Source organism: Streptomyces sp. NPDC102278 (assembly GCF_044766345.1).
Classification (GTDB): domain Bacteria; phylum Actinomycetota; class Actinomycetes; order Streptomycetales; family Streptomycetaceae; genus Streptomyces.
In genome coordinates, this window is the sequence record NZ_JBIWLV010000007.1 from 283686 (window position 1) to 373487 (window position 89802).

66 protein-coding genes and 1 pseudogene (1 of these 67 cut by a window edge) are annotated in these 89802 nt (G+C 72.7%); 29 read left to right on the plus strand and 38 right to left on the minus strand.

Annotated features, from left to right (window positions below; all coding sequences use genetic code 11):
• On the plus strand, positions 1-173 hold the 3' portion of the coding sequence (locus ACIRO3_RS19775) for an alpha/beta hydrolase family protein (protein ID WP_404138329.1). Its footprint begins 991 nt before the window's first position; only the last 173 of its 1164 coding nucleotides appear in the window; the start codon falls outside the window, past its left edge; it ends in the stop codon at positions 171-173.
• A 19-nt stretch (positions 174-192) separates the two neighbouring features.
• On the opposite strand, the gene ACIRO3_RS19780 is transcribed toward ACIRO3_RS19775, so the two are convergent.
• Positions 193-1467, minus strand: coding sequence for a sulfite oxidase (locus ACIRO3_RS19780; RefSeq protein WP_404138332.1), 1275 nt, complete (start codon positions 1465-1467; stop codon positions 193-195).
• A 153-nt stretch (positions 1468-1620) separates the two neighbouring features.
• Between ACIRO3_RS19780 and ACIRO3_RS19785 the strand changes: the two genes are divergently transcribed.
• From ACIRO3_RS19785 to ACIRO3_RS19800, 4 genes are all read left to right on the plus strand, one after another.
• Complete coding sequence (locus ACIRO3_RS19785) at positions 1621-2154, plus strand: GNAT family N-acetyltransferase (protein ID WP_351914655.1); 534 nt, start codon at positions 1621-1623, stop codon at positions 2152-2154.
• Positions 2155-2557: 403 nt separating this feature from the next.
• Positions 2558-3166: an ankyrin repeat domain-containing protein gene (locus ACIRO3_RS19790; protein WP_404138335.1), complete on the plus strand. Its 609-nt coding sequence runs from the start codon at positions 2558-2560 to the stop codon at positions 3164-3166.
• A complete protein-coding gene (locus tag ACIRO3_RS19795) occupies positions 3163-4296 on the plus strand; it encodes a YncE family protein (RefSeq protein WP_404138338.1) in 1134 nt (377 codons plus the stop codon). The genes ACIRO3_RS19790 and ACIRO3_RS19795 overlap by 4 nt, the downstream gene beginning before the upstream one ends.
• A gap of 162 nt (positions 4297-4458) precedes the next feature.
• Entirely contained in the window at positions 4459-5820 is a 1362-nt protein-coding gene (locus tag ACIRO3_RS19800) for an FAD-dependent oxidoreductase (RefSeq protein WP_366150037.1), read from the plus strand.
• Positions 5821-5884: 64 nt separating this feature from the next.
• On the opposite strand, the gene ACIRO3_RS19805 is transcribed toward ACIRO3_RS19800, so the two are convergent.
• On the minus strand, positions 5885-6373 hold the full coding sequence (locus tag ACIRO3_RS19805) for a hypothetical protein (protein ID WP_404138342.1): 489 nt from the start codon (positions 6371-6373) through the stop codon (positions 5885-5887).
• A 133-nt stretch (positions 6374-6506) separates the two neighbouring features.
• The gene (locus ACIRO3_RS19810) at positions 6507-7766 is read right to left on the minus strand and encodes an amidohydrolase (RefSeq protein WP_404138345.1); all 1260 of its coding nucleotides are present in this window, start codon (positions 7764-7766) and stop codon (positions 6507-6509) included.
• 153 nt (positions 7767-7919) lie between these two features.
• Between ACIRO3_RS19810 and ACIRO3_RS19815 the strand changes: the two genes are divergently transcribed.
• Positions 7920-8093 carry a thiazolylpeptide-type bacteriocin gene (locus ACIRO3_RS19815; RefSeq protein WP_007268044.1) on the plus strand — a complete coding sequence of 58 codons (174 nt, stop codon included), beginning with the start codon at positions 7920-7922 and terminating at the stop codon, positions 8091-8093.
• 78 nt (positions 8094-8171) lie between these two features.
• On the opposite strand, the gene ACIRO3_RS19820 is transcribed toward ACIRO3_RS19815, so the two are convergent.
• From ACIRO3_RS19820 to ACIRO3_RS19865, 10 genes are all read right to left on the minus strand, one after another.
• Positions 8172-10181, minus strand: a complete 2010-nt coding sequence (locus tag ACIRO3_RS19820; protein ID WP_404138349.1) for a TOMM precursor leader peptide-binding protein — start codon at positions 10179-10181, stop codon at positions 8172-8174.
• Entirely contained in the window at positions 10178-10933 is a 756-nt protein-coding gene (locus tag ACIRO3_RS19825) for an ABC transporter permease (RefSeq protein WP_404138352.1), read from the minus strand. Before ACIRO3_RS19825 ends, ACIRO3_RS19820 begins: the two co-directional genes overlap by 4 nt.
• The gene (locus ACIRO3_RS19830) at positions 10930-11877 is read right to left on the minus strand and encodes an ABC transporter ATP-binding protein (protein WP_404138355.1); all 948 of its coding nucleotides are present in this window, start codon (positions 11875-11877) and stop codon (positions 10930-10932) included. The genes ACIRO3_RS19825 and ACIRO3_RS19830 overlap by 4 nt, the downstream gene beginning before the upstream one ends.
• 112 nt (positions 11878-11989) lie before the next feature.
• Positions 11990-13114 (minus strand): peptidase M50, encoded by a 1125-nt coding sequence (locus tag ACIRO3_RS19835; protein ID WP_404138357.1) that lies wholly within the window; start codon positions 13112-13114, stop codon positions 11990-11992.
• The gene (locus ACIRO3_RS19840; RefSeq protein ID WP_404138359.1) at positions 13111-14172 is read right to left on the minus strand and encodes a lantibiotic dehydratase C-terminal domain-containing protein; all 1062 of its coding nucleotides are present in this window, start codon (positions 14170-14172) and stop codon (positions 13111-13113) included. Before ACIRO3_RS19840 ends, ACIRO3_RS19835 begins: the two co-directional genes overlap by 4 nt.
• Positions 14160-16934: a lantibiotic dehydratase gene (locus tag ACIRO3_RS19845; protein WP_404138362.1), complete on the minus strand. Its 2775-nt coding sequence runs from the start codon at positions 16932-16934 to the stop codon at positions 14160-14162. Before ACIRO3_RS19845 ends, ACIRO3_RS19840 begins: the two co-directional genes overlap by 13 nt.
• A 55-nt stretch (positions 16935-16989) precedes the next feature.
• Positions 16990-18567, minus strand: coding sequence for a SagB family peptide dehydrogenase (locus ACIRO3_RS19850; RefSeq protein ID WP_404138365.1), 1578 nt, complete (start codon positions 18565-18567; stop codon positions 16990-16992).
• Between the two features lie 58 nt (positions 18568-18625).
• The gene (locus tag ACIRO3_RS19855; protein WP_404138368.1) at positions 18626-20575 is read right to left on the minus strand and encodes a TOMM precursor leader peptide-binding protein; all 1950 of its coding nucleotides are present in this window, start codon (positions 20573-20575) and stop codon (positions 18626-18628) included.
• Complete coding sequence (locus tag ACIRO3_RS19860; RefSeq protein ID WP_404138371.1) at positions 20565-22787, minus strand: TOMM precursor leader peptide-binding protein; 2223 nt, start codon at positions 22785-22787, stop codon at positions 20565-20567. The genes ACIRO3_RS19855 and ACIRO3_RS19860 overlap by 11 nt, the downstream gene beginning before the upstream one ends.
• Before the next feature lie 132 nt (positions 22788-22919).
• Entirely contained in the window at positions 22920-24635 is a 1716-nt protein-coding gene (locus tag ACIRO3_RS19865; RefSeq protein WP_404138374.1) for a BTAD domain-containing putative transcriptional regulator, read from the minus strand.
• 581 nt (positions 24636-25216) lie between these two features.
• On the opposite strand from ACIRO3_RS19865, the gene ACIRO3_RS19870 reads away from it, so the two are divergent.
• From ACIRO3_RS19870 to ACIRO3_RS19930, 13 genes and pseudogenes are all read left to right on the plus strand, one after another.
• Complete coding sequence (locus ACIRO3_RS19870; protein ID WP_361782272.1) at positions 25217-25879, plus strand: NAD(P)-binding domain-containing protein; 663 nt, start codon at positions 25217-25219, stop codon at positions 25877-25879.
• 208 nt (positions 25880-26087) lie between these two features.
• A complete protein-coding gene (locus ACIRO3_RS19875; RefSeq protein ID WP_404138379.1) occupies positions 26088-26432 on the plus strand; it encodes a MerR family transcriptional regulator in 345 nt (114 codons plus the stop codon).
• A gap of 298 nt (positions 26433-26730) precedes the next feature.
• Entirely contained in the window at positions 26731-26934 is a 204-nt protein-coding gene (locus ACIRO3_RS19880; RefSeq protein ID WP_030228921.1) for a cold-shock protein, read from the plus strand.
• A 358-nt stretch (positions 26935-27292) separates the two neighbouring features.
• A complete protein-coding gene (locus ACIRO3_RS19885; protein WP_361782279.1) occupies positions 27293-28900 on the plus strand; it encodes a DEAD/DEAH box helicase in 1608 nt (535 codons plus the stop codon).
• Positions 28901-28957: 57 nt separating this feature from the next.
• On the plus strand, positions 28958-29293 hold the full coding sequence (locus ACIRO3_RS19890) for a hypothetical protein (protein WP_404138514.1): 336 nt from the start codon (positions 28958-28960) through the stop codon (positions 29291-29293).
• Between the two features lie 65 nt (positions 29294-29358).
• Positions 29359-29589: pseudogene (locus ACIRO3_RS19895) on the plus strand (SCO5918 family protein); the annotation flags it as partial.
• A 244-nt stretch (positions 29590-29833) separates the two neighbouring features.
• Entirely contained in the window at positions 29834-30631 is a 798-nt protein-coding gene (locus ACIRO3_RS19900; RefSeq protein ID WP_404138383.1) for a hypothetical protein, read from the plus strand.
• A gap of 74 nt (positions 30632-30705) precedes the next feature.
• The gene (locus tag ACIRO3_RS19905) at positions 30706-32106 is read left to right on the plus strand and encodes a VWA domain-containing protein (protein WP_404138387.1); all 1401 of its coding nucleotides are present in this window, start codon (positions 30706-30708) and stop codon (positions 32104-32106) included.
• Positions 32107-32256: 150 nt separating this feature from the next.
• Positions 32257-34011 (plus strand): glycosyl hydrolase family 18 protein, encoded by a 1755-nt coding sequence (locus ACIRO3_RS19910; protein ID WP_404138390.1) that lies wholly within the window; start codon positions 32257-32259, stop codon positions 34009-34011.
• A gap of 54 nt (positions 34012-34065) precedes the next feature.
• Positions 34066-34683: a HutD family protein gene (locus ACIRO3_RS19915; RefSeq protein WP_404138393.1), complete on the plus strand. Its 618-nt coding sequence runs from the start codon at positions 34066-34068 to the stop codon at positions 34681-34683.
• Between the two features lie 100 nt (positions 34684-34783).
• Positions 34784-35764, plus strand: a complete 981-nt coding sequence (locus ACIRO3_RS19920; protein WP_404138395.1) for a GlxA family transcriptional regulator — start codon at positions 34784-34786, stop codon at positions 35762-35764.
• A 19-nt stretch (positions 35765-35783) separates the two neighbouring features.
• Positions 35784-36386: an isochorismatase family protein gene (locus ACIRO3_RS19925; RefSeq protein ID WP_404138398.1), complete on the plus strand. Its 603-nt coding sequence runs from the start codon at positions 35784-35786 to the stop codon at positions 36384-36386.
• 113 nt (positions 36387-36499) lie between these two features.
• Positions 36500-37348 (plus strand): hypothetical protein, encoded by an 849-nt coding sequence (locus ACIRO3_RS19930; protein WP_404138401.1) that lies wholly within the window; start codon positions 36500-36502, stop codon positions 37346-37348.
• Between the two features lie 113 nt (positions 37349-37461).
• On the opposite strand, the gene ACIRO3_RS19935 is transcribed toward ACIRO3_RS19930, so the two are convergent.
• The gene (locus ACIRO3_RS19935; protein ID WP_404138404.1) at positions 37462-37965 is read right to left on the minus strand and encodes a hypothetical protein; all 504 of its coding nucleotides are present in this window, start codon (positions 37963-37965) and stop codon (positions 37462-37464) included.
• 213 nt (positions 37966-38178) lie between these two features.
• On the minus strand, positions 38179-38772 hold the full coding sequence (locus ACIRO3_RS19940; protein ID WP_361782308.1) for a GNAT family protein: 594 nt from the start codon (positions 38770-38772) through the stop codon (positions 38179-38181).
• Positions 38773-38991: 219 nt separating this feature from the next.
• On the opposite strand from ACIRO3_RS19940, the gene ACIRO3_RS19945 reads away from it, so the two are divergent.
• Positions 38992-41259 (plus strand): HelD family protein, encoded by a 2268-nt coding sequence (locus ACIRO3_RS19945; protein WP_404138408.1) that lies wholly within the window; start codon positions 38992-38994, stop codon positions 41257-41259.
• A 47-nt stretch (positions 41260-41306) separates the two neighbouring features.
• Here the strand turns inward: ACIRO3_RS19945 and ACIRO3_RS19950 are convergent, their stop codons facing one another.
• Complete coding sequence (locus ACIRO3_RS19950; RefSeq protein WP_404138410.1) at positions 41307-43289, minus strand: helix-turn-helix domain-containing protein; 1983 nt, start codon at positions 43287-43289, stop codon at positions 41307-41309.
• 31 nt (positions 43290-43320) lie between these two features.
• Positions 43321-44715: an MFS transporter gene (locus tag ACIRO3_RS19955; RefSeq protein ID WP_404138413.1), complete on the minus strand. Its 1395-nt coding sequence runs from the start codon at positions 44713-44715 to the stop codon at positions 43321-43323.
• Between the two features lie 570 nt (positions 44716-45285).
• On the opposite strand from ACIRO3_RS19955, the gene ACIRO3_RS19960 reads away from it, so the two are divergent.
• The 5 genes from ACIRO3_RS19960 to ACIRO3_RS19980 all read left to right on the plus strand — a co-directional run bounded on the left by ACIRO3_RS19960 (position 45286) and on the right by ACIRO3_RS19980 (position 49693).
• Positions 45286-46122, plus strand: coding sequence for an SAM hydroxide adenosyltransferase (locus ACIRO3_RS19960; RefSeq protein WP_361782317.1), 837 nt, complete (start codon positions 45286-45288; stop codon positions 46120-46122).
• Between the two features lie 208 nt (positions 46123-46330).
• Positions 46331-47200 (plus strand): ABC transporter substrate-binding protein, encoded by an 870-nt coding sequence (locus ACIRO3_RS19965; RefSeq protein ID WP_361782320.1) that lies wholly within the window; start codon positions 46331-46333, stop codon positions 47198-47200.
• 10 nt (positions 47201-47210) lie between these two features.
• Positions 47211-48110 carry an amino acid ABC transporter permease gene (locus ACIRO3_RS19970; RefSeq protein ID WP_404138416.1) on the plus strand — a complete coding sequence of 300 codons (900 nt, stop codon included), beginning with the start codon at positions 47211-47213 and terminating at the stop codon, positions 48108-48110.
• Entirely contained in the window at positions 48107-48853 is a 747-nt protein-coding gene (locus ACIRO3_RS19975) for an amino acid ABC transporter ATP-binding protein (protein ID WP_361782326.1), read from the plus strand. The genes ACIRO3_RS19970 and ACIRO3_RS19975 overlap by 4 nt, the downstream gene beginning before the upstream one ends.
• 192 nt (positions 48854-49045) lie before the next feature.
• Complete coding sequence (locus tag ACIRO3_RS19980) at positions 49046-49693, plus strand: phosphatase PAP2 family protein (RefSeq protein ID WP_404138420.1); 648 nt, start codon at positions 49046-49048, stop codon at positions 49691-49693.
• A gap of 12 nt (positions 49694-49705) precedes the next feature.
• On the opposite strand, the gene ACIRO3_RS19985 is transcribed toward ACIRO3_RS19980, so the two are convergent.
• The 21 genes from ACIRO3_RS19985 to ACIRO3_RS20085 form a co-directional block, all read right to left on the minus strand.
• The gene (locus ACIRO3_RS19985) at positions 49706-51067 is read right to left on the minus strand and encodes a glutamate-1-semialdehyde 2,1-aminomutase (RefSeq protein WP_404138423.1); all 1362 of its coding nucleotides are present in this window, start codon (positions 51065-51067) and stop codon (positions 49706-49708) included.
• A 7-nt stretch (positions 51068-51074) separates the two neighbouring features.
• Positions 51075-51626, minus strand: coding sequence for a dTDP-4-dehydrorhamnose 3,5-epimerase family protein (locus ACIRO3_RS19990; protein ID WP_404138426.1), 552 nt, complete (start codon positions 51624-51626; stop codon positions 51075-51077).
• Positions 51623-52855: a polysaccharide pyruvyl transferase family protein gene (locus ACIRO3_RS19995; RefSeq protein WP_404138430.1), complete on the minus strand. Its 1233-nt coding sequence runs from the start codon at positions 52853-52855 to the stop codon at positions 51623-51625. Before ACIRO3_RS19995 ends, ACIRO3_RS19990 begins: the two co-directional genes overlap by 4 nt.
• Positions 52852-53799: a glycosyltransferase family 2 protein gene (locus ACIRO3_RS20000; RefSeq protein ID WP_404138433.1), complete on the minus strand. Its 948-nt coding sequence runs from the start codon at positions 53797-53799 to the stop codon at positions 52852-52854. The genes ACIRO3_RS19995 and ACIRO3_RS20000 overlap by 4 nt, the downstream gene beginning before the upstream one ends.
• Entirely contained in the window at positions 53796-55106 is a 1311-nt protein-coding gene (locus tag ACIRO3_RS20005; protein ID WP_404138436.1) for a hypothetical protein, read from the minus strand. Before ACIRO3_RS20005 ends, ACIRO3_RS20000 begins: the two co-directional genes overlap by 4 nt.
• A 5-nt stretch (positions 55107-55111) precedes the next feature.
• Positions 55112-56395: a DUF4910 domain-containing protein gene (locus ACIRO3_RS20010; protein WP_404138438.1), complete on the minus strand. Its 1284-nt coding sequence runs from the start codon at positions 56393-56395 to the stop codon at positions 55112-55114.
• Entirely contained in the window at positions 56383-57408 is a 1026-nt protein-coding gene (locus tag ACIRO3_RS20015) for an NAD-dependent epimerase/dehydratase family protein (protein WP_404138441.1), read from the minus strand. Before ACIRO3_RS20015 ends, ACIRO3_RS20010 begins: the two co-directional genes overlap by 13 nt.
• Before the next feature lie 3 nt (positions 57409-57411).
• A complete protein-coding gene (locus tag ACIRO3_RS20020) occupies positions 57412-58059 on the minus strand; it encodes a PIG-L deacetylase family protein (RefSeq protein WP_404138517.1) in 648 nt (215 codons plus the stop codon).
• Positions 58056-58886, minus strand: coding sequence for a glucose-1-phosphate cytidylyltransferase (locus tag ACIRO3_RS20025; protein ID WP_404138444.1), 831 nt, complete (start codon positions 58884-58886; stop codon positions 58056-58058). Before ACIRO3_RS20025 ends, ACIRO3_RS20020 begins: the two co-directional genes overlap by 4 nt.
• A complete protein-coding gene (locus ACIRO3_RS20030; RefSeq protein ID WP_404138447.1) occupies positions 58883-60118 on the minus strand; it encodes a class I SAM-dependent methyltransferase in 1236 nt (411 codons plus the stop codon). The genes ACIRO3_RS20025 and ACIRO3_RS20030 overlap by 4 nt, the downstream gene beginning before the upstream one ends.
• The gene (locus ACIRO3_RS20035) at positions 60118-61383 is read right to left on the minus strand and encodes a glycosyltransferase (RefSeq protein WP_404138450.1); all 1266 of its coding nucleotides are present in this window, start codon (positions 61381-61383) and stop codon (positions 60118-60120) included. Before ACIRO3_RS20035 ends, ACIRO3_RS20030 begins: the two co-directional genes overlap by 1 nt.
• A gap of 2 nt (positions 61384-61385) precedes the next feature.
• On the minus strand, positions 61386-62705 hold the full coding sequence (locus ACIRO3_RS20040; protein ID WP_404138453.1) for an O-antigen ligase domain-containing protein: 1320 nt from the start codon (positions 62703-62705) through the stop codon (positions 61386-61388).
• Position 62706: 1 nt separating this feature from the next.
• The gene (locus tag ACIRO3_RS20045) at positions 62707-64233 is read right to left on the minus strand and encodes a right-handed parallel beta-helix repeat-containing protein (RefSeq protein ID WP_404138456.1); all 1527 of its coding nucleotides are present in this window, start codon (positions 64231-64233) and stop codon (positions 62707-62709) included.
• Positions 64227-66194 (minus strand): alginate lyase family protein, encoded by a 1968-nt coding sequence (locus ACIRO3_RS20050; protein WP_404138459.1) that lies wholly within the window; start codon positions 66192-66194, stop codon positions 64227-64229. The genes ACIRO3_RS20045 and ACIRO3_RS20050 overlap by 7 nt, the downstream gene beginning before the upstream one ends.
• Complete coding sequence (locus ACIRO3_RS20055) at positions 66191-68395, minus strand: bi-domain-containing oxidoreductase (RefSeq protein ID WP_404138462.1); 2205 nt, start codon at positions 68393-68395, stop codon at positions 66191-66193. The genes ACIRO3_RS20050 and ACIRO3_RS20055 overlap by 4 nt, the downstream gene beginning before the upstream one ends.
• A 16-nt stretch (positions 68396-68411) precedes the next feature.
• On the minus strand, positions 68412-70346 hold the full coding sequence (gene asnB, locus ACIRO3_RS20060) for an asparagine synthase (glutamine-hydrolyzing) (protein WP_404138465.1): 1935 nt from the start codon (positions 70344-70346) through the stop codon (positions 68412-68414).
• A gap of 3 nt (positions 70347-70349) precedes the next feature.
• Complete coding sequence (locus tag ACIRO3_RS20065) at positions 70350-71873, minus strand: Wzz/FepE/Etk N-terminal domain-containing protein (protein ID WP_404138468.1); 1524 nt, start codon at positions 71871-71873, stop codon at positions 70350-70352.
• Entirely contained in the window at positions 71870-73240 is a 1371-nt protein-coding gene (locus ACIRO3_RS20070) for a Wzz/FepE/Etk N-terminal domain-containing protein (RefSeq protein WP_404138471.1), read from the minus strand. The genes ACIRO3_RS20065 and ACIRO3_RS20070 overlap by 4 nt, the downstream gene beginning before the upstream one ends.
• Positions 73233-74501, minus strand: a complete 1269-nt coding sequence (locus tag ACIRO3_RS20075) for a glycosyltransferase family 4 protein (protein WP_404138474.1) — start codon at positions 74499-74501, stop codon at positions 73233-73235. The genes ACIRO3_RS20070 and ACIRO3_RS20075 overlap by 8 nt, the downstream gene beginning before the upstream one ends.
• On the minus strand, positions 74491-75807 hold the full coding sequence (locus ACIRO3_RS20080) for a nucleotide sugar dehydrogenase (protein ID WP_361782382.1): 1317 nt from the start codon (positions 75805-75807) through the stop codon (positions 74491-74493). The genes ACIRO3_RS20075 and ACIRO3_RS20080 overlap by 11 nt, the downstream gene beginning before the upstream one ends.
• A 73-nt stretch (positions 75808-75880) precedes the next feature.
• Positions 75881-77365, minus strand: a complete 1485-nt coding sequence (locus ACIRO3_RS20085) for a sugar transferase (protein WP_404138520.1) — start codon at positions 77363-77365, stop codon at positions 75881-75883.
• A gap of 957 nt (positions 77366-78322) precedes the next feature.
• Here ACIRO3_RS20085 and ACIRO3_RS20090 point away from each other — a divergent pair.
• The 4 genes from ACIRO3_RS20090 to ACIRO3_RS20105 form a co-directional block, all read left to right on the plus strand.
• On the plus strand, positions 78323-78985 hold the full coding sequence (locus ACIRO3_RS20090) for a deoxynucleoside kinase (RefSeq protein WP_361782385.1): 663 nt from the start codon (positions 78323-78325) through the stop codon (positions 78983-78985).
• A 605-nt stretch (positions 78986-79590) separates the two neighbouring features.
• Positions 79591-80835 (plus strand): NAD(P)/FAD-dependent oxidoreductase, encoded by a 1245-nt coding sequence (locus tag ACIRO3_RS20095; protein WP_404138478.1) that lies wholly within the window; start codon positions 79591-79593, stop codon positions 80833-80835.
• A gap of 382 nt (positions 80836-81217) precedes the next feature.
• On the plus strand, positions 81218-82417 hold the full coding sequence (locus ACIRO3_RS20100) for an SRPBCC family protein (protein WP_404138480.1): 1200 nt from the start codon (positions 81218-81220) through the stop codon (positions 82415-82417).
• Positions 82414-89802 (plus strand): amino acid adenylation domain-containing protein (locus ACIRO3_RS20105; RefSeq protein ID WP_404138483.1); only part of this gene is annotated, 7389 nt, incomplete at its 3' end. The genes ACIRO3_RS20100 and ACIRO3_RS20105, both read left to right, overlap by 4 nt.

Sequence of the window (89802 nt, forward strand, 5' to 3'; positions counted from 1 at the left end):
GGGATCAGCTGGGGCTCCCCGACCCGCAGACCCCGCTGCCCGGGGACCGTTCCGTGGAGCTGACCCGCCGCTACGTCGCCGCCTTCTTCGACCAGCACCTCAAGGGCCGGCCCCGGCCCGTGCTGGACGGCCCGTCCGCCGACGCCCCGGAGGTGTCCTTCCTCAACCCGTAGCCGCCCCGGCCCGCGATCGTCAGACCACCGTCACCGGGTGACGCACGACCGCGTCGAAGAGGTACCCCTGCGTGTTGTGGGGGGTGGTCTCCGGCTGCGTCCGCCCGGTGGCGTCGGTGGCCCGCGCCAGCAGGGCCGCCGCGCCCGTCGCGCGCGGGGTCCACGGCACCGACCAGCGCACCCACCCGCCGCGGCGCGGGGTGTCGTGCAGCCGGGCCCGCTGCCAGCGCCGACCACCGTCGGTGCTCACGTCCACCCGGTGCACGGGCGCCGCGCCCGACCAGGACCTCCCGGTCAGCAGCCGCGTCCGGTGCACCGGCACCCGCGCGCCGAGTTCCAGCTCGAAAGCGCTCTTGAGGGTCTGCCGGGTCAGCGGGGCACTGCCCTCCGGCGGCTGATCGGGCCCGAACAACCGGTACAGGTCGGTGTTCCAGGGCGTGTACAGCGCGGAGGCGGACACCTCGATGTCCCCCACCCACTTGATCGAGGAGATGCCCACCCAGTCCGGTACCACGACCCGTACCGGGCCGCCGTGGTCGGGCGGCAGCGGCTCGCCGTTCATCTCGTACGCGAGGATCACGTCGTCCAGGGCCTTCGAGAGGGGCAGCGGCCGCCGCACCCGACCCAGGTTCACGCCGTTGGTGACCACCTCGTCGTCCAGTCCGCGCGGCAGGACGTCCACGGCGTCGCGGCGCAGCCCCGCCCGCCGCAACACGTCCGACAGGCGCGCGCCGCGCCACCGCGCGACACCGATCGCGCCGAGCGTCCACGCGGTGCCGGTGACCTGCTGTGCCTGCTGGGTCGTGTAGAAGCTGCGGCCGTTGCCCGCGCACTCGATGAACAGGGTCCGCTCGACGGCGGGCAGCTCGCGCAGCCGCTCGTACGAGAAGTCGACCGGCTCGCCGCGCAGCCCGTCGCCCCACACCGTGAGCTTCCACTGCGCGGCGGTCAGGCGCGGGGTGACGGTGTGGTTGCGCACGAAGAACCGGTCGACGGGGGTGAGCGGGCCCGTTCCGCGCAGGGCCGCGAAATTCGTCTCCGCGTTGGTGCCGCGCACGGTGAACAGTTCCGGCGGCAGCGGTTTCACGACGCCCGGCAGGGTCGCCGCCTCGGCCGTCCCGGCGCCGACGCCGAGCGGCCCGGCGACGGTCACTCCGGCCGCTCCTGCGGCCCCCGCGGCGAACAGCCGGAGCAGGTCCCGGCGGGCGACCCCGGCGGAACGGGCCCGGCCGTGCGCCCACTGCCGCAGGCGCGCGCGGTCGTACCGGCTCTCGTCGGAGAGGTCGAGGGGCATGGGCGGAACTCCTTCTCGGCGGCGTCCCGACGGACGGTAGGGCTCCCGCCCGCCCCCGGGAACCGCACCGCCGCATTGGTCATGAACCTGCAATGCGGCGGCAACGAGGGGGCCGATTACCCCTGGCCGGACGCGTTCGGCAGGATGTGAGGCATGACCGAGATCCGCACCCCCCGCCTCCTCCTCCGCCGCTGGACCGACGACGACCTCGTCCCCCTGTCGGAGATCAACGCCGACCCCGAGGTGATGCGCTGGATCGGCGACGGTTCCACGCTCGACCTGGAGGAGACCGCCGACGCCATCGAGCGCTGGGAGGACGAGTGGGACGAGGAGGGCTTCGGCCTCTTCGCGGTCGAGCTGCTGGCCTCCGGCGAGCTGATCGGCGCCGTCGGCCTGTCGGTGCCCGAGTGGCTGCCCGAGGTGATGCCCGCCGTCGAGATCACCTGGCGTCTCGGGCGCTCCTACTGGGGGCAGGGCTACGCCTCCGAGGCCGCCCAGGCCACCTTGGAGTTCGCCCTCCAGGACCGGGGCCTCGACCGCGTCATCGCGGTCAACCGCACGGGCAACGAGGAATCCGAGAACGTGCTGCGCAAGCTCGACATGGAGCGGGACCGCGACACGAGCCACCCCGAGTACGCCTCGATGCTGACCCTCTACAGCATCGACCTGACCGAGTACGAGGCCTGACCGGGTACGAGGCCTGACCGGGTACGAGGCCTGACCGGGTACGAGGCCTGACCGGGTACGAGGCCTGTACCGGTACGAGGCCTGTACCGGTACGAGGCCCGTACCGGTACGAGGCCCGTACCGGGCGTACGGGCCTGTACCGGTACGAGGCCTGTACCGGGCGTACGGGCCCGACCCGGTACGAGGCCCGCCCGGGCGTACGCGCCCGATCCGGTCCGGGGGCCGCCCGGGTACGCGACCCGGCGGCGCCCGCACATCGGCCGATCGGAGGACCCCGGGGTCCTGCGGACCGCTCGCCGGATCCGGCCGGCGGGTCGACCGGTCGGCCGGGGGCACGGGACCACCATGGAACCGGGAGAGAGGGCGGACCCCCGCACCGCCCGCCCGGACCGGGAGGGACACCATGAACCCGCACGACCGACGCCTGCCGGCCGCCGCCGCCCGAGGCGACACGCCCGCCGTCGCCGCCGCGCTCGCGGCCGGCGCCACCGTGGACGCGCGGGACGAGCGGCTGCGCACCGCGCTGCTGCTCGCCGTACTCGGCGATCACGTTGCCGTCGCCGCACTGCTGATCGCCGCCGGCGCCGACCCCGACGCCCCGGACTCCCGGGAGGACAGCCCCTGGCTGGTCACCGGGGTCACCGGCAGCGTCCCCATGATGCGGGTGCTGCTCCCCGCCGGGCCGAACCCGGGCCAACTCAACCGCTTCGGCGGAACCTCGCTCATCCCGGCCGCGGAGCGCGGGCACACCGCGTACGTCCGGGCCGTGCTCCGCGAGAGCGACATCCGCGTGGACCACGTCAACCGGCTCGGCTGGACCGCGCTGCTGGAGGCGGTGATCCTCGGCGACGGCGGTCGCCGACACGAGGAGGTGGTGGCGCTGCTGCTGGAGGCGGGGGCGGATCCGGGCCTCGGCGACCTCGACGGGGTGACCCCGTACGAGCACGCCGTCCGCCGGGGCTTCGACGGGATGGCCCGCTTGCTGGGCGAGGCCCGGGAGGCCCGGCGATGAGGCGGACCAGGGCGGCGGAACGCGGGGGACGGCGCACACGGCGCACGGCCCTGGTGACGGCCGCGACGGCGCTGCTGCTGACGGCCTGCACGGCGCGGGCCCCGGAACCGTCGGCCGCGCCGGCGCCGACCCCGACAGCCACCACGACCGGCGCCACCCCGGACGGCACCCTCCTGGTCGCCGACTTCGGGGCCGACACCGTCACCTTCGTGGACCCCGGGCGCGGCCCGATCGCCGCCGTCCCCGTCGGCGAGGCCCCGTACGGACTGACGGTGGGACCCGACGGCCGCGCCTGGGTCGCCACCGCCGAGGGGGTGGCCGTGGTCGACACGGCGACCCGCGACCGCGTCGCGCTCATCCCGTACCGCACCGACTCCGGCCCGGTCACCGACGGTGAGTACCGGGGCGGGGGCATGGGCATCGCCCTCTCGCCGGACGGGTCGCGCGCCTACGTGGGGGTCAACGTCCCGGGCACCACGGGCGTCCTGGAAGTGATCGACACGGCGACGCGGCGGACCACCGACGTCGTCGCGGTGGGTCGGCGGCCCTTCGACGTGGACGTGGCCCGCGACGGCTCCGAGGTCTACGTCACCGGTCACGACTCCTTCGACGTCACCGTCGTCCCGACCGGCACGCTGCGCCCGCGCCGCGTGGAGGTGGCCCCGTACGGAACGGAGGGCGGCCTCGGCTCCTGGCTCAAGCCGCACTACGCGGCGGTCCGGCCCTCCGACGGAAAGCTGCTGCTGCCGTTCGAGGGGGAGCGCCTCGCGGTGGTGGACCCGAGGACCGGTCGCGTCACGGTGGAGCGGATGACCGCCGACACCCACCAACACGGGGTGGCGGCGACCCCCGACGGCCGGCTCCTGATGGTCGGCACGGGCGCCGTGGACCCCTCGGACGGCAAGGGCCCGTCCCTCACCGTCCGGGCCCCGGACGGCACCGAGCGGGTCCATCCGCTGGAGGGCCCGCACGAGGACGTCGCCGTCTCCCGAGACGGCCGTACGGCCTATGTGACCGGCGGTTTCACCCGCGACGGGTACTGGAACGGCCTCACGGTCGTCGACCTGGACGACGGTCGGACCCGCCGCCTGGCGGCCGGCGCGCGTCCGCTGGGCATCGCCGTGCTCTGACGCCCCGGGGGCGTGCCGCACCCTGAAGGCATCAAAGGCGGGCTTGGGGAAGTCATAAGGTCTGTTTATGGGGTCATAACCAGGGGGCGGGTGCCGAGTTAGGGTCGCCTTAGTTTAGGGTTCCTTTGATCAGTCTGATTTTCGGTCGAAGGGAACCCACTCATGCCTCGCCCTCTGCGGGTAGCAATCGTCGGCGCCGGCCCCGCCGGCATCTACGCGGCAGACGCGCTGCTGAAGTCCGAGGCAGCCGCCGAGCCGGGCGTGTCCATCGACCTCTTCGAGCGGATGCCCGCGCCCTTCGGCCTGATCCGCTACGGCGTCGCCCCCGACCACCCCCGCATCAAGGGCATCATCACCGCCCTGCACCAGGTGCTCGACAAGCCGCAGGTCCGCCTCTTCGGCAACGTCGACTACCCGAACGACATCTCCCTCGACGAACTGCACGCGTTCTACGACGCCGTCGTCTTCTCCACGGGCGCCACCGCCGACCGCGAACTGCGCATCCCCGGTGTCGAACTCGACGGCTCCTACGGCGCCGCCGACTTCGTGTCCTGGTACGACGGCCACCCCGACGTCCCGCGCACCTGGCCGCTGGAGGCGGAGAAGGTCGCCGTCCTCGGCGTCGGCAACGTCGCGCTCGACGTCGCGCGCGTCCTCGCCAAGACCGGCGACGAACTGCTCCCGACCGAGATCCCGGCCAACGTGTACGAGGGCCTCAAGGCGAACAAGGCGCTGGAGGTCCACGTCTTCGGCCGGCGCGGCCCGGCGCAGGCCAAGTTCAGCCCGATGGAACTGCGCGAGCTCGACCACTCGCCGACCATCGAGGTCATCGTCAACCCCGAGGACATCGACTACGACGAGGGCTCGATCGCCACCCGCCGCTCCAACAAGCAGGCGGACATGGTCGCCAAGACCCTGGAGAACTGGGCGATCCGCGACATCGGCGAGCGCCCGCACAAGCTCTTCCTGCACTTCTTCGAGTCGCCCGTCGAGGTGCTCGGCGAGGACGGCAAGGTCGTGGGCCTGCGCACCGAGCGCACCGAGCTCGACGGCACCGGCAACGTCAAGGGCACCGGCGCCTTCACCGACTGGGACGTCCAGTCCGTCTACCGCGCCGTCGGCTACCTCTCGGACGAGCTGCCCAAGCTCCCCTGGGACGTCGAGTCCGGCACCGTCCCCGATGAGGGCGGCCGGGTGATGGAGGCCGGCGAGCACCTCGCGTCCACGTACGTGACCGGCTGGATCCGCCGCGGCCCGGTCGGCCTCATCGGCCACACCAAGGGCGACGCCAACGAGACCGTCGCGAACCTCCTCGCCGACCACGCCGAGGGCCGCCTGCGCACCCCCGCCACGCCCGCGCCGGAGGCCGTCGAGGCCTTCCTCGTCGAGCGCGAGGTCCGCTTCACGACGTGGGAGGGCTGGTACCGCCTGGACGCCGCCGAGAAGGCGCTGGGCGAGCCGCAGGGTCGCGAGCGCGTGAAGATCGTCGAGCGCGAGGAGATGCTCGACGCCAGCGGCGCGTAACGAGAACCGAACGCGGGAGGGGGCCCACCGGTGGTGGGCCCCCTCGCGCGTCACGGCGGAGCGATCAGTCCGTGATGGACGTGATCTTCTTCGTCTTCAGGTCGGCCTGGACGTGGATCCGCGTGGTGTCCCCGCCGCCCCACGTGAGGGTGACCGTCGCGTTGGTCTTGCCCGCGCCGCTGCCGGTGGAGGCGACCTTCCACTGCGTGGGCACGTTCTGGGCGCGCAGCACCCCGTTCGCGTGGTTGGTCTCCTCCCACTTCTTCAGCTCCGCCTGGAGCGGCTTGGAGAGGTAGAAGGAACGCAGCTGGTCGGCCGTCCTGCCGTCGTTGTCGTAGACCGCGTCGATGTACGAACCGTAGAAGTCCGCGATCCGCGTGAACGCGCCTTCCGGGCTGCCCGACACCGACGGCAGCGCGGCGGCGGCCTGCCCGGTGCGCGGAGCGGCCCCGTCGGCGGAGGCCGTGGTGACGAGGACGAGGGAGAGGGCCGCCGCGGCGGCGGCCGTGGTGGTGATGGCGATGGCGGTGCGCTTGCTCACGTACGTGGACATCGGTGTTGCCCTTCCCGTGGTCGGTGCGTGCCGGCGGCATCCCCGGCACTGCCCTGATCGACGCCACCGGCCCCGCCGCGGTTCTTCGTCCGGGCAAAATGGCCGAAAGGTGACAGGTGCGACGGACCGGGCGCTACGTGGGTGACCCGAGACAGCACAGGGCCGCCGCGGTCAGCGCCCGCACCCCCGCCGGGAGCGCCGTACGCGCGTCCGGCGCGAAGTCCGGCGCGTGGTTCGCCGGCAGCGCGGCCAACTTGGCCGCCGCGTCCCCGCCCGGCGCCGCGGCCCAGGCGCCGGGCCCCACCACCCCGAACATCCAGTACGCGAGCCGCACCCCCGACGCCCCGTGCACCTCCCGGCCGGCGTCGCCGAACAGCCCGAAGTCCTCCGTGGCCAGCGTCGGCGGCCACATCGCCACCCGCTCCGCGCCGAACTCCGCCGCGTGGACCCCGCGCACGGCGGCGGTCGTCGCCGGATCCGGGTGGGTGACGGGCGAGGACGACACCCGCTCGATCTCCGGATCCCGCGGGCATCCCGACGCCGCGCACTCGGCGCGCACGATCCGCTCCACCGCCTCGGCCGCCCGGGACAGGGCGGCGCCCCCCGCGGCCCGCACGGTGATCCCCAACTCGGCCCGGTCCGGCACGACATTGGCCCGCTCGCCCGCCCGCAGCGACCCGACCGTGACCGCCACCTGCTCGGAGGGGGCCGCCTCACGGGCCACCACCGTCTGGAGCCGCGTCACGACATGCGCGGCCGTCACCACCGGATCGACCGTCAGGTGCGGGGCGCCGGCGTGCCCGCCCCGGCCGTGCACCACGACCCGGAACGTGACGCTCCCGGCGGTCATCGGACCGTAGCCGTGCGCCACCATTCCCGCCGGCAGCGGGGCCGCGTGCTGGGCCAGCGCCACGTCCGGGACCCCGACCCGTTCGTAGAGCCCGTCGCCGAGCATCGCCCGCGCCCCCTCCAAGGTCTCCTCGGCGGGCTGCCCGACGACCACCAGCGTCCCGCGCCAGGCCCCCGCATCCGCGCGGGCCAGCAGTTCGGCCGCCCCGGCCGCCGCGGCCAGGTGCAGGTCGTGCCCACAGGCGTGCGCCGCCCCGCCCTCGCTCGCGTACGCCAGCCCGGTGGTCTCCCGCACGGGCAGCGCGTCCAACTCGGCGCGCAGCAACACCACCGGCCCGTCACCGCGCCGCAGCACCCCGGCCACGCCGTGCCCGCCGATCCCGCGAACGGTCCGGTACCCGGCGGACTCCAGCCGGTCGGCGAACCGTCCGGCCGTGCGCCGCTCGTCTCCCGACAGCTCCGGATGCCGGTGCAGATCGAGGTAGAACACGGTCAACGGCCTGAGCAGGTCGGGAAGTCCGGCGAGGACGGCGGCACGGGGCATGCCCCCATGATCGGCCGGCCGGCCGGATCGGGGGAGACAGGGCGCTGACACTTCCTGTCAGAGAGGTGACAGCGGGAGGCCGGGTGAGGTGACGGCGCGACAGGTTCTGATGGAGGGGCACCACAACCACCGCACTCGATCGAAGGAGTCACCATGGAGAAGTCCCCCCTCGCCTCGCTCGCCGACGAGATCCTGGAGCTGGAGTCCGAGACCTTCGAGATCTCCGACTACTCGGACGCCAGTGAGGTCGTGCTCGCCGGTTCCACGAGCTGCAGCTCCACGTCGACCTGCTCCTCGACCACCAGCACCACCTCCTGCAGCGCCTGACCCGAGCGCGGGACCGCCCCGGCCCCCGCTCCTCGCGGGGGCCGGGGCGTCGTTCGTGTGCGGGTCGGAAGGAGGGTGTCAGGGGAACGGGTGCGGCACCATCCGGATGTCGTCCTCCGTCAGGTCCGTCCCGCGCAGCCCCGCCCGTCGGGCGGCCGTCCTCAACCGGGGCATGTACGGAGCCCGTTGGCGGGACCAGCCGAAATCGATCGGCAGCAGTCCCGGCACGATCGCGCACACCGTCCTCAGTCCCGCGCGCAGTTGCTCCGGCGTGGTCTGGTCGACCACGATCACCTCGTGCCCGACGCGCGCCAACTCCCGCACGACCCACAGGAGATCATCGCGCAGGTCCGCCGACACCGGCCGGCCGGCCGGCCCCGAAGACGGATCGAGATCCGCCAGGGAGCGCACGCCGGTCGGGTCCAGATAGGTCCCCACGTGCGGGGCCATCTCGGGCAGCCCGTACAACTGGGCGTGGTCCTTCAGGTGCCGCACCCGGTCGAAGTCCGCCGCCATGGCGCGCAGTTCGCCCACGCGCTCCGCCACCTGCCCGGGCAGGTGGGGGATGTAGGTGAGCACCTCCGACAGCGCGGCCTCCACGGCCGCCGCCGGATCCAACGCCGCGCCCGCCCCGAAGGAGAACAACCCCGGCCCGCCGTCGCGACGCACCGCCAGTGCGGTCACCACCGGGACCGCCAGATCGATCCGGTTGTCGAAGGCGTGCACGTCGTAGCCCTGGAGGGCCGCCCGGTCCACCATCATGCGGACCGAGGAGCCCGGTACCGACGCCAGGTCGATCTCCGGCAGCCGCTGACCCCCGTACCAGGCCAGCAGGAAGGCGTCGCGCTCGATCAGTTCGAGGAGTGCCCCGAGCAGGGCCTCCTCCACACAACCGCCGATGGCACAGCCGTTGGAGCACTCGAAGACGAAGTTGTCGGCCTCCACCCCCGCGCTGTAGTGCACCAGCCTGGCCGGCACCAGAACGGGCCGGTCCTCGCCCAGCGCGTGCCCGTACACCCACGGGATGGGGCGCTCCGGATCGAACGGGGAGACCAGCGGGTCGTCCCGGTAGGTGGCGGGCGCGTAGAAACCGCACCGCGCCGGATCCAGGGCCCGGTCGCCCAGTTCCGCGTAGGAGGCCATCAACAGGGAACTGCCCGTCCGACGGTGGGTGCCCGCGTACCGCTCCAGCCCCTCCAGGAACGCGAGGTCACGGCTGGCCTCGAAGCTGTTGGCCTGGCCGCTCCAGGTGACGTCCGTCAGACCCGCGTAGCCGCGCATGAACACGCTGCCCGCGACCGGCGCGGTGGTGGGGGAGGTGACGTTGATCCAGGTACCCCCGCCCAGCACCCCCGTGACCGGATTGGCCAGCGCCTCCCGCGGCATGGGGTACGAGGAGGCCGCGCGCAGCCGTTGCGCGCCCGGGTGGGGTTTGGGCCGCGACCGCGCGACGAACGGCCGGGGCGCGTCCGTTCCGCGCGGCCCGCAGTCCGGGCACAGCGGGTCGGCGGCCAGCGGATGGTGGGTGACCGTCAGGGTCTCCAGGTCCAGCCGGGACACCCGGGGAAGGGCCCGGTCGGGCGCCGACGGGCCGGCCGCCGCCACCTCCCCGCCGAACACCGCGCGGTGCAGGGCGTACACGGCGTCCCGCGCGAACGCCGTCAGCCAGGGCCGGTCCCCGACGACCGCCGAGACGGGCGTACCGATGCCCGTCTCCAGCGCGTCCCGCTCGCTGCGGCTGCGCAGCCGCTGCCGGCGCATCGCCAGACACTGCCCGCAGGCCGGCGCCGTACCGTCGCCGCCCCAGGGGCCCACCAGCACGTCCCGCCCCGTCAGGTGCACGGTGGCCGCCGGCCGCACCGCGGCGAAGGGGTCGTCGGCGCGCGGTCCGAGGGCGTCGTGGACCCCGAGGGTGACCACCGTCGCACCGAGCCCGGTGAGGGCACCGGCCAACTCCCGGCGGGCCTGCTCCAGCGGGGACCCGTCGGGGGCCGAGGGCGCCGTCGACGGGGGCGCCCCGGGTCCCGGCGCCGGGGGCCGAGGGGTGGTCGACCGCGGGTTCGTCGCGTCCGCGAGGGTCCCGGTCATGCCTGGTTGCTCCACCGGAAGGTCTTCAGGCCGAAGGCCCCGAAGAGGAGGGCGAAGCCGGCCAGGGCCGCGCACCCGACACCGATCGAGGCGAGCGAGCCCGATCCGGTCAGCGAGCCGGTCGCCGCGTCGTTGAGGTAGCGCAAGGGCAACACCCGGGAGACCGATCGGAGCCAGGACGGCATCATGTCCAGCGGCAGGAAAGACCCGGACAGGAAGGCCATCGGCACCATCATGCAGTTGGCGATGGCGGCGACCGCCTCGGGGGTGTTGGCGTAGGTGCCCACGATCACCCCGATCGCCATGAAGGCGGTGATGCCCAGCACCAGCGCGGGCAGCACCAACGGCCAGCGCCCGTCCAGCTCCAGCCCGAAACCGGGCAGCATCGCCACCGCCACGAACACCGCGGCCTGCACCACGCCGACGGCCAGCGCCAGGACGTACCGCGAGGCGAGCACCGTGGTCAACGGGGTCGGCGTCAGCCGGATCAGCCGCAGCAGATCGTCTCGCCGCCACTGCATGAGGGTGAAGGCGATGCCGAACACCGCGGCGTTCGCGACACCCCAGGACATCACGCCGGGCGCGATGTACGAGATGTACGGACGGCCGCTCTCCTCGACGTCCTGCCCGCTGAAGATCAGCCCGAAGACCACCAGGAAGAGGAGGGGGAAGGCGAAGGTGAAGAAGAGGGTGGCCTTGTCCCGGACCTGCGCCCGGTAGCCGGCTGTGGTCAGGGCCGTGTACGCGCTCATGCCTGGGACTCCGTCGGGTGGTGGTGTGCTGCGCCGGTCAGTTCGAGGTAGACGTCCTCCAGGGTGGCCGTCCGGGTCATCACCCCGTCGAGCCCGGTGAGCCCGTCCAGGGCCTGGAGGACCTTGCCGGGCACGGCGGTCTCCAGTACCAGCGAGCCGCCCTGGAGGTCGGCCCGGTCCACCCCGGGCAGCGCCGAGGCCTCCTCGACGCCGATCCTGCCCAGGGGCAACAGCAACCGGGCCGGGGCCCCGGCCGCCGTGACCAGCCGGTGCGGCGAGTCCAGCGCGGCCACCTTGCCGCCGACCAGGATCGCCACCCGGTCGCACAGGGCCTCGGCCTCGTCGAGGTGGTGGGTGGTGTAGACGATGGTGCGACCCTGGCCCTTCAGGGTGCGCAGCACCTCCCACAGATCACGGCGGGCCTGCGGGTCGAGAGCGGCGGTCGGCTCGTCCAGGAAGATCAGTTCGGGGTCGTGGACCAGGGCCGAGGCGATGGCCAGCCGCTGGCGTTGCCCGCCGGAGAGGTTCTCGACCATCACCCCGCCCTGCTCGGTCAGCGCGACCGTCTCCAAGGTACGGGCGGCGGCGGCCCGGTCGCGGCGGTAGAGACCGGCGACGGTGGCGAGGTGTTCGAGGGCGGTCTGCCGGACGAAGAACGCCGACGCCTGGGTCTGCACGCCGATGCGCGGCAGCAGCGCGGTGTTGCGCGGCCAGGGGCTCTGGCCGAGGACCCGGACGGTGCCCGAGTCGGCCTGACGCAGTCCTTCCATGATCTCGATGAGGGTGGTCTTGCCCGCCCCGTTGGGGCCGAGGAGGCCGAAGAACTCGCCGCGGCGCACGTCGAGGGATATCCCGTCCACGGCCTGCCGGTCGCCGTAGCGCTTGCGTACGTCCTCGATGGTGACGGCGGACTCGTCGGCCGGCCGGTTGCTGTCAGTTGTCATGGGATGTGCGGTTCCCTCGGTGTCGGGATCGGAATCGGTGCGGGTCGTGCGAGGAGCGGATTCGGGTCGGATCGGGATCGGGGACGGGATCGGGGACGGACACGGGTCGGGGTCAGGTCGCGCTGGCCACGGCGTACCAACAGGCGGCCGCCGCCCCGCCGAGGAGCAGCAGTACGAGGACGGCCGAACCGACGCCGTACGCGAGGTAGATCCGGCGCGCCCGCACGGGGTACGCGGCCGCCGCGGCCCGGTCGCGCAGCCGCAACCGCAGGTACGCCGAACCGGCCGGAGCCAGCCGGGTCACCCGCAGGCCGTGGCCGAGCATCGTGTAGCCGTCGAGCGGCGGCAGCGGAAGGAGGTTGACCAGGGCCTGGACACTGCCGAGCAGCAGCAGCGCCCCCAACACCCGGCCGGTGGGATCACCGACCGGCGTGGCGGCCCACCACCCGAGGAAGGGCAGCAGGAACAGCAGGTTCGCGAAGGCCCCCGCGCCGGCGACGGCCAGCTGGTGACGACGACGGCGCAGGTAGCGGTAGTTGTCGACGGTGCAGTACATGAGGGCGGCGGGCAGCCGCCACCGCAGCCCGATCTCGCCGACGCTCCCGCCGACGTGCCGGGCGGCCACCCCGTGCGCGAACTCGTGCAGGGCGGTGCTGAGCCACATGAGCGTGGCCACGGCCAGCAACGGCACCGGACGCGAGAGCAACCACCACAGGTCGCCCGCGAGCCGGCCCGCCGACGCGGCGAGCACCCCTTCCATGGCGAGGCAGCCCAGCAACAGCGCGACCAGCACCACCGGCCGCAGGGCGGGCCGCAGGAACCGGTGCAGCCGGGCCGTCGTCGCGTCCGCGTCGGAGACCAACCGCAGCGTCCCGCGCGACAGGGTTCCGGTGCGTTGCGGCCCCGGGCCGGCCGCCGGCTCGGGCGACGGCCCGCCCGCGAGCAGCCGCCGCGTACCGAGCAATCCCAGCAACTGCTGCCAGTTCCGCTCGCCGAGCCTGCGCCCGAAGGCCTGCGCGTACGCCTCGCCGATCTCCGCGAGGGTGCGTTCCCCGTCGAGACGCGAGACGAGGAAGAACTCCTTGGGCCCGATCTCGAACGAGGCACCGGACACCGGGTCCTTGACCAGGTGGACGGTCGCCGGGCCGTTGAGCAACGGCGGCGACAGCAGGATCCCGGGTCGCAGCGCCGGCCGATGGGCCGACATCCCGGCGGGAGCGGGGGAGGGGGCGGTCACGGCCGGGCCGCCCCGGCCGCCCCGCTGTCCACGCCCTCCCGCAGCACCCGACCCAACAGGTGGGCGAGGTAGGCCTCGTCCCGGATCGTCACGTGCAGCCGGTTGTTGGTCATGTGCATGTACGGGGAGAGCAGCAGCGGCAGTGCCACCGCGGGATCCGTCACCCGCTCGTCCCGGCTCCCGTCCCAGGAACGGAACACCAGCTCCCCGGAGGAGGCCAGCGACAGCGCCCGCGCGCGCAGCTCCCGGCAGTGCTCGGCCCACCCGGCCAGGAACGCGGGCAGCCGTCCGGTCTCCCCGGACCCGAGTGCCTCGCGCACGGCGGCGAACCGCCGGGCGATCCCCGGCGCGCTCTGACCGTAGGTGCGGTCGTACTCGGCCGACCCGATGAACCCGGTCCCCGGGAACGCCCGGTGCCAGAACTCGTAGTAGCGGTCCAGATAGCCGCCGAGTTCCTCCCGGTCGGGCAGGAACACCCCGGCCATCACCATCATCAGCTGCGCCGACGTGCCCAGGAGCACGGTCCGCAGGTGCAGGTTCATCGTGCCCAGCGCGTCCATGACGAGATCGCTGGACTGAGCGAAGTGCCACTCGGCCAGCTCGACCCCGGCCGGACCGCCGTACTTCCCGTACTCGGGCTCGTAGGGCTCGTACGCGTAGGAGTTGTTGGGCCGCAGGTTCATCCGGCCGTCCGGCCCCATGAAGCCCGCGCGGTCGCCCTCGGGGAACTCGATGTCGAAGAGGGTGTTGTAGAACTCGTTGAGGAAACCCGAGTCCACCTCGTACAGCGCCGGCCGGGCCTTCAGGAACGCGGCGACGGCCTCCTCGGTGCGGCGCCGCACCTCCGGGGCGGCCTGCGGGTTCACGGGCCGCAGGCGCAACCGCACGTGCGGGCCCTCCAGCCAGTAGTTGATGAAGAAGTGGCCGGCGAGCAGCCCGTCCTCGGTGAGCGAGGCGATCAACGGCCGCACGCACCGCACCAGCAACGGCTGCGGATTGGCGGCGTAGAAGACGTGCACCGCCAGCCAATCACCGCGCGTCTCGGTCAGCTCTGACATCGGGAACCGCCTTCCTGGCGTCGGTCGGGGGAGAGGTGCGACTGCGAGCCCGGGAGACCCGGGACGGTGAAGGTCTCCACGGCCAGTTCCGCCACGTGGGCGCCCCCCGAGGTGTACGTGTGCAGCCCGTCGGGATCGGGCAGCATTTCGCGGAAGACGACCCGGTGCCCCGGCTCCCGCAGCAGCGACTCGAAGACGGAGAGGGAGAGCAGCGACGCGAAGTCCACGTACTGCGGTTTCGCCCCGAGCGCCGACGGCCCCGCCGACACGGTCGCGAACACCCGCTCGGGCAGTCCGTGCGTCCGGCGCCAGCGCTGCCACTCCACGAAGTGCGCGGCCTCCCGGGCACCCGACACCGGCAGCTCGCCGGCGGTCGTGCTCCACGACCGCCGGCTGAGCACCACGTCGCCGTGGACGACGCGGGGCCGTGTGGTCACCCCGTCGCGCGCCGGTCCTTCCGGCACTCCCGCCCACACGTCCAGCGGCGACATCGACGAGGGGGACAGCAGCAGCAGGGTGCGCGGGATCGCGGGAAGGGCCAGCGGGACCAGGTACCCCAGGTACACGGGGATCACCTCGCGACCCAGCCGGTGCGACCGCAGGGCCACCCGCCCGGTCCCCGGATCGTGCTCGGCGTACAGGTCGCCCAGGTCCAGCCGGCGGTCCTCGGGCAGGGTCCCGCTCTCGCCCGGGCAGACGATCTCGTAGTCGGTCAGCGGACCGTGCAGGTTCAGGTTGGTCGTCACCGGCCCGCCGGTCACCTCGGCGAACACCGCGCCCCCGGGAGTCACCCGGGAGGCCGTCTCGCGCAGCTCCCCGGCGAGTCCGGGGCGCCCGCCCGGCTCCTCCCGGTACACGTGCGTGAACCGGCTGAAGGGGAACGACAGACCGCCGTACGAGCGGTTCAGCACGGTCAGGCCGGCGCCCGTGGCGGGGTCCCGGGCGAACTGCAGATGGTGACAGCGCGGCGCGAACCCGGCCCCGAGACCGTCCAGTTCGGCGGCGACCGCCGCCACGTCCTCCTCGGTGAGCCGCAGTCCGGCCCCGCCGTCCTCCTCGTACGCCGACCAACGCTCCCGCATCCGCGTCACGAAGGCCCGCCGCGCCGAGTCCAGTGCCCGCAGCCCCGACAGGCCCAACCAGTTCTCCTCGGGCACGTACTCCCCGTGCGCGTCGAACGGGGTGCGTCGGGCCGTGAACGACAGGTACTGGTCGAAGAAGTCCTCGTGGAAGTCGTGGACCAGGCCCAACAGGTCCTCACAGCGACCGCCCGCACCGTACCGGGCGGTGAAGAACCCCTCGAACGTGATCCGCTGCGCCAGCGTGAGGTCGAAGGCGGGCAGGATCCGTTCGACCGAGCGCAGCGCGCCCCCGTCCGTCGTCCAGTCGGGCGCCGGGCACGACAGGTCACGGCCCGCGCTCACGTCCTCGTACAACAGGGTCTGGGGCAGCGCCGTGTCCGGCGGCGCCCCCAACCCGCGCGCCACGGACGTCAGATCGGCGCGCAGGGCCCGCAGCAGGGCGGCCCGCTCCGCCGGCCCGGCGACCGGATAGCGCTCCAACACCCGCGCGGGCCCGTCCAGGAGCGCGGCGAGATCGTCGGCCCACGGCCGCCCCAGGGCGGTCAGCGCCCCCCGGAAGGCGGCGAGCGGGTCCTCGTCGTGCACCTCGGTGTCCAGGCACGGCACGCGGACCATGCCGAGCTCGATCAGCGCCGAGACGTACGCCTCGCACTCGGCCGGGGCGGCGCCGTGCTCCGCGGCCAACCAGTCGGCGAGCTCCCGCCGGCGCAGCTCGGGCCGGTCCGCGAACAGGGCGAGGAGCCGGTCCAGGGTGCCGCTGCGCCGCAGGAAGAACAGTCGGTCCCGGACGGCGTCGAAGGTGACCGCCGCGGTGTCGTCCCCGGGCGTGACCGAGCGGCGGACGTAGCGGATCCGCTCGTCCTCGCGACCCCATCCGGAGGCCGGCCGCAGCGGCAGGTCGCGGCGCCGCACCGGGTCGGCGAGGATCAGCTCCGCGAGCCGGGCCAGCACCACGACGTTCAGCCGCACGCGACTGCTCCACCGGTCCTCGACGCGGATGCCCTCGGTGCCCGCGTCGGCCCGGAACCGGCCGGTCGCCACGGCGGTGAAGGTACTGAACGGGCTGGTCTTGCAGGCGGTGCGGTACACGTACGACAGCGCCGATCGTTCGACCTTGCGCGTGCGACCACCCGGCTCGCGGCCGTCCGCGGTCGCCGCCGCGTACGCGTCGAGCTGTGACTCCAGTACCGGCGAGGCCAACAACAGCCCGTGCCGCACCCGTTCGTCGGCGAGCAGCCGACGCAGCGCGTCGCGACCGCGCCGCAGATCCGCGGCGAGCAACGGCTCCCCCTCGCCCCGCAGCTTCTCCAGCGCCTCGTGCCGCTCCAGCCAACCGGCCAGCCGCTGCCCGACGTCCCCGTCCAGAGCTGCCACCACCCGGACGGCCGCGTCCGGATCGGCGGGCGCCCGGCCGTTGTGGACCAGGCGGCGCAGCCGCAGCAGTTCCCGGCGCAGGGCCGCGCCCGGCCCGCCGGGAGCGGGGTCGGTCGCGCCGACCGCCCGGTGCAGCAGGTCACCGAGGAGCTCCGCGTCCGCGCGGACCCCGTCCTCGGCGCTCAGCACGTCGGCGGCCCAGCGCGCGGTGTCCGCGCTGCGCAGCCCGTCGACCGAGGTCAGGGGCAGCCCGGCCACGCGCAGCATGAAGCGGTCGCCCGCGTGCCATTCGGTGGTGGTGTTCATCCTGAACGTCCTGGTTCTCTCGTCGTTGCGCCGAAGGAGTGCGCCGCGGCGCGGCTCAGGCGATCTCATGGCGGAAGTCGGCGGGCCGGGGCCGCTCGTGACCGAGCAGCATGATCAGCAGTGCCGCCTCGTCGGTCCCCGCCAGCCCCAACTCCTCGGCGTACGAGATGTTGTCGAAGCCGAGGGCCACCCCCGCCCCCAGGTCGTGCGCCGCCGCGGAGGTGTAGAAGGTCTGCGCGACCGCGCCGACGGTGGCCCCGACGAGTCGGTAGCCGCGGTCCCCCACCGCGTCGAGGACCGCGGCGGTGCGTACGGTCGGCACCAGGACGGCGCCCGCCTGCTCCAGGTTGTAGTTGGCGAGGAAGTAGTTGCGCTGGAGGAACGGCCCGGGCGGACCGGGCACCACCAACCGCAGGGCGTGCCCGACGGGATCGTAGGCGTACGCGCCCGGCTCGACGCCCTCCACGTGGTTGACGAACACGTACAGCGAGGTGAGCCGCGGCCCGTCCGGCCCCTGCGCTTCGCTGCCCACGGTGGCCGCGGCGCAGTCCGCCAGCACGGCGGCCAGCCGATCGGCGGCCACCGCCCGGGTCGCGTCGAACCGCCCGAAGCTGCTGCGCCGGGCCCGCAAGGCCGAGGTGACGTCCCTGACGGGGGGCGCCGGCGGGGGCAGCGGCGCCGGCGCGGCGCCGGCCGGCGGCCGCGCGGCGGCGGCGTCCAGCGCCCCCGGCGCGGGCCGGTCTTCGGCGCGCCCCAGGGTGGCGGTGTGGATCCGGCCGGCGGTCTCGAAGGTCAGGACGGTGCGCGAACGCTCCGCGTCCCGGTGGCGCACGGCGGGCGCCGGCGCGGGCGGTGCGGTGCGTTCGATCGGCCCGGGGACGGCACCGGTCGCGGGGGCCGGCGCCGGCTCGGAGCCCTCCCAGTCCAGCGGCACGACCGCGAAGATCCCCTCCTCCCGCGGGACGACACCGAGCAGCCGGGCGAGCCGTTCCTCGTCGAACCAGAGGGTCGGCGCGATCCGCAGCCCGCGCTCCCCGGCCCACAGCCGCCAGGTCTGGAGCACGGTGCCCACGTCCATGCACACGGCGTGGAAGGAGAAGTTGTTGTACTTGAAGGCGTTCTGCCAGTACTTGACGCTCAGGATCAGGTACTGACCGGAGCCCGCGAGGTCCGTTCCCAGCGCCCCGCCGACCTCCGCGCCCACCTCGCCGGTCGACAGCCGCCGCAGTCCGTGCCGGTGCGGCGCGTAGTGGTACACCCCGGGCACGAGCGGCCCGCCCCGGCCCGCCGCCCAGTACACGCCGACCGGGTACAGACCGCCGCCGGACGCCGTGCCCCGCGACCAGTTGGCGTGCGTGTAGTGCGGCAGCGCCGCCAGATCGGTGTTGGCCTGCACGCCCAACCGGCGGCCGGTCAGGCCGTACGAGTCCCGCAGCATCCCGGACAGCAGCGGCAGGGTGAACGCCCCGCCCCCAGGCCCGGGTTCCGGCTCGGGAAGCGGCAGGGTCTCGGCGCCCGGATAGAACTTCGCGTCGCGCGGGCGATCCGCCCAGTCGGGCACGAAGTCGACGGGCTCCATCGGCACCCTGCCCCGGTGCATGATGGCCTCGGCATAGTCATGGGCGAAGCCCACACGTCCTCCTACGGTCGTCGGTGGTCGGCGGAGACGGTCGAAAGAGACCGGTGAAACGTCAAGGGAAGGGATGGGGAGCCGGGTTGAAGTCGACGGCTTCCCGATCACCGGCTCCGGCGGCCCGAGTGAACTCCCGCAGCCGGGGCATCCCGAGCGCCCGCTGCCGCGACCACCCGAAGTCGATCGGGAGCAGCCCCGGCACCAACACGCTCACCGTGTGCAACCCCAGCGCCCGCTGTTCGGGCAGGGTCTGGTCGACCACCACCACGTCGAACCCGGCACCGGTCACGACCCCGACACACCGCTCCAGGTCCTCGCGGATGTCCGTCGACACGCCGTCGCCCGAGGCGTTGGACCAGGTCAGGTCCGACACCGGGGCCGGCGGCCGGTCCCTCGGTCCGCGCAACAGGAAATCGGCGTGTCGGCCCATCTCCGGCACCCCGTACACCAGCGGGTGGTCGTGCAGCGCGGTCACCAGGTCGAAGTCGTCGGCCATGGCCCGCAGCCGGGCCTCGTCCCGCTCGGTGCGGCCGGCGAGGTTCACGGCGTCGGTCGCGATCTCGCACAGCGCCGAGTCCAGGGCCGACTCCGGGTCCAGACCGGCCCCGGCTCCGAAGCACATCCGTCCGAGCCCGCCGTCGAACCGTTCCGCGACGGCGGTCACCACGGGGATCGGGAAGTCGACCCGGGTGTCGAAGAACCGCGCCCGGTACCCGTACATGGCGAGCCGGTCGACCATGGCCCGCGTCGAGGCCCGCGTGCTCGTCGCCGGGTCGATCTCGGGCAGCCGACGGCGCCCGTACCAGGTGAGCAGGAACGCGTCCCGCTCGACGACCTCCATCAGCCCGAAGTAGCAGGCCTCGGCCAGACTCCCGCCGGAGGCGCACCCGTTGGAGCTCTCCTGCACGAACCGGTTCTCCAGACCCGGCGCGTGGTAGTAGGTGAGGATCTCCGGGACCAGTCGGGGTTCCCGATCGCGCAGCGACCAGCCCCACACCCACGGAATCTCCCGATCGGGGTCGAACGGTCGCACCCGCGGGTTGTCCCGGTGGAACCCCGCGCCGTACAGGCCGACTTCGCGCGGATCCACGGCCCGCCCGCCGAACTCGCCGAGTGTGCCGCGCACATCGGTCACACGGGACCGGGCGCGCATCCCCGCGTACCGCTCCAGTCCTTCCAACACCCCCACCAGGGCGCTCCGTTCGAAGGACTCCGTATGACCGCCCCAGAAGGTCTCGCGCAGGTACTCACCCGAGCGCATGGAGAAACAGCCGATCGTCGCGGAGGTGGAAGTGGAGGAGACGTCCTGGACGAGGGAGGGCCCCAGGGCCCCGCACAGCGGGTTCGCGAAGGCCCCCACGTCGATCCCGTACTCCTCCACGCGCCGGGTACGGAACACTCCGGGCCGGTACTTCGCCGCCGGCGCCGGGTCCAACGACCTCGGGGCGTCCACCGTCGGAACGGCGCACACCGGACACTCGGGATCGGGTACCAGCGGATGGCGTCGGACCGTGCCGGTCCGCAGGTCCACCACCCGCACCTGCGGGAACGGCCCGGCCCCCTGGCCCGCGCCGGACCCGACCGCCGCGACCAGCGCCGCGAGGACATCGGCGGCGAAGGCGTGCGCGTACGGCCACTCACCCGCCGAGCGGGTGCCCCCGCCCAACTCCAGCGCGTCCCGCAGCGCCACCGAGCGGACCCCCTGCCAACGCCGCTCCAGACAGTGCCGGCACCCCGCCCCTCCCGCCGGCCGGGCGACCGGACCGACGACGGCCTGGTACCCGTACAGCCACACGGGCACGGCGTCCGGGTCGTCGGCCGGGCCGGTCTCCGGGGCGGCGTCCACCCCGGGCGACGACCCGCCCGGACCGGCGAACGCGTCCCGCACACCGAGCGTCGACAATCGCACGGGCGGCCCGCCGAACGCGTCCAACGACCGCCGCAGCAGCTCGGCGAACCGTCCGGCCGCCTCGACCCCGAGGCCGTCCACGAGCGCGCTACGCGACATCGCCGGGCTCCCGCGCCGCGGTCAGCAGCACCCGTACGGTGCGGATGCCCACGCCCGCCACGTCGGCCGACCCGGTCTCCACCACGTACGCGTCCCGGCCGGCGGCCTCCAGGCGCGCCGACACCGCGGTCCAGTCGGTCGCGGCCCCGCCCTCTACGGGGGCGGCGTCGCCGGCCACCGCCAGCGCCCGCGGGTCCAGGTCCCGCAGCAGCGGATCACCGGTGTCCGCGCGGGCGCCCGCCACCGTCGCGTCGGCCTCGTACTGCGCCGCGCCCAGCAGCTCCCGCAGCGCCTCCACCGCGGCCGTGCGACGATCCAGACCGGCGCCGACCGCCCAGCGTTCCCCGGCCCGGGCGAGCAGCACCTGCGCACCGCTGTGCGCTCCCTCGCCCAGGTCCAGGAGTTCCACCGACAGCCCCAGGCGGTCCGCGGACCGTACGAGGAACAGCAGCTCGGCGTCGGAGCCGTCGGCGTCGGTCCCGTCGGCTTCGGGCAGCGGCACGACCGCGGCGCCCCCGCCCCGTACGACGCGCAGCAGCGCGGCGTGCCCGAGGGCCGACAGCAGACCGGCGGCGGCGGCGTCGGCCGTCGTGGGACCGGCGCCCGCCCCGGCCCGGGTCCGCTCGAAGAGCCGGTCCGCGTTGTGCGGTCCGAACGGTCTGACCGCGCCCGCCGGCACCAACGCGGGCTCCTTCGTGAGCAGGGACACGGCCCGCTCGTAGGCGCGGACCCCGCCCGGCAGCCCGCTCGCGAGGGCGAGCGCCGCCGGGTCGACGACGGGCGCCGATCCGTCGTCGGCCAGTGGCCCGCGCGCCGGAACCACGTGCTCGGCGTACACCAGCGCGGCCGCGTCCAACGCGCGCATCCGCGCCCCGGCGACGTGATGGACATCGAAGGCGGCCACCGAACGCCGGCCGGTGTGGCCGATGCCCAGCTGCACCACACCGAGTTTCAAAGGCAGTTGGGTCAGGGCCTCGTCGGCGTACCGGATGAACACCCCGGCACGCGGCCGTACCAGCGTCGAGCGCCGGTTCAGTTCCTCCACCAGGGCGTCGGCCTCGCGGGCCGTCTCCGCCGTGGGCAGCGACACCGCGTCCGACGCGCCGGCCGCGGCGAGGTCCACCGGCTCCGCCGCGCGGGGGTCGGACTCCGCGCAGAACGGACATCGCGGATGGGGGAACAGCGGCTCGGCCGTGACGTCCAGCGAATCCATGTCCTGGACCAGGAGCCGGCCGGAGGTCTCCGCCGGCAGCGCGCCCGAGGCCGTGCGGAACACCTCGTACCCGAGCAGGTTGCCGATCATCGCGGCCTGCGGCCCGCCCGGAACCGGGCCGGCCGGCGCCGGACCTCCCGGCAGCGCCAGTCCGCTCCACAGCTCGGCCGCGGCTGCGGCGGTGTCCCCGGCCGCACCGAGGCGCAGGGCCGCGCAGGCCCAGCAGCCCGTGGTCCCGTGCGCCATCAGCGGGCCGACGACGGCGTCGGAGCCGTACGACCAGGCGGGCAGGAGGGTGCGGCCCTCGGGTATGCCCGCGCGCAGCAGGGGCAGCAGCCGGGACGCCGCCGCCCGCCCGCCCGTGACCACCACGGTGTCGAAGTCGGCCAAGGCGTCCCACCCGGGTTCCGCCCCGAGGTCGGGCAGCGGGCGCACCTCCACCGGGGCGCCGTCGGCCGTGGCCTCGGCCGCCTCCCGCTCGATCTCCCCGAGGTCCGGGCCCGGCAGGACCCCGACGAGGGCGGAACCGTTGCGGACCAGGCTCAGGGCGCACCAACGGGCGATCGCGTCGTCCCCCAGCACCGCCACCCGCGCGTCCCGGAACCGCAGGAACCGGTTCTCGGCGTCGTCGGCGTAGTGGTCGGCGTACGCGATCTGCGGGGCGAAGCGCCGTGCCACGTCGGGCGTGAGGACCGGAGCCGTGCCCGTGGCGGGCTCGGCGACGGAGCGGGCGAAGTCCCGTTCGTAGAGCGTCTTGACCAGTTCGCCGAACATGGCCCGATGGTCGTCGCCGAGCCCCTGGCACAACGCGGCGACGGTGTGCTCGCCGGTGAGGTGCGGCACCACGAGCGTGGCGAACCGGTACGCGGTACGGGCGTTGAGTCGGAACCCGCCGTCGGTGTTGTGGAACAGCACGCCCTCGGGCGTCTGCGTGAAGAGCACGTCCCGGCGGATCCGGGGCCGGGTCGTGGCGACGGCTTCGTAACTGGCTTGGGACATGGGTCACCCCTGATTGCGGTCTGGGCGGTACGGGGAGCGGAACGGGTGGGACGGGAGGTGTGGGTGCGGGAGGTGTGGTGGTGGAGCGCCGGGCCGTGGGAGGCCGGGGCCGTGTCATGGTCGGGTGTGGTGTCAGTGCGCCGGGGGAGTAACCGCGGCGCGTTCCCGCGCGATGTGACGCGCGTAGCCGTACAGGAAGGCGTGCAGGCGGTACGGATGTCCGGGTGGTCCGTCCTCCAGCATTCCGGCCTCCACCAGCTGTTCGAGGACGGTCGGGGCCCCGGCGGAGGTGAGGTCGGCCCCCGGTTCGAGCGAGCCGAGGCGCAGGAACGCCTCGCGTGGCTCCGGGCCGAGGGCGGCCAGGGCCTGGCCGAACACCTCGGGCACCGACAATCGGGGATCCTCCGCCAGGGCCAGCCGGGCGGGAGGGTCCTGCGCGAGCCACGCGGCGCAGTCGGCGACCGAGAGCCCCGGCCGGGTGAGCAGCCGGCCTGCGGCGATCCGCAGTGCGAGGGGGAAGTACCCGCAGACGTCCGCCAGTTCGCGGGCCGCCTCCGCCTCGGCCGCGATCCGTTCCTCGCCGACGAGTCCGGCGAGCAGCGCGTACCCCTCGGCCGCCCCGAGGACGTCCAGCCGGTGTACGGAGCCGCCGCGTGTCGCGACGACGGCCGCGAGCCCGCGTCGGCTGGTGACCACCACCGAGGTGTCGCCCGCGGTCGGCAGCAACGGCAGCACCTGTCCGGCGCCGACCGCGTCGTCGAGGATCAACAGCCGTCTCCCGCCGCCGGGTTCGGGCAGCAGCTTGCGGGCCTCCTCGACCTCGACGGGGGTCCCGTCCGACCGGGCCAGCGGGACGGTGAACACCCCGCCGGGGAAGGCGTCCTGTACCTCGTACGCGCACTGCCGGACCAGTGCCGACTTGCCGATGCCGGGCGCGCCCGACACCACGACCAGCCGTGGCCCGCCGGGGGCGGTCAACCGTGCGGCGATGGCGTCGCGGTCGGCCTCGCGCCCGGTGAACCCCGACACCGCCAGGACCCGTTCGACATTTGCGGACGCCAACTCCCTTGCTGTCCAAGGACTGTGGGTGATGACGGGGATCGGGCCGCCGAGTTCCTCGGCCCGGAGGATGGCCAGCTCCAACCGGCGCAGTCCCGGCCCGGGATCGACACCGAGCTCGTCGCGCAGCCGGTCCTTGATCGCCCGGTATTCGGCCAGGGCCTCCGCCTGTCTCCCGGTGCGGTAGAGCGCCTCGATGAGCTGTTCCGTGAAGCGTTCGCGCACCGGGTGTCGGCGGGCCCCCTCGTAGAGGTCCACGAGCACCTGATGGCAGTTCCCGGCGGCGAGTTCCAGATCGCAGACGCGCTCCAGGACCCGCAACCGTTCCTGTTCCAGGGCGGGTACGGCGTCCCGCTGGAGCATCCGCGAGGCCACGTTGGCCAGCGGCTGCCCCTGCCACAGCGCGAGCGCCGCGCGGAGTCGGTACAACTCCTCCTCCTCGCCGGTGGCGGCCCGCGCCTGCCCGGCGAGAAATCTGAACAGGGCGAGATCGAGGGTCTCGACGTCATTGGCCATGCGGTATCCGCCGGGTACGGCTTCAATGGTCGTCGCGGATATGCCGTACTTCGCGAATAGTCGGCGCAATCGCAGGACGCACGTCTGAAGTGCGGCCCGTGCGGTGGCGGGAGGTTCTTCGTCCCATACGGCGCGCAACAAATAGTCGGTGGAAACGACCGTGCCCGGATGCAACAGCAAAGCGGCGAGCAGGCTGGTCGGCTTGGAGGGTTTGAGAACTACGGTTTCGGGGCCGTGGGCAATACTCAAGGGCCCCAGAAGCTGGAACCGCATGAAGGTCCCCCGTGTCGGGTCACGTATGGAGCGGAACGCCATGACGGGGGCGGTGGTCGGCCGAGCCCGCGAGCGAGGCCCGGTACGGAAAAGGTCCATACCAAACCTGTAGCTGCTCTTCCGCCCCCCGTTGGGCGATGGACAAATGGAACACTACATAACGGATCTTGTGAAAGTCGAGCCATCTGCCGGCTCGAATCCGACGTGACGGGTGTTCCTCTCCTTTCCGTCACATGACCGCCCCGTGGAGTTACCGGCGGCCCGTCAAAAAGGTTCAGGCGTAAACGAATCATGAGTGTGGGGCCTGCCCGGCATGAATGAGAATCGTTATCCCGCCGGCGATATGACTGATCCTCGACGGTTGAATCCGGCCACCGTGGCCGTGATGAATCGGAGGTCGAGCGGGAGTCGGGACCCACGCCCGGCGGCGGGCGGCCGGGACCGCACCACACCCGGCGCGGCGTCCGGGAGTCGTCCGTACGGGGGAACCTCGGAATCCGTCGCCGGGAGGCGGAATGCCGCGCGCCCCAAGGGGGTTCGGACAAGCGCGACACCCGAACTCCGCACGCACTGGAGAGATCATGAAGATCGGCATCATCGGCGCAGGCAACATCGGCGGCAACCTCACCCGCCGGCTCACCTCCCTCGGCCACGAGGTCTCGGTGGCGAACTCCCGCGGTCCCGAGACCCTTTCGGCCCTCGCGGAGGAAACCGGCGCCACCCCCGTCACGGTCGCCGACGCCGCCCGCGGCGCAGAGATCGTCGTGGTCACCGTCCCGCTGAAGAACGTGCCGGACCTGCCGGCGGGCCTTTTCGACGGGGCGGCCGAGGGCTTCGCCGTCATCGACACCGGCAACTACTACCCCAAGCAGCGGGACGGCCGCATCGCCGCCATCGAGGACGAGGGCCTGACCGAGAGCCGCTGGACCCAGAACCACCTCGGCCACCCGGTGGTCAAGGCCTTCAACGGCACCTACGCCGACGACATCCTCGACAAGCCGCTGCCGGCCGGCGCCCCCGACCGGATCGCCGTACCGGTCGCCGGGGACGACGAGGCGGCCAAGAAGGCCGTCCGTGACCTCATCGACGAGCTCGGCTTCGACACCGTCGACGCCGGCGGCATCGACGAGTCCTGGCGCCAGCAGCCGGACACCCCCGTCTACGGCCTGCGCGCCGGCGTCGCGGCCGTCACCCAGGCCCTCGCCGAGGCCTCCCCGGAGCGCACCGCCGACTTCCGCGGCTGACCACCCGGTGACGCACGGGCGGCGGCCGGCCCCGGGCGAGGCCGCCGCCCGTACGGAGTGACGCGTGTGACTTCGCCCGTCGGAGCCCGGCTTCCGGCCCGGCCGGGGCCCCTCACCCGGTCGGGTAAACCTGTGCTCGCGAATGTAGTCATTGAGGTGCGAGAGGCCTAGTATTTCTGGCGTAGTGAGCCAGCGAAACGAAGGTGTCATGCCCCCCGAGAAGTCCCCGCTCGCCGACAGTCTCGACGATGACGACTACCCCGCCTACACGATGGGGAGAGCCGCCGAGATGCTGGGCGCCACGCCCGCCTTCCTGCGCGTGATCGGAGAGGCCGGACTGGTCACCCCGCTGCGCTCGGAGGGCGGCCACCGCAGGTACTCCCGCCACCAGCTGCACCTCGCCGCGCGCGCCCGCGAGCTGGTCGACTCGGGCACGGCGGTCGACGCCGCGTGCCGGATCATCTCGCTCGAGGACCAGCTGGAAGAGGCCCTGCGGACCAATGCGCGGATGCGCGGCCACGGGTCCGGCCCCACCGCCGACGAGACCCCCTGAGCGTCGGCCGGCCCGGCTCATACCTGTCGCCGCCAGTGCAGAAATTCAGCGAATACGCGTGCAGGGTTTATGTGACGACAGGCCGAGACGCGAAATCTTTCCGCGCTCATCGGCTAGCGCTGTGCTACTGTTCTTCTCAGTTGCAGTTGTGGTTCCCAAAGACTTCAAGTGCTCCCCCCGATTCATTTCGGCGGGTGCACTTTTTATTTCCGGATGTTTTTTCGGACGGGGCAATCATTACTTCGACTCCGGTGCCCGCACAGTGTGGGTCCGGGTACAGCCCCAAAGGAGAATTCATATGGCATCTGGCACCGTGAAGTGGTTCAACGCGGAAAAGGGCTTCGGCTTCATCGAGCAGGACGGTGGCGGCGCTGACGTGTTCGCCCACTACTCGAACATCGCCACCCAGGGCTTCCGTGAGCTTCAGGAAGGCCAGAAGGTGAACTTCGACGTCACGCAGGGCCAGAAGGGCCCCCAGGCCGAGAACATCGTTCCCGCCTAAGCGTTGACACGTACTGCGTAGCTGGGGCCCGCACCTTGGGGTGCGGGCCCCAGCTCGTTGCTTTTTCCCAGCTCCGCCGGCCGTCACGGCCCGCGTGAGCGGCGCGGCAGCATCGTCTGCCGAAGCGCCCACGACCCGCCCGGGTGGAAGTCCGCCCGGCCGTCGCCCCCGATGCCCGGCCTGTGCCACGGCCGCCGGGCAGGGTGACGCCCCATTCAGCAGTGAACCGTTCCGTTCCGCTCCGCGCTTTCGGCCCGGCCCTGTTGTGTCATTTCTTCGGCTCGTTCTTGCGAATCCGCTGCGGCTCACGCCAACGCCAGGAATTCCTCGATACGTGCCGCATCGAGGAAGGTTCTGCATGAACCGCGCAGCTCGCACCAACGACCGCTCGTCCCGCTCCCGCACGGGGGCCTCTTCCGGCGGGTCCTACAGCTCGTCCGGCTCCTACTCTTCCGGCGGCTCCTACGGCTCGTCCGGCTCCGGCAGCTCCTACGGCTCGTCCGGCGGCTCCTACGGGTCCTCCGGCGGCAGCCGCGGCAGCCGCTTCGGCTCCTCCGCTCCCAGCCGTTCGTCCGGCGGCTCCCGTTCCGGCGGGGGCAACCGCTCCGGCGGCTACGGCCGCCGCTCCGCCGCCCCGCAGGGCGAGTTCGCCCTGCCCGTGACGCTGACCCCGGCACTGCCCGCCGTCGAGGCCTTCGCCGACCTGGACATGCCCGAGGCACTGCTCACCGCGCTCGGCGCCCAGGGCGTCTCGGTACCGTTCCCGATCCAGGGCGCGACGCTGCCCAACACGCTCGCGGGCCGCGACGTCCTGGGGCGCGGTCGCACCGGCTCCGGCAAGACGCTGGCCTTCGGCCTGGCCCTGCTGGCCCGTACGGCCGGTCAGCGGGCCGAGCCGGGACAGCCGCTCGCGCTGATCCTCGTACCGACGCGTGAACTCGCGCAGCAGGTCACCGACGCGCTGACGCCGTACGCCAAGGCGATGCGCCTGCGGATGGCCACCGTGGTCGGCGGCATGTCCATCGGTCGCCAGGCCGGCGCGCTGCGCGGCGGGGCCGAGGTCGTCGTCGCGACGCCCGGCCGACTGAAGGACCTCATCCAGCGCGGGGACTGCAGGCTCAACCAGGTCGCCATCACCGTCCTGGACGAGGCCGACCAGATGGCCGACATGGGCTTCATGCCGCAGGTCACCGCCCTGCTGGACCAGGTGCGCCCCGAGGGACAGCGGATGCTGTTCTCGGCGACCCTGGACCGCAACGTGGACCTGCTCGTGCGCCGGTACCTGACCGACCCGGTCGTGCACTCGGTGGACCCGTCGGCCGGCGCCGTCACGACGATGGAGCACCACGTGCTGCACGTCCAGGGCCACGACAAGCAGGCCGCCACGACCGAGATCGCCGCCCGCGAGGGCCGCGTGATCATGTTCCTGGACACCAAGCACGCGGTGGACCGCCTCACGCAGGACCTGCTCAACAGCGGTGTGCGCGCCGCGGCGCTGCACGGCGGGAAGTCGCAGCCGCAGCGCACGCGGACGCTGGCGCAGTTCAAGACGGGCCACGTGACCGTGCTCGTCGCGACGAACGTCGCCGCCCGAGGCATCCACGTCGACAACCTCGACCTGGTCGTCAACGTCGACCCGCCGACCGACCACAAGGACTACCTGCACCGCGGTGGTCGCACCGCGCGCGCCGGCGAGTCCGGCAGCGTGGTCACCCTGGTCCTGCCGAACCAGCGCCGGGACATGGTGCGCCTGATGGCCGCCGCCGGGATCACCCCGCAGACCACCCAGGTCCGCTCCGGCGAAGCCGAACTGAACCGCATCACCGGCGCTCAGGCCCCCTCCGGCGTGCCCGTCACCATCACGGCACCGGTCACGGAGCGTCGCACGCGCAGCGCCGCCTCCACCCGCGGCCGGCGCAGCCGCCCGGCGCAGGCCCGGCGCCGCTCCTACGACAGCGCGGCGTAACGCGTGCGCACCCTTGCCCGACCGGGCGACGGGACCGGCCTGACGGCCCGGGACGCCATGGGCGACCTCGGGCCCCGGGTCGGCGACGACATGCCCGTCGACGTGGCCCGCTCGGTACTGATCTCCGCCCGGGCGCAGCACCTGGTGCTCCAGGACGACGAGGGCCGGTGCTCGGGTCTGGTCACCCGGGCCCAGCTCGACGCGCACCGGGGCGGATGCCGGGGTGCGGACCCCACCCGGCTGCGTGACATCCCCCTCGACCGGGGGCCCTTCACCGCGTCCTCGGTCGGGGTGGGCGAGGCCCGCAGCGCCATGCGCGGGCGTGTCCTGGAGGTGTCCCCGGTGGTCGACGAGCACGGTTACACCCTGGGCGTCCTCGCCCTCACGTCCTGACCGCCTTCGCGGCCGTCCGGTCCGGCTTTCACCTTCCCGTTCCCGCCTGTTCCCGCGGAGGCATCATGCGTTGCGTCATCGCCCGTTTCCCCTTCGAGCTCACCAAGAGCGAGGTCCTGGAGTCGATGAAGGGGATCAAGGCCGAACCCGTCGTCACCGGGGAATCCGTGATCATCGGTCGCCGCACGTACCCGGTCAAGCAGGTCGGCGAGGTGATCACCCGCCAGGACCGCCGAGACTTCACGGCCGGCGAGGTGACCCGCGCGCTGACCCGCCTGGGCTTCGTCTGCCGCACGGTGGAGACCGCTTAGACCCCGGGGTGTCCCGGGTCCGGCGTCGAGCCGGGCCCGGGACATCGTCGTTTCCGGGCCGGTTCGTCGCGCCCGGTTCGGCACGCGGTGTCCCGGTGGGTCCGGCTCGTACCACCCGGGGGCGTCGGGCCGGCCGTGAACCGTGACCGAAGTGTCATCGCGCCCCCGCCACCACGGTCCGCGACCTTGCTACGTTCCTCCCCCAGCCGGGAGCCGCAGGAGGGCCGCCATGTACGCCGGACGCCGGAACACACGCGAGAACGAACCCGAGGGCAGACCCGAGAACAGGCGCGGGTCCGCCGCCCGGGCGCGGCCGCTCGTCGTGTCGGTCCTGCTGGCCGCTGCCCTCGCGGGTTGCGGGCCGACCCCGGCCGCCCCGGCCCGCCCCGAGCCCTCCACCGCAGGCGCGGCCCCGCCTTCCGGCGAGCCCTCCGCCTCCGCTTTCGCCGCCTCCCCTGCGCAGAGCACGGCCTCGACCCCGAGCGCACCGGTGTCCTCGTCCCCGAGTCCGGTGCTCGCCCCGACGAGCTCGCCCCCGCCGGCGCCACCTGCTCCCGCGACCGTGCTGTCGATGGCCGTGGCCACCCGGGGCGGCCGCCTCGACCTGGTCCGCGGCGGGCCCGCGCAGGAGTTCACGGTCACCCTGCGGGGCGGCAACACCCGGGCGTACCGTCACCTGCTGCTCACCTTTCAGATGGAGAGCCTCGTGGCCGAGCCCGGGGACACCCCCGGCCCCGCCCGGGCGTTCCTCCTGGAGCACAAGGACCCCGCGACCGGCGCCTGGCGCCCCGCCGAGCTGCGCGTCGCGAACGACTTCAAGCCGTACGCGCTCCATTCGGGCGGCGCCCCCCTGGCCCGCGACGCCGTCCGCACCGAGCACTACCGCCTGCGCGCCACCGCCACGGGCCCCACCGGCGCTTCCCCGGTCGTGATCGACGCCATCGACACGGACGTCCCGTCGGGCACCCCGACGGAACGCGAACGACCGGGCCACTTCTCCCTGCCCCACACCACCCGTCGCCCCTGACCCGGGGGCGCGGCCCGCAATCGCGGCGGGCACGTACTTCCGGGACCACCGCAGCGGCGGGCAGACTGTCCGCTGTGACATCACTGAGCAAAGGCGCCAACCTGCCGGTCCCGGCGTCGTCCATCAGGGCCGTGCTCGGCTGGTCGGCCGGTCCCGCAGTCCCGGACGTGGACGCGTCCGCCCTGCTGCTCGCCGGCGACGGACGCGTGCGATCCGACGGGGACTTCGTCTTCTACAACCAGCCGCGCCACTCCTCGGACGCCGTGCGGCACCTGGGCAAGCAACCCGGCGCCGACTCCCTCCAGGTGGACCTGACCGCGCTGGAGCCAGGGATCGAGCGCGTCGTGCTGTGCGCGTCCGCCGACGGGGGCAGTTTCGGGCAGGTGCCCGGGCTGCACCTGCGGTTGCTGGACGCCGCGTCGGGCGCGGAGCTGGCCCGCTTCGACATGACGGCGGGCACGGAGACGGCGTACGTGAGCGGCGAGCTCTACCGGCGGGCGGGCACGTGGAAGTTCCGGGCCGTGGGCCAGGGATACGCGAGCGGCCTGGCGGGACTGGCGACCGACTACGGCATCACGGTGGACGACGCCCCGGCCCCGGCGGCCGGGCAGGCTCCGGTGCCCCCGTCGACGGCGCCCCCCGCGCCCGCCTTCACCCCGGCCCCGGTACCCGCGCCCGCCGCGGCCTCCGCCGGCGCGTCCGCCGTCCGGTTGGTCAAGGGGGAGGAGCGGCTCCCCGTCGAGATGCGCAAGCGCCTGTCGCTGCGCAAGGAGCAGGTCGCCGTCAGTCTGACGAAGAACGGTGCGGCGGGAGTGACCGCCCGCGTCATCCTCGTCCTGGACGCGTCCGGCTCGATGTCCACGCTCTACTCGCGCGGCACGGTGGCCGGCGTCGTGGAGCGGATGGCCGCCGTCGCCGCCCAGCTCGACGACGACGGCGAGATGCAGGCGTGGACCTTCGCCACCAACCCGGCACGGCTGCCCGACCTGACCATCGGTGAACTCCCCGAGTGGATCCGGCTGCACGTCCGGGTCGGTCAGATGAGCCTGTTCGGTCGCAAGAAGCCGCCGAAGGGCCTGACCGGCGGGCAGGTCGACATGCGCGCGGTCGGGTTCCAGAACGAGGAGCAGAAGGTCATCGCGGAGGTGCGCGCCTATGTGCGCGCCACCGCGGTGCCCGTGCCGACCCTCGTGCTCTTCTTCTCCGACGGCGGCGTGTACCGGAACAACGAGATCGAACAGGAACTGCGCGCGGCCGTCGAGGAGCCGGTGTTCTGGCAGTTCGTCGGTCTGGGCCGGGCGGGCTTCGGCGTGCTGGAGCGCTTCGACGACATGCCGGGCCGGCGGGTCGACAACGTCGGGTTCTTCGCGGTGGACGACATCGACGCGATCTCGGACGCCGAGCTGTACGACAGGCTGCTGTCCGAGTTCCCGTCGTGGATCCGGGCCGCCGGACAGGCGGGCATCCTGCGCTGAGGGCCCGGGCCGGGCCGGCCGGGGCCGACCGCGCCGGCCGGGTGAAGTGTGTTGTCCGGTTCAAGAATTGGTCTGGACCCTTGACCCGATGTTGGTCCAGACCAATCATGAGGCGTCCGCCCGTACGCTCGCGCCCCACCGGGAGCATCGATGAGACGTCGTTCCAGGCCTGTTCGCTCCTTACTGGCCGCCCTGACCACCCTGGCCGCCTCCGCCGGACTCGTGGTCGGGGTGGTCGACGGCACCGCCCACGCCGCGACCCCGTTGCCCGCGCACGTCTTCGCCCCGTACTTCGAGGCGTATTCCTCCGACAGCCCGGCCGAACTCGCGCTCGCGTCGGGCGCCAAGTACCTGACCATGGCCTTCGTCCAGACCGAGGCCAAGGGGTCCTGCACCCCGTACTGGAACGGCGACACGGGCAGCCCGATCTCGGGCTCCGTCTTCGGCGCCGACTTCGCCACGATCCGCTCCCGCGGCGGAGACGTGATCCCGTCCTTCGGCGGGTACGCGGCCGACAACGGCGGCACCGAGATCGCCGACAGCTGCGCCGACGTGGACGCGATCGCCGCCGCCTACCAGAAGGTGGTCACCACCTACGACGTCTCCCGCCTGGACATGGACATCGAGGACAACTCGTTGACCGACAAGGCCGGCATCGACCGCCGCAACCAGGCGATCAAGAAGGTCCAGGACTGGGCCGCCGCGGCCGGCCGGCCGCTCCAGGTCTCGTACACCCTTCCCACGACCACGAACGGCCTCGCGAGCAGCGGCCTGGCCGTGCTGAAGAGCGCCAAGACGGCCGGCGCCCGGGTGGACGTGGTCAACCTGATGACCTTCGACTACTACGACGGCGCCGGCCACGCCATGGCCGAGGACACCAAGACCGCCGCCACCGGCCTCCAGGGCCAACTCGCCGCCCTGTACCCGACCAAGACCCCCGCCCAGCTCTGGGGCATGATCGGCGTCACCGAGATGCCGGGCATCGACGACTACGGCCCCGCCGAGACCTTCACCACCGCCGACGCGAAGGTGGTCTACGACTGGGCCACCGCGAAGGGCCTCAACACCCTGTCCTTCTGGGCCCTCCAGCGCGACAACGGCGGCTGCCCCGGCACCGGCGGCTCCGACACCTGCTCCGGCATCGTCCAGGACCCCTGGTACTTCAGTCACACCTTCGCCCCGTTCACCGGCGGCGGCGGACCGGTCGTCGACGACTTCTCCGTCTCGGTCGCCCCCGGATCCGCCTCGGTCGCGCCCGGCGGCACGACCACCGCGACCGTCGCCACCACCCTCGTCTCGGGGACCGCGCGGCCCCTCGCGCTGACGGTCACCGGAGCCCCCGCCGGGGTGACGGCCACCCTCGCCCCGGGCTCCGTCACCACGGGCGGATCCGCCGTGCTCACGGTCGCCGCGGCGGGTACGGCCGCTCCCGGGACCCACCCCCTGACCGTCACCGCCACCGGCGGCGGACTCACCCGCTCGACCCCCTTCACCCTCACCGTGTCGGGCCCGGGCGGGGGCGGCGGGGCGCTGGTCAACGCCGGCTTCGAGAGCGGGGCGCTCGCCCCGTGGACCTGCCAGAGCGGCGGGGCGGTCGTCACCGCCCCCGCGCACGGGGGCGCGTACGCCCTGAAGGCCTCGCCCACCTCCGGACAGACGGGGGAATGCGCGCAGACCCTCACCCTCGCCCCGAACACCGCGTACACGCTCGGCGGCTGGGTCCAGGGCGGCTACGCCTACCTGGGCGTCCGCGGCGGGGCCACCGCAAGCGCGTGGACCGGCTCCACCGGGTGGTCCAAGCTGACCGTCCCCTTCAAGACCGGTGCCTCCGGCACCGTGACCGTCTACCTGCACGGCTGGTACGGGCAGGGCGCGGTGTACGGGGACGACCTGTCCGTCAACTAGAGCGTTAGGCTCGGCCGGGCCCGGGAGAGCACCCGGGCCCGGAAGGGCGGCGCGATGACCAGCGGCACGGACAGCGGTGCGACCGGCGGGGGAAGGGCCCGGATCCACCGGGCGGTCGACCGGCCGGCGGCGCGATGGAAGAACGGCGGGGGAGTCACGCGGGAGATCGCGGTCCGGCCCGATCGCGCGGACATGGACGAGTTCGAGTGGCGGATCAGCCTCGCCGACGTCACCGCGGACGGCCCCTTCTCGGCCTTCCCCGGCGTCGACCGGATCCTCACCGTCGCCGAGGGCGCGGGCATGGACCTCACCATCGCGGGCGAACACAGCCTCCTGGACCGGCGCTTCGAGCCCCGGCACTTCGCCGGCGACCGGCCCACCGACTGCCGCCTCCTGGACGGACCCGTCGTCAACTTCAACGTGATGTACCGCCGGGACGCCACGACGGCCGAGGTCCACGTCACGACCGGCGAACAGGCCCTCGCTCCGGAGCCCGGCGAGACCGTGCTCGTGGTCGCGCTGGAGGGATCCGCGCTGATCGACGGGCCGACACCGGAAAGCTCCGCCGCACTGGATCGCCACGACGCCGCCCAGCTGAGGGGCCCGGGCGTCCGCCGGGTACGGACCGCGGGACGAGTCGCCGTGGTGCGGCTGCGGCCGCTCTCCTCCTGATCCCGGGCCGTCCCGGGGGCCGCACGCACCCGCCTGCCATGGCCGGATGTGACAGACAACCGTCATTGCGGCCATCGGCGGGGCCGACGACGATGGACGCATGCCCACGCCCCACCGGGTCGTCATCGCGGTCTTCACCGATGTCGACCTCCTCGATGTCACCGGCCCCGCCGAGGTCTTCGCCCTCGCCAACCGGGTGGCCGGCCGCCACCTCTACGAGGTGCGGCTGGCCGCCCCCGTGGGCGGTCAGGTCACCACCTCCGCCGGCGTCCGCCTGGTCCCCGACCTGGTGTTCGCGGAGGTCGGCGCGGCCGTGGACACGCTGTTGGTGCCCGGCGCGGTCTCACTGGACGAGGAGGGCCCCGTCGCGCTCGTCGACCCGGAGGTGGTGGCGTGGATCGCCGCCACCGCGCCGCACGCCCGGCGCGTGGCATCGGTCTGCGTGGGCGCCCACCTGCTCGCGGCGGCCGGCCTGCTCGACGGCCGCCGGGCCACCACGCACTGGTCGACCGCCGCCCAACTGGCCTCGGAACACCCCCGGGTCGAGGTGGACGCGGACCCCATCTTCGTCCGCTCGGGCCGGCTGTGGACCGGGGCCGGGATCAGCGCCTGCATGGACCTGACGCTGGCCCTGGTGGCCGAGGACCACGGGGAGGAACTGGCCCTGGGCGTCGCACGACAGCTGGTGATGTACCTCAAACGGCAGGGTGGACAAAGCCAGTTCAGCGTTCCCCTCAGCCGTCCGGCCACCAGCCGCAGGGACATCGACGAACTGCGGGCCCACGTCACCGAACACCTCGACGCGGACCTGTCGGCGGCCGCGCTCGCGGCCCGCATGTGCATGAGCGAGCGCCACTTCGCCCGGGTCTTCCGGAAGGAGACGGGCACCAGCCCCGCCGCCTACGTCGAGGCGGTACGGGTCGAAGCTGCCCGGCGTCTGCTCGAAACCACCGACGACCCGCTGGAACAGGTCGCCTCCGCGGCCGGACTCGGCTCCGTGGAAACGCTCCACCGCGCCTTCCGCAAACAGCTCGCGACCACCCCGGCCGCCTACCGCCGCTGTTTCCGCACCACTCACTGACCGAAGGAACGAACCCACCATGAGCACTTCCAGCACCCTGCGCCAGGTCATGGGCCTCGACAACACGCCCGCCCGCCTCGCGGACTCCACCCTCCTGTTGATCGACTTCCAGAACACCTACCGCACCGGCGTGATGGCCCTCGAAGGCGCCGAGCCCGCCCTGGAAGCGGCCGGCCGCCTGCTCGCAGCCGCCCGGGCCGCCGGAACGCGCGTGATCCACATCATCAACGACGGCGGTGAGGGCACCCCGTACGACATCCGCGCCGAGATCGGGGCCATCAGCGCCGAGGTGGCCCCCCGCGACGGCGAACCGGTGGTGGTCAAGCAGTTCCCGAACTCCTTCCACGCCACGGAGTTGGAGAAGACGCTGACGGAACTGGGCGCCGGCCGGGACCTGGTCCTCGCCGGGTTCATGACCCACATGTGCGTCACCTTCACCGCCCAGGGGGCGTTCAACCTGGGCTACCGTCCCACCGTGGTCGCCGAGGCGACCGCCACCCGGCCGTTGCCCGGGCCCGACGGAACCCCGGTACCGGCCGCCACCCTCCAGGCGGCGAGTCTCACCACCATCGCGGATCTCTTCGGCGTCGTCGTCCCCACGGCCGCGCACCTCACCGCCTGACACCTCGCCCACCTCGGGAAGGCAGGCCGGCGTCCGCGGCGCCGGCCGAATGATCCGGAGGGCGATTCCGCAAACTCCTTTCGGCCGGCCGGTCCGAGGGCCAGACTCGCACCATGACCGGTGACGAGTCCGGCCCCCCGCCGGAGCCCGACGAGTACCTCGAACGCGTCCTGTGGGAAGCCTTCCGCGAGGCGTGCGCCGCGATGCGCCTGCACGGCTCGGTGCCCGGCCGGATCCGGGCCCACCGCCGTCCCGAGGTCACGGCCCTCGCGACGTTTCCCGACATCGGCGCCTCGGACACCCTGCGCGAACTGCTCGCGCGGGTCGAGGCCGAATGCGCGGTGTACGTACACGAGTCCCCGGCCCCTCGCGGGACCCGCGAGCAGGACACCGGCCGACTGGTGGTCGCCGCGGCGGTCTGGCCCGCGGAAGGCCTCTCGGGGCTGCGCGTCTCCTCGTACCGGCGCGACGGCACGCTGGAGGAGATCACCGGCGAGGGCGTACGCCTGGAGGACACCCACCTCGACGTGCCCTGGCTGCGCGGCTGCCTGCCCGCCGCCCGTCGGGCCGATCCGGTCACGCCCCGGGCCGGCGACCCGGTCGGTTCCGGCGGGCCGGTCACCACCCCGATGTCCGCGCCGGCTCGGCCGGCGCGCAGGGGAGCGGGCCTCGTCGCGCTCGTGCTGGTGGGCCTGTTCGGATGCGCGACCGCCGTCCTGGGCGTGATCGGACTGCTCGCCGGCACCTGGGACCGGCCCACCTGCGGCGGGCGGACCATGACGCCGGGAGACTTCTGCGTACGGCTCGGGGAGACCACCACCTACGAGGAACGCCGCGCCGCCATGGGCCACCGGCCGGATCCCGCACTCTTCGCCCTCGGGGGAGCGGTGGTCCTGGTCGCCTGCGTGGCGTGGGGCCGCGGCCTGGACCGCGGGCGCGCGGGCAACCGGGACGCGGGCTGAGCGGTAGCGTCGGCCGTGCTGCTCGGCCCCGCGTTCCGTATGCGAGTGCGCCCGCGGCGGGGGACGGTGTTGCGCGCCCCGCCCCCAGGGAGGTGGGGCGCGCCGATCCGGGGTCAGTGGAACAGCATGGAGGCGTCCCCGGCCGGGGTGGTGACGGAGCCCGGGCAGAGGAAGCTCCCCGACACCTTGGTCGCGGTGAAGGCCTGGTTGACGTACTTGCGGGTGGACCCGTCACGGTTCCACACGATGTTCGTGGCCCTGTAGCGACAGGAGATGAAGCTCTGTTTGCCGGTGATGTCGATGGCGTCGGTCTTCGCGAGCGCGGCCGCGTCGTCAAAGGTGAACGCCGGGTTGTTGTTGAGGGAGGCGGTGATCCCGCCGCCGCAGGCCAGGTTGCCGCCGGGGGTGTTGACGGTGGTGCGGTCGACGGTGAGGGCGCTCGGGGCGCCTGAGCTGGTGCGGGCGTCGGTCCAGGCACAGGTGTTGCCCGCGACGACCATCACCCCGTCGACCCGTTGGTCGGCGGTGGGACCCAGGGCCAGTGCGGTGGTCGAGCCGCAGAGCACCAGGGTGGCGGCCAGTACGGTGACGCGGGGCCATGTGGAGATCTTCCTCATGTCGCTCCTCTGTGTCACGTCCTTGTGGGGGTGTGCGGCGAGGCGTGGGGGCTCGCCGTGCGGAACGTCCCACAGGGGTCTTGAAATGTCAGGCCCATGCCAATCAATTGGCCGGATGGCGCCACTGTGGCGGGAGTCGCGTCCGTCGAGCCCTCGCGGGCCCGGGCGCGCCGGTCGGCCGGCGCGTCCGGACGCGGCGCGCACCTCGGGAGGTCAGAGGCGGGCGCCGAGTCGGGCCTTGGCCTCGGGCCATTCGTCGGCGAGCAGCGAGAAGTAGACGGTGTCCCGCCACGTGCCGTCCGGGCGGCGGCGGTGGCGGCGCAGTACGCCCTCACGCCGTGCGCCGAGTCGGGCGATGGCCGCCTGTGAGCGGAGGTTCATGTGGTCCGTCTTCAACTGGACCCGTCCCATGCCGAGTTCCTCGAAGGCGTGCGTCATGAGGAGCAGCTTGGTCTCCGTGTTGACCGCCGAGCGCCAGTGGGCGCGGCCGTACCAGGTCCAGCCGATCTCCAGTCGCTCGTGGGCGGCGTCGACGTCCATGAAGGTCGTCCAGCCGATCGCCCTGCCGCTCGCGCGGTGGATGACGGCGAAGGGGTGGTAGATCCCGCGTTCCGCTTCTTCGAGCAGCGCGGTGAGCGTCGCGCCCAGCTCCGCTTCGGTGCGCGGCGCCGCGCCGCCCTGCCAGCGCCAGACCTCGTCGTCACCGCCTCCGGCCGCGAACAGGTCGCCGAGGTGGTCCATCGACAGGGGGACGAGGGTGACGTGCCGGCCGGTCAGGGTGACGGGGGCGGGGTTCTTCGCAGACATGGCGACACCCTAGCCCTATGAACTAGGAACAACAAATGTATGCACTAGTGCAAAAGGCGGCGGAAGTGCCTGGATTCTCTCCGTGGTGCGGGAATGCAAAAAAGCCCCGGACCGAATGGCGGCCGGAGCTTTGGTCTGGGTATATTGGACGTTTCACGTTCCGTGAATTACGGACATGAAACAGCCTTACGAGAGCATCGTACCGCGTCAGGAGTGGAATTGTCAACCGAAGAATTCCGGATCGAGCAGCAATTCATCGACCGGCTCTATCACCGCCTCGACGACCTGCGCGACCAGGCCGAACGTGCCGTGAGCGGCGCCTTGGCCGACGTCGGGACCGGGTTCCAGGCGCGGTTGGAGCGGGATGTGCTGGTCGCCGAGCAGTCCGGTCTCCTTTCCGCTCTGGACTCGGGGGAAAACGGCCTCTGTTTCGGCCGCCTGGAGTTCTCCGACGGCCGGGACCACCACATCGGCCGTATCGGAATCAGGCAGGACGACAGCGAGCGCACCCCCCTCGTGCTCGACTGGCGTGCCGATGTCGCGCGCCCGTTCTACCTCGCGACCGGGCACGTGCCGATGGGCCTGCGCCGGCGCCGCCACCTCACCACCCGGGGTCGGGAGGTCGTCGCGCTGCACGACGAGATCCTCGACCTCGCCGACACCGAGCGCACCGGCCACGAGGGAGCCGACGCGGACGCCGTGCTGCTCGCCGCGCTCGACGCGGCCAGGACCGGCCGCATGCACGACATCGTGCGGACCATCCAGGCCGAGCAGGACCGGATCATCCGCTCCTCCCACCACGGGGTGCTCGTGGTGGAGGGCGGCCCGGGTACCGGGAAGACGGCCGTCGCACTGCACCGCGCCGCCTACCTCCTCTACGCGCACCGCGAGGTGCTCGCCAAGCGCGGCGTCCTCATCGTCGGCCCCAATCCCGCCTTCCTCGGCTACATCGGGGAGGTGCTCCCCTCCCTCGGCGAGACCGGCGTCCTGCTGGCCACCCCGGGCGAGCTGTACCCCGGCGTCCACGCCACCGGCATCGACCGCCCCGGCGCCGCCGCCGTCAAGGGCGACGCCCGGATGGCCGAGGTCCTCGCCCGTGTCGTGGCGGACCGGCAGGCGCTGCCGGAGTCCGTACCCGCCGGGGCGGGCGAGGACGCCGACGTGGTTCCCGAACCCGCCCTGGAGATCGACCACGACGACTACGGGACGCTGCTGCTCGACCGCACCATGGCGCACGAGGCCCGGGACCGGGCCCGCGCCACCGGGCTTCCGCACAACCTGGCCCGGCCCTACTTCGCGTTCCGTGTCATCGACGCGCTGACCGAGCAGCTCGCGGACCGCCTCGGAGCCGACCCGTACGGCGGTCCCAACCTGCTCGGCCCCGACGACGTCGCGCAGCTCGGCAAGGAGATCGCGACCAGCGCCGAGGTGCACGCGGCCATCGACACGCTCTGGCCCTCGCTCACCCCCCACCGGCTGATCTCCGAGTTCCTGGCGGACCCCGAACACCTCCCCGAACGGGACGCCGAGCTGATCCGCCGCACCACGGACGACTGGACGCCGGCGGACGTCCCGCTGCTCGACGAGGCGGCCGAACTCCTCGGCGTCGACGACAGCGCGCGCCGCGCCGCCGAGGAACGGGAGCGACTGGAGCGCATCGCCTACGCCCAGGGCGTCCTGGACCTCTCGCTCGGTTCCGAGTCGTACGAGTTCGAGGACACGGAGAACGAGTTCCTCGCCGCGCACGACCTCATCGACGCGGAACGGATGGCGGAGCGCCACGAGGAAGCCGACCATCGCAGCGCGGCGGAGCGGGCCGCCGCCGACCGCACCTGGGCCTTCGGGCACGTCATCGTGGACGAGGCGCAGGAACTCTCCGCGATGGCCTGGCGGTTGCTCATGCGGCGCTGCCCGACGCGCTCCATGACCCTCGTCGGGGACCCGGCGCAGACCGGCGACGAGGCGGGCTGCGGCTCGTGGGAGCAGATCCTGGACCCGTACGTGGAGAACCGCTGGGAACTGGTGCGCCTCGGGGTCAACTACCGCACGCCCGCGGAGATCATGGACCTCGCGGCCGCCGTGCTCAGGGCCCGCCACCCCGGCTTCGAACCGCCCAGTTCCGTGCGTTCCACCGGGGTACGCCCCTGGGTGCGGGCCACGGACGACCTGCCCGGCGCCGTCGCGGAGGCGGTGCGCGTCGCCGCGCCCGCCGAGGGTCGGCTCGCGGTGATCGCCCCGCGTCCGCTGCACGAGGAACTCGCGGGCGCGCTGCCCGGCGTACGGGTCGGCGGGGAACCGGACCTGACCCGCGCGGTCGTGCTGCTGGAGCCCCGCCAGGCCAAGGGCCTGGAGTTCGACACGGTGATCGTCGTGGAGCCGGCGGACCACCAGCCGAGCGACCTGTACGTGGCCCTCACCCGTGCCACCCAGACCCTGGGGGTGCTGCACACCGGGCGACTGCCGCAGGGGCTGGCGGAGACGCCTTAGGGCGGCCGGAGGCGGCGGAGGTGTGGAAGGTCTCCGCCACCTCTCCGTCACCTCTCCGTCAACCCGTGCAGGCGCAGCGCGAGTTGGAGCTCCAGGGCGGATGCGGGGGAGTTCCAGTCGTCGCCGAGGAGGCGACGGATCCGCTCCAGCCGCTGCACGACCGTGTTCACGTGGACGTGCAGGGAATCCCTCGCCTTGGACAGGCTCCCGCCGTGGGTGTAGTACGCGTCGAGGGTCCGCACGAGTTCGGTGCCGCGCCGGCGGTCGTACGCGATGACCGGCCCCAGCACCCGCTCGACGTACCCGCCCACGTCGGCCCGGTCGCCGAGCAGGACCCCGAGGAATCCCAGATCGGGCAGGGCGGCGCCGTGGCCGGTGCGCCCCAGCGCGTGCAGGGCCTCCACGCAGCGCAGGGCCTCGGCGTGGGCGGCCGACAACCCGCCCGGTCGAGCCGCGGGACCGGCCGCGCCCACCGTCACCGGGCTCTCCAGGGCGCGACCCAGCTCCACGGCCAGGGACCGGGCGACCGGACCGGGCCGGCCGTCCGGCTCGGTGGCGGGTGCGACCAGCACCACGTGTCCCTGGTACACCCCCGAGAGCCCCCGCAGGGAACGCGCCCGGCGGGCCGCCTCCGCGGCCAGGCGGACCCGTACCGCCTCTTCGCAGTGCAGCACCAGGACCGAGTGCGGTCGGGCCAGGTCGAGGCCCAGCCTGCGGGCCCGCAGGGTCAGACTCCCGGCATCGCGCGCCCCCTCACCGCCCTCCGGCGCCAGCAGATCGCCGAGGAGTTCGCCGCGCACCCGGTCCTCGGCCTGCGCTATGGAGCGTCGGAGCAGCAACAGCAGGGCGGTGACCAGCCCGGCGCGCTCGAACAGTCGCCGCTCGGACTCGGTGAGCGGGGGCCGCCCGGTGAGGGCGATGCTGCCCAGGAGTTCGGGCCCGGCCAACACCGCCCACACCCAGGTCCCGTCCACCGGGACGGCCCGGCCGCCCGAGCGGGACTCCGCGGCGCCCCGTACGGGCGGGGCGATCGGTTCGGAGGCGACGCGCGCGAGTTCCGTTCCGTCGACATCGTGGATGACGATGCCGCCGCCCAGCAGGGCCGCGACCTCCCGGGCGAGATCCTCGATCTCGCCGCCGCGCAGGACCAGTTCGGTGAGCCGGTCGTGGGTCTCGGTGGCCAGCCGCATCGCCTCGCTGTGCGCGCGGACCGTCTCGTTCGCCCGGTTCAGATCGACGAGCGCGGCGCGCGTCTCCTCCAAAAGTCGGGCGCCGTCGATGGCCACGGCCGCGTGGTCGGCGAGCGAGGACAGCAGGGCCACGGCGTCGGGGGCGAAGGCGCGGACCGCCCGGTCCGCCGCGTACAGCACCCCGATCACCCGCGTGCCGACCCGCAGGGGGACGCCGAGGATGCCCCGCAGCCCCTCCTCGCCGACGCCGCGGTCGATGGCCCGTGTATGCCGGAAGCGGCCGTCGGCGCGGTAGTCGCTGCTCGCGTAGGGCCGGGCGGTCTGCGCCACCAGCCCGCCCAGCCCCTCGCCCATGCCGAGCCGCAACTGCTGGAAGGCGGCCGACACCGAACCGTCGGTGACCCGCATGAACGTGTCCCCGGCGGCCGGGTCGTTGAGGGTGAGGTAGGCGACGTCGGTACCCAACAGGGTGCGGGCCCGCCGGACGATCGCCCGCAGTACGGAATCCAGGTCGCGCAGGGCCGCCAGGTCGCCGGCCGTGTCGAACAGCGCCGTCAGTTCGGCCTCCCGGCGCCGGTGCTGGTCGAGTGTGCGCCGGATGTCCAGTGCGGCCCGGGTGGCCTCCTCGACGAGGGCCGCCTCCGCGGCTGAGGCGCCCTCGGCGCGGGCCCGCGCGGCCGCCGTGGTCAGGCGCTCGGCGGGCGCCCCCTCGGCCAGCAGGCACAGTAGCCCGCCCAGGGCCGCGGCGGCGGGGTCGGTGGTGGTGGCGCCGGCGGGGGCGGGGCCGGTGGTGGCGGGTTCGGTCGCGTCGTGGCTGGTCGGGTCGGTCACGGAGCCCATGCTGGCAGCTCGGAGGCGGACGCCCGCCCCCTCAGGCGACGTCGGAGGGCCGGCCGGCCCGGGCGGGCGGGCGCGGCTGCTCCGGTGCGCGGCCGCCGGCGGGTGTCGCGAGGTCCCGGCCCCGGGTCTCCTTGGCGAGGGCCACGGTGAGGGTGGTGACGGCGGCGGCCGCGCACAGGTACACGGAGACCGGCAGCGAGGAGTCGTAGTCCTTCAGGAGCTCGACGGCGATGATCGGAGCCAGCGCCCCCGCGACGATCGAGGCGAGTTGGGAGCCCATCGAGGCGCCGGAATAGCGGACCTTGGTGTCGAACATCTCCGAGATGAAGGCGGCCTGCGGGCCGTACATCGCGCCGTGCAGCAGCAGGCCGACCGTCACCGCCACCGTGATCACCAGGAACGACCGGGAGTCCACCAGGGCGAAGAAGGCGAACGCCCACAGGGCCATTCCCACCGAGCCGACCAACGTCACCGGCCGACGCCCGACACGGTCCGACAGCGCGCCCCACGCGGGGATGGTGACGAAGTGGACGGCGGAGCCGATCAGCACGGCGCTCAACGCCGTGCCCTTGGGCAACCCGAGGTGAGTGGTCACGTAGACCAGGAGGAAGGAGGTCAGGACGTAGTACGAGATGTTCTCGCCGAACCGGGTCCCGATCGCCGTGAGGACCTCGCGCCAACTCCTGCGGAACACCTCGACCACGGGGGCCGTCTCCGCGACCGCGCCGGACACCCGGGCCTCGGCCGCGGCCTTCGCCTGCGCGGCGAGGAAGACCGGGGACTCGGAAACCGAGATGCGGATCCACAGACCGGCGATCACCAGCACCCCCGACAGGAGGAACGGGATCCGCCAACCCCAGGCGAGGAAGGCCGCCTCGGACTGCACGGAGGCGAGCAGCGCCAGCACGCCGGTGGCCAACAGGTTCCCGCCGGGCGCCCCCGACTGCGGCCACGACGCCCAGAAACCGCGGTGCTCGTCGCCGCCGTGCTCGGAGACGATCAGCACGGCACCGCCCCACTCGCCGCCCAACGCGAAGCCCTGCACGAGCCGCAGGAGGGTGAGCAGGACGGGCGCACCGACCCCGATGGTCGCGTACGTGGGCAACAGCCCCATGGCGAAGGTGGCCCCGCCCATCAGGAGCAGGCTGAGCACGAGCAGCTTCTTGCGTCCGACCTTGTCGCCGAAGTGCCCGAAGACGACCCCGCCGAGCGGCCGCGCGAGGAAACCGATGGCGTAGGTGACGAACGCGATCAGCGTTCCGGTCAGCGGGTCCGCGGTGGGGAAGAAGAGCTTGTTGAAGACGAGGGCGGCGGCGCTTCCGTAGAGGAAGAAGTCGTACCACTCGATGGTGGTGCCGATCAGGCTGGCCGCGACGATCTTTCTGATGCCGGACCGGGCCTGCGGAGCCGCTGCGGGGGAGACCATGTGCACCACTTCCAGGGGCCTGTGGGGACGTACGGTGTCGGCACAACGTAGAAGTCGGCAGGTCGGCGGTACATGTGGGTGGTCCTCACAATCGGGCCCCCTCCTGTGTGCCCGGACGCCACAGCGCCGGCGGTGACGCACCGCTCGCACTCCGTGACGGATCGCGGGAACGCGGGGGTCTCGGAGGTCGGCGGCCCCGGCGGTTCGGCGCGAGCGGGGGCTACTCGGCAGTAGGCGCCGGTGGGGTGATCCGGCCGGCCGCTGCGCGGTGTTCACGTGCCGGACGGTCGTTCCCGACGCTCCCACCTGCTGCTACAGTCCCGTCCATGCAGCACACCACCACCCTCGCCATGATGCGAATGATGCCCCCGCCCCCGGAGGCGCTTCGCTAGCGAAGCCGTGTGCGCACCAGCTGCGACGGACCCTCCGGAAACGGAGGGTCCGTTTTTTGTTGCCCGGACCGGTCCCGGGCCCCGGACGCGGTCGCCCCCGGCCGGTAGATCCGCCGCCCCCGCTCCCCGCCCCCGCCACCCGACCCGCCCGTCACCGACAGAAGGCGAAGTGCCCGTCATGTCCCACCTGCCAGTCGTCGCTCTCACCGACTGCGCCGATCCCAACGCGCTGGCCCGTCAGTCCGCCCGGATCGCCACCCTCTTCGGCGCCACGCCGACGGTCCTGCCGCTCGGCGGACCGGACCCGGAGGGCGCCGCCGCCCTCACCCTGCTCGACCTGCTGCGTTCCACGGACCTGACCGGCGGACCGACCCGGCCGGTGGTCGTCATGGTCAACATCGCCCCGCGGGACGGACACTGGCCCAACGGCGTGCCGTTCTGCTACTTCCGCCACGGGCAGCACCTGGTCATCAGCACCGTGAACCACCGCGTCCTCGCCCCGCTGGTGACCTACCTGGGCCTGGAGGAGGTCCAGGTCACCGACGTCCGTGAGGTGCTGGAGGCCGCTGCCGCCGGTTGGGCGGAGCTGGCGGACGCCGAGGTCGAGGAGATCGTACGGACCCAGTTCCGCAGTCTCTGGTACGTGCCGCTGCTGGCCCGCTGGCTGGCGGACGCCCGCCCCGTTCCCGCGCGGCCGCTGGCGGTGCGGCCGCCCGCCGAGGAGGAGGTGCGGGTCGCCGTCGTGGACAACTTCGGCAACTGCAAGTTGGACCGCCCCGCCGTCGAACTGCCCGGCTACGACGGTGCGGACGGGCTCACCGTCCACAGTCGGCGCGACGGCCGCGGCGTCCGGGTGCGATGTTACGACCGGCTGCCCGACGTCCCGCTCGGTGAGCCCGGGATCACCGTCGGAAGTTCCGGGATCGGTTTCGCCGAGCTGGTCGTTCGCGGTGGCTCGGCAGCCGAGCTGTTCGGCCTGCGCCAGGGCGATCAGGTGTTCCGTCTCGCCGGCTGACATGTGATCAGTGCGTCCCCCCGCGGTGGCCGGCGAGATTGACACCGCGCCGCACCGCCCGGAATGCTGAAACGCATGTCCGGAACCCTCCCGCTGGTACGCCGTCGCCACGTCGACAACGTGCGCTGCGCCGCTGACCTGTGTCGCTGAGCGCACGGCGTCGGCCCGTCTCCAACCCCCCGTTTCGGACCCCTTCGAAGGACCCCTGATGTCCCGCACCCGCACCACCCTCGCGGCTTCCGCCGTCGCCGTCCTCCTGACCGCCGCCGCCTGCGCACCCCAGCCGGAAGGCCCTGCCGGCGCGGCCGGATCCGCCGGCCCCACCTGCACCACCGCCGGCCCCGGCCTCCACAAGAGCGGGCAGTTGACCGTCGCGACCGATTCCCCGGCCTACGCGCCCTGGTTCGACAGCAACACGCCCGCCAACGGGAAGGGCTTCGAAAGCGCGGTCGCCTACGCGGTGGCCGGAAAGCTCGGCTTCGACCGGGACCAGGTGAAGTGGGTCGTCGAACCGTTCGCCCATTCCTACGCGCCCGGGGCGAAGAACTTCGACTTCGACATCAACCAGATCTCCATCACCCCGCAGCGCGCGAAGGCCGTGGACTTCTCGACCAGCTACTACACGGCCGACCAGGCCGTCCTGACGCTCGACGATTCCGGTTACGCGAAGGCCACTTCGCTGGGGCAGCTGAAGGACGCCAGAATCGGCGTCCAGGTCGCCACCACCAGCTACCAGGCGGTACGCGACCAGCTCAAGCCCGCACGCCTGCCGAGCGTCTTCAACACCACCAACGACGAGGTCAACGCACTGAAGAACGGCCAGATCGACGCGATCGTCACCGACCTGCCGACCGTGTTCTACCTCGCCGGCTCGGAGCTGGACAACGCCAAGATCGTCGGCCAGTTCGGCTACGCGGGCGGAACCCCCGAGGAGTTCGGCCTGCTCCTGCCCAAGGGCAGCGCGTACACCCCCTGCGTGAACCAGGCCCTCGGCGCCCTCAAGGCCGACGGCACGCTCGCCAAGCTCACGTCGCAATGGCTGTCCGCCTCGGCGAACGTCCCCGAGCTGAAGCCGTAGCGGGCCGACCGTGGACCTCGTGAAGACGGCCGCGCGGCACGAGCCGGCCGCACCGCCGAACGACACCCACCGACCGAGCGAACGCGAGCTGGAGCGGGAGCGGTACCGCCGCTCCCGCAAACGACGCCACACCTGGATCGCCGCCCTGTGCACCGTGCTCTGCCTCGTGGGGATGGCGGCCGCCGCGGTCGCCTCGCCGGGCTGGGAGCGCGTCCACGGCCTGTTCCTGGACGGCGCCGAGTTCCGGGACGCGTTCCCCGAACTCCTGCGGGCGTTCTGGCTCAACATCCAGATGTTCCTGATCGCCGAAGTGCTGATCCTGGTCCTGGGGTTGCTGATCGCCCTGGTACGGGTGACCCGCGCGCCCGGACTGGCGCCGCTGAGGCTGGCCGCGACCGTCTACGTGGACGTCTTCCGCGGCGTGCCCACCCTGCTCCTGGTCTTCCTCGTCGGATTCGGGCTGCCGGCCCTCAGGCTGCAGGGCACCCCCTCACAGCCCTGGGTGCTCGGAGTGATCGCCCTGGTGCTCTCCTACAGCGCCTACGTCGGCGAAGTGCTGCGCGCCGGACTGAACTCCGTCCACCCCGCACAACGCAACGCCGCGCGGGCCCTGGGGCTCGGCGAACGACAGACCCTGCGGCACGTGGTGCTGCCACAGGCGGTGCGCAACGTCCTGCCGCCCCTGCTCAACGACTTCATCGCCCTGCAGAAGGACACCGCGCTGGTCGCCGTCCTCGGTCCGCTGGAGGCACTGCGGGCCGCGCAGATCAAGGCGGACTACGACTTCAACTACACCCCGTACCTGGGAGCGGCTCTCTTGTTCATCGCGGTGACCATTCCGTTGACCCGCTTCGCCGACCGGCTCCAGCGCCGTGCCGCGCAGCGCACCTGGGCGGAGACGGGCCGATGAGCCGGCCGTTGCTGCGGATCCGCGGCGTACGCAAGCAGTACGGGTCACGTCTCGTCCTGCGCTCGATCGACCTGGACGTCGCCGAGCACCAGGTCGTCTGCCTGATCGGCGGCTCGGGTTCGGGCAAGTCCACGCTGCTGCGCTGCGTGGACCTGCTGGACGTCGTCGACGACGGCACCATCCACCTGGGCGACAGCGAACTGACCGACCCCCGCCTGGATCCCAACGTCGCCCGCCGGCGGATCGGCATCGTCTTCCAGGCCTACAACCTGTTCCCGCACCTGAGCGTGCTGGACAACATCACGCTCGCGCCGCGCCAGGTCCACGGCGTCCCGCGCAAACGGGCCGAGGACTCGGCCCGTGAACTGCTGGCGCGGCTCGGACTCGCCGACAAGGCGAACGAACACCCCGACCGGCTGTCCGGCGGACAGCAACAGCGCGCCGCGATCGCCCGGGCGCTGGCCACCGAGCCTGAGCTGCTCCTCTTCGACGAGATCACCTCGGCACTCGACCCCGAACTGGTGGGCGAGGTCCTCGACGTGGTCGCGGACCTCAAGCAGGGCGGCCTGACCATCCTCATGGCCACGCACGAGATGGGCTTCGCCCGGCAGGTCGCCGATCAGGTCTGCTTCCTGGAGGACGGTGTGATCGTGGAACAGGGCACCGCGGAGCAAGTCCTCACCGCTCCGCGGGAGCGGGCCACGCAGCGCTTCCTCACCCGGGTGCTCGACCGCTCGCAGTGACGTGGTGCGGCGCGACCGCGTCGTTGACTAGGGTGTCGTGGAGTCGCACAGGCCAGGAGCCGCCGTCCGCAGGGCAGTTGGTCGGCCCGTGGGCGGGAAGGACGGGACGGGGGGCTCGCGTTGGATCGTCTGGCCGGAGCGGACCCGGGCGGTGGGCGTGTACCCGGCCGGCCGGCGCCCGGGGCGCTGCCCATGGCGCCCCGCGCGGGGATCGGGCTGATCGCGGTCCTCGCCGCACTGGTGGTCGTCGTCCTCGGGTTCCTGTACGCGGGCCGCAGCGGGCCCGGCACGGTGGACGCGTGGATCCATTCGGTGGTGTATGAGGTGCGACCGTCATGGAGGCGCGTCGCCCTGGCCACGGACTTCCTGGGGGAGCCCGCCGGCGCCGCGATGCTGGTCGCGGCCGTGGTCACGGGCTGCCTGCTGCTCCGAAGTCCGCGCACGGCGGTGCTCGTCGTCGTCGGCGCCGGCGTCACGGTGGTGACGACGACGCTGCTCAAGCATCTGGTGGGACGCACCATCAACGGCGGGTACCTGTCCTACCCGAGCGGGCACACCGCCTTCCTCACCGCGCTCGCCCTCGCCCTCGCGTTGCTCGCGACCGGCCGGCTCGGCCTCGGCCGGACGGCGGGCATGTTGTTCGTGCTCGCCGCGGCGCTGGTCGCCGGCGCCGCCATGGGCTGGGCGCAGGTCGCCCTGGGCGCGCACTATCCGACCGACGTCCTCGGCGGCTGGTGCACCGCGCTGGCGCTGGTACCGGCGACCGCGTGGCTGGTCGACCGGACGGCCGACCGAAGGGCCGCCCGGACGACCAATGCCCTTGACCAGCACACACGCTGACGCCCAGTCACCTCATGCCAGGCGGCGGAACACGGGTTTCACCGGTCGCCCGGCAAGCCAGGGCGTGGGGTCGGTGGCGTCCAGTGCCTTCCGGTACACCGCACACGCCTGCGCCACCACCTCGACGGTGTGATCGATGTCGGTGTCGTCGAGCGCGCTGCTCACCACGAACGACGGGGCCAGCACCCCACCCGTCAGGAGCCCGCGCAGGAACAGGGTGCGGTACCGCTGCGACGGCTGCCGGTTCTCGTCGAGGGTGGCGAAGACCAGGTTGCTGGCACGACCCTTCACGACGACGTGGTCACCGACGCCCGTGGATGCCGCGGCCTCGCGGACCCCGGCGGCCAGCCGCTCGCCGAGGGCGTGCAACCGCGCGGTGATCCCCTCCTCGGCGTACGTGGTCTGCACGGCCATCGCGGCGGCCAGCGAGTGCGTTTCCGCACCGTGCGTGGTGGACAACAGGAACACCCGGTCGCCGGAGTGACGCAGTCCGCCCCGCTCCATCAGGTCGCGGCGCCCGGCCAGCGCCGAGACGGCGAATCCGTTGCCCAGCGCCTTGCCGAACGTGGAGAGGTCGGGGACCACGCCGTACAGGCCCTGGGCGCCCGCCTCGGACCAGCGGAAGCCGGTGATCATCTCGTCGAAGACCATTACGCAGCCGTGCCGGTCGGCCAGCTCGCGCAGGCCCGCGAGGTAGCCGGGCGGCGGCTCGGTGTGGCCGGCGGGCTCGAGGATCAGACAGGCGATCTCGTCCTGGTACCGGGTGAGCAACTCCTCCGTGGCGGCCAGGTCCCCGTAGGGGAACGCCACGGTGAGTTCGTTGGTCGCCGCCGGAATGCCGGCGGACATCGGCGTGGTGCCGATGAACCAGTCGTCGACGGAGAAGAACGGATGGTCGCCGCAGACGGCGACCCGCGCGCGCCCGGTGACGGCCCGGGCGAGGCGCACCGCCGCGGTGGTGGCATCGGAGCCGTTCTTCGCGAACTTCACCATCTCGGCGGTCGGCACCGTGGCCAGGAAGCGTTCTGCGGCCTGGACCTCGACGATGGACGGCCGGACGAAGTTGCCGCCGCGGTCGAGTTCCCGCCGTACCGCCTCGATCACGCGGGGGTGGGCGTGGCCGAGGCTGACCGACCGCAGGCCGGAGCCGTACTCGATGTAGCGGTTGCCGTCGACGTCCCACACGTGGGCACCGCGGCCGTGGCTGATGACGGGAGCCAGGTTCTCGGGGTACTGGTCGTCGCCCTTGGCGTAGGTGTGCGCGCCGCCGGGGATCAGGGCGTGCAGCCGCTCGTTGGCCAGCCGCGAGCGAGGCAGGAGCAACTCCTCGGTGCCCTCGGTGCCTTGGGTGTCTTCGGTGTCTGCTGTGCGCACGCCGACCTCAACCTTCCCGGTGCTTGAGGACCTCGGCGAGGCTCGGCGCCTCCCGGTCCCGCCGGGACATCGACGCGACCGGCAGCGGCCAGGGAATGGCCAGCTCCGGGTCGTCGAAGGCGATCGTCACGTCCTCGGCCGGATCGTGCGGCCGGTCGATCCGGTACGAGGTGTCGGCGGTCTCGGTCAGCGCCTGGAAGCCGTGCGCGCACCCCGCCGGGATGTACAGGGTGGCCTGCGTCTCGCCGGACAGCTCGAAGAAGGCCCGGTCGCGGTAGGTCGGGGAGTCGGGCCGCAGGTCCACGACGACGTCGAAGATCTTCCCGTACGAGCACCGCACCAGCTTGGCCTCGCCCGCGCCGGAGCGCAGGTGCAGGCCGCGCAGCACGCCCCGGACCGAGCGCGACACACTGTCCTGGACGAAGGCGTCCGGGTCGAGGCCCACCGAGCGCACCAGGTCGGCGTCGAGGGTCCGGCAGAAGAAGCCGCGCTCGTCGGCGTACGGCGTCGGTTCGAACAGGTACGCGCCGGCGATCGCCGGGACCTCGGTCGCCTTCATGGGGTCTCCCTCAGGGCGTGGGCGTGGTCGGCCGCCGGGAAGACGGCCGCGGTCAAGGCGGTGAACTGCCGGTCGAGTTGCCGGGCGGCGACCTCGTTCCGCTCGGTGAGGATCCGGCGCAGCTCCGCCGACCTCTTCTCCAGGTCCCGGAACTGTTCGAGCAGCCGGTCGACGTCGACCTCGCGAGCCGGGTGGCAGTAGGCGTCCAGCCCCATCCGGGCCATGAGCGCGTCGCTCTTCGCCGCGTAGCTCAGCGCGAGCGTCGGCGTGCCGACCTTCAGCGCGCAGATCAGGTTGTGGTAGCGGGTCGCCACCACGGAGTCGGCAGCCGCCATCTCCTTCATCAGGTCGGTCAGCGAGGTCGCCTCGGCCGCGGTGACCAGGGGTGAGTCCACCGCGTCGAGGATCGCGGTGACCACCGGCGCGTCGCACGCGTCTCCGGTGAGCAGCCGGACCGGCCTGCCGTCCTCGACCAGTGCGCGGACGAAGCGGGTCGTCCCGTCGAGGTAGCGCCGGTGGATCTCCCCGGCCCGCGCGCGGTCGTCGTCGCCGCCGTGGAAGGCCATGACACCGACGGCGACCGGGCCCGGCGCCGGCGAGGCCGCGCCCGCCCGCGGCGTCGGCAGGGCGAACGCCAGGTCGGGGTGGACCTCGTCGCGCGTGGTGTCCACGCCCATCGCCCGCATCGCGTCCCGGGACGGGGCGTCCCGGTACGACCGGTAGCCGGCCAGCCGCGCCGACCAGCGCACGAGGGCGCGGGTCGGCCGGCTGCCGATCGCGGCGGCCCCGACGCCGACCAGCGCGACCCGGGTGCCCAAGAGCCGGCCGGTCGCGCACAGCAGGAACAGCGAGTACGGGAAGCCCCACGGCCGCAGCGGCAGGGTGGCCTCCAGGACGCCCATGCCCGGAACGATCACCACGTCGTGCCGGCGCACCCAGGCGGCGGTGCGCGGGGCGTCGACGAGCTTGCCCAGTGCCTTCGCCGCGACCGCGCCCGCACGCGACGCGGTCCGGTACTCCCCGCGGTACCAGTGCAGCCGCGTCGCGGGGATGCCGTACCGGGCCGCGACGACCTCGGGCCCGCCGCACAGCGCGTCCACGACCGCCCCCGGGTGCTCGGCGCGCAGGTAGCCGAGGACGGCTTCGAGCGAGCCGTCGTTGCCGAGATTGCCGGAGCCGAGCAGGCCGAACAGCCCCACGCGCACCGGAGTTCCGTCTCCGGAGGTCATGCCCGCCTCCCCTCGCGGCCGGCGACGAGGGCGTCGACGGAGACGGTGAGCAGGGACGGGTCGACCGGGGCGCGGTCCTCGACCCGCTCGCCGGCGCCCGGCCGCAACCGGCTGGTCATCCACGCGGCCAGGTGGCGGTGGCACGCGCGCCGGTCGGCCGGGGACAACGGCGCCCGCCGGATCGCCGAGGCGAAGCCCCAGACGTACTCGGCGAGCAGCCGGGGCGTCGGGTGCAGCAGGCCCGCCCGGCGCGGGTCCAGATTGACGCACCGGGAGCGCTTGGAAGGGTTCGCCCGCTCGGCGCGGGCGGGATGGTCGCGGCGGAAGTACAGCAGCTCCGGCACTTGGTGGAAGGGGCCGTGCAGGGTGATCTCGGCGACGAACGTGCGGTCCGCGTGGTGGTAGCTGTCGTGCGGCTTCACCCGGCGCAGCACGTCCGCCCGCACCACTCCGTAGAAGTCGTCGCCACCGGGCTCGAACAGCAGGCTGCGGAAGCGCTCCGGCGCGTGGGGGGAGTCGGTGGCGAGCCCGTACTCGTACGGGACCGTCACCGTGCCCTCGCCGTCGATGACCGCCTGGGCGCTGTGCGCGAGGATCACGTCCGGCCGCTCGTCCAGCGCCTCCACGCAGCGTCGCAGCAGGTCCCGGGCGTACAGGTCGTCGTGCGAGGCCCACTTGAACAGTTCGCCGCGGCACTCGGTGAACACGTGGTTGTGGTTCGGCGCCGCGCCGACGTTCCGGGGCAGCCTGAGGTACCGGACGCGTGAGTCCCGGGCGGCGTACCGGCGGCAGATGTCCCGGGTCCCGTCGGTCGAGGCGTTGTCGGAGACGACCAGCTCGAAGTCCTCGTAGGTCTGGCCGAGCAGGGCGTCGAGCGACTCCGCCAGGTACTCCTCGCCGTTGTGGACGGGCAGGCCGATGCTCAGCCGAGGTCGGGTGGTCATGATGTCCTCACTTCGCGAAGGTGGTCGTGGTGGCGTTCACGCAGGGCGGACCGCAGGTGCAGCCACCACACGGCCGAGCCGCAGACCGTCGCGGCGGCGACGCCCCAGGCCGAGCCGACCGTGCCGGCCACGGCGGCCCCGCCGAGGCCGCCGCCGACATAGCAGGCGGAGGCGAACAGCTGGCAGCGCAGGCCGCGCCGCGCCGCGGCGAGCGCGCGCAGTCCCGCCGCCGCGCCGCTGCCGAGGCCGGCGCCCGCGACACCGAGCGTGGCCGGCACGATGAGTTGCGAGGCGGAATGCCAGACGCCGCCCAGTACGAGTTCGCCGAGCCGGTCCGGGACCAGCAGCAGCGCCGCGCCCCAGAGCAGCGCGGCGGCGGCCTGCCCGCCGCCCAGGGCGAGACAGAACGGGCCCAGCCGGTGCGGGGCCTGTCGCAGCACCCGCGCCGCCTCGGCGACGGTGACCAGCGACAGCCCCATCAGCAGGGCGAGGAAGGGGCCGAGCAGCAGTTCCGCGCCCCGGACCGCCCCCACCGCGCCGACTCCGACGATCGCACCGAGTCCGTACGCCCGCAGCTGGCTCGCGCCGCTGAGGCTGACGTTCTCGACCAGGTACCGGTAGCCGAGATCGCGCTGCTCATGGAGCCACCCGGGCGCCCGGGTCGGCCGGGGCCGCATGCCGGACTGGAAGCAGCCGTACGCCGCGGCCACCGCGGCGGACGCGCCCCAGGCGAGCACGAAAGCGGCCACACTGCCCACACGGGCCGCCACCACCATGGCCGGGACGAGTGCGACGCCCCACACGAGGTCGTTGGCGAAGGCCTTGTGGCCGGCGCCGGCGGCGAAGAACGCGAACCGCCAGGCGTCCTGGAGCAACAGCGCCGGCAGCACGACGCCCAGGCAGGCGAACGCCGGACCCACGCTGCCGCCCAGGCCGAGCCCCACCAGCAGACACACCACGCCGAGGACGGTGCCGACGCTGAGTGCGGCCCCCGACGAACGGGCCGCCGCCGTCCGCCAGGAGGATTGCGGAGCGCCGCTGAAACGGACCACGAGCGGGTCGGTGGCCAGCCCGCGCGCGACGTTGAGCACCACGCCGTAGGTCAGCCAGGCCAGGCTGAACACGCCGAACGCGGTCAGCCCCAGTGAGCGTGCCACGTAGATGCCCACCGCGAAGTTGGTCATGCTGGAGGCCGCCTGGTCGGCCAGCCCCCAGGACAGCCGGCCGACGATGGCCCGCTTGGCGGACCGCCGGGCGTCTTCGCCCCGGGCTGCCGGTGTCGTCGTCTTCTCCCCCTCGGTGGTCATCGGTGTCACGCTTTGATCAGCCCGGCGTCGCACAGGGCGTCGGCCGCGGCGACGACGGTGTCGAACGGCAACCCGGACCGTTCGCAGACGTCCAGCAGACCGTGCTCGCCGTCGGAGAGGCTGAGCACCCAGAGCATGGCCATCTGGGCCTGCTTCGCGTCGCTGCGGCCGCCCAGCGACGCGTACAACCCGCGCCGCCCCAACTGCGGCTCGCCGTAGGGGCTGAGGTTGAGGTAGCGCCGATTGCGGTCGAGCACGGCGAACGCCTCCCGGCAGACGGCGAGCGTGTCCGCCATCGCCTCCGGGAAGACGAATTCCGGGTTGTCCGCCGAGGTGTGGTACTCGGGGTAGCCCGCGTACGGGGTCCGGCTGAGCGAACCCACGCCGAGGTCGAACCCCGGCGAGCAGAACTGCCGCTCGTCGTAGCCGTACGGAGTGAACTCGGCTATGTGGTGCGGGCGTTCGGAGGCGGCCAGCACGTGCCGCAGCACCCGGTCGATCTCCGCGTCGCCGCGCCTGCTCTGCTTGTACGTCAGCCGGCCCGAGTCGCCCGCGCAGGCCAACACCACCCCGTGCCTGACCCGTTCGATCCGCTCCGCGTTGCGGGCCAGCCAGGTGATCGCCCCGATGGTGCCGGGCGCGAAGAGGAACCGGTAGGTGTAGTACGGTCTCCGCTCCGACAGCTCCCGGGCCAGGAACGTGGCCACCGCGATCCCGGCCAGGTTGTCGTTGGCCAACGACGGGTGGCACACGTGGCAGGAGACGATCACCTCGTCGGCGACCTGTCCGGGGATCACGTGCTCGGCGTAGGTGAGGTGGCCGTCCGCGAGCGTGGAGTCGACGCGCACCTCGTAGTCGCCGTCCGGCAGCGCGTCCAGGGTCTCCTGGGCCAGGCAGAACCCCCAATCGGGTGTGTAGTAGCTGGTGCGGTACGGCACCAGACTCGGTTGCTCCGGCAGGGTGTGCAGGTGTTTCCGCAGTTCGGACAGCGGCATCGTCGCCGACACCGGCACGCTGTAGCCCAGCACGTGCAGATTGGACGCGGCGAAGTCGACGACCCGGCGGCCGGTGGCGTCGGCGACGTACGCGTCCCGGATGTTCCACTCCTGCGGCACCGTCCAGTCGAGGACCCGCGTCCCGGTCGGCACCTCGTGCACCTGGAGCGGGATGTACTCGCCGACGATCTCCAGCGTGGCGCGCACGCCGTCGCCGGTGATGCTCCGGCACAGCGGGTACAGCCGCCGCACCAGCGCGTGCATCTCCTCGCCGGCCCCGGTCATCGGCGCCACCGCAGGGTGTCGTCGACGGCGCCGGCCTCGGACGCGGCGCGCAGCACGGCCAGCCGGGTGAACCGCCGCTCGAAGTCCGCCCGCGTCAGCCCGTGTTCGCGGTAGGCGTCGGCGAGTTCGAGCGCGCCCCGCTTCACCGTCCACTCGCAGTCGAAGCCGGGCACGGCGGCGCGGAACCGGGAGAAGTCCACCCGGTAGGACCGCGGGTCGGCGCCGGTCTCCCCGGTGATCACCACCTTCGAGCCGTCCACCGCCTCGGCGACCTGCTCGGCGATCTCGGCGACCGTGACGTTGTTGGTCTCACTGCCGATGTTGAACGCCCGGTCGTGCACCGCCTCGCGCGGCGCGGTCAGCGCGGCCACGAAGGCCCGCGCGATGTCGGCGGCGTGCACCAGCGGGCGCCAGGGAGTGCCGTCGGAGAGCACCAGCACCTCACCGGACAGCAGCGCGTGGCCCACCAGGTTGTTCAGCACGATGTCGGCGCGCAGCCGGGGCGAGTAGCCGAACGCGGTGGCGTTGCGCATGAACACCGGGCTGAAGTCGCCGTCGGACAGCGCGTGCAGGTCGTCCTCCACCCGCACCTTGGACTCCGCGTACGGCGTCACCGGACGCAGCGGGGCGTCCTCGGTCACCAGGTCGTCCCCGCCGGCGGCGCCGTAGACGGAGCAGGTCGACGCGTACAGGAAGCGTCGCACCCCGGCGCCGCGGGCCAGCTCCGCCAGTCGCACGGAGGCGTGGTGGTTGATGTCGTAGGTGAGCTCCGGCGCCAGCGATCCCAGCGGGTCGTTGGACAGCGCGGCCAGATGGATCACGGCGTCCACCCCGGCCACGTGGTCGGCCGTGACGTCGCGCAGGTCCACCCGCGACCCCGGCGGGTCCGCGGGCATCGGGCCCAGCACGCAGTCGGCGAACAGGCCGGCGTCGAGACCGACGACCTCGTGCCCGGCGGCCGCGAGGACCGGGGCCATCACGGTGCCCAGGTAGCCCTGGTGTCCGGTCAGCAGTACGCGCAAGGTTCATTCCCCCAGGTCGAGAGTGAGTTTGGTGACGGCGAACGCCTCGGCGTAGCGCGCGTTGCTTTCGATGCCCCGGATCCGGGCCAGCCCGAGGAAGGCCTCCCGGTCGTACCAGGGCCGGTGCCGCTGCGAGGGGTAGTGCTCCTGCAGCAGCCGCACCTTCTGTTCGGCGATCTCCGGCGACAGCGGCTGGTAGGCCGCCGGGCGGCCCAGATCGCCGTCCCACTTGACGATCTCGTAGCCGAGGACGAGGTGGTCGCGGTACGCGGTGGTCACCAGCCCCGCCAACCCGCGGTGATCCTGGTGCGCGTCATCGGTACGCGGGGCGAGCACCAGGTCCGGGTCGGTCCGGCCGCGCAGTTCCTCGATCGCGGCCTTCGCCTCGTCCCAGTGCGCGGGCAGCCGCCCGTCCGGCAGCTTGAGCACGGTCAGCCGCAGGTCGGCGCCCGGGCAGAAGGCGGCGAGCGCGGCCTGCTCCTCCTGCTCCCGATCGCCGCCACCGCCGGACAGCACCAGCACGTCGACCCGCAGGCCCGGCCGCGCCCGGCACAACGTGAGCAGCGTGCCGCCGGCGCCGATGGCGATGTCGTCGCAGTGCGCGCCCACCGCGACGATCCGGGCCAGCCGCCCGGTCCCGAGCCGGATCACGCGGTCCACGCCCGGACGCCGCCCCTGCCGCAGGTCGCGCCCGCCCCCGCGCCGTCCCGTTCCCACACGGCCCACGGGCGGTCGCCGACGGCGTAGGCGGCGTCGAGCGCGGCCCGCTCCTTCACGGTGTCGGTGGGCTTCCAGAAGCCGCGGTGCCGGTGCGCCACGAGCCGCCCCTCCTTCGCCAACCGGCCGCATCCATCGGCGACCAGGTCACCGTTCTCCGGTATGTGGTCGAAGACCTCCTGGCGGAGCACGAAGTAGCCGCCGTTCTCCCACAACGGCATGTCGCTCACCGCGGTGATGCCCCCCACCAGGCCGTCCTCTCCCAACTCCACACAGTGGAACGAGGACTGCGGCGGCACCACCATCATCGACGCACCGGCGTCGCGCCGCGAGAAGGAGTCGATCATCTCCGGCAGCGGGGCGTCGGTGAGTACGTCGGCGTAGTTGGCGAGGAACATCTCGTCGCCGTCCAGGTGATGCCGCACCCGGCGCAGCCGCTCCCCGATCGGCGACTCGATGCCCGTCTGTACGAACGTGATCGTCCAGGAGGCCATGTCGGTGGACAACAGCTCGGTCCGCCCGCCCCGCAGCACGAAGTCGTTGGACGTCGTCTCCTCGTAGTTGAGGAAGAAGTCCTTGATGTGGTGCGCCCCGTACCCCAGGCACAGGATGAACTCCGTGTGTCCGAAGTACGCGTAGTAGCGCATGACGTGCCAGATCAGCGGCCGGGGGCCGACCATCGCCATCGGCTTGGGCACGTCGTCGGAGGTTCCGCTGCGCATCCGCAGCCCGTAACCGCCGCAGAACAGTACGACCTTCACGGCTTGACCTCCACGATGCTCAGTTCCGGGATGGGAAAGACCAGACGTCCGCCCCAGGCGTGCACGAAGGACAGTTGCTCGACCAGTTCGTCCCGCAGGTTCCACGGGAGGACGAGCACGTAGTCCGGTCGGTCGATGTCGATCTGCTCGGGCGACAGGATCGGGATGCGGGTGCCCGGGGTGAACCTGCCGTGCTTGTAGGGATTGCGGTCGACGGTGTACGGGAGCAGGTCGGGGCTGATGCCGCAGTGGTTGAGCAGGGTGTTGCCCTTGCCCGGGGCGCCGTAGCCGACGACCGTCTCGCCGCGTTCGGCCGCGTCGATGAGGAACCGCAGGAGGTCCCGGCGGACCTTGGCCACCCGATCGGAGAACTCGGTGTACCCGGACAGGTCCTGCAACCCGGCGGCCTTCTCCCGGTCCAACACCTCGGCCACCCGCCGGGTCGGCTCGCCGGCCACCTCGGTCGGCCGGGCCCACAGCCGGATCGAGCCGCCGTGCGTGGGCAGCGACTCGACGTCCACGAGGGCGAGTCCGCCGCTCGACAGCGCCCGGATCGCGGACGCGACCGTGTAGTACTGGAAGTGCTCGTGGTAGATCGTGTCGTACTGGTTCTCCTCGATCAGGGACAGCAGGTGCTGCACCTCGACGGAGACCCAGCCGTCGTCGGCGACCAGGGCGCGCAGCCCCCGGGTGAACCCGACCACGTCGGGGATGTGCGCGTACACGTTGTTGGCCACGACCAGGTCCGCCGGACCGTGCTCGGCGCGGACGGCCGATCCGGTGGCCGGGTCCAGGAACTCCGTGAGCGTGGGCACGCCCGCCTCCCGCGCCGCGGCGCCGACGTTCACCGACGGCTCGATGCCGAGACAGCGGACCCCCCGCTCCACCATGTGCCGCAGGAGGTACCCGTCGTTGCTCGCGACCTCGACCACGAACGCGTCGGGGCCGAGGGCAAGGCGCTGTACGGCGTCGGCGACGAAGGTGCGCGCGTGCTCCACCCAGGAGGTCGAGTAGGAGGAGAAGTACGCGTACTGCGTGAAGGTCTCCTCCGGCGTGATCAGCGGAGGGATCTGCGCGAGCCAACAGTCGGTGCAGACCCGCAGGTGCAGCGGGTACGCCGGCTCCGGCCGGTCCAGTTCGTCCGCGGCGAGAAAGCTCTCGCACGGCGGGGTCGCCCCCAGGTCGACGACGCTCGCCAGCGTCGCCGAGCCGCAGAGTCGGCATCGTGTCATCAACTGCCCCCATCCCTGCCCGCGCGGGTCTCCCGCGGCGAGCCTCCTTTTCCGACCGGCGGCGCGTCCTGCCCGCCGCCGTACCGCACCGCGATCGCGGTGCGGTACCCCTCCACCAGGCGCTCCAGCCCGACGGCCGGGCTGAACCCCTCCTCGTAACGGCGCCGGGCGGCCCGCCCCATCGCCCGGTTGCGGTCCGCGTCGGCCGTGATCCGGCGCATGCAGGCCGCGAGCGAGGCGGGCTCGCCCGGCCGGTGGAGCAGACCGCTCACCCCGTCCTCGACGAGTTCGACGAAGGCGCCGTGACCGGCGGCGACGGCCGGAACCCCCGCCGCCATCGCCTCCACCACCACCAGGCCGAACGCCTCCAGCCACGTCGAGGGAGCCACCACGGCGACCGACCGCGCGATGGCCTGCCGGCACTGGGCCTGGTCGTACAGGCCGACGTACCGCACGTCGTCCCGGCCCGCCGCCCAGGCGGTCACCTCCCGCTCCAGCGGCCCCGAGCCGGCGATCACGAGCGGCACGCCCACACCGCCGCCGGCGGCGAGCTCGTCCCAGGCGGCCATGAGCAGCCGTACGCCCTTGGCCTCCGCGAGCCGGCCGAGATGGAGAAGGTGCTCGCCGTCGCCGGTTCTGACGGTGCCCGGTTCGGGCACGAAGTTGTGTTTCACGACCAGCCGATCGGCCGGCATGCCGGCCCGCACCAGGACGTCGCGCTGCGCGCCCGAGATGCAGAAGAACCGCTCCACACCGGACCACCACCGCCGCCGGTTGACCGACAGGCTCACCGCGAGCGGCACCGTCGCCGGCCGGGAGTTCCGGTAGCAGCCGTGGCGGACGGCCGGCAGCGGCGCCGCCCCGACGCACTCGGTACACGGCCGGCCGGCCCGCTGGAGCGTGCCGGGCGGGCAGACCTGGGTGTAGTTGTGCAAGGTGGCGACGGCGGGCACACCGGCGTCGGCGCAGGCGGCCAGCACCGCGGGCGACAGGAGCGGAAAGACGTTGTGGACGTGCACCACGTCCGGCCGCTCGCCGCGGAGCCGGGCGGCGAGTTCCGCGCGGACCGCCGGGTTCCACGGCACGAGGAACGGCAGCGCGGCCTTGGAGACCAGGGACCGGGCGGCGATGTCGTCGCTGCGCCGCTCGAACACCTCGACCCGGTGGCCGGCCTCGCGCAGGAGCTCCACCTCCTGGTCGACGACCTTGTTCTCACCACTGGGCTGCGCCGAGGCGTAGCGGTTGTGCACCACGAGGACGTGCATGCTCAGATCACCTCCGATTCCCGGGCCCACCGGGGCGTGCGTCGTCGGGCGACTTCGGGCGTCGCCAGGGGAGTGGCCGCGGCGGGTGAGGCCAGCAGCGAGGCGGCCACCGTCAGGTGCAGCAGGTACGGCGAGGCGTCGCCCAGCCCGGCCTCGGTGTAGGAGGCGATCGCGCAGTAGCTGATCAGGAAGAGCGCACAGGCCCGCTCGAGCGACGGCGGTCGCAGCAACGCGACGCCCCCCAGCACGATGACGATCGCCGCGACGAGCGCGACACCGGTCAGGCCCTGCTCGTTGTAGACGGCCAGCCAGCTGTTGTCGATCGGCAGCCCCCCGAACGACTTGTCGCCCAGGCCCGCGCCGAACATCTGCTCCGAGGCCGTCCGGGGGGCCGCCAGCAGGGCGTCCCAGACCTTGGCCCGACCGGTGAGGTTGGAGAAGTTCTCCTGGCTCTGCCCGCGCAGGAACCACGCCTGGAGCGCCGAGTTGAACCCCACCGCGGCCACGATGGAGCACAGCACCGCCCAGGTGAAGAACCGGCGGGCGGCGGCGCTGGTCAAGGCGAGCGAGCCGATCGCCAACACCAGCCCGATCAGCAGGCCGAGCGTGGCCGTGCGGGTATGGGTCAGCGCGAGCAGGACGAGCGCCGGCCCGATGACCAACGCCGCGTTCGCCCGATCGGTCCGGCGGCCCAGGAGGAGCAGCACGGTCAGCCCGATGATCACCGCGGCGTACTGTCCGATCTGTGGCGGGGTGAGCGGCCACAGCGCGCCGACCAGCCGCCCTCCGTACAGCTCGGGCAGCGCCGCCCCCGGTGAGACGAGCAGGCCGGCGGCCACGGACGCGAGTACCGCGAAGTACATCCGGATGTGGTGCCGCACGAACGTGTGGCCGCCGTCCCACCACCGGCTGAGCAGCCACAACGTGCCGACGAACAGAGCCAGCCGGGTGCAGCGGAACAGCGCCCCGAACCCGGCCTCCAGGTGCGCGCTGGAGATCACGCTCGGCACCAGCAACAGCGTGAGCAGGAACAGGAAGGCGCTCGCCCGGATGCGCAACCGGAGGTTCACGGCGAGCGCCAGCGCGAACGCGGCGACCAGCGAACCCATGGTGACCATCTGGATGAGGGAGCGGGGCAGCGGGACGATGGTCTGCGCCCCGGCGGAGCCCAGCGTGTTGAGGACCAGCAGCCCCCAGGCGATCCCGACGATCCGCGGAGCGCCGGCATCGTGTGGTGCGGCGGCGGATCGCGTGCCCGCGGTGTCCGGTCCGGCCGACGGCCCGTCGCCCGGCAGCCCCTCGCCCGTCAGGCCCCGGCGCATCTCAACCACCCGCCTGCGGCCGGAAGGTGCTGCCGGTGTCCTGCCGGTACGGGGCGCCCCGCCACTGCCCGAAGTCGAGTTCCCGGCTCGGGTCGTGGGCGACGAAGCTCCACGGTCCGACGTAGACGTTGTCGTGCCAGCGGTTCTCCTGCTCGTGGGTGATCGCCTCGGCCACCGCTTCGCCCTTGTACGGCGACCAGTCGGGGTAGGTGCCGTAGTTGCCCAGCACCGCCATGCGGCCGCACTTCACCGTGCACCCGACGACGGACGCGTCCAGCACGAAGCGGTTGTCGTGGATGTCCACCCGCCGGGTCTTCCACCGGCAGTCGGCGTGGAGCGGCGCGGTGGCGATGGTGGGCTGCGCGCAGCGTTCGGTGTCCTTCACCAGCAGCGTGCAGTCGCCGGAGGAGGTGTTGGCGGGGCTGTTGCAGAACCGGTCGGCGTTCTCCCAGAGGGTGATCCCGGACCAGTTGTCCTCCAGCACGTTGTCATGGATCTCGATCCTGTCCGTGCGGGCCGGGACCCGGGGTTCGCCGCCGGACTCGGACAGGTAGACGGTCGCGAACGGGAAGCTGTCGCCGTCGTCGGCCTTCCTGCGGCCCTCGACCCAGTTGTTCCGCCGGATCGTGTTCTTCCGGATGACCGCGTTGTAGCTGGTCTCGTAGATCAACGCGGCACCGTCGTTGGCCTCGACCACGTTGTCCTCGATGCGGAAATCGTTGTTGTTGGTGTCCGCCCACAACCCCGGTCCCCGGTTGTCGTGAACCCAATTGCCGCGAATGTCTGCGCCGTTGACGGCCCAGAACTTGACCCCTCCGGTACAGCCGCAGCCCGGCTGCCGCCGCTCCCAGTCGTCGACGTTGTTGCCCACGATCTCGTTGCCCTCGACCAGCAGGTCGGCGAGGGGACCGCCGGCCTTGTACGCGTTCACGCCGTACTGTCCGTTACCGCGCAGGCAGTTGCCGCGGATCCGCTGGTGGGCACCGGCCATCAACCCGGCGCCGGAGTTGTTCTGGATCGTCGCGTGCTCGATCACCCACCCGTCGGCCGAGTCGTGGTTGACCACGCCCTCGTCCTGCGGCGCGACGAACCCCTGCACGGTCAGCCGGCGGATGGTGACGCTCCCGGCGCCACCACCGAACGCGTACTGGTTGGTCTTGCGGCCGTCGAGCACCGCTCCCGGCGCCCCGAGGTAGCTGTTCCCCTCCTTCGGCAGGACCTGGGCGTAACGGTCGGCTTCGAGCGTGTGCGTTCCCGGCAGGAGCCAGAACGTCGTCCTCGGGGGGCTGCTCCTGGTCTTCACGGCCAGGTCACCGACCACCGCGGGGTCGACCGTGACCGCCCCCGCCGGAGCCCGCGTCGGCCCCGCCGCGGGCGCCGCGCACACCCGGGCCACGGACGTGGTCGGTGTGGCCTTCGGCACCGCCGACGGGCCCGGTGCGCCGGGAGCGCCCACGCACCCGGTCGCCGGCAGGAGCAGCACCAGCGCCGCCGTCGGCAGCGTCCGGTGCCGCCTCCCGATCACCACGCCTCCTCCTGATCGCGGAACCCGAGCACGGTGGTGAACCCCTCCGTGCCGTCCACGAAACCGGTGCCGATCAGCGTGGTGCTGGGTTCCTTGCGCCCGAAGCCGTCGGAGTACCAGCCCAACGGCGGGTCGCTCTCGCCGCGATGCGCCCGCCAGGACAACTGCCCGGGCAGGTCGAGCACGGCGCAGCGGTCCTCGCCGTCCCGGATCCAGGTGAGTTCCGCCCGGTTGCCCACCAGGTCCGCGGTGATCAGCGGGCCGAGGTGGAAGGCCAACCGCGCGGCCCGGCGCGGTCCGCGCACCTCGTCTACCACCCGCAGCTCCCGGGTCTCGGCGCTCAGCTCCACCCGGCGGCGGTGCACGGAGCCCCGGTACCCGTCGTGCTCGGCGCACCAGCGGGCCGTCCCCCCGTCGCGGGCGTCGGAGGCGTCCGCGACCAGGACCCGGCTGCGGGCGTGCCGGGTCCACAGGAACGGGCCGCCGGAGGCGGACTGGTCACCGCCGTCCAACTCCAGGGTGTTGTGGGCGACGGTCGACCGGAAGTACCGCCGCCACGCGGGCTGCCCGTGGTAGCAGAACGTCCCCGGGTCGGCGAGCACGTCGACCCCGTCGTGGCGGACCTCCACGGACAGCGCGTCCGCGTGGGCGTGCGCGGCGATGGACAGGAACCCGTGCGGACCACCGTCGCAGCGGCACCAGATCCCTCCCGGACCGCGCAGGATGGTCATCCCCGCGTCGGCGAAGTGGGCCGGCCTGCTCGCCGGGCGGGTCACGGACGGCGCGCCGGGCCGGACGAGCGCGGCCAGCAGCGGGGTGCGCACATCGGTGGCGGTCACCGTCGGCCACCAGGCGAGCCGCCCGAACACGGCGCCTCCGGTGGCCAGCAGCGAGGCCCACCGGTCGGTGCCCGAACCGTCCACGACCAGAGCGTGCCCGTCGTCCGCGTCGCCCTGGCGCGGTGGCCGAAACCGGCCGTCGACGACGGCCGCGAGCGCGTCGGTCATCCGCAGCAGCACCAGCCGCGTCGTCGCGGGGACCGGCACGCCGCAGGCGTCCGCCTCGGCCATCGCGGCCAGACCGAGCTCCAGCACGAGGCCGTGGTACTCGGTGGCCAACTCGCGGTTGAGGCCGGAGCCGAAGGTGTTGCCCCGCAGATGCCGGTCCAACGAGCGCAACGCGTCGACCCGCCAACGCGCCGAGGAGGGGAACCACCCGAACGCGCAGGCGGCGGCGAACTGCCCGGCCGCCTCGGCGATGACGTGGTTGTTCGCCGACGACCCCCGGCTGGGGAAGGCGGCCAACCAACGCTGGTGGTGCCAGATCTGGTCCAGCGCCACCGGGTTGCCCTCGAACAACCCGGCCGCGCCCGGCCACCCGTCGAGCAGCCGGCGGACCCACACCCAGGACAGCAGCCGGATCCCCAGCTCGATGCCGCTGATCCAATGCACCCCGCGCAGCGGCGAGTTGGCCGCCCACCACCCCCGCAGGTGCTCGGCCACCCGCTCGGCGTACCGCTCGTCCCCGGTGATCGCGTAGGCGGCGGCGAGCACCGTGAGGTACTGGTGCCGGGACAGCTCCCAGATCTGCTTGACGTCCCCGACCGCGTCCTCGTCCCGGTAGGGCACGTCGAAGGCGTAGCCCCACGGGGCCCGGCGTCCGGTCTTCGGGTCGAGGCACCAGTCGGGGTCGACCAGGTCGTCGCGGTCCACCCCGAAGTACTGCGCGTGCCCGGCCATCAGCCGGTCCGCCTCGGCGACGAGCCGCTTCGCGGCGTCCGCCGGCACCGCGTCGAACGTCCCGGCGGGCAGTACCGCGGTGAACCGGGCGCCGGTGACGACCGGGCGGTCCGGCGGCGCCGACCGCCACCGCCGCCTGCGCAGCGTGTCGCCCACCCGGCCGCCGACCTCCCGCGGCCCCATCCGGGACAGCCGGCGTAGGTACCAGCCCGCGCTCGTGGTCATCGCACCCCCGTCAACGTGACCGGCGCCCCGCCGACCAGGCAGGCCTGCACGGCGAGGGTGGCCGTCGTGGTGGCGACCAACGACTCCAGGGACACCGGCATCGGCCCGCCGGTCCGCACGGCCTTGACGAACGCGGCCAACTCGGCGGACTGGCCCTTGTCCCGCGCCCTGGGCAGTCGCGAACTGACCCACCGCTTGGGGCCGCCCCTGCCGTCCGCGTACACCGAGGCCCGGACGAAGTCGTCGAGCCGCAGCACCTTGCCGTCCGCGACGAGGTCCAGCGTCTCCTTGGGGAAGCCGGGCGAACCGGTGGTGACGTAGCTGATGGTGGCGGTCGACCCGTCCGGGTAGCGCAGCACGACCTGAAGGTCCTCGTTGCCGGACGTGGCGACGGCGTACACCGAGACCGGATCGGCCTCCAGCAGCCAGCTCGCCGTGTCGATGAAGTGCCCGCCCTCGCCGACGAACCGTGTGCCCTCGGTGCCCTGCCGGAGGTACCAACTGCCGTGCTGCAACCGACCCGCGTTGATCAGATAGCGCAGGCTCGCCGGACCGGTCCGGGCACCGAACCGCTTCCCCGCCTCCCGCAGGAGCGGCGCGAACCGGCGGTTGAAGCCCACTTGCAGCCGGTCGTTGCCGGATTCCTCCACCGCCGCGAGCACACCGGCCAGTTCCTCCTCGGCGAGGGCCAGGGGCTTCTCCACGAACACCGCCTTGCCCGCGAGCAACGCCGCGCGGGTCAGCTCGCCGTGCGAACTGTGCCGGGTGGTGACGACCACCGCGTCGATGGACCCGTCGCCGAGCACGGCGTCGAGATCCGTGGTCGCCCGCGCGAAGCCGAACTTGCGCTGCGCGTTGGCCGCGGACAGCGCCGTCGTGGTGACGACCGCGGACAACTCGACGCCCTCGCGCCCCGCCAGGTGCGGCAGCAGCATCGACGTCGCGTAGTTGCCCGCGCCGATGAAGGCCATCCGCACCGGCGCCTTGACGGACCGGGCCGGGGCGGGCGCCCCGCCGCCTCGTCGCACCGCGGGGACGGACACCGCCGGGGCCCCCGGCTCGCCCGCCTCCTCCTTCCGCTCGGGGTAGCGGAACAGCACGGCCACGGCCTTCAGCCCACCGTCCTTCAGGCGCCCGTACGTCTCGACGGCGTCGCCGAAGTCGGCGATGTGGGAGACCAGGGGCTCCACGTCGACACGGCCGCGGGCGAGGAGGTCGAGGAAGCACGCCAGGTTGCGGCGCTCGGTCCAGCGCACGTAGCCGATCGGGTAGTCCCGCCCTTCGAGCTCGTACGCCGGGTCGTAGCGCCCGGGGCCGTACGAGCGGGAGAAGCGGACGTCGAGCTCCTTCTCGTAGTACGCGTTCCACGGCAGGTCCAGACGGCACTTGCCGATGTCGACGACCCGGCCGCGGTCCCGGCAGAGCCGCGCGGCCAGCTCGACGGGCTGGTTGCTGCCGCCGCCGGCGGCCAGGTACACCTGGTCCACGCCGTGGCCGCCGGTCAGTTCGGCGACCGCGGCTTCCACGGCCGCGGACGCGGGATCACCGCACGCCGCCGCGCCCAGGCGTTCGGCGAGCTCGCAGCGCGCCGGGTCGGGGTCGGCCCCGACGACGCGGACCCCCGAGGCGGTGAGGAGCTGCACCACCAGCTGCCCGATCAGCCCGAGGCCGATGACCAGCGCCACCTCGCCGAGCTGCGGCTCGCCCTGGCGCACGCCCTGCATCGCGATCGACCCGACGGTGCCGAACGCCGCGTGGCGCGGCGCGAGGCCGTCCGGCACGGGAGTGTAGAGGTTCTTCGGCACCCAGTTCAGCTCGGCGTGCAGCGCGTGCTCGTTGCCCGCACAGGCCACCAGGTCGCCGACCTTCACGTCCTCGATCCCGGCGCCGACCTGCTCGACCACCCCGCACAGCGAGTAGCCCAGCGGCGTGTAGGAGTCCAGCTTGCCCATCACCTTGCGGTACGTGGCGGGCACCCCGTTGGTGGCCACGCTCTGCATGACCTTGGCCACCTGGTCCGGTCGGGAGCGGGCCTTGCCCACCATCGACATGCCGGCCTCGGACACCTTCATCAGCTCGGTGCCGGTGGATATCAGCGAGTAGGCGGTCCTGACCAGCACACCGTCCGGCTTGCACCCCGGCACCGGCACGTCGAGCAGTGCCAGCTCGCCGCTCTTGTAGTTCTGCACAACTTGTTTCACCGCAACTCCCGTTGTTCTACGCCGTCACGTCAGGGCCCCGGCCGGAGCCGGAGGTCGCGCCGCGATACCAGTACTCAAGGGTCAGCACGTGCCACAGATGCTTGGAGAAGTCCCGCTGCCCGGAGGCGTCCTCGGCGACCATGCGCGCCAGGGCGTCGCGGCGCAGGAACCCGGAGTTGACGAGCACGCCGTCGTGCACCACCTCGCGTACCAGCGGTGCCAGATCCCGGCTCATCCAGGCGCGCAGCGGGGCGCTGAACAGGCCTTTGGGCCGGTACACGATCTCCCGGGGCAGGATCGAGCCGGCCGCCTCCTTCAGGACGGCCTTGCCCTGCCGTCCGACGATTTTGCGGTCGCCGGGCACCGCGAACGCCGCCTTGACCACCTCGACGTCCACGTACGGCACCCGCACCTCGGTCGACGCGGCCATGCTGGAGCGGTCCGTGTAGGCGAGGTTCAGGCCCGGCAGGAACATCCGGGCGTCGGCCAGGCACATGCGGTTCACGAAGTCGTCGAGGTCGTTGTCCCGGTAGACGTCCGCGTGCTCGGTCAGCACGTCCTCGACCGTCCCGGCCAGATCCGGATCGACCAGGGCGAGCAGCTCGTCCTGGTCGTACATGGTGTAGCTCCGCCGGAACGCCGTCTCCTCCGGCAGATCGGCGAAGGAGAGGAAGCGCTTCGCGAACCGCACCGACCGGTACCCCCGGCGGGCCGTGGCGACCGGAAGCCGGTCCACGGCCCCGGACAGGCCGCGCCGCAGGGGCCGCGGAACGCGCTGATAGCGCAGCGCGAGCAGATTGGCCAAGTGTTTGCGGTACCCGGCGAACAACTCGTCGGCGCCCATCCCCGAGAGCATCACCTTGACCCCCGCCTCCCGGGCGGCCGAGCAGATCAGGAAGGTGTTGATCGCGGCGGGGTCGCCGATCGGCTCGTCCAGGTGGTACGTCATCCGCGGCAGCAGGTCGAGCACGTTCGGGGCGATCTCGATCTCGTGCAGATCGACGCCGAACCGCTCGGCCACCCGCCGGGCGTAGCGGAGGTCGTCCGGCATCGCCTCGAACCTGGCGTCCTCGGCGCGGAACCCGATCGTGTAGGCGGAGATCCCGGGTCGGTCGCGGGCCGCCAGCGCGGTCAGGTAGCTGGAGTCGAGACCGCCGGAGAGGAAGGTCGCCACGGGTACGTCGGAGAGCAGGTGGCGGCGGGTCGACTCCTCGACGACGGCGGCGACATCCGGCCGCTCGCCGCTCCGGGCCCGCTCCTGGCCCTCGGCGGCGACGTCCCGGAGGCTCCAGTACCGGCCGCGCTCCACCCGGCCGTCGGGCCGGCACCGCAGCCAGCTCCCCGGCGGCAGCTTCTCCGCCTCGCGGAACGCGCAGCGCGAGTCCGGCACCCAGTAGTACAGCAGCGAGGCCACCAGCGCCGCACGGTCCACCTCCAGCGACCCGCCGACGGCGGCGGCGAGCGCCTTGAGTTCGGAGGCGAACACCACGCCCCCACCGCGCCGGAGCAGGAACAGCGGCTTGATGCCGAGTTGGTCGCGGACGAGCACCAGGTCACCGGTGCGCTCGTCGAAGATCCCGAACGCGAACATGCCGCGCAGCCGCGGCAGGCAGTCCGTGCCCCAGCGCCGCCAGGCCTCCAACAGCACCTCGGTGTCGGAAGTACCGCGGAAGCGCACCCCGACGGCGATCAGTTCGGCGCGCAGCTCGGGCGCGTTGTACAGCTCTCCGTTGTACGTGAGGACGAGGCCGCCCGAGACCATCGGCTGGGCGCCGGTCTCGGACAGGTCGATGATGGCCAGCCGGCGATGCCCGAGGTGCACTTCGCCGTCACCGGCGTCGTGACTGTACCGTCCGGCCCCGTCCGGACCGCGATGGGCGAGGGTGTCGGTGAGCCGGTCGGCCACGACCTTCCCGTCCGGCCACCGGTACGTGCCTGCGATGCCACACATGTCCTACCGCGCTTCCTGGTCGATGTCCGGGACTCGTGCCCATGACGGCCGCTCCGGCCGGGGCCGGTCCGTCCCGCCCCGCCCGCTCGTCCGCTCGTCGTGGCCGCGCGGCGCGGTGTGCGCCCCGTCCCACAGCGTGCCGTCGGTCCGATCACGCGGATCGGGGTCGATCACCACCACGCCGATCACCGCGATGCCCAGGTCCGCGAGCTGACGTGCCACGGTGTGCAGCCACGCGGCGCCGGCGTGCCCGGCCCGCACGACGAGCACGGTCCGCGTGCCGAGGTACTGGAGGTCGGTCCACGCCGCGCCAGGCGCCACCGAGCCGACGCCGAGCCGGCGCTCCTGCCGCGACGGTCCCGCGGCACTCGCGCCGTCGACCACGGCGGGGTCTCCCGGCCTCGGGTGGCGGTGGGCGAGCCGCCGGCCGGGCAGACCGTCGACGATCACCACCGGCCCCTCCTCGCCCAGGGCGCCGGCGAGGTCCAGGGCGATCACGCTCGTGGTGCGGGCACACCCCAGGTCCAGCAGCGACACCGGTTCCGCGGAGTCGCGCACGGCGCGGGCCAGGGTCGTGGCCAGGCGTGTCCGGGCCGCCCGGGTCCGTCGGCGCCGCCACGGCCCGGCCGACCGCCGGTGCGTGCCGCGCGACTCCGCGATGACCGAGGCGCCGAGGTTCGCGGCGATCTCCCGGCGCAGCACCGGACGGTCCGCCACCACGGCCCCGACCGCTGCCACCGCGAGCCCGAGGACGAGCCCGAGGACGAGCCCGACCCCGGCGTTGGTGACGGCGGTCCGGGGCACGGAGTGCCGCACCGCGCGCGCGTCGTCCACGATCTGTGTGCCGGCGATGAGTCGGGGCGTGCCGATGTGCGCCTCCGCGGCCCGCCGACCGAAGTCCGTCATCCGCGAACCGAGCTCGGCCCGGCGGGTGAAGAGCGACTCCATGTTCGCCGACGCCTTCGGCCCGCTCTGCGGCGACGAGTCCCCGATGGTCTTGTTGACCTGGGCGAGTTCGTCCTGCATGCGGTCACGCTGGTCCAGCAGGGACGTGGCCTCGGCGTCCGCGGCCTCCCGGACGCGCCGGACGTGGTCCGCGACGAACGCGTCGGCCAGCGCCTTGGCCCGGGCCGTCGCCTGCGCGTCGTCGGCACCCGTCACGGTGATCCGCAGCAGGTTGTTGGACAAGCCGATGCTCGCGTAGTCCCGCATGAAGTCCTCCGGCTTCTCCGGGGAGCCGAGGGCCTGCAGGGCCCGGCCGGCGATCCGCGTGGTGTGCAGCAGACCGACGTCCGTGCGGATCAGCGTTCCGGGGTCGTTCGGCTGATCCGCCTGATGTGCCACCAGCACCGTGGTCACCGCGGTCGGCGGCGGGGGCATGAGGACCGCCATCGCCGCGCCGACGAGCAGCCCCAACAGCGCCAAGCAGGACCACAGGCGGCGGCGCCTGCGCACGGCGACCACCAGTGCCTGGAGGTCCAGCAGGGGAGCGGGAGCCGACGGCTGCGAAGCCGCGGACGTGCTCACGCCGAACCTCCCGACGCGTCGACACCCACCGCGAACGCCGGCGTGGTGTCCTGCGGAGGGTCGCCGGCGGCGGACTTCTCCCGGCGGGCCCGGACCATGCCGGCGAGGACGATGCCGACGACCTCCTGTCGGGCGTCCGCGCACGCCCCGGCGATGTCGGCGAGTTCCGCCGCGGTCCGGTTGCCCGCACTGAGGACGACCAGGGCGCCCGACTCGTCGTCGCTCTCGCGCACCAGCGGCCGGGTCACCGAAACCTCCACCACGCGCAGCCGCGGTTCGCCCCCGGCTTCGGCGACGAGCTGCTCGGCCGCCCTGAGGGCGGTCTCGTCGCCGCCCGGGACGACGAGCAACAACCCCGGTGTGAAGGGGTGTTGCTCCCGCAGGCGGGCACACACCCGTCGGTGGCGGACGCGCATGCCGGCCTCGTCGCCCGAGGGCCGCGGAGCCGGCACGTCCCACCGCACGTCGAGGCCGAGCAGCCGGCGGATCGTGGCCCGCGGGCCACCGCCGTCCGGCCGGTGCACCGGCCGGCCAGCGGGCACGTCGACGGTACCCAGCACCGGCGAGCCCAGCGCCGCGGCGATCTCCGCCTCGGTGCGCGGCCGGCGACCCCTCCGTGCGGTGGCGAGATGACCGATGACCGTGAGGAGGAAGAACAGCAGCGCCCCGCCGCCGACGAGCTGCGTCCTCGTCGGCGGAGCCTCGCCCGTCGGCCGGGCCGCCGGTCCCATGACGACCATGTCGGCCTTGTCGGAGGCCGGGTCGGCCTGCTCCAGCTTCTTGACGGCCTCCTGCAGCGCGGTACGCAGCTTCGCGAGCTCGGTACGCGTCTGCACGCTCTCCACGGACTTACCCGGATCGGCCGCATCGGCCAGCTCGGTGATGCGGCGGCTGGTCTGCGTCACCAACTGCCGCAGCGCCTCGGGCCGCGCCGCCGCCTCGGGGTCGGTGCCGGCGCCCGCGATCCGCGCGGCGAACGTGACGAACTGGCCGGCCACCTGGTCGGCGAGCCGCTGGGCACGCTCCGGGGTGTCCGACGTACCCGAGATCGTGATGATGTTCCCGTCGGCGGCGGCGGCGCTCACCCGGTCCCGTAGCCCGCCGCCGCCGACCTCGGTCCAGCCGAGGGTGGCGGCAGCGCGGTCGAGCACCACCGAACTGGTCGCGATCTCCGCCTGGGTCAGCAGCTCGCGCTCCTGCCACGCGCCGGGCAGCAGCACCGATGCCGACGTCGTGTACCGCGGCGGGAACAGGAACGAGGCGCCGTAGCCGACGAGCGCACCCACCACGGCGAGGAGGGTGAGGAGCCGCAGACGCCGACGGATGATCCGCCCCATCGTGACCAGACGTATCGTGTCATCACTCAACGGTGCGGCCTCCTCCCGCCCGGTCCTGGCCGTCCGTCGCCACCTCGGCGGCGTCGGGGCAGGCCGCGGCGTAGGCGGCGAGCAACGAGGCCTGCGAGTTCCGCCAGGAGAGCGGCCCGTTGATCCGCTCCTGGCCGATCTTGCCCATGTGGGCCCGCTTCTCCGGATCGTCCAACAGCAGCGCGATGAGCCCGGCGAACTCGGCCTCGTCGTTGGCGGGCGCGTACAGGGCGGCCTCCCCGGCGGAGACCCGCGCCTCACGGAGATCGAACGAGACGATCGGCCGCCCCATCACCATGTACTCCAGGACCTTGTTCATGGTCGACACGTCGTTGAGTGGATTGAGCGGATCGGGGGACAGGCACACGTCCGCCGTGGACAGGTAACGCACCAGGTCGCCGTCCGGGATGCGCCCGGTGAACTGCACCTGCTCCGAGAGTCCGAGCCGCCGGGACAGCTCCACCATCGCGTCGAAACTGTCGCCGGAGCCCACGAAGACCGCGTGCCAATCGGTCCGCCCGAGCTCGTCGCGCAGCGTCGCGAGGGCCCGCAAGGCGTAGTCGACGCCGTCCTGGGGGCCCATGACGCCCAGGTAGCACAGGAGATGGGGCTTGCCGCGCTTCAGCTCCGGCTCCGGTGGTACCGGCCGGAACCGGTCGGTGTCGGGCGCGCTGCGCACCACGAAGACGTCCGCGGGCCGCCGACCGCCACGGCGCATGGCGACGTCCCGGTAGCTCTCGTTCGTGGCGAGCACGATGTCGGCGGCCCGGTAGGTCCGCCGTTCCAGCGCGAGCACGGCGCGGTACAACAGGTCCTGGCCGCGGTCGAACCGGGAGAGGTACAACTCGGGTACCAGGTCGTGCTGGTCGAAGACGAACCGGGCCCCCCGCCGCTTCAGCCACAGCGCCGGCAGGAACAGCAGGTCGGGCGGATTGCAGGCGTGGACGACGTCGACCGGGCCGACTTCGCGGGCCAGCCGGACCGTGTGCCACAACGCCGATCCGTACTCCCGCAGGTAGCCGGCCGGCCCTCCGGTGGCCGCGCGCAACGGGTAGCGGTGGATCCGCACCCCGTCGATCTCGACCTCCGTCTCCGTGTCCCGCGTGGCGCCCTGGGGACAGATCACGTGCACCGTCCAGCCCGCGTCGCGCAGCGTCGTGCACTCCTGCCACACACGCCGGTCGAACGGCACCGACAGGTTCTCCACGAGGACCAGCGCGCGACGGGTCTTCCCGCCGCGGCCGGCCGGGTTACCAAGCAAGGCCCATGTATCCCGGTTCGGCCCGACGCGCCTCGGCGTCGGGGAGGCGGACGAGGTCGACGATCAGCGGGCCGTCGCCATGGGGCAGCGCCGACAGCACGGCCGGGTCCCTGGTCCCGACCAGGCACACCTCGGCATGTTCGAGCACCTCGGCGACGGACTCGGCGAGCAGCTGCGCGAGGTGCGGCAGGCGGGTCTCGATGTACTCGCGGTTGGCGCCGAGCAGTCGGGAGAGGTTTACGTTGGGGTCGTAGATCCGCAGGTCGTAGCCCTTGCCGAAGAGTCTCTCCGCCAGCTCGACGAGCGGGCTCTCGCGGAGGTCGTCGGTGCCGGGTTTGAAGGACAGCCCGAACAGGCCCACCCGACGCTTGCCGGTGCGCGCGACCAACTCCACCGCCCGCTGGAGGTGTTCGGAGTTGGAGGGCAGTACGTGGGCGAGGATGGGCACCGAGATGTCGGCCCGTCGTGCCGCGTGGAGCAGGCTGCGCAAGTCCTTCGGCAGGCAGGAGCCGCCGAAGGCGAAGCCGGGCCGCAGATAGGCGGAGCTGATGTTGAGCTTGCGGTCGGCGAGGAACACGTCCACCACCTGGTGGGTGTCCACTCCGAGGGCGTGGCACACGGCGCCCAGCTCGTTCGCGAAACCGATTTTGAGGCCGTGGAACGCGTTGTCCGCGTACTTGATCGCCTCGGCCGTCGGGATCGGTACCCGGAACACCTCACCGGGCAGTCCGTCGTACAGCGCCTCCACCACGTCGCCGCTCGCCGGGTCGAGTTCGCCGATGACGGTCTTGGGCGGGTCGAAGAAGTCCCGCACGCTCGTGCCCTCGCGCAGGAACTCCGGGTTGACGGCGATCCCGATGTCCACGCCGGCGGTACCGCCGATGTACTTCTCCAGGATCGGTACCAACAGGTTCAGGCAGGTGCCCGGGAGCATGGTGCTGCGGAACACGATGGTCTGCCGCCCACCCCGCTCGGCCACCGCGGCACCGATCTGCTCGGTGACCCGCTCCAGGTAGGTGGTGCACAGGCTGCCGTTGGGCTCCGACGGTGTGCCCACGCAGACCAGCGACACGTCACTGCCCATGATCGCCTCGCGGACGTCGCCGGTGGCGCGCAGGGCCCCGGACCCCACGACCTCGGCGATGAGTTCGCTGATCCGCTCCTCGACCACCGGCGCCTTGCCGTCGTTGACCAGGTCGACCTTCGCCTGGTTCACGTCCACCCCGATGACCTCGTGCCCCAGGCTGGCCAGGCACGCGGCCGACACACAGCCGACGTACCCGAGCCCCAAGACGCTGACCCTCATGATCCGTTCCTCCCCCCAGGCAGGCCCTTGTGGCCTGCGCTACGTGAACCGACCGGACAACGTTCCCCGCGCATCAGTAGGCGCCCTGCCCCTGGACCACCGCGCGCAGCGTCTTCCACAAGATCACCGTGTCGAGGGCGAGTGACCAGTCCTCCACGTACCGCAGGTCCAACCGGACCGCCTCCTCCCAGGGCAGATCACTGCGTCCGCTGATCTGCCACAGGCCGGTGAGCCCCGGCTTGACCAGCAGGCGCCGCCGGATGTCCGGGCCGTACGCGGCGCACTCCTGCGGCAACGGAGGCCGCGGACCGACGAGCGACATCGATCCGGTGAGCACGTTGAGGAGCTGCGGGAGCTCGTCGATCGAGTACCGCCGCAGCATCGATCCCACCCGGGTCACCCGCGGATCCCGGCGGAGTTTGAACAGCAGGCCCGCGCCCTCGTTGAGGTGGGCCAGCTCGGCGCGTGCCCCGTCGGCCCCGGCGACCATGGTGCGGAACTTGACCATGGTGAACTCGCGGCCGTCCTTGCCGACCCTGCGCTGGCGGTAGAACACCCCACCCCGGCTCTCCACCAGGACGAGCAGCGCGACGAGCGCCATCAGCGGAGCGAACAGCATCAGCAACACCACCGCGCCCAGCCGGTCGACGACCTCTTTGACCGCCCGGCGAGCCCCGGTGAAGATCGGCATGCTGACCCGCAGGAGCGGGATCCCGAGCACCGCGTCGACATGCAGCCGGGGGCCGGCCACCTCCATCAACACGGGAGCCACGACCATCTCGGCATCGCTGCCTTCCAGGTTCCAGGCCAGTCGCCGCAGCCGGTCCGGCGACCAGTGCGGGTCCGGGGTGACCGCGACGACGCGGTAGCCGTCACGGTGGACGTGGCCCGCGACGTCCGTCAGTCGGCCGACGACGGGCACTCCGTCGAGGTGGTCACCGTCGAGCCAGAAGCCGTCCGGTGTGCACACGGCCTCCACCCGCCACCCGAGGTGCGGAAACTTGCGGGTTCGGGCGATCAGGTCGCGCACGGTGGCCGGGCTTCCGGCGGCGAGCACCGGGCGCAGGCACCGCCCTTCCTCGCGCTGTTTGTGCAGCCACAGGCGCAGCAGGTACCGCTCGGTCATGGTGACGAGCGCGATCGCCGGTATCGCGACGAAGATCCAGAGCTTGATGTTGTGCGAGGTGAGGGCGATCCCGCCGAGTGCCAGTACGACGGCCGCCGCGAAGAGCGAGCGTCCGAGCCGACGGAATTCCTCGGCGCCCTGCCCGAGTACGGCCGGCTCCCAGGCCCGGGTCACCGCAAGCGCTCCCAGCACCAACAGTTCGGTGCCGAAGGCGAGAATGCTCCACTTCTCGTGCCAGTCGGCGGCGTCCCTGACGCCGAAGAAGCCGCCTGTCGCCACCACCACGAAGGCGGTGGCCACGGTGTCGCTGATGATCACCGTATGGCGGTACCGCTGCGCCCAGTCGATCGCGGGTCGGCTGATCACTCCGCTCGCCGCGTGACCGGGCGCCGATAATAACGGGCCGACCAGCTCCCCTTCGCCCTGCTGCACGGTTCCCCCCAGGTCGCCCGTGGACTCGACGTGTTCGTTCCACACGGTTCCTCCCCCCGGGAGGCCCGCGCCCCCCGCGCTGTTCGTCCCCCGGGAGGCCCACCCCCCGCGCCGCGCTGTTCGTCCCTCGGACGGCCCCGGCCGCCCGCATGGCATGCCGGCCCGTGCGGCGCTGGTGGCAGACCCACCCGGCCGACAGCGGTTTCGCATGTCCTGTCAGGGCCCCGAGGCGCGCGGGAACCCGTTGACGATTGCCCCCCGGCCCAAGGCTCCCCCCTCGGGCCCCACGGATCGATCACTCACGTCGGACGCCGGGGACGCGACTGCCGGCCGTCCGTGACGTCAGACCTGTAGATCACTATTTGTCGCTTCGTGTCCGAAGATGCGAAGCACGGTCAATGTAGAGCATGGCGGGCCCGCTGAAGAGGGGAATGTATGCAACTTGTGCTCAGGCTTTGAAGGTTGACCATCGAAGCGTGAAGGTCCCCGGGTGACTTGCGGCCGAGGACGGGCCGTGTGACCTGTGGTGACGGGAGTTTCACGGGCTGTGGAGACCGCGGTGTCCGAGGTGTTTCGGGACTGCTGTTCGGATCCGCCGGGGGCGCGGGGCGGAGCCGTCCGGTCGGGGGCGGCAGCCACCCGGTCCATGGCGCCGTACGAAGAGGCGGGGCGAGGGAGTGGGCGCCGGCGCCCCGGCCGGGGTGGGGCGGGTTGTCATTCATGCTTCAGGACGGCCGCGCGGCGGTGGCTCGTCGCGGTCCGCGGCACCTGCGGAACGGCCGGGTCCGGCCGGTTGGAGGGGCACGGCGTGCGTGGGGCCCCCGGACCGGACGGGGACTGCGGGACGCGCTGGTCGAGAAGACCTTGGGGAAACGAGTGACCGCCGACGCGCGGCCCGGTGGTGTGGGGTGCACAGCCCCCGCCCGTGAACAGAAGACCCCCAGGGAGAAGTGAGGTATGCCGGTGATCTGCGTCGGAGGCATGATCGGGATCGGGAAGACGACCGTGGCCGAGCTGCTCGCCAAGGAGTTGGGCAGCGAGGTCTTCCACGAGAGCGTGGAGGACAATCCGATCCTCCCTCTCTTCTACACGGCGAGCCCCGAGGAGATCCAGGCCAAGCGCTATCCCTTCCTCCTCCAGCTCTACTTCCTGCAGACCCGGTTCGCCTCGATCAAGGAGGCGTACAAGCAGGGCGACAACGTCCTCGACCGGTCCATCTACGAGGACTGGTACTTCGCCAAGGTCAACCACGACCTGGGCCGGATCAGCTCCCTCGAGATGCGGGTGTACGAGGGGCTGCTCGACGAGATGATGCGCGAGATCGACGGCCTGCCCTACCGCAAGGCACCGGATCTCATGGTCTACCTCAAGGCGGACTTCGAGACGGTGCTGCGTCGCATCGGGCTGCGGGGCCGTGCTTTCGAGCAGGACGAGGGCCTCGTCGGGTACTACCGGACGCTGTGGTCCGGCTACGACGACTGGGTGCACAAGCACTATGCGGCCAGCGAGGTCCTGGTCGTCGACATGGACCACACCGATGTGGTGAACAACCCCGAGGACGCGGCCCGCGTGGTGCGAGAGGTCAGGGACGCGCTGACGGCGGCGAGGCTCCGGGGCTGAACTTTCGCCCGCGGGCGCCCGGGACGTGTGGGGCGGAGCGTATGTGGCCGCCCTTCACCATCGGACACTTTTCTGTGTGTCCGGGCGCCACCTCGCGCCGGATCCGGCGATTTCCGATGCCCCCGACGGGGCGGGTCGCCGGCTTGCCGCAATTGCCGATTCGCCGGCCCGCGGCACCTTGCCGGGACGCGTGTTATCGGTTACGGAGAACGCCGACAGCTTCCTGAGACGGCTCATTACCACGGGGGGCCCGTCGGGCGTCTCGGATCATCCAATCTGCGGATCGTGTCAAGTGCATTAGTTTAGGAAGAGAGCATTCCGCTACCGGTGATGACCGAACCTTGACCGGACTGGCTGATTCTTGCCTCGATGATGATTGTGATGCATGGCACATCCCTGCCCCTTCGAAAGGGGCAAAAGGGTGCATTTGCTGCATCATTCGGGCGGAGGGAATGATTCTGTTGGCCAAAATAGAACGTCCGCGCATCGGTCGGACATTACCGAGGCTTGACCTGGATATACCGGTCTCCATAACCTCCGGATCGTGCTTGCGCCGCCGATCAACGGTGCATCAGTTACGTCAAACCATTTGACCGGAGGGTTGTATGTACGACGTTATTGTTGTAGGTGGCCGATGCGCAGGATCGCCCGTTGCGATGCTGCTGGCTCGACAAGGACACCGGGTCCTCGTGGTGGATCGGGCCTCATTCCCCAGTGACACGGTGTCGACCCACTACATTCACCAGGCCGGGCTGCTGAAGCTTCAGGACTGGGGTCTGCTCGAAGAGATCATCGCGGCCAAGACGCCGGCGCTCCGAAAGATGCATTACTCCTATCGGGGCATCGATCTCAACGGGTTCGCCGATCCGGTGGACGGTGTCGACGCCGTCTACTGTCCGCGCCGCACCGTGCTGGACGAGATCCTCGTCAACGCCGCCCGTCGGGCCGGCGCCGAGGTCATCGAAGGGTTCACCGTATCCGACCTGGTCTTCACCGACGGCCGCGTGAGCGGAATCCGCGGCCGTGAAGGCGACGGACCGGAGCGCGAGTTCCGGGCCACCGTGGTCATCGGGGCCGACGGCTTCCATTCGACGGTCGCCAAGAAGGTGGGCGCGGAGCTGTACAACGTGCGGCCCGCGGCGGGCTTCATCTACTACTCGTACTACAGCGGGCTCGACGACTGGGGCCTGCACCACAAGACCGGATTCAACGAGAAGTGGTTCGGCACCTGGCCGACGAACGACGGCGTGAACATGCTGGCCGTCATCTGTACGCGGCGCCAGCTCAAGGAGTTCCGCCAGGACGTCGAGGCCGGCTTCCAGGGCGTGTTCGACGACGTGTCACCGGAGATGGGAGCGCAACTGCGCGACCAGGGCAGACGCGAAGAGGACTTCAGGCCCATGCGCTACCCGGACAACTACTACCGCCGCGCGTACGGTCCCGGCTGGGCCCTGGTCGGCGACGCCGGCTACCACAAGGACCCCTACACGGGGTGGGGCATCACCGACGGCTTCCTGCACGGCGAACTCCTCGCCGAACGCGTCCACCAGGGACTGACCGGCGAGCGGCCCATGGACGAGGCGCTGGCCGAGTACAACAAGGTGCGCGACGAGGAGAGCGCCGGCGTCTACGACTTCACGACGACGCTCGGCGAACTCACCGAACTCCCGCCCTTCTTCAAAACCACGATGGCGGCGATGAGCAAGACGCAGGAGTGGACCGACAAGATGCTCGGCCTGATCGGCGGAGTCGTCCCGGACTACGAGATCTACGCGCCGGACGCCCTTGAGCAGCTCTACGACGCCGCCGGCACGCCGCAGAACGAACGGATCTACGACCCGGCCGGCTGACGGCCTTCGCCGCGTCCGTCCCACCAGGCCACGCACGTACACGCCGAATGCGGTGTGTTGTCGGGCGTGCCGTTCCCGGCGCTCGCGCCGATGCGTCGCGCCACCTCACCCGGGCACCGTGCGGGTGAGTTCCTTCGAAGGCGGCGGCCGTCCGACGGCCCGGCCCCGGCCGTCCGACGGCCCGCCGCCGGGCCCTCGCAAGCCCGTCGACCGTGCCCGCCGCGCCCTGCCCGGTCGGGCCGGCCCCTTCTTCCCGATCACCGTCCGGTCACCATGCCGTCCCGCCCTTGGCGACGCCCGGTGCGGCCTTCTCGCAGGCCCCGGGCCGACGGCATCTCGGCACTGCATTCCATGCGCTTCACCCTCCGAGGGAGCCCAGCAGATGACGCGTGCGTCCAGCATGTTCGACCTCATCAGCAACCAGGACGAGGAAAGGCCCTACTTCGAAACAGGCGGCGTCGGCAGGTCGCACGAGTTCTACACCGGTGAGGAGCAGCACCGGCGGGAGATGTCGCGCATCTACGGGAGGCGCTGGCTCCCGGTGGACCACGTCTCCCGCCTCAAGGAGAAGGGCGCCTACAGCACCCTGAACATCGGCACCGGCTCCATCCTCCTCCTCCACGGGGACGACGGGATCCAGGCCTACCACAACTACTGCCGGCACCGCGGTTACAAGCTCGTGGAGGAAGCCACGGGCAAGCGGCAGAGCCTGGTCTGTCTCTACCACTGCTGGGTGTACGACCGGAACGGCAAACTGAAGAGCCTCAACGGCACGTACCTGGACCACTTCTTCGAGAAGGAGAAGAACGGTCTGCTGCCGGTGCGCACCGAGGTCCGCTTCGGTGTCGTGTTCATCGCGCTCTCCGACGACGCGCCCGATCTCGACGCCTCGCTCGGCGAGTTCGGCGAGTTCGCGAAGGTCTACGAACTCGCCGACCTGGAGTGCGTCGAGGCGAAGGACTACCCGGTCGCCTCGAACTGGAAGCTCGTCGCGCACAACGTCAACGAGAGCCTGCACTTCCCGACCGCCCACAAGGACCTGCACCGCATCACGGACTTCGACGACGCGGGCACCTACGACCTCAAGGGCGACATCGTCGGGGCGTGGCAGTCGATCCGCGGAGGCTACAACTCCGTCTCCATGACGGGGCGCAGTACCCGGACCCCCATGGGGCAGGTTCCCGAAGGGGACCGATCGAAGATCAATTGGATCACCATCCTGCCCAACCTCCTGTTCGGGTTCACGGCCGACTACGTGATGATGCAGTGGGTCTGGCCCGAGAGCCCCGGCACTTGCTTCGTCCGGCACTTCTGGCTCTTCCACCCCTCCGAGACCGCCAAGAGCGACTTCTCCCACGAGGCCGTGTTCGCCCTGTGGGACAAGGCGAACCACGAGGACTGGGAGATGTGCGAGCGGACGCACCGCGGCCTGTCGAACCCGCTGTGGACGCCCGGACAGCTCTCGCTCGACGAGGAGGTCGTCTCCCAGATCGACTCCTGGGTCGCCCGGGAGTGCTCCGGGGCTCCGGACACCGCCGCGCACGGCGAGGACGCCGCGCCGTCCGGGAAGGACGCAGAGTGAGCACCACGGCCAACTGCTACCTCATCGGCGGCACCCGGGTCCTCACCCGGTGCGCCACGCGGCTCCTCGACGCCGGCGTGCGGATCGAGGCGATCCTCAGCGACGACCCCGCCGTGACGGCGTGGGCCCACGCCCAGGACGTACCGGTACTCGACCCGCACGGCGACCTCGCACGGACCCTGTCGGCGCGGCCGTTCGACTACCTCTTCAGCACGGTCAACTTCCGGATCCTGTCCGCCGCGGTCCTCGACCTGCCGAGGATCGCCGCGATCAACTTCCACGACGGGCCGTTGCCCCGCTACTGCGGCAGTCACGTCCCCGCCTGGGCGTTGTACGAGGGCGCGGCCCGACACGCGGCCACCTGGCACCGGATGACGGAGGCCGTGGACGCCGGCGGCGTGCTGCTGGAGCGTTGGTTCCCGGTCCGCGACCACTCCACCGCCCTGTCGCTGACGTACGAGACGGCCGAGGTGGGCATCGAGCTCTTCGCCGATCTCGTCCCGCACGTGGTGGCGCGCACCCTGCCCGAACCGCTCGACACGGGCGGGCGAGAGCGGCGGTTCTACCGGCGGTCCGACCGCATGGCGTCCGGCGGCATCATCCACGCCGGCACGTCCGCCGCCGAGGCCGTACGGCTCTCCAAGGCCCTGGACTACGGCTCCTTCCCGAACCCGCTCGGGGTGCCCACCCTCGTCACGGAGCAGGGCGCGGTCTTCACCCGGCAGCTCAGGCTGATCCCGCGCGAGGACACCCGTACCGGGACCACCGTGCAGTCGGTGACCGCGTCCGCCATCACCCTGTCCGCCCCGGACGCCGACCTCGTGCTGAGCGATTGCACCGCCGTCGACGGGAGCGCCCTGAGCGGCCAGGCGGCCGCTCAGCGGCTCGGGATCACACCGGGGGCGCCGCTGCCGGCGGCCTCGGCGCAGCGGCTGGCGGACATCGCCGCCGCCCAGAAGGTGCTGCGGCCCCACGAACCGTGGTGGCGGGCCCGGCTGGAGCGGCTGCGCCCGTCCCCGCTGCCCGCCGACGACTTCTCCGCCGCCGCGGCCCACTACAGCCGCCACGAACTGGCCTTCGCCCCCGCCTCGCGGGAGGAGGCCCTCGCGGTCGTCCGCGCCTTCCTCACCGTCGTCGCCGAGCGCGCCGGCGAGCACGTCTTCGACTTCGCCTGGTCGCCCTCCGCCGCGCGGGACCTCGCGGAGCGGACCCACGGCATCGCCGCCGCACGCTTCCCCGTGCGGTTCGACGGCGACACCACCCGCTCCCTCCAGGACAAGTTGGACGAGGCCGCGGCCCACCAGGGCTACGCCGGCGACCTCGAACTCCGACTCGGCCTGGCCGGACGGCCGCTCGGCTCCGACGAGCCGAGCTTCACCCGCGTCATGGTCCTGGACCGCGGCGCGGGGGAAGAGGCGTCCTGCGAACCGCAGACCGAGATCGCCCTGCTGTGCCTGCGGGACGGCCCGCCCTCGATCTTCGTCCGCGAGACCGCGATGGACGAGGACGAGGCACTCGACTTCACCGAGCGGGTCGAGGACCTGGTCCTGACCGCCCTGCTGCACGGTGAGGAGCCGCGCCCCGCTCCCCAGGCCGAGGCACGCCCGGACGCGGGGACCGGCGAACGGCCCGCGCAGTCGTCCGCGGCGCAGCCGGAGACCCGCGACACCCTCGACGCCGACGACACCCACCACGCCCCCGCCGCGGCCGGGACGCTCCTGGACCTGTTCGCCGCCGTCGCCGCCGACCGGCCGGGAGCCGTCGCTGTCCGCAGCGGCGACCGCACGCTGGACTACGCCGGCCTGGACGCCTGGGCCGACGCCGTCGCCGCCCGCCTGCACGACGAGGGCATCGAGTCCGGGTCGGTGGTCGGCGTCCTCATGGAGCGGGACCTCGCGCTGCTCCCGGCCATGCTCGGAATCCTGCGCGCCGGCGCGGCCTTTCTGCCCCTGGACCCCGGATATCCCGTGGAGCGGCTCCAGCGGTACGTGCAGGTCTCGGGGTGCGACCTCGTCGTCACCGACGACCGTACCCACGCTCTGGGCGCGTCCCTGGGGCCCGCGCGGCGCGTACCCGCGGCGGACGGTTCGGCGCAGGCCGTGCCGCCCAAGGTCGCCGCCTCCGATCTGGCCTACCTCCTCTTCACCAGCGGCTCGACCGGCAACCCCAAGGGCGTGGAGGTCGAACACGGCGCGCTGGCCAACTTCCTCACCGGGATCGGCGAACGCCTCGCCGTGTCACCCGACGACACCGTGCTCGCCCACACCACCGTGGCCTTCGACATCTCCCTGCTGGAGCTCCTCCTCCCGCTCACGGCCGGCGCGACCGTGGTCCTGGCCTCGCGGGAAACCGCGGCGGACCCGTACCGCCTGGCCGAACTCACCGCCGACGTGAGCGTGGCCCAGGCGACCCCGAGCCTGTGGCGCCTGCTGCTCGGCACCGGCTGGACGCCGGACGAGCGGCTGACGGTCCTGTCCGGCGGCGAGTACCTTCCGCCCGCCACCGCCGAGCGCCTCCACGCACCGGCCCGTGCGCTGTGGAACCTGTACGGCCCGACCGAGGCGACGATCTGGACCTCGTGCCACCGGGTCACCTCGGTGGGCTCCTTCGTCCCCCTCGGCGAACCCCTGCCCCACACGGAACTCCACGTCCTCGACGAGAGGTTGGAACCGTGTGCGGCCGGATCGACCGGCGAGCTGTACCTCTCGGGCGCCGGACTCGCCCGCGGCTACGCCGGCCGGCCGGACCTCACGAACGACGTCTTCACCGTCCACCCCGTGACCGGTGTACGGCTCTACCGGACCGGCGACGAGGTACGCCTGCACACCGACGGCGCGATCGAGTGGCTCGGCCGCACCGACGCCCAGGTGAAGGTGCGCGGCAACCGCATTGAACCCGCCGAGATCGAGCGGGTGTTGGAGAGGTGCGACGGGGTCACGGCCGCCGTGGTCGTCGCGGCGCGGTTCGAGGGGCGCGGCGAACCGCGCCTGACCGCCTACCTGGTGGGCGAGGGTACGCCGACCAGGTCCCGGCTCGACGCGTTCGTCGGCAACGTCCTGCCCGGCTACATGGTGCCCGACACCTACGTCCACCTCGACGCCATGCCACTGACCGACAACGGCAAGGTGGCGCGTGCCCGGCTGCCGCTGCCGACGCGCGACACCATCATCCCCTCCACCGCCGGGTCCGCCGGGTCCGCCGGGACACCGACGGAGTCGGTGCAGTCGGTGGAGCCCGTCGCGGCCGGGGAGCCCGTCGCGGCCGTGAAGCCGGTGACGGCCGGGGTGACGCAGGAGGCGCTCGCGGATTCGATCGCGGGGGTGTTCGCGGCCACGCTGGACCACCCCGCCTTCGACGTGCGCGCCAACTTCTTCGACCTGGGCGGGGATTCGGTCAACGTCACGTCCGCCGCCGCCCGGCTCAGCCGTGAGTTGGGCGCCGACATCACCGCCCCGTCGATCTTCGCCTCCGGTACCCCGGTGAAGCTGGCCCGGCTGCTGGGCGCGGAGGGAGTGGTACGGCTGCTCGCCGGCCCGGAGGCCGAAGACGCCCCCGCGACCGTGCGGGAGGCGACGCGGCCCGCGCCCGTCGCGACGGAACCCGGTACGAGCGCGCAGACGGCGACCGCCCCGGCGGAACCGGCCCCCGCGGAGCCCGCGCCCGAAGTGCCCGCGCTGGAGGTGCCCGTGCCCGCGGAGCCCGTGTCCGCCGGGCCCCCGTCCGAGGTGTCCGCAGTGGAGGTGCCCGCGTCCGCGGAGGCCGCCCGGCCGGTCGCCGACGACGGCGCACTGGCCGTCATCGGGATGGCGTGCCGGTTCCCCGGAGCCGCCACACCGGACGAGTTCTGGCGGAACCTCGTCGACGGGGTGTCCAGCGTCGGACACGCCCCGGACGGCAAGCGGGGCTGGGCCCACCTGTGGTCCGAGTCCGGCGCCGGCGACGTACGGATGGGCTGGGTGGACGGCGTCGAGTACTTCGATGCCGCCCGCTTCGGACTCACCGACCGCGAGGCCCGCCGCATGGACCCCTTGCAGCGGATCCTGCTCAGCGTGACGGCCGAGGCCCTGGAGAGCAGCGGCCACGACCACACCTCGCTCGGCGCCGACACCGGCGTCTTCGTCGGCGCCATCGCGAGTGACTTCCCGGAGCTCGTGGCGCGCAGCGTCGGGCACGACGACCCCCACGTGGCGACGGGCACCGCCCCCTCCATGCTCGCCAACCGGCTGTCACACGTCTTCGACTGGTCGGGGCCGAGCTTCGCCGTCGACACGGCCTGCTCCTCCTCCCTCGTCGCCCTGCACCAGGCGGCAATGCACTTGCGGGCGGGTGAGGTGGACGCGGCGGTGGTCGGGGCCGCGAACCTGGTCCTCACGCCGGCCAAGACGCGCTCCTTCGTCCGCAACGGCATGCTGTCCCCGCAGGGGACGTGCCGCGCCTTCGACGACGGCGCCGACGGCTACGTACGAGGAGAGGGCGCCGGCGCCGTCATCCTCAAGCGGCTCGCCGACGCCGAACGCGACGGCGACCCCGTCCTGGCCGTGATCCGAGGCACCGCCGTCAACCACACCGGGGGCAGCGCCGGCTTCCTCACGGCGCCCAGCCGACCGGCTCAGGAAGCCGTACTGCGCAGGGCGCTGGCCGGGTCCGGGCGCACCGCCGCCGACATCGGCTACATCGAGGCGCACGGCACCGGCACCCAGCTCGGCGACCTCATCGAACTCGAGGCCCTGCACGCGGTCCTGGGCGGCCCGGCCGGCCGGCGGCCCGTCGCCGTGGGCTCCGTGAAGACCAACATCGGCCATCTGGAGCCCGCCGCGGGCATCGCCGGCCTCATCAAGACGATCCTGACGCTCCAGGCGGGGCACATCCCGCCGTCGCTGAACTTCAGCACCCCGAACACGTCCTTCGACTTCGCCGGCTCGCCCCTGTTCGTGGCCGACCGGCCACAGCCGTGGGGGAGCGGCCCGCGCGTCGCGGGCATCAGCAGCTTCGGTTTCGGTGGCGCGAACGCCCACGTCGTGGTCGAGGCCGGCCCCGCCACCGCGCCGGAACCCGACGAGTCCGGCCCACGGCTGCTGGTCCTCTCCGCGGGATCGGACGAGGCGCTGCGCACGCTGGCCCACCGCCTCGTGCTGATGCTGTGCTCCTCCTACTGCCCGTCCCTGGACGCACTGAGCGAGGCGAGCCGGCAGCGCCCGGCGGGGGCCCACCGGCTGGCCTGCGTGGTGGACAGCGTGGAGCAGTTGGAGGACAAGCTGCGGCTGTTCCTGGCCGGGGTCGGCGACACCCGTTCCCTGCACGTGGGTGTGGCCTCCCGGGCGGCGCGCACCCGCGACGAGTCGAACGACGAGTCCCGCGACGCATCGCACGATGAGTCCCACGACGCGTCCTTCGGCGCCGGCGCGAGCCGCCGGGGACTCGACGCGGCCGCCCGCGCGTTCGTGGAGGGCGCCGACCTGCCCGCCGGGCGGCGACGCCTGCCGGGCGTGCGCTTCCCGACCCGGCCGCACGCCGAGAAGTACCTGTGGCTGGAGCCCGCCGAGCAACCGAACGCCCCCGTGCCGAACGCCCCCGTGCCGAACGCCCCCGTGCGGGAGCCCGTGCCCGGCCGTACGAGGAACACGTGGACGGAGCATCCGGAGGCCGCCGAGCACGTGGTCCTCGGCAAGCCGACACTGCCCGGCGCCGGCTACCCCGGCAAGATCGCCGAACTGCTCGGACGTAGCCGGTTCGGTCTTCGGGACCTCACCTTCCGGGCGGCGGTCGAGACCCCCGCGACCCTCACCGCCGAGCGGGACAACGACGCCGTCGCCTTCCGCGACGGCGCCGGGGCACTGGTCGCCAACGCCGAGGTGACCGCGCCCGACCGGCCCACCCTCACCGCTCCGTCCGATACCGACGGCTTCACCCCCGTCGCGCTCGGCGCGATGTACGACGCCTTCGGGCGCGCCGGGCTCGACTACGGGGCGGGCTTCCGGACCGTGACCGCGCTCTCCGTGGCGCCCGGGGAGGCCACCGGCGTGCTGCGCGGCGCCGGGCGGGCCACCGGCGCCATGGACGCCCGGCTCCTGGACGGGGCCTTCCAGATCGCGCTCGCCGCGTGTGGTGCGCGGGGACTGTACGTTCCGTTCACCGTCGAACGGCTCACCGTCCTCGGCCGACTCCCCGACCACGCCCGGGTGTACGCCCGGCGGGACCGGGACAGCGGCCCGGACTCCGGGCTGCTGACCGCGAGCCTGGTGGTCCTCGACGGCGACGAACCCGTACTGGAAGCTCGCGGGATCACCTGGAAGCGGCTCTCCCCGGCGCCGTCGCCGGGCGGCGCGGGAGGCGACGCGCGGGGCGGCCGGCGTCCTGAACCGGCCCCGACGCGGAACCCGGCCGCGGTCTCGGCCGTGGTCTCCAACGGCCACCGTCCCGCGCCGGCCCCCGGCCGGCCGATCGGCGGCGGTCTCGACGCGACGCTGGCCCGCTGGGTGGCGGACGCCCTGGAACTGGACGTCGACACACTGGAAACGGACCGTCCGCTCCAGGAGCAGGGGCTCGACTCGATGCTCGCGGTGTCGCTGGCCCAGGACATCCGGGCCAAGTTGGGCGTGGACATCCCCGTCACACTGGTCCTGGAGGTCGGCACGGTCGACCGGCTGGCCGCCGAACTGAGGGACGAGTACGGAGTCACCTCGGCACCCGCCGACGGGAGCCTCCCGGCCGGCGGCGATGCTCCGCAGCCGACCGTCCCCGAGGAGCGCACGGATCCGGCCCCGGGCCCGGCCCCGGCCCCGGTCGCGCAGTCGGTCCAGGCCCTGGTGCCGACAGTTGACGGGCAGCCCGAGGCGCCGGTGTCGACCGACGCGGACCTGCACGACATCGCCGTCATCGGTTTCGACGGGGTGTTCCCGAACGCCGAGAACACCGACGCGCTGTGGCAGGTCCTGATGGAGGGCGTGGACTGTCTGACCGAGGTGCCGAAGTCCCGCTGGGACATCGACGCGTACTACGGCACGGACGGCGAACCCGGAACCGTCTACCTCAGGCGCGCGGGCTTCGTCCAAGGGCTGGCCGACTTCGACCCCGGGTTCTTCCGACTGTCACCCGCGGAGGCGGCATGGATCGACCCCCAGCAGCGCCATCTCGTCCAGTCCGCCTGGCGGGCCTTGGAGGACGCCGGCCTGGCAGGCCGGCCCCAGCGCTCCACCGGCGTGTTCGTGGGCGCCAGCTACCAGCACTACCGCGACACGGTCGTCGGTGACGTCGTCCAGACCGCGGCGGGCCTGGGCAACCACAACGCGATCCTGGCGAACCGGGTGAGTTACTTCCTGGATCTGCACGGGCCGAGCATGACGATCGACACGTTGTGTTCGTCCTCGCTGGTCGCTCTGCACACG

Coding starts and splice junctions, on each gene's coding strand:
- ACIRO3_RS19780 (WP_404138332.1), bottom strand. CDS start 1,467: ATGCCCCTCGACCTCTCCGACGAGAGCCGGTACGACCGCGCGCGCCTG.
- ACIRO3_RS19785 (WP_351914655.1), top strand. CDS start 1,621: ATGACCGAGATCCGCACCCCCCGCCTCCTCCTCCGCCGCTGGACCGAC.
- ACIRO3_RS19790 (WP_404138335.1), top strand. CDS start 2,558: ATGAACCCGCACGACCGACGCCTGCCGGCCGCCGCCGCCCGAGGCGAC.
- ACIRO3_RS19795 (WP_404138338.1), top strand. CDS start 3,163: ATGAGGCGGACCAGGGCGGCGGAACGCGGGGGACGGCGCACACGGCGC.
- ACIRO3_RS19800 (WP_366150037.1), top strand. CDS start 4,459: ATGCCTCGCCCTCTGCGGGTAGCAATCGTCGGCGCCGGCCCCGCCGGC.
- ACIRO3_RS19805 (WP_404138342.1), bottom strand. CDS start 6,373: ATGTCCACGTACGTGAGCAAGCGCACCGCCATCGCCATCACCACCACG.
- ACIRO3_RS19810 (WP_404138345.1), bottom strand. CDS start 7,766: ATGCCCCGTGCCGCCGTCCTCGCCGGACTTCCCGACCTGCTCAGGCCG.
- ACIRO3_RS19815 (WP_007268044.1), top strand. CDS start 7,920: ATGGAGAAGTCCCCCCTCGCCTCGCTCGCCGACGAGATCCTGGAGCTG.
- ACIRO3_RS19820 (WP_404138349.1), bottom strand. CDS start 10,181: ATGACCGGGACCCTCGCGGACGCGACGAACCCGCGGTCGACCACCCCT.
- ACIRO3_RS19825 (WP_404138352.1), bottom strand. CDS start 10,933: ATGAGCGCGTACACGGCCCTGACCACAGCCGGCTACCGGGCGCAGGTC.
- ACIRO3_RS19830 (WP_404138355.1), bottom strand. CDS start 11,877: ATGACAACTGACAGCAACCGGCCGGCCGACGAGTCCGCCGTCACCATC.
- ACIRO3_RS19840 (WP_404138359.1), bottom strand. CDS start 14,172: ATGTCAGAGCTGACCGAGACGCGCGGTGATTGGCTGGCGGTGCACGTC.
- ACIRO3_RS19845 (WP_404138362.1), bottom strand. CDS start 16,934: ATGAACACCACCACCGAATGGCACGCGGGCGACCGCTTCATGCTGCGC.
- ACIRO3_RS19855 (WP_404138368.1), bottom strand. CDS start 20,575: ATGTCGCGTAGCGCGCTCGTGGACGGCCTCGGGGTCGAGGCGGCCGGA.
- ACIRO3_RS19860 (WP_404138371.1), bottom strand. CDS start 22,787: ATGTCCCAAGCCAGTTACGAAGCCGTCGCCACGACCCGGCCCCGGATC.
- ACIRO3_RS19865 (WP_404138374.1), bottom strand. CDS start 24,635: ATGCGGTTCCAGCTTCTGGGGCCCTTGAGTATTGCCCACGGCCCCGAA.
- ACIRO3_RS19870 (WP_361782272.1), top strand. CDS start 25,217: ATGAAGATCGGCATCATCGGCGCAGGCAACATCGGCGGCAACCTCACC.
- ACIRO3_RS19875 (WP_404138379.1), top strand. CDS start 26,088: ATGCCCCCCGAGAAGTCCCCGCTCGCCGACAGTCTCGACGATGACGAC.
- ACIRO3_RS19880 (WP_030228921.1), top strand. CDS start 26,731: ATGGCATCTGGCACCGTGAAGTGGTTCAACGCGGAAAAGGGCTTCGGC.
- ACIRO3_RS19885 (WP_361782279.1), top strand. CDS start 27,293: ATGAACCGCGCAGCTCGCACCAACGACCGCTCGTCCCGCTCCCGCACG.
- ACIRO3_RS19890 (WP_404138514.1), top strand. CDS start 28,958: ATGGGCGACCTCGGGCCCCGGGTCGGCGACGACATGCCCGTCGACGTG.
- ACIRO3_RS19900 (WP_404138383.1), top strand. CDS start 29,834: ATGTACGCCGGACGCCGGAACACACGCGAGAACGAACCCGAGGGCAGA.
- ACIRO3_RS19910 (WP_404138390.1), top strand. CDS start 32,257: ATGAGACGTCGTTCCAGGCCTGTTCGCTCCTTACTGGCCGCCCTGACC.
- ACIRO3_RS19915 (WP_404138393.1), top strand. CDS start 34,066: ATGACCAGCGGCACGGACAGCGGTGCGACCGGCGGGGGAAGGGCCCGG.
- ACIRO3_RS19920 (WP_404138395.1), top strand. CDS start 34,784: ATGCCCACGCCCCACCGGGTCGTCATCGCGGTCTTCACCGATGTCGAC.
- ACIRO3_RS19925 (WP_404138398.1), top strand. CDS start 35,784: ATGAGCACTTCCAGCACCCTGCGCCAGGTCATGGGCCTCGACAACACG.
- ACIRO3_RS19930 (WP_404138401.1), top strand. CDS start 36,500: ATGACCGGTGACGAGTCCGGCCCCCCGCCGGAGCCCGACGAGTACCTC.
- ACIRO3_RS19935 (WP_404138404.1), bottom strand. CDS start 37,965: ATGAGGAAGATCTCCACATGGCCCCGCGTCACCGTACTGGCCGCCACC.
- ACIRO3_RS19940 (WP_361782308.1), bottom strand. CDS start 38,772: ATGTCTGCGAAGAACCCCGCCCCCGTCACCCTGACCGGCCGGCACGTC.
- ACIRO3_RS19950 (WP_404138410.1), bottom strand. CDS start 43,289: ATGGGCTCCGTGACCGACCCGACCAGCCACGACGCGACCGAACCCGCC.
- ACIRO3_RS19955 (WP_404138413.1), bottom strand. CDS start 44,715: ATGGTCTCCCCCGCAGCGGCTCCGCAGGCCCGGTCCGGCATCAGAAAG.
- ACIRO3_RS19960 (WP_361782317.1), top strand. CDS start 45,286: ATGTCCCACCTGCCAGTCGTCGCTCTCACCGACTGCGCCGATCCCAAC.
- ACIRO3_RS19965 (WP_361782320.1), top strand. CDS start 46,331: ATGTCCCGCACCCGCACCACCCTCGCGGCTTCCGCCGTCGCCGTCCTC.
- ACIRO3_RS19975 (WP_361782326.1), top strand. CDS start 48,107: ATGAGCCGGCCGTTGCTGCGGATCCGCGGCGTACGCAAGCAGTACGGG.
- ACIRO3_RS19980 (WP_404138420.1), top strand. CDS start 49,046: ATGGCGCCCCGCGCGGGGATCGGGCTGATCGCGGTCCTCGCCGCACTG.
- ACIRO3_RS19990 (WP_404138426.1), bottom strand. CDS start 51,626: ATGAAGGCGACCGAGGTCCCGGCGATCGCCGGCGCGTACCTGTTCGAA.
- ACIRO3_RS19995 (WP_404138430.1), bottom strand. CDS start 52,855: ATGACCTCCGGAGACGGAACTCCGGTGCGCGTGGGGCTGTTCGGCCTG.
- ACIRO3_RS20000 (WP_404138433.1), bottom strand. CDS start 53,799: ATGACCACCCGACCTCGGCTGAGCATCGGCCTGCCCGTCCACAACGGC.
- ACIRO3_RS20005 (WP_404138436.1), bottom strand. CDS start 55,106: ATGACCACCGAGGGGGAGAAGACGACGACACCGGCAGCCCGGGGCGAA.
- ACIRO3_RS20030 (WP_404138447.1), bottom strand. CDS start 60,118: ATGACACGATGCCGACTCTGCGGCTCGGCGACGCTGGCGAGCGTCGTC.
- ACIRO3_RS20035 (WP_404138450.1), bottom strand. CDS start 61,383: ATGCACGTCCTCGTGGTGCACAACCGCTACGCCTCGGCGCAGCCCAGT.
- ACIRO3_RS20040 (WP_404138453.1), bottom strand. CDS start 62,705: ATGCGCCGGGGCCTGACGGGCGAGGGGCTGCCGGGCGACGGGCCGTCG.
- ACIRO3_RS20050 (WP_404138459.1), bottom strand. CDS start 66,194: ATGACCACGAGCGCGGGCTGGTACCTACGCCGGCTGTCCCGGATGGGG.
- asnB (WP_404138465.1), bottom strand. CDS start 70,346: ATGTGTGGCATCGCAGGCACGTACCGGTGGCCGGACGGGAAGGTCGTG.
- ACIRO3_RS20080 (WP_361782382.1), bottom strand. CDS start 75,807: ATGAGGGTCAGCGTCTTGGGGCTCGGGTACGTCGGCTGTGTGTCGGCC.
- ACIRO3_RS20090 (WP_361782385.1), top strand. CDS start 78,323: ATGCCGGTGATCTGCGTCGGAGGCATGATCGGGATCGGGAAGACGACC.
- ACIRO3_RS20095 (WP_404138478.1), top strand. CDS start 79,591: ATGTACGACGTTATTGTTGTAGGTGGCCGATGCGCAGGATCGCCCGTT.
- ACIRO3_RS20100 (WP_404138480.1), top strand. CDS start 81,218: ATGACGCGTGCGTCCAGCATGTTCGACCTCATCAGCAACCAGGACGAG.